At 40.1% G+C, this 115,343-nt stretch carries 78 protein-coding genes, 3 tRNA genes and 3 rRNA genes (2 of these 84 cut by a window edge); 42 read left to right on the top strand and 42 right to left on the bottom strand.

Annotation, left to right across the window (positions count from 1 at the left end; all coding sequences use genetic code 11):
- The 15 genes from porQ to OLM45_RS09250 all read right to left on the bottom strand — a co-directional run.
- A protein-coding gene (gene porQ / locus OLM45_RS09320; RefSeq protein ID WP_264509698.1) for a type IX secretion system protein PorQ crosses the window boundary here: on the bottom strand, positions 1-1,025 show its 5' portion. The gene continues 4 nt to the left of window position 1, outside the view; only the first 1,025 of its 1,029 coding nucleotides appear in the window; the start codon lies at positions 1,023-1,025; its stop codon lies beyond the left edge, outside the window.
- 121 nt (positions 1,026-1,146) lie between these two features.
- Positions 1,147-3,600: an endopeptidase La gene (gene lon, locus OLM45_RS09315; protein ID WP_264509697.1), complete on the bottom strand. Its 2,454-nt coding sequence runs from the start codon at positions 3,598-3,600 to the stop codon at positions 1,147-1,149.
- Positions 3,601-3,824: 224 nt separating this feature from the next.
- Positions 3,825-4,595: a hypothetical protein gene (locus OLM45_RS09310; protein ID WP_264509696.1), complete on the bottom strand. Its 771-nt coding sequence runs from the start codon at positions 4,593-4,595 to the stop codon at positions 3,825-3,827.
- Between the two features lie 31 nt (positions 4,596-4,626).
- The gene (locus OLM45_RS09305; RefSeq protein WP_264509695.1) at positions 4,627-5,931 is read right to left on the bottom strand and encodes an MFS transporter; all 1,305 of its coding nucleotides are present in this window, start codon (positions 5,929-5,931) and stop codon (positions 4,627-4,629) included.
- 65 nt (positions 5,932-5,996) lie between these two features.
- Complete coding sequence (locus OLM45_RS09300; RefSeq protein WP_264509694.1) at positions 5,997-6,815, bottom strand: M48 family metallopeptidase; 819 nt, start codon at positions 6,813-6,815, stop codon at positions 5,997-5,999.
- A gap of 31 nt (positions 6,816-6,846) precedes the next feature.
- Positions 6,847-9,246, bottom strand: coding sequence for a glycoside hydrolase family 31 protein (locus OLM45_RS09295; RefSeq protein ID WP_264509693.1), 2,400 nt, complete (start codon positions 9,244-9,246; stop codon positions 6,847-6,849).
- Positions 9,247-9,442: 196 nt separating this feature from the next.
- Complete coding sequence (gene glgB / locus OLM45_RS09290) at positions 9,443-11,347, bottom strand: 1,4-alpha-glucan branching protein GlgB (protein ID WP_264509692.1); 1,905 nt, start codon at positions 11,345-11,347, stop codon at positions 9,443-9,445.
- Between the two features lie 162 nt (positions 11,348-11,509).
- Positions 11,510-13,132 carry a trehalose synthase gene (locus OLM45_RS09285; RefSeq protein ID WP_129461313.1) on the bottom strand — a complete coding sequence of 541 codons (1,623 nt, stop codon included), beginning with the start codon at positions 13,130-13,132 and terminating at the stop codon, positions 11,510-11,512.
- Between the two features lie 17 nt (positions 13,133-13,149).
- A complete protein-coding gene (locus OLM45_RS09280; protein WP_264509691.1) occupies positions 13,150-15,090 on the bottom strand; it encodes an alpha-1,4-glucan--maltose-1-phosphate maltosyltransferase in 1,941 nt (646 codons plus the stop codon).
- A 464-nt stretch (positions 15,091-15,554) separates the two neighbouring features.
- Positions 15,555-15,664, bottom strand: a 5S ribosomal RNA gene (gene rrf / locus OLM45_RS09275).
- 120 nt (positions 15,665-15,784) lie between these two features.
- A 23S ribosomal RNA gene (locus OLM45_RS09270) occupies positions 15,785-18,659 on the bottom strand.
- 167 nt (positions 18,660-18,826) lie between these two features.
- Positions 18,827-18,900, bottom strand: a tRNA-Ala gene (locus OLM45_RS09265).
- An 87-nt stretch (positions 18,901-18,987) separates the two neighbouring features.
- Positions 18,988-19,061, bottom strand: a tRNA-Ile gene (locus OLM45_RS09260).
- A 90-nt stretch (positions 19,062-19,151) separates the two neighbouring features.
- Positions 19,152-20,667, bottom strand: a 16S ribosomal RNA gene (locus tag OLM45_RS09255).
- Together the 16S, 23S and 5S rRNA genes with 2 tRNA genes alongside form the textbook arrangement of a ribosomal RNA operon.
- Positions 20,668-21,033: 366 nt before the next feature.
- On the bottom strand, positions 21,034-21,768 hold the full coding sequence (locus OLM45_RS09250; protein ID WP_319799970.1) for a DUF4294 domain-containing protein: 735 nt from the start codon (positions 21,766-21,768) through the stop codon (positions 21,034-21,036).
- 28 nt (positions 21,769-21,796) lie between these two features.
- On the opposite strand from OLM45_RS09250, the gene OLM45_RS09245 reads away from it, so the two are divergent.
- Positions 21,797-22,885 carry a M42 family metallopeptidase gene (locus OLM45_RS09245; protein WP_264509690.1) on the top strand — a complete coding sequence of 363 codons (1,089 nt, stop codon included), beginning with the start codon at positions 21,797-21,799 and terminating at the stop codon, positions 22,883-22,885.
- Between the two features lie 78 nt (positions 22,886-22,963).
- Here the strand turns inward: OLM45_RS09245 and OLM45_RS09240 are convergent, their stop codons facing one another.
- The 4 genes from OLM45_RS09240 to OLM45_RS09225 form a co-directional block, all read right to left on the bottom strand.
- Positions 22,964-23,326 carry a hypothetical protein gene (locus OLM45_RS09240; protein WP_264509689.1) on the bottom strand — a complete coding sequence of 121 codons (363 nt, stop codon included), beginning with the start codon at positions 23,324-23,326 and terminating at the stop codon, positions 22,964-22,966.
- A gap of 180 nt (positions 23,327-23,506) precedes the next feature.
- Positions 23,507-24,457 carry a phosphoribosylaminoimidazolesuccinocarboxamide synthase gene (locus OLM45_RS09235; protein WP_264509688.1) on the bottom strand — a complete coding sequence of 317 codons (951 nt, stop codon included), beginning with the start codon at positions 24,455-24,457 and terminating at the stop codon, positions 23,507-23,509.
- A 55-nt stretch (positions 24,458-24,512) separates the two neighbouring features.
- Positions 24,513-24,968: a hypothetical protein gene (locus tag OLM45_RS09230; protein ID WP_264509687.1), complete on the bottom strand. Its 456-nt coding sequence runs from the start codon at positions 24,966-24,968 to the stop codon at positions 24,513-24,515.
- A complete protein-coding gene (locus tag OLM45_RS09225; RefSeq protein ID WP_264509686.1) occupies positions 24,968-25,918 on the bottom strand; it encodes a PhoH family protein in 951 nt (316 codons plus the stop codon). The genes OLM45_RS09230 and OLM45_RS09225 overlap by 1 nt, the downstream gene beginning before the upstream one ends.
- A 107-nt stretch (positions 25,919-26,025) precedes the next feature.
- Here OLM45_RS09225 and OLM45_RS09220 point away from each other — a divergent pair, with 107 nt between their 5' ends.
- The 6 genes from OLM45_RS09220 to OLM45_RS09195 all read left to right on the top strand — a co-directional run bounded on the left by OLM45_RS09220 (position 26,026) and on the right by OLM45_RS09195 (position 31,600).
- Positions 26,026-26,847: an S-adenosyl-l-methionine hydroxide adenosyltransferase family protein gene (locus OLM45_RS09220; RefSeq protein ID WP_264509685.1), complete on the top strand. Its 822-nt coding sequence runs from the start codon at positions 26,026-26,028 to the stop codon at positions 26,845-26,847.
- Position 26,848: 1 nt separating this feature from the next.
- Positions 26,849-27,145, top strand: a complete 297-nt coding sequence (locus OLM45_RS09215; RefSeq protein ID WP_264509684.1) for a putative quinol monooxygenase — start codon at positions 26,849-26,851, stop codon at positions 27,143-27,145.
- 45 nt (positions 27,146-27,190) lie between these two features.
- A complete protein-coding gene (gene gldF, locus OLM45_RS09210) occupies positions 27,191-27,922 on the top strand; it encodes a gliding motility-associated ABC transporter permease subunit GldF (RefSeq protein WP_129462475.1) in 732 nt (243 codons plus the stop codon).
- A complete protein-coding gene (gene gldG / locus OLM45_RS09205) occupies positions 27,922-29,598 on the top strand; it encodes a gliding motility-associated ABC transporter substrate-binding protein GldG (protein ID WP_264509683.1) in 1,677 nt (558 codons plus the stop codon). The genes gldF and gldG overlap by 1 nt, the downstream gene beginning before the upstream one ends.
- A gap of 63 nt (positions 29,599-29,661) precedes the next feature.
- The gene (dnaN, locus tag OLM45_RS09200; protein WP_129462473.1) at positions 29,662-30,780 is read left to right on the top strand and encodes a DNA polymerase III subunit beta; all 1,119 of its coding nucleotides are present in this window, start codon (positions 29,662-29,664) and stop codon (positions 30,778-30,780) included.
- Positions 30,781-30,913: 133 nt separating this feature from the next.
- Positions 30,914-31,600, top strand: coding sequence for a Lipl32 family lipoprotein (locus OLM45_RS09195; RefSeq protein WP_264509682.1), 687 nt, complete (start codon positions 30,914-30,916; stop codon positions 31,598-31,600).
- A gap of 46 nt (positions 31,601-31,646) precedes the next feature.
- Here the strand turns inward: OLM45_RS09195 and OLM45_RS09190 are convergent, their stop codons facing one another.
- A complete protein-coding gene (locus OLM45_RS09190; protein WP_264509681.1) occupies positions 31,647-32,477 on the bottom strand; it encodes a universal stress protein in 831 nt (276 codons plus the stop codon).
- A gap of 411 nt (positions 32,478-32,888) precedes the next feature.
- On the opposite strand from OLM45_RS09190, the gene mnmE reads away from it, so the two are divergent.
- Positions 32,889-34,286, top strand: a complete 1,398-nt coding sequence (mnmE, locus tag OLM45_RS09185; RefSeq protein ID WP_264509680.1) for a tRNA uridine-5-carboxymethylaminomethyl(34) synthesis GTPase MnmE — start codon at positions 32,889-32,891, stop codon at positions 34,284-34,286.
- A gap of 100 nt (positions 34,287-34,386) precedes the next feature.
- On the opposite strand, the gene OLM45_RS09180 is transcribed toward mnmE, so the two are convergent.
- Positions 34,387-34,941, bottom strand: a complete 555-nt coding sequence (locus OLM45_RS09180; protein ID WP_264509679.1) for a DUF6642 family protein — start codon at positions 34,939-34,941, stop codon at positions 34,387-34,389.
- 194 nt (positions 34,942-35,135) lie between these two features.
- Here OLM45_RS09180 and OLM45_RS09175 point away from each other — a divergent pair, with 194 nt between their 5' ends.
- Positions 35,136-37,121, top strand: coding sequence for an ATP-binding protein (locus OLM45_RS09175; RefSeq protein ID WP_264509678.1), 1,986 nt, complete (start codon positions 35,136-35,138; stop codon positions 37,119-37,121).
- Here the strand turns inward: OLM45_RS09175 and OLM45_RS09170 are convergent, their stop codons facing one another.
- Positions 37,122-39,089: an endonuclease gene (locus OLM45_RS09170; protein WP_264509677.1), complete on the bottom strand. Its 1,968-nt coding sequence runs from the start codon at positions 39,087-39,089 to the stop codon at positions 37,122-37,124.
- Positions 39,090-39,212: 123 nt separating this feature from the next.
- Here OLM45_RS09170 and OLM45_RS09165 point away from each other — a divergent pair, with 123 nt between their 5' ends.
- Positions 39,213-40,391, top strand: coding sequence for a TlpA disulfide reductase family protein (locus tag OLM45_RS09165; RefSeq protein ID WP_264509676.1), 1,179 nt, complete (start codon positions 39,213-39,215; stop codon positions 40,389-40,391).
- A gap of 119 nt (positions 40,392-40,510) precedes the next feature.
- A tRNA-Tyr gene (locus OLM45_RS09160) sits at positions 40,511-40,592 on the top strand.
- A 347-nt stretch (positions 40,593-40,939) separates the two neighbouring features.
- Here OLM45_RS09160 and OLM45_RS09155 read toward each other — a convergent pair.
- The 5 genes from OLM45_RS09155 to OLM45_RS09135 all read right to left on the bottom strand — a co-directional run bounded on the left by OLM45_RS09155 (position 40,940) and on the right by OLM45_RS09135 (position 48,919).
- On the bottom strand, positions 40,940-41,893 hold the full coding sequence (locus OLM45_RS09155) for a glycoside hydrolase family 5 protein (RefSeq protein WP_264509675.1): 954 nt from the start codon (positions 41,891-41,893) through the stop codon (positions 40,940-40,942).
- Between the two features lie 81 nt (positions 41,894-41,974).
- Positions 41,975-43,030, bottom strand: a complete 1,056-nt coding sequence (locus OLM45_RS09150) for an IPT/TIG domain-containing protein (RefSeq protein ID WP_264509674.1) — start codon at positions 43,028-43,030, stop codon at positions 41,975-41,977.
- A 10-nt stretch (positions 43,031-43,040) separates the two neighbouring features.
- Positions 43,041-44,633, bottom strand: coding sequence for a RagB/SusD family nutrient uptake outer membrane protein (locus OLM45_RS09145; RefSeq protein WP_264509673.1), 1,593 nt, complete (start codon positions 44,631-44,633; stop codon positions 43,041-43,043).
- An 11-nt stretch (positions 44,634-44,644) separates the two neighbouring features.
- Positions 44,645-47,791, bottom strand: coding sequence for a SusC/RagA family TonB-linked outer membrane protein (locus tag OLM45_RS09140; RefSeq protein WP_264509672.1), 3,147 nt, complete (start codon positions 47,789-47,791; stop codon positions 44,645-44,647).
- Positions 47,792-48,040: 249 nt separating this feature from the next.
- Entirely contained in the window at positions 48,041-48,919 is an 879-nt protein-coding gene (locus OLM45_RS09135; protein ID WP_264509671.1) for an AraC family transcriptional regulator, read from the bottom strand.
- 202 nt (positions 48,920-49,121) lie between these two features.
- Between OLM45_RS09135 and OLM45_RS09130 the strand changes: the two genes are divergently transcribed.
- From OLM45_RS09130 to OLM45_RS09100, 7 genes are all read left to right on the top strand, one after another.
- Complete coding sequence (locus OLM45_RS09130; RefSeq protein WP_264509670.1) at positions 49,122-50,261, top strand: glycoside hydrolase family 26 protein; 1,140 nt, start codon at positions 49,122-49,124, stop codon at positions 50,259-50,261.
- A gap of 9 nt (positions 50,262-50,270) precedes the next feature.
- Positions 50,271-52,196 (top strand): sodium:solute symporter family protein, encoded by a 1,926-nt coding sequence (locus OLM45_RS09125; RefSeq protein ID WP_264509669.1) that lies wholly within the window; start codon positions 50,271-50,273, stop codon positions 52,194-52,196.
- 17 nt (positions 52,197-52,213) lie between these two features.
- Entirely contained in the window at positions 52,214-53,398 is a 1,185-nt protein-coding gene (locus OLM45_RS09120; RefSeq protein WP_264509668.1) for a glycosidase, read from the top strand.
- Positions 53,385-54,587 carry an AGE family epimerase/isomerase gene (locus OLM45_RS09115; RefSeq protein ID WP_264509667.1) on the top strand — a complete coding sequence of 401 codons (1,203 nt, stop codon included), beginning with the start codon at positions 53,385-53,387 and terminating at the stop codon, positions 54,585-54,587. The genes OLM45_RS09120 and OLM45_RS09115 overlap by 14 nt, the downstream gene beginning before the upstream one ends.
- Before the next feature lie 2 nt (positions 54,588-54,589).
- Positions 54,590-55,621 (top strand): hypothetical protein, encoded by a 1,032-nt coding sequence (locus OLM45_RS09110; protein ID WP_264509666.1) that lies wholly within the window; start codon positions 54,590-54,592, stop codon positions 55,619-55,621.
- Positions 55,622-55,627: 6 nt separating this feature from the next.
- Positions 55,628-56,845: a glycoside hydrolase family 26 protein gene (locus tag OLM45_RS09105; protein WP_264509665.1), complete on the top strand. Its 1,218-nt coding sequence runs from the start codon at positions 55,628-55,630 to the stop codon at positions 56,843-56,845.
- 95 nt (positions 56,846-56,940) lie between these two features.
- Positions 56,941-58,122 carry a glycoside hydrolase 5 family protein gene (locus tag OLM45_RS09100; RefSeq protein WP_264509664.1) on the top strand — a complete coding sequence of 394 codons (1,182 nt, stop codon included), beginning with the start codon at positions 56,941-56,943 and terminating at the stop codon, positions 58,120-58,122.
- A gap of 58 nt (positions 58,123-58,180) precedes the next feature.
- On the opposite strand, the gene bglX is transcribed toward OLM45_RS09100, so the two are convergent.
- From bglX to OLM45_RS09085, 3 genes are read right to left on the bottom strand one after another with little or no spacing between them, the layout of a single operon-like run.
- Complete coding sequence (gene bglX, locus OLM45_RS09095; protein ID WP_264509663.1) at positions 58,181-60,463, bottom strand: beta-glucosidase BglX; 2,283 nt, start codon at positions 60,461-60,463, stop codon at positions 58,181-58,183.
- Position 60,464: 1 nt separating this feature from the next.
- Positions 60,465-61,838, bottom strand: coding sequence for a sialate O-acetylesterase (locus tag OLM45_RS09090; RefSeq protein ID WP_264509662.1), 1,374 nt, complete (start codon positions 61,836-61,838; stop codon positions 60,465-60,467).
- Entirely contained in the window at positions 61,828-62,829 is a 1,002-nt protein-coding gene (locus tag OLM45_RS09085) for an SGNH/GDSL hydrolase family protein (RefSeq protein WP_264509661.1), read from the bottom strand. The genes OLM45_RS09090 and OLM45_RS09085 overlap by 11 nt, the downstream gene beginning before the upstream one ends.
- Before the next feature lie 416 nt (positions 62,830-63,245).
- Between OLM45_RS09085 and OLM45_RS09080 the strand changes: the two genes are divergently transcribed.
- Positions 63,246-69,554 (top strand): T9SS type B sorting domain-containing protein, encoded by a 6,309-nt coding sequence (locus tag OLM45_RS09080; RefSeq protein ID WP_264509660.1) that lies wholly within the window; start codon positions 63,246-63,248, stop codon positions 69,552-69,554.
- A 1,292-nt stretch (positions 69,555-70,846) separates the two neighbouring features.
- Here the strand turns inward: OLM45_RS09080 and OLM45_RS09075 are convergent.
- Positions 70,847-71,599 carry a hypothetical protein gene (locus OLM45_RS09075; RefSeq protein ID WP_264509659.1) on the bottom strand — a complete coding sequence of 251 codons (753 nt, stop codon included), beginning with the start codon at positions 71,597-71,599 and terminating at the stop codon, positions 70,847-70,849.
- A gap of 3,041 nt (positions 71,600-74,640) precedes the next feature.
- Between OLM45_RS09075 and OLM45_RS09070 the strand changes: the two genes are divergently transcribed.
- The 16 genes from OLM45_RS09070 (at position 74,641) to OLM45_RS08995 (ending at position 93,505) form a co-directional block, all read left to right on the top strand.
- On the top strand, positions 74,641-75,882 hold the full coding sequence (locus tag OLM45_RS09070; protein ID WP_264509658.1) for a hypothetical protein: 1,242 nt from the start codon (positions 74,641-74,643) through the stop codon (positions 75,880-75,882).
- Between the two features lie 44 nt (positions 75,883-75,926).
- On the top strand, positions 75,927-76,631 hold the full coding sequence (locus OLM45_RS09065) for a hypothetical protein (protein WP_264509657.1): 705 nt from the start codon (positions 75,927-75,929) through the stop codon (positions 76,629-76,631).
- A 23-nt stretch (positions 76,632-76,654) separates the two neighbouring features.
- Positions 76,655-77,473: an N-acetylmuramoyl-L-alanine amidase gene (locus tag OLM45_RS09060; protein WP_264509656.1), complete on the top strand. Its 819-nt coding sequence runs from the start codon at positions 76,655-76,657 to the stop codon at positions 77,471-77,473.
- Between the two features lie 18 nt (positions 77,474-77,491).
- Positions 77,492-78,697: a hypothetical protein gene (locus OLM45_RS09055; protein ID WP_264509655.1), complete on the top strand. Its 1,206-nt coding sequence runs from the start codon at positions 77,492-77,494 to the stop codon at positions 78,695-78,697.
- A gap of 235 nt (positions 78,698-78,932) precedes the next feature.
- Entirely contained in the window at positions 78,933-79,271 is a 339-nt protein-coding gene (locus tag OLM45_RS09050) for a nucleotide pyrophosphohydrolase (RefSeq protein ID WP_264509654.1), read from the top strand.
- Entirely contained in the window at positions 79,268-81,466 is a 2,199-nt protein-coding gene (locus tag OLM45_RS09045; protein WP_264509653.1) for a DNA/RNA helicase domain-containing protein, read from the top strand. The genes OLM45_RS09050 and OLM45_RS09045 overlap by 4 nt, the downstream gene beginning before the upstream one ends.
- A gap of 6 nt (positions 81,467-81,472) precedes the next feature.
- Positions 81,473-82,459: an HNH endonuclease gene (locus OLM45_RS09040; protein WP_264509652.1), complete on the top strand. Its 987-nt coding sequence runs from the start codon at positions 81,473-81,475 to the stop codon at positions 82,457-82,459.
- A 37-nt stretch (positions 82,460-82,496) separates the two neighbouring features.
- Positions 82,497-85,169 (top strand): UvrD-helicase domain-containing protein, encoded by a 2,673-nt coding sequence (locus tag OLM45_RS09035; protein ID WP_264509651.1) that lies wholly within the window; start codon positions 82,497-82,499, stop codon positions 85,167-85,169.
- Positions 85,170-85,666: 497 nt separating this feature from the next.
- Positions 85,667-86,761 carry a GAF domain-containing protein gene (locus tag OLM45_RS09030; protein ID WP_264509650.1) on the top strand — a complete coding sequence of 365 codons (1,095 nt, stop codon included), beginning with the start codon at positions 85,667-85,669 and terminating at the stop codon, positions 86,759-86,761.
- 15 nt (positions 86,762-86,776) lie between these two features.
- Entirely contained in the window at positions 86,777-88,354 is a 1,578-nt protein-coding gene (locus OLM45_RS09025; RefSeq protein ID WP_264509649.1) for a rhomboid family intramembrane serine protease, read from the top strand.
- A 116-nt stretch (positions 88,355-88,470) separates the two neighbouring features.
- A complete protein-coding gene (locus tag OLM45_RS09020) occupies positions 88,471-89,169 on the top strand; it encodes a hypothetical protein (RefSeq protein WP_264509648.1) in 699 nt (232 codons plus the stop codon).
- Positions 89,170-89,576: 407 nt separating this feature from the next.
- A complete protein-coding gene (locus OLM45_RS09015; RefSeq protein ID WP_264509647.1) occupies positions 89,577-89,858 on the top strand; it encodes a hypothetical protein in 282 nt (93 codons plus the stop codon).
- Positions 89,859-89,864: 6 nt separating this feature from the next.
- Positions 89,865-90,632 (top strand): sensor histidine kinase, encoded by a 768-nt coding sequence (locus tag OLM45_RS09010; protein WP_264509646.1) that lies wholly within the window; start codon positions 89,865-89,867, stop codon positions 90,630-90,632.
- A 32-nt stretch (positions 90,633-90,664) separates the two neighbouring features.
- Positions 90,665-91,324 (top strand): response regulator transcription factor, encoded by a 660-nt coding sequence (locus OLM45_RS09005; protein WP_264509645.1) that lies wholly within the window; start codon positions 90,665-90,667, stop codon positions 91,322-91,324.
- 73 nt (positions 91,325-91,397) lie between these two features.
- Entirely contained in the window at positions 91,398-91,742 is a 345-nt protein-coding gene (locus tag OLM45_RS09000) for a hypothetical protein (protein ID WP_264509644.1), read from the top strand.
- 212 nt (positions 91,743-91,954) lie between these two features.
- The gene (locus tag OLM45_RS08995; RefSeq protein ID WP_264509643.1) at positions 91,955-93,505 is read left to right on the top strand and encodes a T9SS type A sorting domain-containing protein; all 1,551 of its coding nucleotides are present in this window, start codon (positions 91,955-91,957) and stop codon (positions 93,503-93,505) included.
- Between the two features lies 1 nt (position 93,506).
- Here the strand turns inward: OLM45_RS08995 and OLM45_RS08990 are convergent, their stop codons facing one another.
- Both OLM45_RS08990 and OLM45_RS08985 read right to left on the bottom strand, forming a co-directional pair.
- On the bottom strand, positions 93,507-94,418 hold the full coding sequence (locus OLM45_RS08990; RefSeq protein WP_264509642.1) for a pseudouridine-5'-phosphate glycosidase: 912 nt from the start codon (positions 94,416-94,418) through the stop codon (positions 93,507-93,509).
- Positions 94,415-95,311 carry a PfkB family carbohydrate kinase gene (locus tag OLM45_RS08985; protein WP_264509641.1) on the bottom strand — a complete coding sequence of 299 codons (897 nt, stop codon included), beginning with the start codon at positions 95,309-95,311 and terminating at the stop codon, positions 94,415-94,417. The genes OLM45_RS08990 and OLM45_RS08985 overlap by 4 nt, the downstream gene beginning before the upstream one ends.
- A gap of 365 nt (positions 95,312-95,676) precedes the next feature.
- Between OLM45_RS08985 and gcvT the strand changes: the two genes are divergently transcribed.
- The 3 genes from gcvT to OLM45_RS08970 all read left to right on the top strand — a co-directional run bounded on the left by gcvT (position 95,677) and on the right by OLM45_RS08970 (position 99,749).
- Positions 95,677-96,759: a glycine cleavage system aminomethyltransferase GcvT gene (gene gcvT, locus OLM45_RS08980; protein WP_264509640.1), complete on the top strand. Its 1,083-nt coding sequence runs from the start codon at positions 95,677-95,679 to the stop codon at positions 96,757-96,759.
- Positions 96,760-96,846: 87 nt separating this feature from the next.
- Positions 96,847-97,557 carry a YebC/PmpR family DNA-binding transcriptional regulator gene (locus tag OLM45_RS08975; protein WP_264509639.1) on the top strand — a complete coding sequence of 237 codons (711 nt, stop codon included), beginning with the start codon at positions 96,847-96,849 and terminating at the stop codon, positions 97,555-97,557.
- 290 nt (positions 97,558-97,847) lie between these two features.
- Entirely contained in the window at positions 97,848-99,749 is a 1,902-nt protein-coding gene (locus tag OLM45_RS08970) for an SPFH domain-containing protein (RefSeq protein ID WP_129462437.1), read from the top strand.
- Positions 99,750-99,874: 125 nt separating this feature from the next.
- Here the strand turns inward: OLM45_RS08970 and OLM45_RS08965 are convergent, their stop codons facing one another.
- Entirely contained in the window at positions 99,875-101,047 is a 1,173-nt protein-coding gene (locus tag OLM45_RS08965; RefSeq protein WP_264509638.1) for a proline dehydrogenase family protein, read from the bottom strand.
- Positions 101,048-101,134: 87 nt separating this feature from the next.
- Between OLM45_RS08965 and aroB the strand changes: the two genes are divergently transcribed.
- From aroB to OLM45_RS08945, 4 genes are all read left to right on the top strand, one after another.
- Complete coding sequence (gene aroB, locus OLM45_RS08960; protein ID WP_264509637.1) at positions 101,135-102,196, top strand: 3-dehydroquinate synthase; 1,062 nt, start codon at positions 101,135-101,137, stop codon at positions 102,194-102,196.
- A 293-nt stretch (positions 102,197-102,489) separates the two neighbouring features.
- Positions 102,490-103,887 (top strand): arginine decarboxylase, encoded by a 1,398-nt coding sequence (locus OLM45_RS08955; protein ID WP_264509636.1) that lies wholly within the window; start codon positions 102,490-102,492, stop codon positions 103,885-103,887.
- A gap of 78 nt (positions 103,888-103,965) precedes the next feature.
- Positions 103,966-104,940 carry a deoxyhypusine synthase family protein gene (locus OLM45_RS08950; RefSeq protein WP_129462441.1) on the top strand — a complete coding sequence of 325 codons (975 nt, stop codon included), beginning with the start codon at positions 103,966-103,968 and terminating at the stop codon, positions 104,938-104,940.
- 13 nt (positions 104,941-104,953) lie between these two features.
- Positions 104,954-105,376: a DNA primase gene (locus tag OLM45_RS08945; RefSeq protein WP_264509635.1), complete on the top strand. Its 423-nt coding sequence runs from the start codon at positions 104,954-104,956 to the stop codon at positions 105,374-105,376.
- Between the two features lie 111 nt (positions 105,377-105,487).
- Here OLM45_RS08945 and OLM45_RS08940 read toward each other — a convergent pair whose 3' ends face one another.
- The 8 genes from OLM45_RS08940 to OLM45_RS08905 all read right to left on the bottom strand — a co-directional run.
- Positions 105,488-106,006: a DinB family protein gene (locus OLM45_RS08940; protein ID WP_264509634.1), complete on the bottom strand. Its 519-nt coding sequence runs from the start codon at positions 106,004-106,006 to the stop codon at positions 105,488-105,490.
- 31 nt (positions 106,007-106,037) lie between these two features.
- Entirely contained in the window at positions 106,038-107,150 is a 1,113-nt protein-coding gene (locus tag OLM45_RS08935) for an aspartate kinase (RefSeq protein ID WP_264509633.1), read from the bottom strand.
- The gene (locus OLM45_RS08930) at positions 107,137-108,135 is read right to left on the bottom strand and encodes an alpha/beta fold hydrolase (RefSeq protein ID WP_264509632.1); all 999 of its coding nucleotides are present in this window, start codon (positions 108,133-108,135) and stop codon (positions 107,137-107,139) included. Before OLM45_RS08930 ends, OLM45_RS08935 begins: the two co-directional genes overlap by 14 nt.
- Before the next feature lie 197 nt (positions 108,136-108,332).
- Positions 108,333-109,625, bottom strand: a complete 1,293-nt coding sequence (locus OLM45_RS08925) for an O-acetylhomoserine aminocarboxypropyltransferase/cysteine synthase family protein (RefSeq protein WP_264509631.1) — start codon at positions 109,623-109,625, stop codon at positions 108,333-108,335.
- A 589-nt stretch (positions 109,626-110,214) separates the two neighbouring features.
- Positions 110,215-112,776, bottom strand: a complete 2,562-nt coding sequence (locus OLM45_RS08920) for a phosphoenolpyruvate carboxylase (protein ID WP_264512961.1) — start codon at positions 112,774-112,776, stop codon at positions 110,215-110,217.
- Between the two features lie 77 nt (positions 112,777-112,853).
- On the bottom strand, positions 112,854-113,333 hold the full coding sequence (locus OLM45_RS08915) for an Lrp/AsnC family transcriptional regulator (RefSeq protein WP_073362417.1): 480 nt from the start codon (positions 113,331-113,333) through the stop codon (positions 112,854-112,856).
- A 76-nt stretch (positions 113,334-113,409) separates the two neighbouring features.
- Complete coding sequence (locus tag OLM45_RS08910) at positions 113,410-114,555, bottom strand: M14 metallopeptidase family protein (protein ID WP_264509630.1); 1,146 nt, start codon at positions 114,553-114,555, stop codon at positions 113,410-113,412.
- Positions 114,556-114,646: 91 nt separating this feature from the next.
- Positions 114,647-115,343 carry the 3' portion of a hypothetical protein gene (locus OLM45_RS08905; RefSeq protein ID WP_264509629.1) on the bottom strand. It continues 305 nt past the right edge of the window, so only the last 697 of its 1,002 coding nucleotides appear in the window; its start codon lies beyond the right edge, outside the window — the gene reads right to left on this strand; it ends in the stop codon at positions 114,647-114,649.

Genomic DNA, 115,343 nt, shown 5'->3' with positions numbered 1-115,343 from the left:
TAATCGTCTTGTAAATTAATTGTGAGTCCGAACAAACTCGTATTGGCCGCCAACGTATACCTTGAATAGGAATAGTTGAATTTCAATCGGCCCATTTTCAATCCAAAACCTGCTGAGATTCCGGAGAAATTGCGTTGCTCTACCACGCGCAGCTCTTCTCCCCTTCTAAAGTTGTATCCAATTCGTAAATTGATACTTTTTCGCGGAAACAGTTCTACACCAAAAATCATGTGGCGCAAGGCATTGTTGAAGAATCCCACTTTTTCTTGGGTCGAACCCCCATCCAAATTGCCCACAGCGCGATTCGGATTGGAAAAAGCAATTTTCCATTGTTGCATATTTTCAAAGGTAAGGTGCCAACGAATGGGCACATTATCCAATTCTTGGGATATTCCCAATAACACCTCTAAAGGGAGATTTTCCCGGGTTCCCGCATAGGTCGTGATTTGAGTTCCGATATTGCGAACGGAAAGCGCATAATTGATGTCGTTATCGTCATCGATATACAACATCCCAATGTCGGCCGCCGCACCAAACGAGCTGTAGGATTCTAAGGTTGATGAGATGAATTTGGCATTTCCGCCTATATGAAAATTGGTAAAGGGAACATTGTACGAATAGCCTAACGACAACGCCATTTCACTTCCTGTAAACGAGGTGGTAGCTTGACCGAATTCGTCATACCCTTCAAAATTTCCATAGTTGACGTAATTTACCCCTACATGAAACGTTTGCACATGGCGGTCATAGGTATAAGCATACGCTGCTGTACCGTACGTTACTTCACCAAATAAACTCCCATAATTAACCGCCAAATGGTTGTCCATTTCGGGATTTATGGTCGCTGGATTAAATAAGGCTTGGTTGACATCGGAGTCATATAACGTAATGACTTTACCTCCCAATGCGGATTGTCGGGGTGAAGTGACCAAATTTAAAAATTGAAAAACCGATTTCCCTCCTACTTGACTCCAACCGAAAATGGTTGTCAATAGTAAAGTACAAAGTACAAATGGTTTTTTCATAATTGGTTTTTATTCCTTGGTATAACGGAAATGCGAAGATATTATTTTTTGACGGTGAACGAAAGTAGAAAATAAAAAAGCGCAGTGGATAAACTGCGCTTCTTAATATATTGTATTCGAATTAGTCGATTACTTTGGCGTTTTTCACCTTTTGATCAGTTAATGCGATAGCAATAACTTCTTCCATTTCTTTTACATAGTGGAAGGTCAAACCTTTTAAATAATCCGCTTTGATTTCTTTGATATCACTTTCATTTTCATGACATAAAATGATTTCTTTGATATTGGCACGTTTGGCCGCAAGAATTTTCTCTTTGATTCCGCCCACCGGTAAAACTTTTCCGCGTAAGGTAATTTCACCCGTCATGGCAATTCCTTTTTTCACCTTGCGTTGGGTTAACAACGAAATCATGGAGGTTAACATGGCAATACCCGCACTTGGTCCGTCTTTGGGAGTAGCTCCTTCAGGAACGTGCAAGTGAATATTGTATTTACTAATGACATCTTGATCCAATCCATACAACTCAGCATGCGACTTAATGTACTCAAGGGCGATGGTTGCAGATTCTTTCATTACATTCCCCAAGTTTCCGGTAAGTGTCAAACTTCCTTTTCCTTTTGAAATAGAAGATTCTAAAAACAAAATATCGCCGCCAACTGATGTCCACGCTAATCCGGTGACAACCCCTGCTACATCATTTCCTTCGGCTTTATCGCGTTCTAGTTTGGGCGAACCCAAAACGGTCACCACATCTTCATCGGTCACTTTGGTATTGTACTCCTCCTCCATGGCGATGGATTTGGCAGCGTTTCGAATCACTTGCGCAATTTTTTGTTCCAAACCACGAACACCTGATTCACGCGTATATCCTTCTACAATTTTTTCCAATTGTTTTTTACCAATGGTCAAATCTTTAGCGGTTAATCCGTGTTCTTTTAATTGTTTTGGAACCAAATGTTGGCGGGCAATTTCTACTTTTTCTTCGATGGTATAGCCCGACATTTGAATGACTTCCATACGGTCGCGTAAAGCAGGCTGAATGGTAGACATGGTATTCGAAGTTGCGATAAACATGACTTTGGACAAATCATAGCCCATTTCTAGGAAATTATCGTAGAACGAACTGTTTTGTTCGGGATCCAAAACTTCCAACAAAGCGGAAGACGGGTCGCCGTTATGACTTACCGATAATTTATCGATTTCATCCAAAATAAATACTGGATTTGAAGTTCCCGCCTTTTTGATATTTTGAATAATACGTCCCGGCATAGCACCGATGTAGGTTTTACGATGGCCACGAATTTCCGCTTCATCGCGTAATCCGCCCAAAGAAATACGCACATATTCTCTTCCTAAAGCTTCGGCAATAGAACGACCAATCGATGTTTTACCCACACCCGGAGGTCCGGTCAAACACAAAATAGGCGACTTCATGTCGTTGCGTAATTTCAATACTGCCAAATGTTCGATAATGCGTTTTTTCACATCATCCAAACCAAAATGATCGCGATCTAAAATTTTCTGCGCATTTTTCAAATCGAATTTATCTTGAGAAAAATGTTCCCAGGGTAAATCCAAGATCAATTCCAAATAGTTACGTTGAATTCCGAAATCAGGCGACTGCGGATTCATGCGTTGAAATTTCGAAAATTCTTTATCGAAGTTTTTGGCTGTTTTTTCGTCCCATTTTTTATTTTTGGCACGCTGACGCATTTCTTCAAATTCTTGCTCGTAAGTTACCCCACCCAATTCTTCTTGAATGGTTTTCATTTGTTGGTGCAAGAAATATTCGCGTTGTTGTTGGTCAAGATCGATGCGAACTTTGGTCTGAATATCGTTTTTGAGTTCCAATTTTTGCAACTCCATATTCATGTGTTTCAACGTATCTAAAGCCCGCTCTTTGAGTACATTCATGGCTAATAAATGTTGTTTTTCCAAAACTGACAAATTCATGTTGGAAGAAACAAAATTGATTAGGAACGACTGACTTTCTATGTTTTTAATAGCAAAAGTGGCTTCTGTTGGGATGTTCGGACTTTCTTTTATGATTTCGATGGCGATTTCGCGCATGGAATCAATAATAGCATTGAATTCCGTATCATAGACTCCTGGACGAATTTCAGGAACTTCTTTGATATCCGCACGAAAATAAGGGCGTTCAGAGGTCATCGCGTCGATTTCAAAACGCTTTTTCCCTTGAAGAATAACCGTGATATTTCCATCGGGCATTTTTAATACTCGGAGAATCTTGGCTACTGTACCCACATGATAGATATCCGAAATCGTTGGATCTTCAATCTCTTCATTTTTTTGTGCCACCACACCGATGATTTTATCACCGTTGTTTGCATCATTGATTAATTTTATGGATTTATCACGTCCTGCAGTAATTGGAATCACTACTCCAGGGAATAATACAGTATTTCGTAAAGGTAATATTGGGAGACTTTTAGGCAACTCCTCATTGGCCATTTCTTCTTCATCCTCAGGTGTCATCAACGGAATCATTTCCGCATCGGCGTTAAAATCTTGTAGTGACAAACTGTCAAATGAAATCAATTTGTGATTCGACATAATAGTTTAGTGTCAATATGACATTAAATAGGTTAACAATTCCATTGGCAAAGTTAGGACAGTAACATCCAAACAAAAATAAAAATCGATATACAACATAGAAAACGCCTTAAAATAAAGGGCGTTGGTCGTTTATCGAGATTTAGTTAGTCTTAATCAAGTTTTATGCCATAAAAAAATACCGCCAAGATGACGGTATTTTATATTTTTAATGAAAACTTCGATTAGTTTAGTGTGTACGAAGATAGTGTTTGTGTATTGGCTAAACCATTCCCGGTTAGTATGGACTTAATAATTCCCACATTTTTAGCATACCAAATTTCAGAGCTTGTGGTTTGCATGGGAGTACCCATGATACTAAATACTTGGTCAATTTTTATATGAATAACATTGGTGTAATTTTGCCCTTCTACGGAGTAGTTAATATCCCTTTCCAAAATTTTTCCAGTATAACTTACATCTTGTGTTAGAGCTGGCAACATCGGATTGGTGTAAGTAACCGTATAGGAATAATTACCCGTCCATGTTTGATTTACATTTAAATAGTCTTTCAAAATAAGTACTTCATAACCTGTAGAAGTAGCTTCTGTTGGTGTTCCCGCTCCAATTGTCATGGGTTCATATTTATAGAAATAGTCCCCCGAATTTTTACGTAAAGAATACTGCGCATTGGCCACAGAACCTTGTGTACCTGTTGCATTGATCGCATTAAATTTGTAATACGTCTGCCCATTATTAGATACTACTTGAACCATTTTATTAGGGTTCGCATCCAAAACACCATTGGTTTTGTAGAGCCATTGGTTGTTCAATGCAGCAGGGTAATAATCTCCCGTTGACGAACCTCCGCCACCTGTTCCGCCACCGCCAGTTCCGCCGCCTGAACCATTTCCTCCACCCGTACTTAAGGTGGACAATAAGGCAGGATCAACAGGTTCTGTACTACATGAAACTAATGTAAAAAGGGTAACAATTAAAAGGCCTAATTTTTTCATAAAGTGGTTAAAATTTTTCAAATATACTAAATTAAGGATTGGCAGCATTATTTTTTGGGACTCGGAATAATAAAATTACTCCCATCACAAAAAACAATCCTAAAAATACAATGGCATTACGTATCGATCCCGTTATTTGATCGATGACACCATAAATGGTCATTCCGATTACGATTCCGACTTTCTCTGTAACATCGTAAAAACTAAAATATGAAGCCGTATCGTCTGTATCGGGTAAAAGTTTGGAATAAGTTGAACGCGCTAAAGACTGAATGCCCCCCATCACTAAACCTACAAAACCTGCTGTCGCATAAAAATGTATCGGTAAAGTTATGAAATAGGCAAAGCAGCATAACACCGCCCAGAAACTACATAAGAAGATTAATGTATTGATATTGCCGAATTTTTCGGAGGCTCTTGATGTTAAAAAAGCACCTAAAACAGCCACCAATTGAATAAGCAAAATACTAATAATTAATCCCGTGGTTTTTTGTGAAGGTGTTTCCCATTCCACTTCCTTTGCTCCAAAATAAGTGGCTACCAACATTACGGTTTGAACCGCCATAATGAAAACGAAATAACTATTTAAATAGCGTTTTAAGGGTAAGTTTTGTTGCATGTCTTTCCAAACCAATTTCAATTCATGAAATCCTTTGAAAATAAAATCCTTGGATAAAGGTACATTGGTTCGGTTTCCTTTGGGTAAATAATAATAGGTGATATGACTAAATCCGATCCACCAAACACCCACCATCACAAAGGAATATTTCATCATTTCCATTTTCTCTGCATTGGGTACCAACATAACCATGGCTAAATTTACGATAAGTAAAAGAGTACTTCCGATATAACCCATAGAGAATCCGCGGGCACTTACACGGTCTTGCTGTTCCGGATATGCAATGTCAGGAAGATACGAATTGTAAAAAACCAAACTGGACCAAAAACCAATCAATCCAAAAAAGTAAAAGGTATAACCTGTAGTCAAATTATCCATATCAAACCAGTACAAGCCGATACACGACAATCCACCCATATAACAAAAGAAGCGCAAAAACGATTTTTTGTTTCCTAAATAATCGGCAATTCCAGATAAAAACGGAGAACAAATCGCCACCCAGATGAAAGCAAAAGCCGTTACAAAAGATATCATTGCCGTTGACTTTATCTCATAGCCAAAAAAATGTGCCGTTTCTCGGTGAGCCGATTCAAAGAGTTGTTCGTAATAAATCGGAAAAATGGCCGAAGCAATGACTAAACTGTAAACAGAATTCGCCCAATCGTAAAATGCCCATGCATTCAATAATTTGGGATGGCCTTTGGGTAGTTGTGACATAATGGTTATCAATTAAAAAAGTCACCTCAAAACTGAGATGACTCCAAATATAAATGTTTTTTTCATTATTTGAACGTTACGCCAAATTTCGCAGCTTCGGCTTTCACTTGCGGAATTAACTCACGAATTTGAGCAATACGAGTGGCATCCGATGGATGGGTGCTTAAAAATTCTGGAGGAGCTTGTCCGTTTGAATTGGCAGCCATGCGCTCCCAAAATGTAATGGCCTGCTCGGGATTATACCCCGCAATTGCCATTAACAACAACCCAATTTTGTCGGCTTCGCTTTCGTGTTTCCGACTGAAAGGCATCATGCCTCCAAGTTCAGTTGTGACACCATACGCCGTCATTGCCATTTGTTGAACTTCGGTTGATTTACCGCCAACCGCGACTCCAACACCGGCTGCTCCCAATTGTTGGATTAAACCCGCACTCATGCGTTGTTGACCATGGTTACAGAGCGCATGTGATACTTCATGACCTAACACCGTCGCCAAACCTGCATCGTCTTTGGTAATCGGAAGAATTCCAGAATAGACTACAATTTTACCTCCCGGCATACACCACGCGTTGACTTCTTTACTTTCCACCAATTTGTATTCCCATTGATAGTCTTTTAAATACGTCGTATAGCCATTCGCGTTTAACCAACGCTCCGCAGCCACTTTTATTTTAGTCCCCACACTTTCGACTTTTTTAGCATCATTGGTGTTAGCGATCACTTTATTCTCAAATAAAAATTGATTGTACTGTTGAAAAGCTGAAGGCAAAATTTCGCTATTGGAAACTAAAGCCAAGGTACTTTTTCCCGTAAACGGATTGGTGGCACAAGAAGCCGCAAAGGCCAAGCCTACTAGTCCGGCAACATATTTTTTATAACGCATAAAGTCAAATTTTATTTACAAAATTACAAAACTATACGCCGATAATGTGCAATTCTGAAAAATCCTTATCGATCACAATACCTTCTGTAATATTGATTTCGTTTTTGTCAAAAAGAATTTTCTCATTATCAATTTCAATTCCTTTCACTTCAAACGGTAATCCGATGACTTTTATTTTTATCGTTGAATAATTAGCTTCAAAAGATCCCTCTTTGTGTTGCGTAATAAACAATTCTTTTTCTTTTCCGTTTAAGGTAAACGTCTTATAACTGTAACGCCCTTTGGAATAATCATAACCGTCTTGCGCATCTTCATAAACAAATGATTTTTCTTTGCCCAATTTGAAATATACTTCCAAGCTCAATTCAGGATGTTCAATTTGTCCCACATACTGTTGTACCGGATATTTAGGGATAATGGCTCCTTCTTTGACAAATAAAGGAATCTGATCAAAATCAGTCGCCACCCACAATTCACGTTTCCCTTTTACCAATTCATTCGTCCAGTAATTGTACCAATTGCCTTGGGGTAAGTACATACGACGACCCTGAGCATTGGGTTCTAAAATGGGACATACCAAAATTTGATTACCAAAAATAAATTCATCCGTACGGTAATGGGTTTGTGGATCTTCTTGATCAAAATACACCAACGGTTTCAACATAGGCACACCATCGTTGATGTACTGCCAAAACATGGTATATAAATACGGTAATAATTGGTAGCGGAGTTCGACAAACTTACGCGTAATATCAATCACTTCTTCCCCAAAACTCCACGGTTCTTGATCGCCATGATGTCCAGAGGAATGCGTACGACAAAACGGATGGAAAACACCCAATTGAATCCAACGCGCATACAATTCGGCACTCGGCTGTTCTGCAAATCCGCCAATATCACTTCCTGTAAAGCCCATGCCTGAGATGGACATTCGTTGCATTTGTACGTTGGCAATCCACAAATGTTCCCAGGTTGCCACATTGTCACCGGTCCATGAAGACGTATACCGTTGTGCTCCCGAATAGGCCGAACGTGTAATCACAAACGGACGCTTTGGAAAGGCAAAACGCTTTACACCATGATAAGTAGCCCGTGCCATTTGCGTACCATAGACATTGTGCGCTTTACGGTGGCTGCAATTGTTGCCATCGTAGTTGTGGCGTACATCCAATGGAAACGTTTTGGTCGGCACCTCCATCACTGCAGGTTCGTTCATATCGTTCCAAACGCCTTTCACGCCTATTTCAGCAATCATTTCTTTAAATAGACCGGCCCACCATTCGCGGACTTCCGGATTGGTATAGTCGGGGAAATTACATTCGCCGGGCCAAACTTTTCCTTTCATATACGGACCATCGGCACGTTTACAGAAATAATCTTTTTCTAAAGCTTCTTTATAAACAGAATAATCATTATCGATTTTTATTCCGGGGTCGATAATCACCACAGTTTTGAAACCGTCTTTGGCCAATTCCTGCACCATTCTTTTGGGCTCTGGAAAATATTCCTTACTCCATGTAAAGCAACGGAACCCTTCCATATAATCGATGTCCAAGTAAATAGCATCACACGGAATTTGGAGTTCGCGAAACTTGGACGTTATTTCTTTCACCTTACTTTCGGGATAATAACTCCATTTGCATTGGTGGTAGCCCAACGTCCAAAGTGGCGGTAATTCGGGTTTCCCGGTCAAATGGGTATAGGTAGTGACCACATCACTCATTTTCGGACCGTAGATGAAGTAATAATTCATTTCACCACCATCTGCCCAAAAACTGGTTACGCCTTTGCGTTCATGACTGAAATCAAAAAAAGAACGGAACGTATTGTCAAAGAAAATCCCGTAGGCTTTGTTCTCGCGTAAACCAATATAAAATGGCACAACTTTGTACAACGGTTCTTGATCTTTATGAAAGGCATACTGATCGGTAGCCCAGTTTTCCAATCGTTTGCCTTTTAAATTTAAATGAGTTGGTTTATCACCAAGTCCGTAGAAACTTTCTCCTTCTGGCGACATTTTACTCATCTTCACAATGTTGCCACCAAACTCATAGCATTCTTCCCAATGGAAGCCCAATTCGTCTTCTAAAATGGGCGAACCGTCCAGTTCATAAATGCCCACACGCGCACTTTGTTTTTGCACGATGACATAGACTTTACTGGTTTGAATTTTAAAATGATCGTCGGCTTCAGTGACTTCGAGTACATTGTAACCGTGCGACTGACGTTTATCTATGGCATAAGAAAAATCATTGCTGAAGTAGCCTTTTGCCGTAAATCGAAATCGAATCATACTGTCACGGAGCACTGTAACGCGCATGATCACATTGTTATCGGTATAAAAATCGATGGAATCAACTTCTTTGGTAAAGGAGGTAATCGTGGCGGGAAATAAGTCGCCTTTGTATTCGAGTTCGGTATTTATAATCATACGTTTCCTATTGTGAAAGTGCCAAATTTACAAAGTTGAAATTGATAATTTAACACGCTCATTCCCTTATTTTTAACTACAACGTTTGCGATTGCCCATAGTTTTTATTTTAATTTAAAATAAAGGATAAATCTTAAAAAATCTTGGTTATTCATGAGTTGCAATAAAAAAGTCCGGCGTGTACCGGACTCCCTTTTTACATTTTAAAAACGACCATTCCTAACGGTGGTAATTGGATTTCAGCTGAAAATTCACGTCCGTTCCACGGCAGTTTTTCCACTTTAATGGCGGATGCATTGGTCACACCACTTCCTCCATATTCTGGTTTATCGGAATTAAAAATTTCGGTTAATTTTCCTGATTTGGGAATGCCAATGCGGTAATTCTCATGAACCACTGGTGTCATATTGCAAACCACAATTAATTGTTCTTTTTCTTTGTTTCCTTTGCGAATGTAGGCTAAGACCGAATTTTCATTATCTGAATAATTGATCCATTCAAAACCTTCGGCTGAGAATTGTTTTTCATACATCGCAGGATAATTGCGGTACAAGGCATTCAAATCGGTAATGCATTGTTTGATGCCTTTGTGGTAATCGTATTGCAACAAATGCCATTCTAAACTGCTTTCAAAATTCCATTCTTCACTTTGACCAAATTCGCCTCCCATAAACAACAATTTTGTTCCGGGATGGGTAAACATATAGCCGTAAAGTAAACGAAGGTTGGCAAAACGTTGCCATTCGTCACCGGTCATCCGGCCCAAAATCGAGTGTTTACCGTAGACGACTTCGTCGTGGGATAAAGGCAACATGAAGTTTTCGGTGAAAGCATAGGTCATTGAAAACGTGATGTCGTTTTGGTGGTATTTGCGGTACACGGGCTCTTTTTTGAAGTATTGTAACGTATCGTGCATCCAACCCATCATCCATTTCATGCCAAAACCGAGTCCGCCCAAGAACGTTGGACGGGAAACCATGGGGAAACTGGTACTCTCTTCGGCGATGGTTTGCACATCGGGGAACATGCTGTACACGGCTTCGTTAAAATCTTTTAAGAAACTGATGGTTTCCAAATTTTCTCTACCGCCGTAAATGTTGGGCTCCCACTCCCCGTCTTTGCGCGAATAATCAAGATATAACATCGAAGCAACAGCATCCACCCGAAGTCCGTCAGCGTGATAATGCTGCAACCAGAAAATGGCGTTGCTTATTAAGAACGATCGCACTTCATTACGACCGTAGTTAAAAATTAAACTTTTCCAATCGGGATGATAGCCTTTTCGGATATCAGGATGTTCGTATAGATGGGATCCGTCAAAAAATCCGAGGCCGTGGGCATCACTCGGAAAATGCGAAGGAACCCAATCGAGAATTACTCCAATTCCTGCTTGGTGCAATTTGTCCACCAAAAGCATAAAATCTTGTGGTTTTCCAAAGCGCGAAGTGGGTGCGAAATAGCCAACCAACTGGTACCCCCAAGAAGGATCAAACGGATATTCCATGATTGGCATGAATTCGACATGCGTAAATCCGGTTTCTTTAACATAGTTCACCAATTCCTCGGCGAGTTCGATATAGGAAAGTGAACGGTTTTGTTCGAGGTTGCGTTTCCACGAACCCAAATGCACTTCATACACTGACATGGGTTTGTCTAAAGCATTGTGGGCCGCGCGTTTCTTCATCCACGTGGTATCTTTCCACTTATAGTCCAAGTCCCAAACGACAGAAGCCGTATGTGGAGGCGTTTCACAATACAAGGCAAATGGATCCGCTTTTTCGGTGATTACATCGCCGTAGCTGGATTGAATTTTGAATTTGTATTTGGTGCCTTTGTCGATACCGGGAATAAATCCTTCCCAGATACCCGAACTGTCCCAGCGCACTTGAAGCGGATGTTGGCCTTCCACCCAATAATTAAAGTCGCCAATCACGGAAACATGTTTGGCCGATGGCGCCCATACGGCAAAGTAGCATCCTTTTTCGCCATTGACTTCAAGTAAATGTGCACCTAATTTTTCGTATAATTTAAAATGTTTACCGGCTTTAAATAAGTCGATATCAAAATCGGTAAACAAGGAATAGTGTTGTACTGGATTCATTTTATGTGGCTCAGCGGTGTTTATCCACTGATTTTTTATCGTGTTTTGAACTACTTAATGTTATTTTCTAGCCCGGATAGCAGCGGCATCCTCACGGAGTTTACGGAGTGAGATACAGCGGATAGCCGGTGGGTTGTGAATTGAAAACTAGGGTTGTTGCTCCTAATAATTCATAATACTTTGAATACCGCGCAGGGGAATGACGGCCCAACGGGGACGAGAATTGAGTTCGTAGCCCAACTCGTACACTGCTTTTTCCAAAAGGCAATATTTCAACAGAAATTCGATTTCCTGACTGTATCCAATGTTCAAATTGCCGGCCTGAACTTTCTCGATATAGGTATCCATGAAAGCGCCAACGAGGTAGCGGAACAAGAGTTCGGCCGCATCAAACAATTCGTCTTGGTCTTGCGGATATTTCTCGCGATTATTGAAAATTGTAGCATAAATGGCATAATGAAACGAGCGAAACATTCCGGCCACATCTTTCAATGGCGGTTGTTTTACCTTACGGTCCCGAATGGTACTCTCGGGTTCGCCTTCAAAATCCAACAAATAAAAATCGTCGCCGTTTACGAGCACTTGCCCAAGGTGATAATCCCCGTGGATGCGAATGCGTTCCGACTTCATTTTGGTCCAATCGAAATCCACGAAATGCTTACGAATGAGTTTTTTATGTTCGAGAAACTGATGCGCCAGTTCGAGTGCGAGTCCGTCCAATTTATGCAGACTGTTTTCGATGATATTCAATCGGTTTTGGAATTGATACAGCAAACGATTTTTCAACCACACGGAATAATCGCCGTTGTAGCGTGTGGGTGTAAAAGCGGTATCTTGACTGTCCCCTCCGAGTGCTACATGCATTTCTGCGGTACGTAGCGCCAGGGTTTGAATACGAAGGAAAAGACTGAGTCCGACCCAATCAATAATCTCAGGTGGAATTTCATGTATTTTCACTCGCTTGAACAGCGGAATATGGGGCAATTTTGCTACTTTGATTTTCTTGCGGGTCAACGTATCAAATACCGTATCCAAATGATCGAGCATGAATCGCCATGCATCCCCTTGATTGGGCACGAGTTCTTGCATGAGTCCGAGCGTGATATTCCCTTCGGGTAGCGCTAAATTAATACTTCCGGTATAAGCGGGTGTATTTTTAAACTCCATACGTTCGGTGAGGAACCGACTGATTTCATAATCGGGATTGGTGCTCACATAGATGCGACGGAAAATTTTGAGCACAAAACTGTCGTTGTAAATAATCGAGGTGTTACTTTGCTCGACACCCATGAATTTTGAGGACTTATAGGTGTTCTCACCCAAATGCATCCCTTTATGGAAAACCAGTTTGAATTCTTTGTTGATTGTATTCTGAGCAATGTTTTCAAACAGGAGTTTACGAAAATCTTCTTGGTGTAGTGCATCGACCAAATACCCATCGATGTGGGCAAATTTGGCGGGTGAAATAATGGTACTTGTGTCCAATTCCTCCGAGGTCATAAAAGCAATCGGCATAAAGTAATGTTGGTAGAAGGCCTCTTTAAAATTCACTTCTAATAAAACACCGTAATACGTGTTCTTCTTGGAAGTTATCTTAAAATGATCAATGACTTCAATATACTTTAACGTACTTGCTTTTCCGCCGTACCAACGTTTGTTGATGATATAATTTTCCAAAATATCAGACGAAAATATTTTGATAAATTCATCATCTGTGAAGGCATTTTTCCATTCACTTTTGAATTTAAAAGGCGTTGCAAATGTTTCCTGATTATCTAAATTCATGACCTTTCGGATTTCGATTATTTGATTATTTTGAACAAATGGAAGGGCAATGTGGGATGCAATTCGACAAAATTCCATTCTTTATCCCAATGGTAGCTGTTTCCGGTAATTAAATCGACAACGGTAATATTTTGTCCGTTCTGAATTCCGAGAGAAGCCAATGGCAATTTTACCCATGCTTGTTTGGTATAATAAGCATCCAAGCTGGCTATCATTAAAGTTTCATTGGATTTATCGTCATCAAATTTGTAATAAGCGATGACTTGTTCGTTATCGGTATCACAAAATTCGATGTTGTTGGTTTGTTGCAAAGAAGCGTTTTGTTTACGTACTTCATTGATTTTGCTAATCAACATCGTGATTTTATTTTCATGGTTCCAATCCCAATCACGTGTTTGGTACTTTTCACTGTCATAATATTCCTCTTTGCCAGGAATTGCGTCTGAAACCATAAATTCGAAAACGGGACCGTAAATTCCGACCGATGAACTTAAGGTTGCGGCTAAAAAGTATTTCTGTAAATGTGTACTTTCGTTTGCGCCTTGTAATGGAAACGGATTGATATCGGGCGTATTGGGCCAAAAATTAGGTCGGAAAAACTCCCGCTGATTGGTACGCGTTAATTCGGTCAAATACTCTTGCAACTCCGCTTTGGTATTGCGCCACGTATAATAGGTGTAGGATTGGGTAAAACCTTGCTTGGCCAATTCATGCATAATTTTTGGGCGGGTAAAGGCCTCGGATAAAAACAACACATCGGGATGTTTCTTTTTCACTTCATTTATCAACCAACCCCAGAAATAGAAAGGCTTGGTATGCGGATTATCCACGCGAAAAACGCGAATACCGCACTCCTCTACCCAATAGAGCGCACAACTTAGAAGTTCGTTCCACAAATTTTTCCAATCGGGTGTTTCAAAATAAATGGGTAAAATATCTTGGTATTTTTTGGGCGGATTTTCAGCGTACTGCACGGTTCCATCCGGACGCCATTTAAACCATTGCGGATGTTCTTTCACCCACGGATGGTCGGGAGCGGCTTGTAATGCAAAGTCCATCGCGATCTCGATTCCCAAATCTTTGGCGGTATTCACCAAGGATTTAAAATCATCTAGCGTTCCAAGTTCAGGGTGTAATGCCTTATGGCCACCATGATGTGAACCAATTCCCCAGGGCGAACCCACATCACCAGGTGCAGCATCCGTCGCATTATTTTTCCCTTTACGGTTGACTTCTCCAATCGGGTGCACGGGAGGAAAATAGAGCGTATCAAATCCCATTTTAGCGACCCGAGGTAATAGCGCTTCACAGTCTTTAAACGTCCCATGTTTTCCAGGAATCGACGAAGCAGAGCGCGGGAAAAACTCGTACCACGTACTAAATAACGCTTTTTGTCGATCGACATAGGCTTTAAATTCTTGCGTTTGGTTGGCTAAGAATTTGGTGGGATATTTTTTAAATAGAGCTTGCAAATCAGATGAAACAGCAGCCTCAATGGCTTGAGTATACGCATTATCGTCAGCAAACCAAGCGGCAACTTGGTTCAAATATTTTTTTTCAGAGGCTGAAACAGAATCCAATAAGGGTTTGATGTATTCAATTCCTTCCAGTAATTCCGATTTTACATGTTGATTGTCTTTGATCTTTTTGGTGATTCCGTATTGCCAATTAAGGGCATAGTCTACCCAAGCTTCAACAAAATAACTGTAAAATCCTTGCTTTTCAACAGTAAATTCACCAACAAAGCTGTCATTAGGAACAGAATTTAATCGAACTTCCGTCCATTTTTTTTCTTTTTCGTGTTTGAAATGTACAGTAGCTTCAAGCACATCATGTCCATCGGCAAGCACATCGGCAGTTATTTGTATTTTTTGACCTGTAATTCGTTTGATTGGAAAAGTTCCATTATCGACTTGAGGCGTAACATTTTCAATGATTACGCGTTTTTGATTGAACATGTTTTAACATTTTATAGACCTCTTAAATTTATAAAAAAAAGAGAAAACGCAAGCAGCCCACCGCAATTTTACAGATATTTCAATAAAGTATGGTGTATTTAAATTCTTCTTGCTAATAGTGAGGTCAAATGACAAGATTGAATCAGAATCTGAATATTTCCAATTTAGAATTTAGATTTTAGAGTTTAGATTTCAGAGTTTAGAACTCATAATTCATAATTTAAAATTCCTAATTTTTTTAGCGTGCCCCTCCGGGTCGGGCTATCCGTTGCAAGTCCGCGCTCCGTTGCACTGCGCTGTGGGCTTTCCACTACTATCCCTCACGCGGGTGAGTGCGTTTATCAACATTTTTTTTACCTGCTAATGAGCAGGCACTACGAATCATTTATCATTTATAATTCATAATTCATTCCGCCGCACGGATAAAAAAAATGAGGCCCTTCAAATTGAAGGGCCTCACTAAAAGAAGGCGGCGACATACTCTCCCACAGTTATGCAGTACCATCTGCGCAGTCGGGCTTAACTTCTCTGTTCGGAATGGGAAGAGGTGAGCCCCGACGCAATAACCACCTTAAGTTGTGGCTTTGAGCTAATCGGATTAGCTAAAGCGCGTATTGCTACGCTTATATTTTAACATACTAAGATAAGATAAAAGAACAAAGCTGACCCGTCCCGATTGCTCGGGACGGTATCGATACATAAGCTTACGGGTTATTAGTACTACTCGGCTATGACATTACTGCCTTTACACCTATAGCCTATCAACGTGGTCATCTTCCACGACCCTTAAAAGAAATCTCATCTTGTGGTGGGTTTCGCGCTTATATGCTTTCAGCGCTTATCCCTTCCCGACGTAGCTACTCTGCGGTGCCCCTGGCGAGACAACAGATACACTAGAGGTCAGTCCAATTCGGTCCTCTCGTACTAGAATCAGATCCACTCAAATTTCTAACGCCCGCAGTAGATAGAGACCGAACTGTCTCACGACGTTCTGAACCCAGCTCGCGTGCCACTTTAATGGGCGAACAGCCCAACCCTTGGGACCTTCTCCAGCCCCAGGATGTGACGAGCCGACATCGAGGTGCCAAACCCCCCCGTCGATATGAGCTCTTGGGGGAGATCAGCCTGTTATCCCCGGCGTACCTTTTATCCTTTGAGCGATGGCCCTTCCATGCGGAACCACCGGATCACTATGCTCTACTTTCGTACCTGATCGACCTGTATGTCTCTCAGTCAAGCTCCCTTATGCCATTGCACTCTACGCACGGTTACCAAGCGTGCTGAGGGAACCTTTAGAAGCCTCCGTTACTCTTTTGGAGGCGACCACCCCAGTCAAACTACCCACCAAGCAATGTCCCCCGCAATACGGGGTTAGGCCTCAGATAAGCAAAGGGTGGTATTTCAACAATGACTCCCCGAATCCTGGCGAACCCGGTTCATAGTCTCCCACCTATCCTACACATCACTTATCCAAGGTCAATACTAAGCTATAGTAAAGGTGCACAGGGTCTTTTCGTCCCACTGCGGGTAATCGGCATCTTCACCGATACTACAATTTCACCGAGCTCATGGCTGAGACAGTGTCCAGATCGTTACACCATTCGTGCAGGTCGGAACTTACCCGACAAGGAATTTCGCTACCTTAGGACCGTTATAGTTACGGCCGCCGTTTACTGGGGCTTCAATTCAATGCTTCTCCGAAGATAACATCTCCTCTTAACCTTCCAGCACCGGGCAGGTGTCAGGCCCTATACTTCATCTTACGATTTTGCAGAGCCCTGTGTTTTTGATAAACAGTCGCCTGGACCTTTTTACTGCGGCCAGCATTGCTGCTGGCGACCTTTCTCCCGAAGTTACAGGTCTATTTTGCCTAATTCCTTAGCCATGAATCTCTCGAGCACCTTAGGATTCTCTCCTCGACTACCTGTGTCGGTTTACGGTACGGGTACTTATAATCTAAGTTTAGAGGTTTTTCTTGGAAGCCCTTAGGTACACTATCACTTTGTCCGAAGACGCCGTGTACTATCGTATTTCACCAGTCCCTGCGCATTTAACTACAAGGCCTTTAGTTACGTACTTTAACCAACTATTCCGTCAGTTGGCGGTACTTTCATCACTCCGTCACCCCATCACAATTATAAGTAGTACGGGAATATTAACCCGTTATCCATCGACTACTCCTTTCGGATTCGCCTTAGGCCCCGACTAACCCTCAGCTGATTAGCATAGCTGAGGAAACCTTAGTCTTACGGTGTGCGGGTTTCTCGCCCGCATTATCGTTACTTATGCCTACATTTTCTTTTCTAACCAGTCCAGCATAGCTCACGCTACACCTTCGGCCCTGTTAGAATGCTCCCCTACCACAGAATATTCTGTCCATAGCTTCGGTAGTATACTTATGCCCGATTATTATCCATGCTCGTCCGCTCGACTAGTGAGCTGTTACGCACTCTTTAAATGAATGGCTGCTTCCAAGCCAACATCCTAGCTGTCAATGCAGACAAACCGCGTTTGTTCAACTTAGCATACATTTGGGGACCTTAGCTGATGGTCTGGGTTCTTTCCCTCTCGGACATGGACCTTAGCACCCATGCCCTCACTGCTGATTATATTATATAGCATTCGGAGTTTGTCAGGAATTGGTAGGCGGTGAAGCCCCCGCATCCAATCAGTAGCTCTACCTCTATATAACTCAACATCAGCGCTGCACCTAAATGCATTTCGGGGAGTACGAGCTATTTCCGAGTTTGATTGGCCTTTCACCCCTACCCACAGGTCATCCGAAGACTTTTCAACGTCAACCGGTTCGGACCTCCACTATGTGTTACCACAGCTTCATCCTGCCCATGGGTAGATCACACGGTTTCGCGTCTACCACTACTGACTCAAGCGCCCTATTCAGACTCGCTTTCGCTACGGATCCATACCTGAAGTACTTATCCTTGCCAGCAACGGTAACTCGTAGGCTCATTATGCAAAAGGCACGCCGTCACCCCTCTAAAGGGCTCCGACCGCTTGTAAGCGTATGGTTTCAGGTTCTATTTCACTCCGTTATTCACGGTTCTTTTCACCTTTCCTTCACAGTACTGGTTCACTATCGGTCTCTCAGGAGTATTTAGCCTTACCGGATGGTCCCGGCAAATTCAGACAGGGTTTCACGTGCCCCGCCCTACTCAGGATACCACTATCAATAACTTCCCTTACCTGTACAGGACTATCACCTTGTATCGTCTACCTTTCCAGGTAGTTCCAGTTCAGTTAGCATCAAATCTCGTGGTCCTACAACCCCAAAATTGCCGTAACAACTTTGGTTTGGGCTCCTACGCTTTCGCTCGCCACTACTCACGCAATCACTATTGTTTTCTTCTCCTCCGCCTACTTAGATGTTTCAGTTCAGCGGGTTCGCCCTCCTATCGGAGTAATACATCTTCAATGTATTGGGTTGCCCCATTCGGATATCTGCGGATCAACTCGTGTGTGCCAATCCCCGCAGCTTTTCGCAGCTTATCACGTCCTTCATCGCCTCTGAGAGCCTAGGCATCCCCCATACGCCCTTATTTTGCTTATGTATGTTGGTGCTTACTATAATTAGCAAGCGCCTGTGCTTTCTACTTTGTTTGTATTTTATCTTATCCCAATATGTCAATGAACTTTTATTAATTTGAAAATTTAATGATTTGAGAATTTGAAAATGAATCTTCAAATCTTCAAATTGATTAATCTTCAAATCAATTCGTGGAGAATATCGGAGTCGAACCGATGACCTCCTGCGTGCAAGGCAGGCGCTCTAGCCAGCTGAGCTAATCCCCCGTTTTCCAGTGTTCAGTTAACAGTTTTCAGTTAACAGTACTTCAAACGGTTACTCAACCTCTAGAATTTCCTTTTTAAGCATTTCAGTAGTCCCGGGCAGACTCGAACTGCCGACCCCTACATTATCAGTGTAGTACTCTAACCAGCTGAGCTACGAGACTCTGTAATTATGCTTATCTTTTTTTTTGAACTAACAGCGAGAGTAATACTAATCTCTTTTCCTAAAATCAATTCCCCTTTAACGTCTCTAGAAAGGAGGTGTTCCAGCCGCACCTTCCGGTACGGCTACCTTGTTACGACTTAGCCCCAGTCACTAGTTTTACCCTAGGCAGCTCCTTACGGTCACCGACTTCAGGTACCCCCAGCTTCCATGGCTTGACGGGCGGTGTGTACAAGGCCCGGGAACGTATTCACCGGATCATGGCTGATATCCGATTACTAGCGATTCCAGCTTCACGGAGTCGAGTTGCAGACTCCGATCCGAACTGAGAACGGTTTTATAGATTCGCTCCTACTTGCGTAGTGGCTGCTCTCTGTACCGTCCATTGTAGCACGTGTGTAGCCCAAGGCGTAAGGGCCGTGATGATTTGACGTCATCCCCACCTTCCTCACAGTTTACACTGGCAGTCTTGTTAGAGTTCCCGACATGACTCGCTGGCAACTAACAACAGGGGTTGCGCTCGTTATAGGACTTAACCTGACACCTCACGGCACGAGCTGACGACAACCATGCAGCACCTTGAAAAACGTCCGAAGAAATATCTGTTTCCAAATACGTCGTTTCCCATTTAAGCCTTGGTAAGGTTCCTCGCGTATCATCGAATTAAACCACATGCTCCACCGCTTGTGCGGGCCCCCGTCAATTCCTTTGAGTTTCAAACTTGCGTTCGTACTCCCCAGGTGGGATACTTATCACTTTCGCTTAGTCACTCAGATTGCTCCAAACAACTAGTATCCATCGTTTACGGCGTGGACTACCAGGGTATCTAATCCTGTTCGCTCCCCACGCTTTCGTCCATCAGCGTCAATCAACTGTTAGTAACCTGCCTTCGCAATTGGTATTCCATGTAATATCTAAGCATTTCACCGCTACACTACATATTCTAGTTACTTCACAGTAATTCAAGTCTAACAGTATCAATGGCAGTTTGATCGTTGAGCGACCAGATTTCACCACTGACTTATTAAACCGCCTACGGACCCTTTAAACCCAATGATTCCGGATAACGCTTGGATCCTCCGTATTACCGCGGCTGCTGGCACGGAGTTAGCCGATCCTTATTCTTACGGTACCGTCAGGCTCCTACACGTAGGAGTGTTTCTTCCCGTACAAAAGCAGTTTACAATCCATAGGACCGTCTTCCTGCACGCGGCATGGCTGGTTCAGACTTGCGTCCATTGACCAATATTCCTCACTGCTGCCTCCCGTAGGAGTCTGGTCCGTGTCTCAGTACCAGTGTGGGGGATCTCCCTCTCAGGACCCCTACCCATCATCGTCTTGGTAAGCCGTTACCTTACCAACTAACTAATGGGACGCATGCTCATCTTTTACCGTTGGAACTTTAATATACCAAACATGCGAATGATATATACTATGAGGTATTAATCCAAATTTCTCTGGGCTATCCCTCTGTAAAAGGTAGATTGCATACGCGTTACGCACCCGTGCGCCGGTCTCAAAGGAGCAAGCTCCTTCTACCCCTCGACTTGCATGTGTTAGGCCTGCCGCTAGCGTTCATCCTGAGCCAGGATCAAACTCTTCATCGTAGATTTTTGATTTTTTTTGACTCGGGTTCTAGCTTAATTCTAATCGATTCAATTAGCCTTACTCTCTCTTATTTTGCTGTCAATCCAATATGTCTATGAACTTGTCTTCTCTATTCAACCAACCTCTCTCGGTTAGCGGGTGCAAAAGTAAAACTCTTTTTTTAATTAGCAAATACTTTCGCAATTTTTTTTCGAAATCTTTTACCTCAATCCCGAACCCCAATTCTTCCGTTTTGGGAGTGCAAATATAGAAACCTATTCCCTCTTATTCCAAATAAAATTTAGCGTAGTTATTAACAATTGTGCTAAAAACAGAAAAAGCCATCCGTAAATCACTGAATGGCTTTGTTTTATTAAAACTAAATTTTATTTCTTTTTATTTAATTTCTTAGCTAATTCTTCCCAATGGGCGTTTAATTCGTCAATATCGATGGGATTTGCTGGCTTTTGTTCTACCAACCGTCCGTCAAAAAATGCTCTATATAATATGGTTTCTATTAAATAATCTTCATTATTATCAAAAGGACGGTACGTAGTCTTTAAATTAATATCAAATAAATAGGCTGTTGTATTTGACCAAAATGCTTTCCAACCACTTTTGTACTCCTTTATTAAGTCATAGGTTGAAATCCCCGTTTGCCTGTAGATTAGTTTTACTAAAATTTGTCCTTGCTTTCGAGAAAGTTTTTTCAATCGTTCTTTGAATTCATTCTCCAAATAATCCTCTACAATCTTCATATAGCGTTTTTTCTCCTTATTTGTTTTTAAGGTCGCCATGTTCTTTTTAATTGCAATTAGTTTTTCTGCCGTCAACTTAGCATAGGGATATACTTTATACACTCTATTTTGAAGCAATAAAAATTCTTTTTTATCCGCTTCGCTCATTTTAATTTTTGAAATTAAAACTTCGTCTAATAATATAGTGTCCATCTTCATGGTGTCCACTTCTACTTCCCTTGTTTGATCATTTTGTGTGACCGGTTTTACTTCTTGTCCCCAAATCGAACCAAAACATAAAAAAACGACAATAAATAAAATCTTTCTCATACCTATAAAACAATATACAAATTTATGGAAAAGCCCATACAAGTCTGATGCCAAATTTTTATTTTAGCCAAAAAATAATCAAATGGCACAAAAAACAATTCTTACTAACGATTCGCTACAGTTTTTAGAACAGTACCTGAATAATGCCTCACCAACAGGTTACGAATCCGAAGGGCAAAAAATATGGATGAATTACCTAAAACCCTATGTGGATACTTTTATAACCGACACCTATGGCACAGCGGTTGGTGTAATCAATCCTGAAGCTCCTTTTAAAGTTGTCATTGAAGGACACTCTGATGAAATATCCTGGTATGTCAATTATATTACGGACAACGGACTCATCTATGTGATTCGCAACGGTGGTTCTGATCATCAAATTGCACCTTCAAAACGTGTCAATATCCACACCAAAAACGGCATTGTAAAAGGGGTCTTCGGTTGGCCTGCCATCCATACCCGCAATCGTGGTAAAGAGGAAACCGCCAATTTACATAACATCTTTATTGATGTGGGGTGTTCGACTAAAGAAGAAGTTGAAAAACTTGGTGTTCATGTTGGGTGTGTAATTACGTACCCTGACGAATTTATGATTCTGAATGGTGATAAATTCGTTTGTCGTGCCCTTGACAATCGCATGGGCGGATTCATGATTGCAGAAGTCGCTCGATTGTTAAAAGCAAACAAGAAAAAACTTCCTTTCGGATTGTACATCGTAAATTCTGTTCAAGAAGAAATCGGTTTACGCGGTGCAGAAATGATTACTCAAACCATCCAACCCAATGTTGCCATTGTTACCGATGTTTGTCATGACACCACTACACCCATGATTGACAAAAAAATTGAAGGCGACTTGCAAATGGGGAAAGGACCCGTAATTGCCTATGCACCTGCTGTTCAAAACATACTTCGCGATTTAATTACTGATACAGCGGATGCGCATAAAATACCGTTCCAACGTCATGCCACTTCTCGTGTGACTGGAACCGACACCGATGCTTTTGCCTACAGTAATGGGGGCGTGGCTTCCGCGTTAATCTCTTTACCCTTACGCTATATGCACACCACCGTTGAAATGGTGCATCGTGATGATGTGGAAAATGTGATTAAACTGATTTATGAATCTCTTTTGAAAATAGAGGACAACCATAATTTTTCGTATTTCCAATAAAAAAAATCCCAAACTTACGGTTTGGGATTTTTTAATTGACAACGCTAGTTTTGAAGGGGGTCAAACCTTCTATTGTGCTTAGAATCGGTTTTGTAAAGTATCACTTTCTATAACCGATTCATTGAATAATATCGTATCTTTAATGGTGGGTTGAATGGTTAAGACTTGATATTCCTGAGGTTGGGATTCGGTAATTTTGTATCCTTCTGCTACAACCAAATCCAATTCATTTTTATCTGCAGAAGCAATCGGTGCTAATACCTCGTTTAACTGTGTGGTATCTGATTCAACTGCTACTTCTGGTTTAGTTAATCGCACTCCTTTGTCAAAAGACAAAACTGATTCAAAAGATCCTATTCGATCATTACTTTTACTGTTAGCCAATACGGTGTTTCCAAACAAAGAAACGATAAGTCCGAAATAAATAATTGCTGTTTTCATTTTTGTTATTTTTTTAATGTGATTGATGATGATTAATTACTATGTATAACCTAGTAGCCTTGTCAGTGCTGACTTAAAATCAAACTCGGTTACACTATACTAGACGAACCTCAAAAACCTTTGTTACAAAAAAAGGCCGCTTTTTTAGAGCGACCTTGTAATTTTAGTATTTTGTTAACGTTAGCGTTGTTCCAAATAGTGGTTCACATTGGTTTCTATACGTTGCTCGATACGCTGAATATCGGCCTTCACAAATTTTTCACCAAGAATATTCTCGTAAAGTTCGATATACCGCTCAGAAACCGAATTAACATAATCTTCAGACATTTCAGGAATGACTTGCCCTTCTTTTCCTTGGAAATTATTGGCAATTAACCATTGGCGAACAAATTCTTTCGATAATTGTTTTTGGGCTTCACCCTTGTCTTGACGTTCTTGATAACCATCGGCATAAAAATAGCGGGAAGAGTCGGGCGTATGAATTTCGTCAATCAAAACGATTTTTCCTTCTTTGGTTTTTCCAAATTCGTATTTGGTATCCACCAAAATCAATCCTCTCGAAGCTGCAATTTCTGTTCCTCTTTGAAACAAAGCCCGGGTATATTTTTCCAACACCAAATAATCTTCTTCCGATACAATCCCATTGACTAAAATAGCCTCTCTAGAAATATCTTCGTCGTGCACTCCAAAATCCGCTTTTGTTGTAGGCGTAATAATAGGCTCTGGAAAACGATCATTTTCTTTCATTCCTTCAGGCAAAGTGACACCACATAAGGTTCTTTTTCCTAATGCATATTCCCGTGCCGCATGTCCGGATAAATACCCACGAATAACCATTTCAACTTTGAAAGGCGAACATAAGTGTCCGATGGCTACATTTGGGTCGGGTGTAGCAATCAACCAATTTGGTACTATGTCCTGAGTTAACTGCATAAATTTAGTTGCAATTTGATTTAAAATTTGACCTTTATAAGGAATCCCTTTAGGTAAAACAACATCAAAAGCCGAAAGGCGATCCGTAGCGATCATGACAAGTAATTCGTCATTGATGTTATAGACTTCGCGAACTTTTCCGCGGTATACTGATTTTTGTCCCGGGAATTGGAACTGAGTAGTGGTTAGCGTTTGCATTATGTAGTTATGTTGTTGTGTGGTGCAAAAGTACCTTTAAAAACGAAAAAACCAATTATGAAACAATGAATTTAATAAAATTCTTTTTGAGAAAAGCGATACCTCTTGGCTCAACTCCATGAATGTATTCTGTGTCCTCTTGTCCCATCTCATTATAAAATCGAATTTGTAATTTCCTTGATTCCGTAATCTCCAACTGGATTATTTTTTGCAAGGGAATCTTATACCGAGCCGTGGTTTCATTTTTTAAATAATTCCAAACAAAAAATAACAATGCCATTCCGCCAAATCCAGCAAGTATTTTTTTTGAATAAAATGCATAAAAGCAAGCTACCATCAGCAGGCCGACAAAATAATACATTCTATCTGCTCGACGATTATTTACTTTACGGGAACTAATTGACTTTTCAGACAAACTCAGAATTTCCGACCAATTGCCCGATGATGTTAAAAAAAAGGCTTCCTCATTAATTAAGAGATAGCCTTTATCATGTTTAAAATAGTCTTTCATTAATCTTGATTTTCGATACGCTTGTAGGCATCGATGATTTTTTTCACCAAACGGTGGCGCACAATGTCTTTATCGTCCAAATAAAGAATTCCGACCCCTTCGACATCTTTTAAAATCAAAAGTGCTTCTTTCAATCCAGAAATGGTGCGACGCGGTAAATCAACCTGACCTGGATCTCCCGTGATAATGAACTTGGCATTTTTCCCCATACGCGTTAAAAACATTTTCATCTGTGAATGGGTCGTATTTTGTGCTTCATCCAAAATCACAAAGGCATTATCCAACGTTCGACCGCGCATAAAAGCCAAAGGTGCAATTTGAATAATTCCTTTTAACAAATAATCTTCCAAGGTTTGCGGCGGAATCATGTCCCGTAAGGCATCGTACAACGGTTGCATGTACGGATCCAGTTTTTCTTTCATATCTCCCGGCAAAAAACCTAAGTTTTCTCCGGCTTCAACCGCTGGTCGCGTTAGTATGATACGCTTGACTTGCTTTTCTTTCAATGCCTTTACAGCCAGGGCAACTCCGGTATACGTTTTACCCGTACCCGCCGGACCCACCGCAAAAACCATGTCGTTTTTCATTACAGACTCGACTAATTTTTGTTGGTTGGGTGTAATCGCTTTGATTAATTTTCCGCCCAAACCATGCACCAAAATCTTGTCGTGATCGGGCATTCGTTGTTCCTCAAATGAATTACTCTGAATAACACGATCAATGACATTGGTATCAATATTATTGTAGCGTGTAAAATGCAACATCAATCGGTTAAAACGGGTTTCAAACTCATCCAATTCTTCTTTCTCGCCAAATGCCTTTAACGTAGTGCCACGCGCTACAATTTTTAATTTGGGATAATACTTTTTGATGGTTTCCAAGTGGGCATCTTGTGCACCCCAAAATTCTTTAGGTGCGATGTCATGCAGTTCGATGATTCTTTCGTTCAAAAGCAGTGGTTTTAGGGTTAAAAATTCCTAATATTTGATTAGCTTTGCAATCATCTCAAATTTAAGAAACACGGCGGTTTGTTCCGAATTTAGTTATAAACAATTTTATGTCAATAATTACCCTTACGACCGACTTCGGACTCAAGGATTACTTTGTGGGTGCTTTGAAAGGCAGTTTGCTTTCTCAACATCCTGAAGCATTGATTGTTGACCTTTCCCACGAGGTGAGTCCATTTAACATCGCTGAAGCCAGTTACATTGTTGGCGCCGCCTACACTCGTTTTCCAAAAGGGTCCGTGCACCTTATTGGTGTAGATGCTAGTCGGACACCAAAAATCAATCACATTGCCGTTTTATGGAACGGACACTATTTTATTGCGGCCAATAACGGTATCTTGAGTATGCTCATGCGAAAAATAGTTCCCGAAAAAATGGTCGAAATTACCATCCACGATCGGCTACAACCGGATGCAACGGATATGGATGTGTTCGCAACTGTAGCGGTTCATCTTGTCAAAGGGGGAAATCTAAATGTAATCGGCAAAACAATTACCCAGTTGCATGAAGTTACCGAATTGCAACCCGTACTCTCCCCCGAAAATCAGTCCATCAAAGGCTATGTCATGTACATTGACCATTTTGGAAATGCGGTGACCAACATTCATCAACAGTTATTTCTGGATATGGCTAAAGGAAGGCCGTATGAATTGACCATCAAAAGAGATAAACTCAAAACGATTTATGCCAAATATGCCGACATTGAACAAGTGGATTCCAAATCGGATCACACTGGTAAAACCATTGCCATCTTCAATGAAGCGGGCTTTTTAGAAATTGGCATCTACAAAAGTAGTCCACATACCGGAACTGCTTCTACCCTTTTGGGACTGCGCTACCGCGACTTTATTTTAATCGAATTTAAATCTTAGCATGTTAATACGCATTGTCAAATTATCGTTTCACGAAGAAAACATCCCTGCATTTCTAGAAAATTTCGAATTGATGAAAGCACACATTCGCAATTCTCCCGGAAACCAATTATTAGAATTGTATCAAGACAAGCACAATCCGTGTGTGTTTTTTACCTACAGTTACTGGGATTCGGAAGCAGATTTGGACAACTACCGCAATTCGGCTTTGTTTGATGAAATTTGGACATTCACCAAAAAATTATTCAACGACAAACCCCAAGCGTGGAGTGTTGATAAATTAGTAAGTTTGCAATAAAATTAAAAGTTGGCGTTTACTTTAAACTAAACTCCCTAATTATTCATGAAATCGATTCTTTTTAGAGAAATTAAATCCTTCTTTGGCTCACCCATTGGTTATTTGGTGATTGCTATTTTTTTGTTACTCAACGGACTTTTCCTTTGGGTTTTTGAAGGAGAATTCAACATATTAAATAGCGGGTTTGCTGACATGACGCCCTTTTTCACTTTGGCTCCCTGGATTTTACTCTTTTTAATTCCTGCCGTGACCATGCGTAGTTTTTCCGATGAAAAGAAACAAGGAACTATCGAATTGTTGATGACCAAACCGTTGAGTTTATGGCAAATTGTGAATGGAAAGTTTTTAGGTGCCGTCGTTTTAATTGTGATGGCCATCCTGCCTACACTAATTTACGTGTACACCATTTCCGATTTGAGCATGAAAGACAGTCCGATCGACTTGGGCAATACCCTCGGTTCGTATTTCGGCTTGCTTTTTTTAATAGCGAGTTATGCCTCCATCGGAATATTCACTTCGACACTCTCTGAAAATCAAATTGTGGCCTTTATCGTGTCGGTATTTTTGTGCTTCTTATTTTATTACGGATTTGAAGGATTGTCCAGTCTTGATTTTTTAAAAGATGGTCGTGATTACGTTTCCCGCATCGGTATGGAATACCATTTTAAAAGTATGGGACGCGGCGTTATCGACACCCGTGATGTCCTTTATTTTGTGAGTGTTTCCTTTTTCTTTTTGACCCTGACTGTGCAACAACTTAAAGCTTTGAAATCGTAATGAAAAAGTTGAATTTTAAATTTTTAGGAGCCACTTTAGTTGCCATTATAGCTTTGAACATTGCCGGAAATTTGGTATTCAAACGCTTTGACCTTACTTCGGATCACCGCTATACCCTTTCCGAGACTTCCGATCTCATTTTACAAAAAATTGACAAACCGCTGTATGTAGATGTCTTTTTAGAAGGAAGCTTTCCGGGTGAATTCAAAAAATTGCAAACGGAAACCCAACAATTATTAGAGGAATTTAAAGCGCAAAACCCGAATATTGTTTTCCAATTTGTTAACCCGTTGGAAGATGATGCTACGCGCGACAAAACCATTCAACAGTTTTATGAACGCGGATTAACTCCCATCAATGTGACGCTTAATGACAAAGGAAAACAAACCGAAGAACTCGTTTTTCCATGGGCGGTGGTAACTTATGGCGATCGCAGCACCAAAGTTCCCTTGTTGAAAAACATGATGGGTGCTTCGACAGCACAAAAAGTCGAGAGTTCGGTCCAACACTTGGAATATGCGTTTGCCAACGGATTCAATACGATTACTACCAAACGTCAGAAGAAAATTGCCGTGATTAAAGGGAATGGCGAATTGCATGAATTGCAAATGGGTGATTTCTTGCGCAACATCAAAGAGAATTATTTCATCGGACCCTTTACGTTGGATTCTGTGGCCAAAAATCCTAATGCTACATTAAAAGAATTACAAAAATACGATTTGGCGGTTATTGCAAAACCCACTGAGGCCTTCACCGATGCAGAAAAAGAAGTCTTGGATCAGTTTGTGGTTCATGGTGGAAAATCCATTTGGATGCTCGATCAAGTGAATATTGAAATGGACAGTTTGATGCGGACAGGCGAAGGCTTGGCATTTCCAAGAGATTTGAATTTGGACGATATGTTCTTTAAATATGGGGTGCGATTCAAACGGGATTTAGTGAAAGATGTCTTGGCTTGCCCTATTACATTGGCTACAGGTCAAGAAGGGAATGCTACCCAGTACAATCAATATCCGTGGTTGTTTTCTCCCGCAGTCTATTCCGATTCCAAACATCCGATTGTGAATAATTTGGACATGATCAAGTTTGATTTCTGTAATCCTATTGAAATCCTTCAGAATGATGTTCGTAAAACCATTTTATTACACTCCTCACAATATTCAAAAGCGATTGGAACACCGCTTCCAGTCAACCTAAACATGGTGGCTGAACGACCCGAACCCAAAGATTTCCCCAAAGGCTATGGGAATATTCCGCTGGCGGTATTATTGGAAGGTAATTTCCATTCGGTATTTGAAAACCGGGTATTGCCTTTTAAAGATCCTTCGTTTAAACCTACAGGAAAACCCGGGAAAATGATTGTGATTGGCGATGGAGATATTGTCAAAAATCAATTGGACAAGGATTTCCAACCGATGGAATTGGGTTACGACAAATGGACGGGTAAAATGTATGCCAACAAAGAATTTATGCTGAACTGTGTCAATTATTTGTTGGATGACAACGGACTTATCAACATCCGAACCAAAGAAGTACATTTGGCATTATTGGACCCAAATAAAGTGAAAGAAAACTATACGAGTTCTCAAATCATTACAGTTGCCCTTCCTTTATTGATTTTAGGGGTTTTTGGATTCTTGTTCACTTTCTTACGCAAGCGCCGATTTGCCCGCTAGTGTTAATAAAAAAACTTTTTGAAATCTGCATCTTTACGATATATTTGTAAAAAATAAATAGAAATGAAATTCATTGTATCGAGTTCGTATTTACTCAAACAACTTCAGGTTTTAGGTAGTGTGATCAACAGTAGCAATACCTTGCCCATTTTAGATAATTTCCTTTTTGAATTAAATAAAAAAGCATTGACCGTTTCGGCATCGGATCTTGAAACGACGATGTCTGCAACGCTTGAAATTGAATCGACAGATAACGGAAGTGTCGCTGTTCCTGCTAAGTTGTTATTGGATATCCTAAAAACATTTCCTGAGCAACCCCTAACATTCACTGTAGAAGAAAACAATACGATCGAAATTAGTTCCAATTCTGGAAAATATGCCATCGCTTATGCACCAGGAGAAGAATTCCCTAAATCGGTACAATTGGAAGACCCTTCTTCTACCTTAGTTCCTGCTGAAGTATTAGCTACAGCCATTAGCAAAACAATCTTTGCCGCTGGAAACGATGATTTACGTCCGGTAATGAGTGGTGTTTTCTTCCAATTCTCTCCTGAAGGTTTGATTTTTGTAGCTACCGATGCCCACAAATTGGTAAAATATGCACGTACGGATGTAAAAGCTTCACAAGTAGCTGATTTCATCATGCCGAAAAAACCTTTGAATATTTTAAAGAATATCTTAGGTACTTCGGATGCTGAAGTGAAAATCGAATACAACGATTCTAATGCGACCTTCTCTTTTGAAAATTATGTCCTGACTTGTCGTTTAATCGATGGGAAATACCCCAACTATGAAGCGGTAATTCCAAAAGAAAATCCGAATAAATTGATCATTGACCGTACGCAGTTCTTTAGTTCGGTGCGTCGTGTGGCTATTTTCTCGAATAAAACGACCCACCAAATTCGTTTAAAAATTGCTGGTGCCGAATTGAATATTTCGGCTGAAGATATCGATTACAGTAACAAAGCAGAAGAGCGTTTGACCTGTGATTACCAAGGAGACGATATGCAAATTGGCTTCAACTCCCGCTTTTTGTCCGAGATGTTAACCAATTTACAGTCGGATGAAATCCAATTGGAAATGTCAATGCCAAACCGTGCCGGTATTTTAACACCGGTTGATGGATTAGACGAAGGGGAAAGCGTAACCATGTTGGTGATGCCAGTTATGTTGAACAATTAAGAACGACTATTTATAAAAAAACAACCACTCCTTATTGGGGTGGTTTTTTTTTATACAAAAAATTAATATATTTGATTGACAAGGCGTAACCGAAAACCTATAAAAGAGTAGGTACTAATCTAATCAAACCAACATGAAAAAATTACTTGCACTTTGCGTGATGATTGGCTTATCCGCACAAGCACAAAAGTTAGACAAATTTGGCGCTGACCTGGCCAAAAAATCAGTAATGGGGAAAGAAATCCGTGTTCCTTACACCGATTTAATCAGCTACTACGGGTACATCAAACCCGGTTCTAAACCGGATGAAGTAAAAGGAGGAAAAAAAATGTACTATTTGTACGTGTGGATTCCAATTGCCGCTCCAGAAATCGGGGTGCGCATGATTTCACCCGCTCCTGAAAATGCAAAACCAACGGATAAAGATTATGTATCAGCTGATTTTTCAGCCAATGCAGAACGTACCAGTTATTTTGATACGTGGGTAACCTTTGAACGTGCTGAAGGTATTTTGAAATTGGAAGATGTAGCTGCCAAAGCCAAAACGGCAAAATGGACAACTATTGAATCCAATGACGACTCAAGCGAAATGCCTGCACAACCGTCAGGAAGCAAATACAATTCGTTAATGCGTATTACTAGCGATCCAAGTAACCCAACAAAATCCTTAGTAATGGGCTTGTACCGTATTGGATTTACAACCTACAAAACAGGAGAAGTACAAGGTAGTTTCCTAGCTCAATTAGGTGCTCCTGTTGCATTACCCGGTGTTGCTGTGGCTACAAAACCAGAAGATTTAGCCAAAGCTGCTAAAAAATAATACTTCCTGTAATAAACTAAAAAGCCGCTTCAAAAAGCGGCTTTTTTTATTCATGTAAGGCTAAAATGGGAATGCTCGCATGATTCACCATTTTCTCAGTTACGGACTCTAAAAATAGTTGGGCAAAGAAATTGCGCTTGTAGGTTAACATCGCCATTACATCTATCGATTCACTCATGATAAAATCGGTAATTGTATCCTCAATATTTTCGTTAGGAATAATGTGAAACAACACCGGATCATGACGATAATGGTCTTTCCAATCTTCATACGTAGCCGGTGTATTGTCGGTATCTTTGGTTTCTACATACAAACAATGAACCTGAGCCTGCAAACCCTTGGCAATCGCAATGACTTGATCCAAAGCGGCTTTATCTTTTTCTCGAAATCGCGTAGTAAATCCAAGGGTATTTATTCCGTCATAACGAGCAGTAACAGGTATACTCATCACAGGAACATTTAAATTTGTTATGGCTTCGGCGGTATTACTGCCTAAAAAATATTCCTTCCATCCGCTCGTACCCGAAGTACCCATCACAACAAAGTCGGCCTTTTCATTGGCGATGAATTCTTTTAAATTATATAACAAATCGCCATCCATCACTACTGGAGTAATCCGGATATGTCCCGCTTTATGGGTTTCAGCCAGAGCATGTATAGCTGGCATCTCTTGCTTAAATAGCTCAAAATTCGTCCATTCCAAGGAATCGAATAAAACTTGATAGTTCTGTGGAGCAAATTGATGCTCTACAATCGGTAATGTATACGTATGCACCAAGAAAATCTCAGCTTCAAAAGTTTTAGCCAACTCAAACGCATACACCAAAGCGTTTTGAGCGACATCAGAAAAATCGGTGGGAACTACAATCTTTTTCATGGGAGTGCGGGATTAAATGTGTATTATAAAGTTAGCCCCATTTTTACTTATAAAATATGATAATGCTCATATTAACAAAGAAATAACAGGGATTTATGTGGCCGTAAAGTTTCAAGTTTCAAGTTTAAGGTTTCAAGTTGATTCCAAGTAAACTCCTCTTTAGAATTTCTCAGTAGCTTAGTGTCTTAGCGTCTTAGTGGCTAAAAAAAGTTTCAAGTTTCAAGTTTAAGGTTACAAGTTGATTCCAAGTAAACTTACTTTTGGAATTACTCAGCAGCTTAGTGACTTAACGTCTTAGTGGCTCAGTAGCTTAGTAGCTCAGTAGCTTAGTGGCTCAGTAACTTAGTAGCTCAGCATCTTAGCGGCTATAAAAAAAGTTTCCCCTTTTCCCTATCTTTGCAAAAAAAATCCATGCACCACGATACCATTGTTGCCTTGGCAACGCCCACTGGAGCCGGAGCTGTAGCCATCATACGAATCTCGGGAAAAGAAGCCATTGACATCGCAGCTGCTGTTTTTGAATCTGTAAAAGGAAAAGATTTACGGAATCAAAAAACGCATACCATCCATCTTGGCACTATCGTGGACGGAGCCAAAGTAGTGGACCAAGTGCTGGTATCGGTATTTAAAAACCCCAATTCGTATACGGGTGAAAATGTAGTCGAAATCTCGTGTCACGGTTCGACCTTTATCCAACAACAAATCATTCAATTATTACTTCGAAAAGGATGCCGCATGGCCCAGGCGGGCGAATTTACCCTTCGCGCTTTTCTTAATGGTAAATTGGATTTATCCCAAGCGGAAGCTGTGGCTGATTTGATTGCTTCTGACAATGAAGCCTCGCATCAAATTGCCATGCAACAAATGCGAGGCGGATTTAGTAGCGAAATTCACCGTCTCCGGGAAGAATTATTGAATTTTGCCTCGTTGATCGAACTCGAACTGGATTTCGCTGAAGAGGATGTCGAATTTGCCGACCGCAGTCAGTTTACCGACTTACTGAATCGCATCGAGTTTGTACTCAAACGACTCATCGATTCCTTTGCGGTGGGGAATGTTATCAAAAACGGAATTCCGGTAGCGATTGTGGGCGAACCCAACGTAGGGAAATCAACGCTCCTCAACGCCTTACTCAACGAAGAACGCGCCATCGTTTCGGATATCGCGGGAACCACACGAGATACCATCGAAGACGAAATGAACATCAACGGAATCGGTTTCCGGTTTATCGATACGGCCGGAATTCGTGAAACAGCCGATTATGTGGAAAGCATCGGAATTCAAAAAACCTTCGAGAAAATTGAACAAGCACAAGTGGTGCTCTATCTGTTTGAAAGTGCGAAGTTCCTTGCTGACGGACAACAATACCGCACCGAAATTGAAAAAATCAAGAACAAATACCCCCAAAAACAAGTGGTGGTCGTGCTAAATAAAATTGATTTGGTCACTGATCAACAATTGCAAGATATCCAAACCCAACTTGAAACACTGGATGTAAAACGCATCTTGTTATCTGCCAAAAAACAAGAAGGGGTACACGAATTGAAAAACGAATTGTTTGCATTAGTCAATACTGGCGCATTGCGTAAAAACGAAACCATAGTCACCAATAGCCGCCATTACGACGCTTTACTCAAAGCCTTGGAAGCCATCCAAAAAGTGAAATGGGGCATGGAGAGTCAGGTACCCTCCGACTTGGTCGCTATCGATATTCGGGAGGCGTTGTACTATTTTGGAGAGATTACGGGTGAAGTGACCAACGACGAACTCTTAGGCAATATCTTCGCGAATTTTTGTATTGGCAAGTAATATTTGGCCGGCAACTTCCGGTCGTCCGCTGTATCCCCGATAGGAATCGGGGGATGCCGCTTCCACCCGGGCCGGTCCAAGTAAATTGAAACTTTCTACTTCAATAATAGAGTGTAAACCCCAACGTCTTGCATTGGGCATAATGCTTTTGGTACAAGGCTTCGGTCCACTCCCGTACCTCGTCATATTTAGCCGCTAAGGCAAAAAACTGGCAATCCAAAGGCGTACTTAAAATAGGCATGGAACGGGTATAACCCGAAAGGGATTGGGCTCCCGTCACATCCAAAAAATATTGACTATCCACCGTATCCAATTCCAAGGTTTTGGTATTCGCAAAATGCACGTGCTTTCCGCGTAATTTTCCTTCAAACAATTCGGCCAATTCTCCCAATCCATACGTATAGCCGTCGATTTCCATATACTCTTCAGCACCTTCCACTACAAAATATAATAGGGTATAGTCTTTAAAGTGGCGGTCTTCATAAAGCAACGTCTCCAATTGAGCTTCCAAACCTTCCATACTATCACAAGTAGCATACACATTGGAAACTCCGCCTTGCAGTGCCAATTGCTCGAGTGAATAGGGAATCGAACTGGTGTTCGCCGAACTCAGGTCAGGAATAACTTCTAAACAATAGACTTTGATTGCTTCCATGAAGGGTAATTTCGAACCCAAAAATACCAATTCTCCCAAAAAAAAGAGTAGTGAAATTTAAAAGAATAGAATGTTAAAAATCAAGTAATTTCACCTATTGTTTATTTCGACAAAACCTGTATTTTTAGTACAAAATAAATAAATTAACACCATTCGTCGCTTTTTTTCGTACATTTATCGATAAGCATGACCTTATGCCTTTTATGAATACTACACACAATACCCATTTTGCCCAACGTTTTTCAGCCTGGTTTGCCCAAAAGCCGAGGCTTGCGGGTATTTTGGCTTTTCTATTTTTGATGCCTTTTGTCTATTTTGCCATCTCCTTACGGTATAAGATTATTCGTGAAAATGAACACCGCGAAATGTCAAATATCCTCAATGTGGTGCAACGCAACATGGCGCAAATCTATAAAAACAGCTATACCACTACCCTCACTTTAGCTTTAACCATTAATGATAATGGGCAACCTGAAGATTTTGAAAAAGTGGGTAAACAATTGGTAGAATCCAATCCTTCTATTGATGCTGTTCAATTGGTTCCAAATGGTACCATTAAATATATTTATCCCTTAAAAGGCAACGAAGCGGCGTTAAACTATAATATTCTTGCCTCCAAAAACACCAAACAAGAGGCAATTGTTTCCCTTAAAACCAAAAGCTTTTATTTTGCGGGTCCGCTTGAATTAAAACAAGGCGGCATCGGCGTAGTAGGACGATTACCTGTGTACAAAAAAAATAAGTTTTGGGGGTTTTCTGCCGTCGTTATTCGCATGAATACCCTACTAAAAGCCTCCGGTATCGGTTCGATAGACGATACTAAATATTATTTTCAGTTCTCTAAAACGAACCCAAAAACTGGTAAAGAAACCTTTTATCTCAAAGAAAAAGCCAACTTTAAAGACAAGTACTTTCGTAGTGTAACCATCCCGGAAGGCAATTGGAATTTATATTTAATATCGCGTCATTCCAACAACGCCATTTATCAAATCTATACGTCCTTAATCTTAGGAACATTGCTTTGCCTCATCTTTGGTTTATGGGTATATTCCATGATGAAAAAACCAGCTGAACAGCACATTCTCATTTTGGAACAAGCCAAAATATTGGTAGAAAACGAAATCAAATTCAAAACCTTATTTGAACAAGCACCAGTTGGTATTGCCAAAGCGGATGTGAGTTCGAATTCATTTCTGGAATCCAATGCGCAATTCTCAAAAATCACAGAATATACAGAGGATGAATTAAAATCATGTAGCTTAGATCGGTTACTTAGCCCAGAAGATTATGTAGCCTTTAAACAAGCATTGCAACGCCTACTTTCCAAAGAGCAAGAGGAATTTAACACCGAAATTCTTCTGCAAACCAAAAACGGCAAACGTATATGGATTAACATGTTAGTTGCTCCAATTTGGAGTAATGAAATAGAAGCCCAAAAATACATTTTAATCATCGAGGATATCGATGCCAAAAAAACAACCGAAGAAGATTTACACAATTCGTTCGACTTGGTGAATGAGCAAAACAAACGCTTGCTTAATTTCTCGTATATCGTTTCCCATAACTTGCGTTCTCATTCAAGTAACATCAAATCCATCTCTAATTTGATGGATGAAGCCGACACGGAAGAGGAAAAATTGGAACTCATGGAAATGCTGCGTAAAGTGTCTCTTTCTTTACAAGATACGATGACTAACTTGAACGAAGTAGTCAATATTCAATCGAATATCGGTCTCCAACGTGAAGAGTTGAACTTAAAAGTATTTATTGATTCTACACTGCATGTTTTGAATGAACAAATTATTCAAAAAGACGCTACATTGTTTGTTGATGTGGATTCCAATGCAACAGTACTTTATAATGCTGCCTATTTGGAGAGTATATTGTTGAATTTGGTTTCCAATGCGATAAAATACGCTTCCCATGATCGTGTTCCCATTGTAAAAATCGAATACAATGCCATGATGAAAAAATTAAGTGTCAGCGACAACGGTATCGGAATCGATTTAAAGAAACACGGACACAATATGTTTGGCATGTACAAAACCTTTCATAAAAATGCCGATGCAAAAGGATTGGGTTTGTTCATTACCAAAAACCAAATCGAAGCTATGGGTGGTAAAATCACTGTGGAAAGTGAGCCCCACAAAGGGACTACTTTCACCGTGTATTTTGTATAACTACTGTTTTACAATTTTGAAGGCTTTGTTTTGTGAATCGGAAAGTATTTTTACTATATAAATTCCCGACTGCAATCCGCTGATATCAATCGCTTGATCGTTTTGAATCGTATTCGTATACACTTCTTTTCCAGCAATATCCCAAATTGAAATTTGAGCCGTTTGGGTAATTCCTTGAATGTTGATACGATCGGTTGCCGGATTGGGGTATACTTTTACAACTTGAGAATCAAATGTATTTTGTTGTAACGCAAACGACCAGGGTTCTCCAAAATGACTTCCAAAAATATAATCGGCCAATAATGGATAATCGATAAAGGGGTTACGATTGTATTGCCACGTATAAATGTAATTGTTGCGGTGCATTTCAAAGTCGTCAGCGGGATCGGTGTGATTCCAAGTGAGCAACGATGCCAAATCACCCATCTGCCCTACGGTTGTATCGGCCGGATTTCCATTCACGAGATTAAGTCCGTTGTAGCGAACAGCCATATAAAACAAGGCGCGAGAAACGTCGCCTTTCCAACTTCCACTATTTCCTGCTGGCCCATTGTAATCAGAACCGTAATCGCGATTGCTTCGGGTAGTGTTTTCTGAACCGTCTTCTGCCCGTAAATGATGTGCATCGGCGTGTCCGGCAATAATATCATCGGGTCCAGTTGGCAGCCAAACATTGATTCCATCCGGAATTGAAGAGGTAGCATCTGCAAATCCCCCGCGAGATTGGGGCCAAATGTGTTCGCGATTCCACACTCCTACGTTACTATTACCGGTTTGGTAATCGATTTTGGAGCGCGGACTTTCGACATACATCATCCAAATCTGACTACCATTCAACGGATTGCGATCGGCTTCTAATAAAATATCAGCGATATCGCCGTAATTGTGGGCATGAACTACATTAGGATTCGCAATAATATCTTGCACGGCCTGTTTTAAAGCAGCACCGGACAAACCTTCTAAACTATCATAATACCCATTAGGAATGGTTGGCGTAACAATACCATAGGTAGGATTCAATGGTGTTCCCCAAGGTGAAACGATGTAATCATTGTCATGCACACGCACCACAATACTGTTGTTATTCAACACATATCCAGTGGGAACCGAATTTACTTTAATTTTTAATTCTTCATCACCTTCATCATTTGTATCATCTACAATTAAAAGATTGGCAGTAGCGGACGAACTCCCTACAGGAATTGATACGAAAGAAGTACCACTGTAATCGGATAAGGTGAAACTACCATTGTTCATGGTAAAACTCAAATTTAATGCACTTCCTGAAACAGGACTTGTTGTAGTAAAAGTTACGGATAATGTTTGCCCTTCAGTAATTGGTGCCGGTGCTGCTGTTATGGTTATGCCATTCAATATAATTCCACTCCCATCATTATTCATACCAGGTGTTGGCGTTGTGACAGAAAACGTACCATCATTGTTGCGTTGCATGGATTGGTTGGCTGCGTTTTGCGTAAGGTTTTCATTTACGCAAACGGTTAATCCCAAGGCGGTCATGATTGCAGAAGGCGTCGTTGTTGCTGCATTGGAATAGGCTAAAGCATTAATAAGTCCTGTAGTTGTAGCCGCAGTATTCAAAGGGAAATCACTGGCGTTGGCTTGGTATATCGCCACCACATCAGGTCCATTTTGGATGGAGGCATTAGGAATTACATACGCCGGTGCGGGGGTTACTTGGGAATTACCAATCAATAAAATACCGTTGACATCAGTTACCATACCGTCAAGGTCAATGGCTAAATAACTTACATTGGATGATCCAGAGCCACCGTTAAAAAACACCAAACAATAGCCATCCAAAGGCATATTGGCAGACGTAGATTTTAACTCCACAAACTCTTTAACGTCGGTACTTGGGGTGTCTGCATCGAGTTCGTTAATTACAATTTGGGCATGGGAAAAGCAACCCCATAACAAGGCTACGATTCCAAGGATTCGGTTTGTCATTTTCGTATAATTCTAACACAAAGATACACTGAATTTTAGAAGTTCCGACTTAAATAAACCTTAATTAGCAAGGATACAAGGGAAAATAAGAGTAAATTTGGAACCTAAAATTTCTATTGAACAATGAAAAAAATATTTTTATGCGGTTTACTTGCCGTACTCTTTACAGCCTGCGGAAAGTCGGATTCCTATACAATTGAAGGAACGATTGATAAAAAAAATGATGGCTCTATGGCCTATTTGCGCTATGAAAATGCATTAGGCGTATTGAAAGAAGTAGATTCTGCCAAAATTACAGAGGGTACATTTTCATTTAAAGGAAAAGTAGAAACGTTAGATCTATTTTCGATTACTGTTGAAGACATTAATACCTCAATAAATTTTGTAATGGAACCCGGTGATATTACGGTTCACATCGCAACTGATCCGAAAGATTATCCAAAAGTAGGTGGTACGCCCTATAACGACCAACTTCAAAAGTTAAATGAAACCTACAAAAAGTTTGATGACGATTTGTTTGCCTTTCAAACAAAAAATATGGATATCTACAAAAAAGCGGTTGCGGCTAAAGATACTACGGTTATCAATCAATTGATGGAAAAAGCAACGGCTTTGAATAAAAAGAAGTTTGAATTCCTTAATTCATATCCTGTAAAAAATCCGGATCATTTTATGTCGGTAATGTTATTACAACAACGCGTCTATAATGGAGATACATCATTCGTAGAAATCAACAACACATTCAAAAAAATGCCAGTAGCCCTTCGGGAGTGTCGTATTGGTAAAGAATTGGAGCAACGTTTAAAAGCCATTGAAAATGCTCGCAAAGTAAAAGCCCAAGGAGGTACAGTTCCTGCGCCTTCTGCGCCACAAGCTTCCAAACAGGCGGCAAAAAAAAAAGCCCCTGAGTTCCAAGGAAAATCCCCCGAAGGCAAAGTAGTTACCTTACAATCGGCTCTAGGTAAAATTACTTTATTGGATTTCTGGGCATCTTGGTGTCCACCTTGCCGAAAAGAGAATCCAAATGTGGTAAAATTGTATGCTGATTATCATGCTAAAGGTTTTAATATATTGGGAGTTTCTTTGGATGAAGATGTGGCTAAATGGAAGGCTGCCATTGCTAAAGATAAAATTACCTGGCCCCAAGTATCCAATTTAAAAGGTTGGCATGATCCGATTGCAAAATTGTATGGCATCGAAGAGATTCCGACCACTTTTTTGTTGGACGCCGAAGGTAACATTATAGCGCGCGGACTCACGGGAGAAGCTTTGCGCGCGAAAGTGTCATCCCTATTGCCCTAATTTATTTTCACAAATGATTTACTGTTTTTCAAAGAGTTAGCCAAACGACCTACTTTTTTTAGAAAAATAGATTTGGAAAGCCCAAAAGTGTTGTTATATTTGCAACCGCTTAAAGCGTTGGGGAGATACTCAAGCGGCCAACGAGGGCAGACTGTAAATCTGCTGGTTACACCTTCGCAGGTTCGAATCCTGCTCTCCCCACGAATAAATAAAAACAAAAAAAAAATCGCCAAGTTTACTTGAGCGATTTTTTTTGTGTTTTATTTTCAGCGCGTAGCGCTAAGGATGGGCGAAGCCAATCCTGGTTTCGTGAATCGTGATTTAACTAATTCTACCAAGTTTACTTGAGCGATTTTTTTTGGTTTTATTTTCAGCGCGTAGCGCTCAGGATGGGCGAAGCCAATCCTGGATTATTGAAACGTTATAAATAACTTGAGAGGCTATATTTTTTAAAATAGATATTCATAAATGATAAACACTATAAACTCATTAAACTCATTAAACTTATAAACTTATTAAACTATCTTACACTCTCCAAACTCAGTACCTTATTCATTAAGTTTTCGCAAATATTCCCGAATCAACTTACCTGAATTCTTCAAATCATTTGTTTTCCACTTTCCGTTTGAGCGAGCTGAGGTGTTTAAAACTGAACACGTTTCATCTTTATCTGAAACCGACCATGTTATCCAACTGATTCTCTTTTGTTCCATCCAATCGATAAAAGCTTGCCATTCAGTGACGTTTATTGGGCCATCACCGGTTGCTTCCATACCCGCTGATTCCGAAACAAAAATCGGAAGCCCTTTATTCATTGCGTAATCCACTCGGTCACGTAGCCATTTTCCATGTGTACCCGCATAAAAATGCATGGTATACATTATATTATAGTTGGTGTTTAAAGGACTATCGGCTGCTAGATGAATGTCCTGATCCCAATGCGGACAACCAACCAAAATCAAGTTATCAGGAGCATTTTTACGAATAACTGCAATTATTTCTTCTGCATATTGTTTTACATCTTCCCAAGATTCCTCGTCAGGCTCATTGAATATCTCAAAAATCACATTGGGATATTTGCCATATTTTTTTGAACATTGATCAAAAAAAGCAACAGCCTCTTTGGTATTAACGGAATGACTATGCCAATCAATTATTACATAGATGTCATTTTTTATGGCAGCATCTACAACACACTCGATTTTTTGCATACCTTCCTTGGGATGTTTAATATAGGCACTATCGCCAGGTTCTACACCCAATGCAGCGCGAACAACATTACATTTCCAATCTTTCTTTAACCATTCCACTACCCCTTCATTGTAAAAACGAGGGTGAAAACAATGCCAACCTAAACTCATACCTCGTAAAACTACAGGTTCATTCAATTGATTGACCAATTGAGTACCGCTCACATTCAGAGCTCCATTTTTTGTTACAAATTGAGCCGACATTGCCATGGACAAACCCATTGTAAACATATATACGAATATTTTTTTCATACTATTTTTAATAAAAAAAGAATCCTAATTGCTTAGGATTCTTTTGCAAAAAACAACTCAATACCAAATTTAATGGATATATTAATTTAAAACAAAACCAACATCATCGATATAGATCGTATCTCCACCGTCTCCGTTAAATTCTTGTAATACAATTTCGTTAACAAAACCAGGATTACCACCTAAATCTGAAAATGGCACATAGATGGATGTCCAATTACTATTGAACTCTACTACTTTTCCTCCACCATAATTCCCATTCAACACTACTTTAAACTTTCCAGTTTCTTTCGTACTTTTTACTGAAAGACGAATTCCGCTGTAATTTGATGTTAAGGGCGAAGAGGCATACATCGGAATTTTAAATCCTACCCATGCACTGAAGACCGTTTTAATCGAACTCAACCCTTGTGATTTTACATCCGTATCTACTGTAAATCCGCTACCGTCCCAAGGGCCTAACCAATTTTCCACAAAAGAAGCACGGTCATCATCATAGATTGCAGTTCCTACTGGCTGACTTGCTTCTGCTGTACCTGAAATTGTGGTTACTTTTACCTTTTGGAATTGAGAACCTGCGGGCATAATCGCACGAATTTCAGTCAATGTAGACGATACAATAGTGGCTTGTGTAGTACCAACAGTAACCGTAGGATTTAAGAAGAAACCACCGAAAATGGTAAACTCGTCTCCATCATTCGTATTAATCGAAGTGTAGCTTGAAATTTGAGGGGCTGGAGGAGCCACAACAAAATCATATTCTGCTTCTCCATATTGTGTCACCACTCGCAACTTATTACTCGCATTTGCATAGGGAGTATTAATGTTGATGGTTACAAAAATATTGGTGTCGGTAACCAAATTCGGATTGAAAGCTGTATCCGTATCATTGAAGTAAACTTTTTTCAATGTTCGGAATCCAGAACCTTGAATAATGTAAGTATTATTGGCATAACCAACCGTTGTTGAAGTCAACGGAATAGGTTGTCCATCGGTACCCACTGATGCCGCCACTCTGTCAATTACAGGTGGTGCTGATGATCCATTATCATCATCATTGTTACAAGATGTAAAGTTAAAGATTGCTAGAAGTGCAAAAGTAACCGTACAAATTGATTGTATAAATTTTGTTTTCATAGGACAAATTTTAGTTAAATACATAGGGAACTGGTGGATCTAATAACTTTGGATTTTTCGCCACTTCATTGGTTGGATAAGGTAAGGTAAAATCACTATCCGTTGGCGTGAAATATTGGGCATTAAATTGATCACCTCTATTTTGAGCTGACATGATTGAAATAGCTTGAGCTCTTGGAATACGACCTAAATCGAACCAATAATCACCCTCAAATGCTAATTCTTTACGACGCTCAGTAAATACATCATCAAATGTATACGAAGTTAATGAAGCTAATCCTGCACGATTACGAACAGCATTCAATGATGCTAGCCCATTGGCATTGGAGGTTGAACCACCGCCTGCTAAAACAGCTTCAGCATGGATTAGTAATAAATCCGCATAACGCATGATGTACGTATTATTATCCATCATTGCCCAGTTATCTGCATTACCTGTTTCAGCACCGTTTACTATTCCAATACAATACTTTTTGATAGCAGAACCCGCGCCTTGTCCACCAATTTGATCCGCAGAAGGAACAACCAAGGGTCCGAATCCAGAACCAATTTTTGCTTTGATTTCAGGATATGATGTCCCTGGGAACATGATCGTTTCACGACGACGTAAGTCATTTGTTGTATACAAATTCATAATATCTTGAGAGGGTGCAAATACACCACCATACGAAGCATTTGATGTAGAAATGTTTCCATTACTAATTCCAAACTGTGTATTGCAGTTACTAGCCGATCCATAGTTCCCATCACCTTTCCATTGCAAAGCGAAAATGGATTCTTCATTATTATTGTTTGGATATTTAAATAAGTCGGCAAAGGATTTGTTTGGTAACGAAGTCCCACCGTACAATTTAAATTCACCACTATTAATTACTTCTTCAGCCAATAATTTAGCATTTGCATAATCTTTTAAGTATAAATACACTTTTGCCAACATGGCCTTAGCTGATCCTTTTGAAACGCGTCCATTGGCTGCATAATTGGCTCCTCTTGTTTTTTCATACAAACGTTGTGATGCCTGAATGTAATCTCTGCGAATTAATTCATAAACATCTTCAATACGATTGGTATTAATTAATGGAGAACTAGCGTAATCCAAATTGTTTTCAATAATGGGAACTGCTCCCCATAAACGAACCAAATAGAAATAGGCCGTTGCTCGCATGAAATAGGCTTCTCCTATTGTATTTTGCAATACTTCAGGAGACACATTTGGGCCCACACGACTTTCTAAAAAGTTAATAATTGCATTAGCTTGCGCAATGTTAGCCCATAACGACTGCCATCCACTATTCAACTCAGGATCACTTCCTGTAATAGAAAAATTACGCATTGCGTTTACGTCACCTGAATTGGTGTACATATTTCCTGATCCAACTTCTGCAATGGCAAAAAAGAATTTGTTATGAAATTGAAACCAAGTTCTACTGTACATTCCATTCGTTGCCGATTCTACTTGAGCGTTGGTACTGTAATAACTATCCAAACTAATCGCATCTTCAGGAGGACGATTCGTAAAATCTTCTGAACAAGAATATAAAGCTCCAAAAAGTAATGCGACGCATAACATTTTTACGTTCCTAATTATTTGTATTGTTTTCATAGAGCTATTTTTTAAAATTCTAAATTAATTCCAAGTGAATAAATTCTGGGTGTAGGATATCGACCATTATCAACTCCAGACAATAAAACATTTTGATTGAACGAACCGATTTCTGGATCGTACCCGGAATACTTTGTCACCGTTAATAAATTTTGTGCACTTCCATAAACACGTAAGTTTTTGATTTTAACGCGTGAAAGTATCGACTGTGGTAAAGTATAACCAAAAGTTAGATTTTGAAGACGAACATAAGAACCATCCTCTACATAACGGTCAGAGATTTCTAAGTTATAATTACTTGTACTTCCAATAGGTCTTGGCACATCCGTATTCGTATTGGTTGGTGTCCAATAATTCAATGCATCAGTCAATTGATTCATGTATAACATGGCATTACTTGTACCATTACGATAGGTTAAATTCATAATATCATTTCCTACAGAACCTTGTAAGAAGATGGATAAGTCAAAGTTTTTGTATTTAAAATTATTGGTAAATCCAAAAGTGAAGTCTGGATGTGGATTACCAATAATTGTTTTGTCTTTAGGATCGATAACACCATCACCATTTACATCCACATAACGCACATCACCAAGATAGGTCTGACCTGGAGCTGTACCAACCGACTGTCCAAATTGAATCGGTGCTGCATTTAGCTCTGTTAAATCGTTAAAAATTCCAGCAGTTTTGTAACCGTAAAACATTCCAATAGGCTGACCTACTAGTGTATTAGTTACTACTACAGGTTGGTATCCATTGGTATTCACCTGTTGTGTTAATGGCAAACCATCAACCAATGAAAGTACTTCATTTTTATAATGTGAATATACAAATGACGAATTCCATGTAAATTGATTAATTGACTTTGTATTATAGCTCAAGGTCACATCAATTCCTTTGTTCTGAACTTCTCCGATATTAGAATATGGAGCATCAATCCCTCCATATTGTGAAGTCCCTCCGGTTAAGTAATCCGGCCATGGAATTTGGTATAAAAATCCGCTAGATTTTTTAACATAGTAGTCCAAATTAACCGAAAAACGGGAATCTAACATGGTGAAATCCAATCCCAAATCAGTTTGTTGCATCGATTCCCATGTTAAATCAGGATTGGGGAAATTGGATGGTAAAAATCCATTTCCTAAACCTGAATTTTGTTGTCCTAAAATCGCACTGTATCGGTTATTCGGAATTTGTTGATTCCCTGTCTCACCATAACCTACACGAAACTTAATATTGTCTATGTATTTTTTGAAATCTTTCATAAATGCCTCGTTGGAAATCTTCCAAGATAAAGCTATTGCAGGAAAGTACCCTTTTTGATTATTCGCTGCTGGGTCAAATTTCGAAGAAACGTCCTGACGAATCGAAGCAGATAAGCCGTAGCGATTATCAAAATCATAAATCACACGACCAAACAATGAAGCTAATGATTGACTTCCTTTATAACTAGTAACAGTTCGGTTATCGACATCGGAAAGGTTCAATCCATAGATATCATTGGTTTGGAAACCACTTGCTGTAGCAATAATACCCTCCCAGTGTGAATCCAATGCTTCTTGACCTGCTAATAAGGTTACTCTATGTTTTTTAACACTAAAATCATAGGTTAATAAATTTTTCAAGTTGGTCGAATACCAATTTTGTCTACGTTCTACTAAATCTGCTGTTAAGTTAAACTGTGAACCGCGATCAAAAGCTGGTGAAAAATCCGTATTCTCTGAAAATTCCGTATTCGCAGCCAATTCTACTCTGTATTTCAAACCTTTGATAATGCTAGCTTCCGCATAAATATTTCCTAAGAAATTTTTACGAATCAACTTATTATCCTTTGTTAAGGCTTCCGCTACCGGGTTAAAATAATTCACATTTTGACCTGAAGGTGGCGAGGCAAAGCTACCGTCTAGATTGCGTACAGGCATATCCGGTGCTTGCAATAAAGTATTTGTAATTAAACCTCCATAACTTTGATTAATGGTAATTTTTTCATTGGAAATCCCACCGTTAATGTTGGTCCCTACTTTTAACCAATCTTTTACTTTAGTATCTAAATTGATACGCGTTGTATATCTTTTATATTCTGTTCCAATAATGTTCCCTTGTTGATCCAAAAATCCTAACGACATGTAGTAGTTCGTGTTGTCTTTTGAACCCGCAAACGACAATTGGTGGTTTTTGATAATGGCAGTTTGATAAATCTCATCTTGCCAATTGGTACCCGAACCTAATAATTCTGGATGCGCAAACTCAGGACGAGGTGTTACACCAAATATTGCCGCTAATGCGTTTTGATGCGTTGCATATTGTTGAAGATTCAATACATCTAATTTTCTATAAATGCTCGATACTGAGGTCGAACCTTCATACTGTATCTTTCCTCCTCCTTTGCTACCTGATTTTGTAGTAATGATAATTACACCATTTGCCCCACGAGAACCGTAAATTGCAGTTGCAGAAGCATCTTTCAAAACATCAATTGTTAGAATATCGGAAGGATTGATCATACTTAACGGACTCGTAGCATTGTTACCACTGTTTCCGCTCGATGAAAAATCATTTCCAGATATAGGTCGTCCACTGGTTGATTTTCCAGTAGCATCACCACTTACAGGCACACCATCGATGATATACAATGGTTCGTTGGTTCCATTAATAGAAGTTACACCTCGAACACGAACAGAAGCTGCCGCACCGGGTTGTCCTGAACCATTGGTAACAGAAACCCCCGCAACTTTACCTTGTAACATCTGGTCAACAGAAACCTGACGTAAATTTTCTATATCCTTACTTTTGATAGAAGATACTGAACCATTTAAATCCTTTTTTAACTGTGTTCCATATCCAATAACAACAACCTCGTCCAATTTATTGGCTTGATCAGATAGGGTTACATTTACAACTGATTTGTTAGTAATTGTAACTTCTTGCGATGTAAATCCAATAAATGAAAAAACTAATGTTGATTTTGGTGGAACAGTAATTTCGTATTTTCCATTAGTGTCGGTAACAACACCATTTTGTGTGCCTTTAATAGTCACATTAACTCCTGGCAAAGTCGTACCTTTTGGGTCAGACACCACACCAGAAATTTTGGTCTGTGCTATGGCTGTACAGCTTAACATGAGCATCAGAAAAGCGATCAACTGCTTTTTCCTCATACGTGATAAGCAAATAAACAAATCCCTCATAATTTTGTTTGATAAGTTAGGTTAGTAATAATTTAAAAATTAAAGAATAAAATTTCGGTATGTGTAATTTTGCGAAATATTTTTTGACAATACCAAAATTATAAGAGATGTTAAGTTCCTGTTAATATTATTTTATCATTTGTTTCTATTATTTCCTCTATCGTTTTCGTAACTATTTTAAAAAAAAATGACAATATACTACAATATAAATATAACAAATCACAACACCCGTTTGATTCCATAGAAATTATCGCGATATTGACTGGGTGTTACTTTCTTCAAACTTTTAAAAATTCGGTTGAAGTTGGCGATATTATTAAACCCAGCTCGAAAAGCAATTTCTGAAATACTGGCTTCTTTTTCAATCAACCAACGTGCTGCATACCCTACCCTTATATCATTGAGGTAATTCACAAAAGTTTTACCCGTACGTTTTTTGATAAATCGATTAAAAGAAACCGGACTCATATAAGCTGCTTTTGACACATCATCTAGAGAAATTTTTTCTGAAAAGTTTTTTTGAACAAATTCGTATACTAAACGCATTTTATCATCTTCTTCAAACTTATCATGATCGACTGTATAAGTTGATAACAACCTTTGATTGCGAGAGTTAGCCATATCATGGAGTATCGATACAATTTCTAAAAAATAATCCATCCCATCCAATCGCGAAAGTTGAGTGATGCGATTTCTTAACTCTAATGCGGTTTTCTTTGAAAATAAAATCCCGTGATTGGAACGATTAAACATCTCCTTTATTGAGGCCATAATACGCCGTGACAAGAATGATTCCTCAAATAAATCGTTGTGAAATTGAATGGTAATTTCATGGATTTGTTTGTTTTTACACACACCCATTTCCCAACCATGATACAAATTGGGCCCTACTAAAACCAATTCAATTTCTTCAATTTCCTCCATATGATCACCAATTACTCGTCGAACCCCCTTACCATTTTGTATGAAATTAATCTCGTATTCGGGGTGAAAATGGATAGGAAAATCAAACTTATCTTTTACACGATCGAACACCAAAAAGCTATCCTCAGGTGATAAGGGTGTGATTTCACGTTGTATTTTTTGCGCTTTTTTCATAGTATTGATTAATAATTGTTGCAATTATATGATATAAAAATGATAAAATAATACAAGTGATATTAATTTATCCATTCTATTTTTGGATTATGTGTAATTTTCAAGATTATTCTTTGTAGATTTTGAAATAATTTCGGCTTTAAATACCGAACAATTTAAAAAACATGGAGTAGCTTTAAGATGCTATATCCTCATCAAAACTATGACAATCAAATCAGTAACAGCTTGCAGTCTGATGCTTATTAGCTTATTCAGTTGTAAAGCACAAACTCCAGTAAAGAACCAACTTGTCGATTCAGAGGCCACTTTGGAAACGCAAAATTTGTACAAAAACCTTTTTCAACTTCGATCCAAAGGATTTCTATTTGGACATCAAGATGCTTTGGCCTATGGTGTCAATTGGAAATACGAAGAAGGACGAAGTGATGTTAAAGATGTTACTGGCGACTATCCCGCCCTCTATGGTTGGGATTTAGGCGGTACGGAAGACAAAGCAGTCAATGACATTGATGGTGTACCTTTTGACAAAATGAAAAAATGGATGCGGGAAATTTATGACCGAGGTGGTGTAAATACACTAAGTTGGCACATGAAAAATCCGTATACGGGCAAAAGTGCTTGGGATACTACCCCCCATTCATTTACATCAATTTTACCTGGCGGTTCTCACCACAAGTTATATTGTGAATGGTTGGATAATGCCGTTACTTTTTTCAAATCATTAAAGGGAAGTGACGGAAAAGCGATACCTATATTGTATCGTCCTTTTCATGAACTTACTGGAAATTGGTTTTGGTGGTGTCAAAATAATTGTACCCCCGAAGAATACATTACGCTTTGGCGCTTTACAGTCGATTATTTCAAAAAGAATAACATTCATAATCTAATCTATGTATACAATACTTCGATGGTAAAAACACGTGAAGCCTATTTACGTTACTATCCCGGTGATGACTATGTTGATGTTTTGAGTTTTGACAACTACCTCTATAATAATCCAGTTAAGGATAATAGCTATGTAGAAGACAATCTTAATTTGATTCAGATTATGAACGCCATTGGCAATGAACAGCACAAATTAATTGCTTTGGCTGAAACCGGTTATGAAACCATACCCTACAATAGATATTGGACAAAAACCGTAGTGAATAGCTTGGGCAATAATCCCGTATCGTTTGTTTTGGTATGGCGTAACCACGGATGGCAGGAACAAGAAAAGAAAATGCATTATTATGCTCCTTTCAAAGGCCATCCGAACGAAAAAGATTTTGTGGATTTTTACAACTTACCGCAAACCCTTTTTCAAAATGAAATTACCCAATTAAAATTGTACAACCCATAAATTACCGCTATGAAATTAGCTACTTTAGACTTAACAATTATTGGTTTGTACTTCGTACTAATGATTGTCATTGGATTAATCATGAAAAACCGCGCTAAGAAAAGTAAAGACAATTACTTGATGGCCGGGAAAAAATTACCTTGGTACATGCTCGGACTTAGTGATGCCAGCGATATGTTTGATATATCGGGTACCATGCTTTTGGTGAGTATGGCTTTTTTGTACGGATTCAAAAGTGTGTGGATTCCATGGATGTGGCCTGTTTTTAATCAGGTTTTCTTGATGGTTTTTCTCAGCAAATGGCTCCGACGAAGCAATGCAACAACAGGTGCAGAATGGCTGGGAACCCGCTTTGGCTACCATGACAAAGGGGTCGTTAAGAGTCATACTATTGTTGTTGTTTTTGCCTTAATGTTGTGCATCGGTTATATGGCCTATGCCTTTGTTGGGGTTGGAGAATTTCTAGAAATCTTTATCCCCTACGAAACTATTAAAGATGTAATTCCCTTTCTAGACCAACACCTGGAACATTTAAATCCGTCCAGTGCAGCTTATCAAACGGGTCTAATAGCTGCAAAAAATACGACTGCACAGTTCTATGGGGTTAGTATTTGTATTGTGGCGACTTTCTACAGTATTGTTGGAGGAATGCACGGTATTGTTTTGGCCGATTTCATCAAATACATGATTATGATTGTATGCTCCTTATTTGTGGGTGCCATTGCCATGCAAGAACTTGCCAAATCGGGAATCTTGATCTCTGACCGTATGCCTTTAGGTTGGGATAATCCGTTATTCGGTAAAGAATTAGGTCTGGACTGGAATTCCATCCTTCCTTCTGCTGGAAAAAAACTGGAAAGTGACGGGTATAAACTCTTTTCTGCCGTAGTGAGTATGATGTTTTTCTCGGGGGTATTAAAAAGTTTAGCAGGCCCTGCTCCTAACTATGACTGTCAGAAAATTTTAAGTACGAAATCACCTGAAGAGGCTAGTAAGATGAGCGGATTTATCTCCATAATTTTGTTACCTATCCGTTATTTTATGGTGATGGGACTATGTGTATTGGGTATTTTATTCTTCAAAGAATTGACCCTCTCCCACCATCAAGAAGGAATAAACTTTGAAAGTATTATGCCTGCAGTAATTAATACGTATTTGCCCACCGGACTCGTTGGATTAGTATTGGCTGGTTTCTTAGGTGCTTTTATGAGTAATTTTTCGGGTACATTAAATGCAGGTCAAGCTTATTTGGTGAACGACATTTATCTAAAATCAATCAATCCCAATGCTGACCGTAAAAAAATCATTAATGTTAGTTACCTATCTGGAACATTAATGGTGGTATTGGGTGTTGGTCTCGGATTATTGATTAAAGATGTCAACATGATTTTTAATATCATTACGGCCGGACTCTATGGTGGATTCGTGTGCGCCAATGTCTTGAAATGGTATTGGTGGCGATTCAATGCCAATGGTTATTTCTGGGGGATGTTGGCAGGAATTGTAGCCAGCGCCATTCCTCCTACCCTTTCAGTTACAGGAATCACTACTTATTTTGATGGCACAAGAATGCTTTATTTCTTCCCCGTATTTATTGTAATTCAATTGATTGCTTGTATTTTAGGTTCATACGCTGCACCACCAACCAACAAAGAAACCCTAATCAAATTTTACAAAGATGTCCGCCCATGGGGTTTTTGGAAACCTATTCATGATGAAATTGCAGCAACTGATCCGGATTTTGAATCCAACAAAAACTTTTCCATCAACATGTTGAATGTGGGATTGGGTATAGCAGGTCAAATATTATTGACATTGCTTCCCATGTACTTCATTTTATCCCATTGGAAATCTTTATTCATCGTTTTGGCTCTATTGCTAATTATAGTGGTAGTAATGCGTAAAACATGGTGGAAAAGACTCACTGATTATTAAATTAAACTAACATTACAATGCTTACCGATAAATTAAACACTATCGCTAATTACGATAACTTACTCAAAGCATACACGGATTTGATCCAATTAAAAAATGAACCTACAGTTAATGGCAACGGGATTTACGTTCGTTACAAAAATCCGGTCGTGACCAATAAACATGTGCCGCTTCATTGGCGATTTGATCTTAATCCAGCAACCAATCCACTCGGTTTGGAACGTATTGGATACAATGCCGCATTTAATGCTGGTGCCCTACTTTGGAATGGAAAATATGTGCTTTGTTTACGTGTTGAAGGTAACGACCGTAAATCGTTCTTTGCCATGGCAGAAAGTCCGAACGGTATTGACCAATTTGAATTTTGGGACAAACCCTGCGTGATTCCTCAAATTCTTGGAAATCCCGACACGAATGTATATGACATGCGCCTTGTAGCCCATGAAGACGGTTGGATATACGGTATTTTTTGTACCGAACGTAAGGATCCTAACGCACCAGCAGGAGACACTAGTGCTGCCGTGGCCAATGCCGGTATTGTTCGAACCAAAGATTTAATCCATTTTGAACGTTTACCCGACTTGATTTCGAATACGGGACAACAGCGAAATGTGGTACTTCACCCCGAGTTTATCAATGGAAAATACGCTATTTATACACGTCCGCAAGATGGCTTCATAGACGTGGGAAGTGGAGGCGGAATTGGTTTGGGATATATTGACGATATGCTAAATCCTGTGGTACAAGATGAAAAAATCATTTACGGTAAAAACTACCATACTGTATACGAATTGAAAAACGGATTGGGGCCAGCGCCGATCAAAACCTCTAAAGGATGGTTACATTTGGCACACGGTGTTCGAAATACCGCGGCTGGATTACGCTATACATTGTACATGTTCATGACTGATTTGAATGACATTTCTAAAGTGATTCACAAACCCGCTGGACATTTTATGGCTCCCGAAAATGAGGAGCGCGTTGGAGATGTTTCCAATGTCTTATTTTCAAACGGATGGATTACGGATGAAGAAGGTACTGTTTACATCTATTACGCTTCATCGGATACCCGTATGCATGTAGCCGTTTCCAGTATTGAGCGCCTTGTTGATTATGTTTGCCACTCGCCAGAAGATCAATTGTATTCCTATGGATCGGTACAAACCATTTTAGAATTAATTACAAAAAATGAAAATCGATAGTACAACACACATCGATACCCAAAAGTTTAAGGCCGAAATTCACACAGAAATGGAGGCCTTACTTTACTTTTGGAGTCAGGAAACACCCGACGAATTTCAAGGGGGATTTATAGGTGAAATCGACCATTTTAATGGTAAAAATTATTTTGCTGACAAAGGTGCTGTTCTCAATGCCCGACTTTTATGGACATTCGCAGCGGCCTATCCCATCAATCAAAATGAAGTACATAAAAATCTTGCCGAAAGGGCTTTTATCTACCTAAAAAATAATTTTATAAATCCAACTCATGGTGGTTTGTATTGGAGTTTAACCTATGAAGGAAAACCCAAAGAAACCAAAAATCAAATCTATGCGCTTGCTTTTGCTATCTATGGTTTAAGTGAATATTTTAAAATTAGTGCCAATAATCAGGCGTTAGCAATAGCACTAAGCCTTTACAACAAAATTGAAACTTACAGTTTCGATACAATTCATGGCGGTTACTTTGAAGCCTTTTCTGATGATTGGGAACTCTTGGAAGATTTACGCTTAAGCGAAAAAGATGCCAATGAGAAAAAAACCATGAATACTCATTTGCATATTGTTGAAGCCTATGCCAACTTGTATGAAGTTTGGCCAGACAAAGAGCTAAAACAACGCATAAAGGATTTATTGTCGATAATTGACACCCATTTCATTGATAAAAATTCAGGGCATTTACGACTGTTTTTCGACGAAAATTGGAACGAATCCAAAAGTGTGATTTCCTATGGACACGATATTGAAGCCGCTTGGTTATTGTTGCGTTGCGCAGAAATAATAGAAGATGATTACTGGGTTGATATCTATCAAAGTAATGCGCTTCTATTAACTACTGCTGCACTTCGCGGACTCGATACCGATGGCGCTTTATGGTACGAATGGGAAATAACCACCCAAGAAATGATCAAAGAAAAACATTGGTGGCCACAAGCGGAATGGTTAATTGGTATGATCAATGCTTTTGAATTAACCCAAGATGAAAAATATTTACAACTGGCCTATCAAAACTTTGAATTTATCCAAAACAAACTTGTAGATACCAAGCATGGAGAATGGATTTGGGGAATTTATAGTGATGGATCACCCATCAAAAAAGATAAAGTTGGCTTCTGGAAATGCCCGTACCACAATGTACGCGCATGTATCGAACTCATAAAAAGATTATAACTATGAAAAATAAATTGCTTTTAGGCTTTCTTTGTCTTAGCATCAGCGGAATGGCACAAAAAAACCTTGTCCAAAATGGTAGTTTTGAATCAGATTTTCAGGCTTGGAACGGAAATGTTGGCGCTTTAAATCCCTATGATGCTAAAAATGGTAAACAGAGCTGCAGTATTACGCAATTTGTTGGACAGGAATGGAAGGGTATTGATCAAACCATCAACCTTCCTAAAAATTGTGTGGCTATTGAATGTAGTGGATGGATAAAAAGTGACGGAATCGAACCTGGAGCTAATTCTTGGAATACCGGTAAAATGGATTTGGAAATCTTTAATGGAACGGCAAGCAATACGTTTGAATCCGTGGCTTCTGTTTTGCATACTACGCCTTGGACTTTGTATAAAAAAGTCATTGCACTTCCAGAAAAATGTACAAAAGTTCGACTCATGCTCGCATTAGGACAAGTAAATGGTACTATCTTATTTGATGACATCAAAATCCTTCCGCTTTCTCAAGAAGCCTATAATGCTATTGTAGCGCAAGAAAACGCAAAACGGTTACCCGAAGTGATTACTGATGAAGATGCAACCAAAATCATTGAATTTAAAAATGGTGACTTCGAATCGGGTGAACAACCTTGGCGTGGTGACTTTATACAAGAAACCAACCAACCTAAATCCGGAAAATATGCATGTCGCTTAACATCAAATACTCCTGTTTGGACTGGGATAGACCAAAATGCTGAAGTTCCAGCCAATGCCACCCAAATCACGATTTCAGCTTGGTTAAAATCCGATTCCATTGTTCAAGGTAAAAACACTTGGAATAACGGATTACTCAATGTAGAATTTACCGCTAACGGAACGACCAAAACGGGAGATGATCAAAGCGTGGTTTTTGTTACTGGTACAACCGATTGGACCTATTACACCAAAACATTTCCTTTGCCAAATGGGACCAAAAACTACCGTATCATGTTGGCACTCGGATTTGCAACGGGAACATTATTTGCGGATGATATCACTATTAGTTTTCAATAAAACAGCATGAAAAATCGATTTTCAATAGTTGCTATTCTACTCGCTAGTATAATTTTTTCTTGTTCAAAAGATCAAGGCACAACCATTACAACAACACCTTCACCCCAACCCAGTGTGATTACCCCACAAAATGTTCGGGATTACATGGTGGATCATAATGCGACTCCTGCTACTACAGCTTTGTTCTATCAATTGGTCAATCAATCGTCTGCAAAAAATTTGGTAGGTCAACACGAAGCGTTCAATAGTTTTTATGCCAATCAAACCGGACTTTCAGATTTAAAAAAAACAACGGGTAAAGATCCAGCTGTACTAGGTTTGGATTTTATGTTTATCACGGATAAAAACAATACGGGGCAAGCCGACAATTGGTATTATCAACAAGAATTGAAAAGTATTGCTGACGCCAAAGAAGCCTTCCAAAAAGGAATGCTGGTAACCTATTCTTGGCATTTGCGGGAACCTTATCTGGAAGAACAGTTTTATACCAATACGATGACCGACCAACAAAAAGCAACGGCTTTTAAAAGTCTTCTTCCCAACGGAATACACCACAACTGGTTCAAAGCCAAACTCGACAAACTGGCTAGTGTTTTTCAAACATTAGAAGTGAATGGAACACCTATTCCTGTTGTTTTTCGACCGTTTCATGAAATGGATGGCAGTTGGTTTTGGTGGGGACAGAACTATGCCACAGCCGAAGAATACAAAACCGTATTTCGATTTATTGTTACCTACTTAAGGGATGTAAAAAATATTCATAATGTACTGTATGCATTTGCTCCCGATGCCAGTTATACCCAAGCCAACGATTACTTAACCCGTTATCCAGGGGATGACTATGTAGATCTATTAGGCATGGATAACTATGCGGATTTTGCGGTACAGCAAGGGCAACAAGGCGCAGTTCGTGCCAATGAGAAATTGATTATGTTATCGAATTTAGCACAACAAAAAAATAAAATTGCAGCCCTCACGGAAACAGGATATCAAGTGAGTGCTACAAGCAGTCCGATTTCAAATTGGTTTTCAACCTATTTGTACTATGCGTTGAATGAATCTTCACCAAAGATTGCTTATGTCATGTTTTGGAACAATACCCAAAACGCCTATTATATCCCTACACCAGCATCGGGAAATACGGCTGACTTCTTACAGTTTACTACCAAAGCGCGTTGCATTTTACAACCGCAATTACCCCAATTGTATACCTTACCGAATTAATTATGTTGAGAAAAATTATAGGAATCGTTTGCTTAAGTTCGCTTCACTGGGGCTGGGCACAATCAAATTTTGTTACAATTGAAAACCAGCAGTTCGTGCGTAACCAAAAACCGTATCATTACATTGGTTCCAATTATTGGTATGGCGGACTTTTGGGTACCACTCCCGAAAATCAACAGCGTTTACGTCAAGAGTTGGATGAACTGAAGCGCATGGGTGTGACCAACTTACGCGTTATGGTAGGTGCAGAGGGTGGCGATCAAGATTATACCGTTACTCCTGCTTTGCAACCGCAAAAAGGGAAATACAACACCCAACTTTGGAGCAGTTTGGATTATTTATTGGCGGAGATGGAAAAACGCAATATGACCGCTATACTCTTCTTAACCAATAACTGGGAATGGTCGGGCGGACTAGCCAAATACTTGGAATGGAATGGTTATGGAGCCGTTCCAAATCCGAATATTCCTCCCCATACTTGGCCTGAGTTCATGTCATTTACCCAACAATTCCATCAGTGCCAACCATGCCAAGACGATTTGTTACAGCATGTACGTATCGTTATGCAACGTACCAATTCAATCACCAACCGAAAATACACGGAAGACCCTACCATTATGGCTTGGGAAGTGGCTAATGAACCTCGAGTTTTTTCACCTCAAAACGAAACTGCATTTACAACATGGTTACAAAAACTTCTGGAGGAAATGAATCGTTTGGCCCCAAATCAACTGATAACCACAGGTTCTGAAGGAATGGCGGGCAGTAATGATGACTTAGCCACCTTCGAGCGTACCCACAACAATCCGCTGATTGATTATTTAACGATACATATTTGGCCCAAAAACTGGGGATGGTACCAATTGAATGATGAAGCAAATTCCACTCAAGTAGCCATATCCAAAACATTGCAATACATAGACCAACATTTAGAAGTAGCCCAACGTTTACAAAAACCACTGGTGTTAGAAGAATTTGGTTTCCCAAGAAATGGCGAAGGTTTAGACACTGCTGCATCTACACAGTATCGGGACCAATATTACGAAGCCGTTTTTAAACGTTTGCAAGAGGCTGTTAAAAATAACGAACCTTTTGTCGCCTTAAATTTTTGGGGATATGGAGGATTAGCCAAGCAACATCCCGAACGGGGTAAATGGAATGCGGGCGATGACTTTACCACCGATCCACCACAAGAACCACAGGGTTTGAATTCTGTTTTTTCCAATGAAAAAAAGACACTACGACTGATTAAAAAATTTGCACTCCAATTTCAATAATCAAAAAGAGCGCTCTGTAAATTACATGAGCGCTCCTTTTTTTAAACAACAAAATGTATTATCGTAATTCAAATTGAACGGCTTTGACCTCTTGTGAATTAGTTCCAATAAACACATTGAAAAATCCGGGTTCTACATGGTATGTACCTTCATTATCATAAAACCCTAAAGAAGAATCGTTAAGTGTAAAGGTAACTGTTTTGGATGCCCCAGACTGTAATTCAATACGTTCAAATCCTTTGAGTTCTTTCACAGGACGAGATAAACTAGCAGCAATATCTTGCAGGTACAATTGTACAATTTCTACACCCGCTCGCGAACCTGTATTGGTGACGGTTACCTCCACTTCAATGGACTCCCCTTTAGAGTAAACATTCTTTTTCATCAAAGGCTTGGAATACGTAAATTGGGTATAACTCAATCCGAATCCAAACGGCCATTGTGGGGATTTATCCACATCACTGTAATGCGACCAAAATACGTTATTATCCGTATTGGCAGGACGACCGGTATTATGGTAGTTGTAATAAATCGGACATTGTCCAACATTTCTAGGAAAAGTCATCGGGAGCTTACCACTCGGATTATACTCTCCGTACAACACCGAAGCAATGGCATCACCCGAGGTCGTACCCAAATGCCAAGCCTCTACAATAGCAGGAATATGTTCGGCAGCCCAAGGTAAGGCCAATGGACGACCGTTTTGTAGCACCAAAACAATATTGGGATTAACCGCATAAACCGCTTCTAACAAGGCTTGTTGCACACCCGGTAAATCCAATTGGGTCCGACTTCTTCCCTCACCCGTTTGGAAACCGTGCTCTCCCAATACCATGACAACTATATCAGAATTTTGGGCTACTTGAATAGCTTCTACAAAGCCTGAAGTATCGGTAGTATTGAAAACCAATTCATCAATGAAGGTAGTTTTCCCAACCGTTAAATCGGCACCTTTGGCATATACCAAGGTATTTCCTTTATATCGCTGCATACCCGTTACAACCGACACAGCCGTATGATCGTCAGCGGCAATACGCCAACTTCCCAGCGGACTGTTGTCATCGGCGGCTAATGCCCCTATTAAAGCAATCTTTTTACCCGATTGAGGCAAAGGCAACAATTGATTTTCATTTTTTAATAGTACGATGGACTTCTTGGCCATGTCTAAAGCAATTGCTTTTTGTGCTGCGCTTCCCACCGTTTGCTTTTCCCTTTTAGGATCACAATACCGGTAAGGGTCATCAAACAAGCCCAATTCAAATTTCACACGAAGAATACGGCGTACTGCATCATCAATAAGGGATTCTTTGACTTTTCCATTGTTGACCAAACCTACTAATTCTTTCACATATAAATGGGACTCCATGTCCATATCAGCCCCAGCTGTGACTGCTTTTTGTGAAGCTTCTGCACCGTCTTGTGCAAAACCATGGTTCATCATTTCACGAATGGATGCCCAATCGGTAACGACAAATCCGTCAAATCCCCATTTGCCCTTTAAAAGAGAACGTTGTAAAAATGTACTCCCTGTTGCGGGAACACCATTTAAAATATTAAATGCATTCATAAATGTACGAACCCCTGCTTTTTGTGCGGCTTCAAAGGGAGGCAATACTGTATTGAATAAAGTAGCATTCCCCATATCAACCGTATTGTATTCTTTACCCGCTTCTACAAACCCATATCCTGCAAAATGCTTGGCACAGGCAGCTAATGTATTGGCTTTTGCTAAATCAGCTTTCGTTTCGCCTTGAAATCCTTTGACACGAGCTGTAGCGACACAGCTTCCTAGAAATGGGTCTTCCCCAGCTCCCTCCATGACGCGTCCCCAGCGGGCATCACGTGCAATATCGACATTGGGACCAAATGTCCAATTGATTCCTGAAGCAGAAGCTTCATCGGCAGCCATTTGCGCCGATCGTTTGATAGCTTCCATGTCCCAACTCGCTGCTTCTGCCAATGGAATGGGGCTAATGGTTTTATAGCCGTGTATCACATCAAATCCGATGATTAAAGGAATGCCCAAACGGGTTTCTTCTACAGCAATCTTTTGAACGGCGCGAACTTCCTTGGTTCCGCGTACCGTAAGCATGGATCCTACCCACCCTTTTTTGAGGTGTTCGTATTTGCGTTGGGCATCACCCGATTGTGGTGCGGGACCGGTAACTTCCCAAAACCCATTGTATTGGTTCATTTGCCCTACTTTTTCTTCGAGGGTCATTTGTTGTAAAAGGGCTTCGACTTTTTGGTCGATTGTAGCATTCGTATTCATTGATTTTTTATGTTGACCTTGTACTAAGCTTATACTGCACAGCACAAAAATTCCGATTGTATTTTTCATATTATTCTAAGCAAAATACAGAGGCAGGAAGTTGGGCCTTGTTAAACAATTGAGGGGTATGTGCCGTATGCCAGGCAAAGCGAACCCGTTGGGGTGCTTTCACTTGATTACTTTTCAAAAGGATTGTAGCTCCTTTGATTTGGGCTTTTGCGGGATAATATACCCCATCCGCTCCTGCGATTTCAAACTGAGTATCGTTGGGATTTTTAAAATAAAGTCCGTCTCCATGATCAAAGATAAGTTGGATAGCTGATGGTAGTATAGTTTTAGTGGCGATAAGAGGACCATTAACCTCTTCAATGAGTGTTTTGAACTGGTATTTTAAGGCACAATTAGCCAAACGAACCCCCACTGTTTTTTTATTTTTAGGGTGAATGTCATCGGCAGTGGCTAAATCAGTGATTACTACCATTTGAGAATTCGGAATTCGGAGTGCCTTGCGTTGTGAATCCCTGAGTATAGGATTCGAAAAATCCGTTTGTGTAGGCGTACCATACTGTGCGATTTGCACATAGTAAAATGGAAAATCTTGTTTCCATTGAGTTCGCCATGATTGCACCAATGCTTCCAAGGTTTGATCGTATACGGTTGAACCCACATTGGACTCCCCTTGGTACCATAGCATTCCGCTCAGCTTGTATTCTGCTAACCCATGAATCATAGCGTTGTAGGTTTTACCGGGTAAAACTGGACCGTATTCGTTGGGTTGTAATTTAGCGGCAGCTTGAACAAGAACAGGGTTTGAAGCGATAGTTGTTTCTGGAATCCAAACTTCTGCGGGTGTTCCACCCCAAGCTGAAACAATGAGTCCGATGGGAACATTGGGAAACTGGGATTGCAAACGTTGGGCAAAAAAATAAGCCACAGCACTGGAATAGCGCATTACTTCGGGAGAGCAGGATTGCCATTGCCCGTTTACAGTATTCTGAGGACTATCTGCGGTGCATTTGGCCACAGTAAAAAATCGTATGGTAGGATATTGGGCCTTTGCCACTTCTGCTTCTCCATTGTCAATACCCCATGCTGCGGTCATTTCCATATTGGACTGTCCGGAACACAACCACACTTCACCTATTAAAATATCGTGCAAAGTAACCTCAGTGTACCCTTTGAATTTCAAGGTAAAGGGTCCGCCTTCTTTGGAAGTTGGTATTACAATTTCCCAACGCGCTGTGTTGGGTGTAATGACGGTGTAGGTTTGATTTGCCCACTCAGGTGTAATTTCAATCTTTTCCTTGGGTGTGCCCCATCCCCAGATTTTCACATCTGAATTACGTTGCAAAACCATGCCGTCTGAGAATTGGGACGGAAGTACAATCGCAGAGGCCGATAAAGTATATAGTGTGAATATAAAAAGGCAGATTTTATTTTTCATGAATAATTTTTTGGAAAAAAGGGTACAATTGTTGGGCCATTTGTGCATGATCGGACACGCTGGGATGTCCGGTACACCCGTGCGCAAAAACCGTTTGAAATTGAAACAACTGAATGCGTTTGTGTTGCTTATCCTTTTTAAAATGTTTAAGGACTGCTTCTAAAGCTATATTCAGCGCTTCTTTTTGCGCTCCTGAAACCATGGGACTGTCCAAAATTACTATTTGCGTATTTGGATAGCGCTGGTAGATATTCTCTATGAAGGCAATATAATTCGCGGTGTAGGTTGACGCATTAAACGGTAAACGTTTTTTGACGCCATCTCCGTAGGATAAATCATTTGTACCCAAACAAATACTCACAATTTCAGGTGCAAGAGAAGTGTTGTAGGGAACTGCGTTATTTTTGTCCAAATACAAATTATTGTAGACCTCTGGCATAATGGGCTCGCTTTGGTGTTCGTCGTTCCAATTACGATACATACCAATCCCTGATACCGAACTCAGTACAAAATCACAGTTGAGTTTTCGGGCCAATTCGGGACCATAAGCAAAGTAGGCATTGTGTTGGTCAAAATACTGGCCTTGGTTACAAGGAACTCCAGAAGTATCACTTTGAGCCCCGCAGGTAATGGAATCGCCAATGAATTCAATGCGTTTACGCGTGGGTACTTGGGAAGGAATTAAATTGGTCGTCGTAGTTAAGTCGATCAAAATATTTCCACTGGAGGCCTCGGTCGCTTTGTATAAGGTTACACGATGCTTTCCTGATGTATTCGCTTCAACTGCGAAGGGCTGCGCTGCTCCCGCATTAATAGTAAATCGTCCCTGTACTTGATCATCAACGACGAGTGTAAAGTAATTGTGGTGTTCCCATTGATCAACACTTTGCAATTGAATTTGGGCAGCAGTCCCTTCAAAATCGAAAGTTACAGAGGCTGCAGCCCCAATGAGCAGGAATTGACGAGGGGCTTTTTGATCAATTCGCCCCATAAGATGTACATTAACAACCTCTGGGGAAGACTGCGCGAATGTCAGTCCCCCAAAAGTTGCAAACATGAATAGTATTCGTATTTTTTTCACAGGAAATTATTAAAATGGTAATTGTAAAAATAAAGGAAAGCTGTAATATGGACTAATACAAAACCATCATTATTTGATATAAAATTGAAAATGTTTCATGCGTTTCCTGAATACCTTGTAATGTTTTAAATGAGCTTCCTTTTTCATTTTATTTATTGAAGTTAAACTCACGATATCAATGGTTTAAAATGTTAAATTAACTAACAAAAATTAGGGTAAAGAGTTACAGCATTGTTTAATTTAAATCCTAATGAAAAATTAATCTACAACCGAGGGCAAAGCCGTTATTTTATGTAACTTTGTGACCCTTTAAAAAACGGAAACACATGATTTTACGAAATTATTTGCGCCTAGTGGTACTTACTCTAACCGTACTCTTTGCGGGTACCTCCTATGGGCAATGTTTTGAAATTGAGAGTATTTTAGTGGACGCTTGTTCCCCTACCAATCCCACCAACGAAGAAGGCTTTAATGAAATGGTGCGCTTCAAAGTGGGTCCGAACCCCTTAAATACCGCCAACTTAACAGTAACTTGGCCGAATAATGCATGGGGAGGCGTTATTCAAAATGCCACTACAGCTAATATTGTGGCTCAATTAAATGCCAGTATCGCTGCTGCAGGAAACTGTGGCCAAATTCTTCAGCCTACGGGTGGTGTACTGCCAGCGAATGCAACCGTTTTGCTTGTGACGAGTCAGAATGTGAATGTGACGTTTAATTCGTTTGCTACACTGACGACAACCGTGTACATGATCTTTCAAAATAATACGGCCAATATCGGTGGCCATTTTGCCAATTACAATACCATACCGGGTACGCGAACCTTGGTCATGTCGTTTGGCGGAACGTGTGCCGATACGGTTACTTACGAACGCAGTTTATTGATTAACAATACGGGCGGCTATGGCGGACCCTTGACCAGTCAAGATGGAGCTGCTGTTAACTTTACGCCAGCAGGTGTGCCAACTTATGTGAACAATGGTTGTTTGGCCCCTGTACAACCTTTTACCGTAAATGCGGGTACCACCCAAACCGCTTGTCGTGGTGCTTCGATTAACCTTACCGGTACAGCTCAAGGCCAACAATCGGTGCAGTGGACGGCACCTGGGGGAACATTTACCAACCCCAATAGTCTAAATACTTCCTATACTTTACCCACAACGGGAACTTCGGTTACGTTAACCTTGACGGCTACCAACATTTGTGGTCTAGCGATTACTTCTACAGTGACGATTAACTTTACTACTGTAACCGATCCAACGGTAACTACTCCTGTGAATTACTGTCAGAATGCGGTGGCGACGCCATTAGTAGCTACACCGAGTACTGGTGGAACACTAAACTGGTACGGTACCAATGCAACTGGTGGAACGGCTTCAGCAGTAGCTCCAACTCCTTCAACTGCTACCTTAGGCACGTTTACCTATTATGTGAGTCAGACGATTGCAGGATGTGAAAGCAACCGTGTGCCGATTGTAGTGAATATTGCCAATACCGGACCATCATTGAACTTATTCTGTGATATGGCGAGTCCGAATACCACACCAACTTCTATCAACTTTGATTTTAGTAATGTAGGGCAAACGAATTTTACCTATACCTATACCGTTGCCGGAGGTGCTCCTGTAACGGGTACTTGGGTAGCGCCATCCAACTATACGGTGACAGGATTGAGTCCGGGGACTTCGGTGACGTTCACTTTACAAGCGAATGGAGTGGCCTGTGTTTCTCCCATGACCGTGACGTGTAATACACCTTGTTCGACATTTACCAACCCGAACTTCCCTGCTATTGGTTCGATCTGTCAAGGCAGTGCTGTTCCTACATTAGCGACCACTTCTCCCAACGGAATTAGTGGAACTTGGAGTCCGGCTACTATAAACCCGAATGCCTCAGGGTCGTATACATTTACCCCTGATTCTGTTTTGTTTCCATGTGCGAATCCACAAACGTTGACTGTGACGATAACACCCCAAGTAACGCCAACCTTTACAGCGATTGGACCGTTGTGTGCAGGAACGTCTTTTACGTTGCCAACTACCTCCAATAACGGTATTCAGGGAACATGGGATCAAGCCCCTAATTTGTTTGCAACAACGACCTATACCTTTACCCCGATTAACAGTGCTTGTGCGACGAGTACGACATTAACGGTTGTGATCAATTCCACTGGAACGCCTATCTTTAGTCAAGGGAATCAAACTTTTTGTGAAGATTTTGTCGTAACACAACCTTTATTACCCACTACTTCGAATAACGGAATTACGGGTACTTGGTCACCTGCTTCGATACAAACGGGGACTACAGGTGTTACCACCTACACCTTTACCCCGACTACCGGTCAGTGTGCTAATCAATATTCGTTTACTATCACAGTAACACCTAATGTGACGCCTACCTTTACCCCTGTTGCTGCCGTATGTGCAGGCACAGCCTTGAGTCCGTTGCCGACTACATCCAACAACGGGATTACCGGTACATGGTCGCCTGCCTTAAACAACACGGCAACGACAACCTATACCTTTACGCCGAATGGTACTCAATGTGCGAATACTACCACCTTACAGATTGTCATTACCCCTAAGGTAACGCCAACTTTTACCCCTATCAGTGCGTTGTGTTCAGGAACGACCACTAATCCGTTACCTGCTACTTCAAACAATGGAATACTAGGAACATGGTCGCCTGCCTTTAACAATACCGCTACAACAACCTATACGTTTACACCAAGTGCGGGTCAGTGTGCCAATACGGCTACTTTATCCGTGCCGATTACTGCACCTGTTGTCCCAACGTTTACGCAAGTGGCGCCGATTTGTATTAACACGACCTTTCCTTCTTTACCGACGACCTCAAATAATGGCATAACGGGAACTTGGTCGCCTGCACCCAATAATACAGCTACTACAACGTATACATTTACACCCAATACCGGACAATGTGCGACCACAACAACCATGACGGTGAATGTGATTAACAATTCGATTGTACCCACGTTCAATATTACCGCGACTCGCTGTCCGGGCTTGCCTTCTCCATTACCCACCACTTCTTTGAATGGAATTACAGGTGTTTGGACGCCAGCCTACACTCCGAATGCGAGTAACAACTATACTTTTACTCCGAATGCGGGACAATGTGCTACAACTGTGACCCAAGCGATTACTATTGTGGCTGCTCCCGTGATTTCGACCCCAACACCCTATATCGTTTGTGATGACAACAATGACGGCGTGGCATGTACGTTTGATTTGATAACGAAGATTCCAGAGATTACGACCAATCCATCGGTACAGGTTACCTTCCACGTGACGAATACCGATGCGCAGACCGGTTCGAATCCGATACCGCTCACGCAATTGTTCTGTAATAACGATTACGACCAACAAACCATTTATATACGTGTGTTTGACCCAGCAGCGCCGAACTGTCCGTCCTTAACTACCCTATTGTTAATCGTGAATAAAAAACCAGTAGCGACGACTCCTTTGGATTACCATAAATGTGACGATAACACGGATGGTATTGCGGTGTTTAATTTGAATACGGTAGTAAACCCTCAAGTGTTGGGTAGTTTAGCCGCTTCTCAGCATACAGTGACTTATTATACCTCACAAGCGGATGCTTTGGTTCCTCAAAATGCCTTATCAGGAACGAATGCTTTTGCTTCAGCATCGACGACTTTGTGGATTCGTGTTCAAAATAATTCGACTGGTTGTTTTGATGTGGTATCGGTGAACTTGGTAGTTGACCCACTACCGCTGTTACCTGCTGTTGGCTACTTCTCGCAATATGAATTGTGTGAGACTACCGCTCCAGTGGGCTTTGAAATCTTTAATTTGAATTCGCAACTTCCAACGATATTAAACGGGCAAACAGGCATCCAAGTGACGTTTTATCCGACCTTGGCCAATGCCAATGCCAATACGGGTGCGATTGCGAATCCGGCGGCCTATCAAAACGGAGCGCCGTACAACCAAACTATTGGTATACGTTTAACCAATACCACGACGGGTTGTTTTGTAGTAACGACCATGGACTTGGTCGTGAATCCAAAGCCGAGTATTTTGGTACCGACTGCACCTTATACCGTGTGTGACGACAACCAAGACGGTGTGGGTCAGTTTGACTTAAGTACGTTGACCCCACAATTGCTTTCGGGATCGCCTACACTTTATACCATTACGTACCACATAACGCAGATTGATGCGCAGACACCGTTGAACCCTATCAATGTGTCGGTTCCTTTTGTGAACAACGATCCGTTTACGCAAATCATTTGGGTTCGCGCCGAAGACCCGACTACGGGTTGTGTGACTATTGCACCTATTACGTTACAAGTAAACATTGCACCTATCGAGCCGTTTAACTTACCAACGATAAATAACTGTGATGTGGATAGTAATCCTACAGATGGATGTACGACTTTTAACTTAGCGTCACAGACTCCTGCGGTCTTAGCCCAACAAACTACAGCAGCTAACAATTATACCGTAACCTATTACACTTCACAAGCCGATGCGTCAGCTTCACCAGCGGGTATCAACCCGATTGTGAATACGACCAACTATACCGCTTGTGGTACGACGACCATTTGGGTGCGTGTGGAGCACAAATCCTCGCATTGTTTTGCGGTGGGTTCGTTTGACTTGCAAGTGAACTTAGCAACTCCTGTGAGTTTGCCTACCTTGTATGCGTTATGTGATGATGATACTACACCGAATAATCAATTCACCACTTTTGATTTGGTGAGTTTTATTGGGGCTACCCCTGGTTTGACGGTTAACTACTATTTGAATGCGGCGCATACACTACCTATTAGTAATCCTAGTGCGTTTATCAACACAGTAGCGGCTAACCAAACGATTTTCTTGGTATTGACCAATGCAACGGGCTGTAAGAGTTATTCCACGTTGACGGTGAAAGTATTACCCATACCGACGCCGAATACCAACCCACCCGCTTTGGCAGCGAAGTGTGATGATACCAACCCTGGCGATGGGTATGAGATTTTTGACTTGACGGTGAATGCCGCTTATATCTTAAACGGGCAAGCCAATGTGAGTTTGCATTACTATCCGAGTTATAACGATGCGGTGGCAAATACCAATGAGATTCTTACCCCAACGACGGCCAACGTGAATCAGAACGTATGGATTCGTGTGGAGAGCAACTTGAACATTGACTCGTTCAACGAACACTGTTATGTACTGGTTGAACAAGCCTTAACGGTGAATCCGTTGCCGACCTTGGTACAGCCTGTGGCCGATTACCAAGAATGTGACGACGATACCGATAACATCACCGCATTTAACTTAACAGCATGGGGTCAGGCCAACTTGCTTACGGGGAATGCATTGCCGCTGAGCAACTACAGCTTGAGTTTCTACGAAGATGCGGCACATACGGTATTGATTCCGAATCCAAGTAATTATTTAAACACCAGTTCGCCACAGCAATTGTGGGTGATTGCTACCAACACGACTACAGGTTGTCGCTCGGTAGTGGGTACATTCAACATCTTGGTGAATCCAAAACCATTGGCTACAGCACCGGGTCCATTCGACACGTGTGATAACGACGGAACGAATGATGGACAATTCAACTTGGATTTGAGTCAGTATGTAACGACGATTTTAACGGGACAGTCGGCAACCGACTTTACGGTAACTTTCTACAACACCCAATTGGATGCAGAGAATGAGACCAATGCCATTGCTGATTTAGTGAATTATATGGCCTATACCCATGCTATTTGGATTCGGGTAGAGGACAACTTGACGGGTTGTGCGCGTTTGGTTTCTTTTAATGCAACCGTTGCGCCGTTACCCGAGCCTGTGATTGAAACAGCCAATAACTCCCATGTGATTTGTGTGGACTTCCTTACGGATCAAGTGGTGCGTCCGTTGTTGTTGACCGCGAGCAACCTAATCCCAGGAACGTTTACCTACGAGTGGTATGAGGCATCCAACCCGACTACTGTCATTGGAACGGGATCGACCTATTTGGTAGACACTGCGGCTACGGGTGGAGCTACACGCACTTACACGGTAGTGATGACCAGCACGAATCCGACGCTACCTTGTAACCAAGCTTCGGCGAGCTTTGATGTGATACAATCGGGTCAAGCTGTGGTACCTGCAGGTACGGTAGGTTATGTGGTGACCAATGCCTTCTCCGACTTACAAACCATTACGGTGAATGTAGACGGTCATGGAACGTATGCGTACAGCTTAGACGACGGTCCGAGACAAACCTCGAATGTGTTTGAAAACGTACCGCTAGGAGAACACACCATCACAGTTTGGGATACCGAAGGAGGCATGGACAACAGTTGTGATCCGTTGGTAATTTCTGGCGTATCGATTATCGATTATCCGCATTACTTCACTCCGAATGGAGACGGTATTCACGATACGTGGAATATAGTAGGCTTACAAAACCAAGTGGATGCGAAGATTTACATCTTTGACCGTATGGGTAAATTGATTAAGCAAATCAGTCCAGCTTCACTAGGTTGGGACGGTACGTATAATGGGTACTTGATGCCGGGAACGGATTATTGGTTTAAGGTGGAGTATACTGAAGGAACTGAGAGGAAAGAGTTTAAGGCGCACTTTTCGTTGAAAAGATAGACTTTAGACTTTAGACGTTGGACATTAGACGTTAGACGTTAGACGTTAGACTTTAGACTTTAGACGTTAGACTTTAGACTTTAGACTTTAGACTTTAGACTTTAGACTTTAGACGTTAGACTTTAGATATGGAAGCTGCTCGTAAAAGGGCGGCTTTTTTTATTATTATAAATTTTATATTTTAAATTATAAATTATTGGTTTTGGAGCACAAGGTAACACTAGGTTTACACGATGTTACACAAGGTGTTGCCATGAACTCGCACCCACTCTTTTTTCTTGCTTCTTTCTTCTAAAAAATCCAAACTTCATCACTAGGAGAAAAACCGATTTGGGGATAGGAATAATACTTTGAAATTGGGTAGGAAGTCCTAGGGATTTATTGATTGGGAACTGTGATATTTGTACTAACAAAAACACGCATTACGAGATTCTCGATTTTCATAGTCGTAAATCGTGTTTGGCAAGACGAGGAAAAGGAAGCGGAAGCTTCCTTTTTTTTTGTTTCAGGTTTCAAGTTTCAGGTTGAAGGTTGAACTTTGTAAGTTGAAGTATTGTTTTTGAATCAAATATCTTACCAACTGTATGGGATTTCTCCTGGCGTCGAAATGACAAACTGGATGGGGAAAGGATGAATTGGTTTAAAAGTGGAAAGAGAAGGTTAAGTCGCAGTTGCTTGCGCAGTCACAGTCGCAGTCACAGTTTTCAGTGGGAGTTGTTTAAATTGCAGTATTGTTTTTGAATCAAATATCTTACCAACTGTATGGGATTTCTCCTGGCGTCGAAATGACAAACTGGATGGGGAAAGGATGAATTGGTTTAAAAGTGGAAAGAGAAGGTTAAGTCGCAGTCGCAGTCGCAGTTTTCAGTTGGAGTTGTTTAAATTGAAGTATTGTTTTTGAATCAAATATCTTACCAACTGTATGGGATTTCTCCTGGCGTCGAAATGACAAACTGGATGGAGTATTTTTTGCTAGCAAAAAAACATTTATGCGCAATCTTGTCATTTCGACGTAAGGAGAAATCCCATCCCAATTTTCACGTAATGAGTTTCAGGTTTCAGGTTTAAGGTTTCAAGTTGATTCCAAGTAAGTTCATGTTTGGGAATTCTCAGAAGCTTAGTGACTTAGCGTCTTAGTAGCTAGGAAAAGGTTTCAAGTTTCAGGTTTAAGGTTTCAAGTTGATTCCGTGTGATTTCACGTTTTTTTTAATTACTCATTAGCTTAGTGGCTTTGTGCATTTATGATGCAATAAAAAAACCCGATAACAGGGGAGCTATCGGGTTTGGGGTGGTTACAGCACTTCTAGAATGTTTAGCGAGCTGTATTCCTCATTTTTGAGGGGATAGAAGACGCCGTTGATTTCTTGACTGAAGGTGATCAACAGGAGGTAAAAGACAATTCCTGTTCCGACGGGCATTGCTGTGGGGGTCAAGGTGACATCGGTGGGGACCATTGATTCCAAAGGACGGGATTCGACGTTGCTGTAGGTCAATTGGTGTTCTTCAGTCACAAAGTCAAGATTCAGCACAGCCGTTTGAAAATTGATGTGCGAGGCTCCTCTGGGTGCTAGAATGTTTTCCTCAGTGATCAAATCGGTAATGGTTACCACCCCTGTCGCATTATCCAATTGAATTGGGATAAATACTATTTCGGATAACTGCCCCGTTTCGTTGAAATCAAATCCTTTTAAGATTGCTTTTCCCTCTGGGGTTTGAAGACCATTGGCTACCAATCGTTGTCCTCTTACGGATACGGTATCCAACTTTTTGATTTGTGTAAGATGCGTCATCAATCGGTTGTTCAATTTGTTGTTCTTTGCTTTGAATAACAAACTCCCTACGGATTTGCGCAACAATCCGGCTGCATTCATACTTAATCCGAACTCGGACATGTTTTCACGGGTACGTTTAAAACTGGGATCGTTTTTGATGCGCTCTCCTGTCATTGATGAACGACGACGTACAAAATTTTTCCCGTCTCTTTTGTAAAAGGTCAAGTTGTCTACTGACCCTTCGATGCTGATAATGCTGCTACTTTTAGCCATTTTTAAAAAAAATTAGTTAAACAATAATTTTAAAGTCGAGACAAAGAAATCACGATATAAAACACTGTGCAACAGAACACTACCGTCTGTGCCGTTTTTGCCAATTCGTATTCCTTTTGCCCATTTTTGCCGTTTTTGCCTAACTTAAAAAAGGGGTTGGGTACGGTTATCCTAAAGGTATAGTAACCTTTACCTAAAGGTATATATTAGGTAACCACGGGGATGATACGGGAATGATGCGGGGATGATGCGGAGTTAGTACGGGGTTAGAGAGGATGGTTTCAGGTTTCAAGTTTCAGGTTTCAAGTTAGCGCTGTTGCAGTTGACGTATTGTTTTTGAATCAAGTTTAGACAATACTAGATTGTCAATCGCATAAACTATGAATACTATGTTACTATGTGGTTGTTAAATTTTTACCACAGTTGCTTGCGCAGTTTACAGTCGCAGTCGCAGTTTGCAGTGGGGGTTGTTTGAATTGAAGTATTGTTTTTGAATCAAGTAAATTAACCAGACTAACAGTATTTAAGGATTATTTTCAAAGTATCAAGTCTGTATGCTAAAGTAATTTTTACTTTTTGTCTTGACACAAAAAGTAACCAAAAAGTCAAGGCAATTTCAGTATACAGTCGCAGTCGCAGTTTTCAGTTGGAGTTGTTTAAATTGAAGTATTGTTTTTGAATCAAATATCTTACCAACTGTATGGGATTTCTCCTGGCGTCGAAATGACAAACTGGATGGGGAAAGGATGAATTGGTTTAAAAGTGGAAAGAGAAGGTTAAGTCGCAGTTGCTAGCGCAGTTTACAGTCACAGTCGCAGTTTGCAGTGGGGGTTGTTTGAATTGAAGTATTGTTTTTGAATCAAATATCTTACCAACTGTATGGGATTTCTCCTTACGTCGAAATGACAAACTGGATGGGGTATTTTTTTGCTAGCAAAAAAACATTTATGCGCAATCTTGTCATTTCGACGTAAGGAGAAATCCCATCCCAATTTTCACGTAATGAAGGTTTCAGGTTTCAAGTTTCAGGTTTCAAGTTAGCGCTGTTGCAGTTGACGTATTGTTTTTGAAACAAGTATGGACAATACTAGATTGTCAATCGCATAAACTATGAATACTATGTTACTATGTGGTAGTTTAAATTTTTACCACAGTTGCTTGCACAGTTTACAGTCGCAGTCAAAGTCGCAGTCGCAGTTTTCAGTGGGTAATGGTTGGGTTTAGGTATGGTTACTTTACTGAGGTTGTGCGCTTTACTGATGGATATGTTAAAAATTTGGCACGGGATTTGTTGGAGGCATTTTAACCTAAAAAAATTATTCGCCAATTTTATGAGCACAACTTTTACGCTTTGCTAATGCCATGTTACGCATTTGCATTTATCCGAAAGACGTCGTGATTTTGACAGGGAAATCCGAACGTTATGGCCGAGAGATTATTTCACGAATCAAGAAGGCCGAAATGAAAGAAAAACGGCAACCTGTAACCGTTGAAGAATTTTGTAATTATATGCGCCTGGATTCCCAACAGGTATTGCGGTTGTTGAATGATCGAAGGTGACTTTTGCAGTACTCAGTCGCAGTCGCAGTTTGCAGTTTGAGTTGGTTGGGTTGGAGTATCGATTTTGATTCATGTATGTTAACTACATTATGAAAGTTTCAAGTTTCAAGTTTCAGGTTTAAGGTTTAAGATTGGACGCCTTGTGAGTTCACGTTTTTAATTACTCAGGAGCTTAGGGGCTTAGTAGCTTTTCAATACTGTACATGTTGAAGTAACTACTTTTAATTGGCTTTTTACTTTTTGTCTTGACACAAAAAGTAACCAAAAAGTCAAGGCAATTTCAGTATACAGTCGCAGTCGCAGTTTGCAGTTGCTTGCGCAGTCACAGTCGCAGTCGCAGTCGCAGTCGCAGTCGCAGTTTGCAGTGGGGGTTATTTGAATTGAAGTATTGTTTTTTTGAATCAAGTAAATTAACCTGACTAACAGTATTTAAGGATCATTCTCATAGTTTCAAGTCTGTATGCTAAAGTAATTTTTACTTTTTGTCTTGACACAAAAAGTAACCAAAAAGTCAAGGCTTAATACAAAAAAGCTACTTTTCTACGGGTTGTCGCTCGTCCGCAACCCGAGTCGCTAATCGCTATGTGGGTTGCTCCTAGCGCTCCAACCCTTGAAAAGATACGCTTTTTTCTATTAGGCCGGGGGCTTTCTAAGAACGTATGTGCTGAATTACGGGAAATTGGTTTTGTTTCAAGTTTCAGGTTAAAGTTTCAAGTTGGTACTTTGTAAGTTGAAGTATTGTTTTTTTAATCATGTTTCTAGCCTACTGTATGGGATTTCTCCTGCGTCGAAATGACAAACTGGATGGGGAAAGGATGAATTGGTTTAAAAGTGGAAAGAGAAGGTTAAGTCGCAGTTGCTTGCGCAGTCGCAGTCGCAGTCGCAGTTTTCAGTTGGAGTTGTTTAAATTGAAGTATTGTTTTTGAATCAAATATCTTACCAACTGTATGGGATTTCTCCTGGCGTCGAAATGACAAACTGGATGGGGAAAGGATGAATTGGTTTAAAAGTGGAAAGAGAAGGTTAAGTCGCAGTCGCAGTCGCAGTTTTCAGTTGGAGTTGTTTAAATTGAAGTATTGTTTTTGAATCAAATATCTTACCAACTGTATGGGATTTCTCCTGCGTCGAAATGACAAACTGGATGGGGAAAGGATGAATTGGTTTAAAAGTGAAAAGGGTTAAACTTACCATGAATGTTCACGATTTGAATTACTCAGGAGCTTTGTGCCTTTGTGTCTTTGTGGCAAACCCAAAAAATAGGAAAAATACTTTCATCTTGGGGGTAAAATCCTAGGGGGAAATTGAAAATTATAGTCGAATATTGTAATCGGTAGGCGCTTGTGGATGAAGTGGTTAGGCTAATTTCTTATTTACACCTGCTGTGCCTTCTTGATTCGTGAATTGGATTACTGCCCTCCTCTACCTCTACTTTATGGCTACTGCCTGCTTGGTTTAATTTGTAATCACTAAACCCTAATACAATGACTACTTTATCACGCCTTGTCTTTCTTGCGGCTTTCCTGTTGGGAATGCTCTTGCATGGACAAACTCCGGAAAAAACAACTACTTCCGCTCCTCCAACTCTTTCTAAGTCGGATGCCAAAGCGGCTCAAAAGGAGAAAGAAGCCCAACAACAGCAAGAATTGTTGAAAAAACGTGCGGCTGCGATGGCGGAAATGCTTACCACTGAATTGAATGGTATCAATGACCGTATCAAGGAAGTGAGTACCGCACTCAGCAGCAGTTCGCTGACTGACACGTATTTGATTCGGAATTATACCGAACTGGTGCAACAATTGACCAAACGCAAAAATGAATTGGTGCGAAAGATTGAAAAATTGAAAACGAATCCTGAAGAAACGGACCTCAACGAGAATGAAAAAATCAATAAGATAAGTCCGAATGAAGCGCGGTATACGTTTTTGAATGCCGTAAATTTTGACTTTAACGACAACAAAACCAACTATGTAGGGCATTTTAATATTTACTATCCGAGTGTGGGGAAAAATCGTTGGGGTGTAAATGTGGGTATTTTGAAAGTGAATTACCAAACCCGCGATAGCCTTATCAATTATGCCACTCAAAATGTGTTGCAACACCCCTTGGATGTTCCCGATAACGATGGGGAGACGTATTTCCAAATGTACAATCGCTATGCAACGACGACGCAAGTGACGGCTACGAGTTTTTATGCACAATTGCTGTATAAGTTGAATAAATTGGGTACGGCTACTATTTATTTGCATGCGCATGCCGAACTCTTGTATACGCAGTATAGGGTCAACACCTATTTGAAAACTCTCCAGCAGGATACGATTACTATTGGATCGGCACAGCCGGCACCCGACCCGAGTAGTTTGGTGCAGCGCTTGGATACGGTTTCGTCTAAAACCATTCATTTGGCGAGTCCGCACTTGGGTGTGGGGACCACGATTGACTTTAACTTCAAAGATGATTGTACTTTGTTTTTACAACCCACTGTTGGGGTCGCGCTGAATTATGTAAATCGGTTTCCGACGCAAGATGCGGATGGCAATTATACCCTACAAACCTACTCCAAAGCACAGGGATTCTTCATGGTGCGGACGTATTTTCAATACAATACATCGACTGCTACACAAATCATTTTGGGTACGGATATCCGGGGGATGTTGCCGGATCAACAGCCTTACTTTGCTGCCTATGTGGGGTTGAATGTGGGTATTGATAAGTTGTTTAAATAACACTTTTTAACTTTTAAATTTATAAAAATCAAACCTTTTCCATTATGCGAAATCATACTGTTAATTATCTTGTTTTGCGCCAGTTTATTGGCTCTTTAGGAATTTTACTTCCTTTCCTTTTGGTTTTTGGAAATCGATGCTTTAATGCGGCATGGGTACAACCGTCTATTAGTCATTATTACTACAGTCATATGCATTTTTTGTTTGTGGGTGTTTTGTGTTTGATCGCTGGTTTTTTAATTACCTATCGGGGTATGGAATCCTTTGATAATCGGGTATCCAATATTGCTGGTATTTGTGCTTTAGGTGTGGCTGTATTCCCTACTGGTTTTGAGGGATTTATTTCAGAAGACACTTGTTATCTGACCTTACATGCTTGGCCTTCTTATTTTAGCTATTTGCATTATGGAAGTGCGGTCTGCTTGTTTGTTTGTTTTGCCTTGTTCTGTTTTAAAATTTTCACTTTGGACGATAACAACCGAAGCAATTCACAATTTGAAGCTAAAAAATTACGCCGTAATCGATTTTATCGCTTGTGTGGTTGGGGGATTGTACTCAGCATGGCGGCGATTGGAGGTGTTACGCTTTACAATCACCTGAATGATTCGAATGTATTTCCTAAAGCCACTTTTTATTTTGAAACCACCAGTTTGTTGTTCTTTGGGAATTCTTGGTTACTGAAGGGTTCGTTGGACTGGCCGCAATCTAAATTTTATTTAAAACGTTTAATGGCCCAACCGTTTCGTTAATATTCACGCTAAACCCTAACCTTATGAAAATTGTAAACAATCGCTTAGTAGCCGAGGCTACCACTGAGAAAATCAGTCAGTACCAGAGTCCGAATAAAGGAGGCCTCATTGTGCCCGAGTATTTAATCATTCATTATACGGCGGGGCGCAGTGCGGAGAGTTCCGTCGCCACCTTCATGAATCCTGCCGAGAAAAAGTCGGCCCATCTTGTTATTGGTCGGGACGGATCGATTCATCAAATGATGGATTTCACCCGCAAGGCTTGGCATGCTGGGGTGAGTCACTGGGGGGCTTTGGACGGACTCAATTCCTACTCTATTGGAATTGAATTGGACAATCCGGGGAAGCTCACGAAGGTAAACGGAAAGTATGTCGCCTGGTTTGGCAAGGCCTATCCTGAGAGTGATGTGCTGGAAGCCCAACATAAGAACCAAACTCACAAGGCGTTTTGGCATACGTATACCGAAGCGCAATTGGAAGCTTGTATTGCGGTGTCGAAAGTTTTGGTCAAAAAGTACGGCCTGAAAGACATCTTGGGTCATGATGACATTGCCCCCGATCGCAAGGAAGATCCGGGACCTGCTTTTCCAATGGCTTCGTTTAAAGCCCATGTGATGGGTCGTGATGACCTGGCTTTGCCTATGTATGAGGTTGTGAAATCGTTAGTTAACGTACGTAAGGGTCCGGGACTTGATTATGAAGTGATTACCCAACTTCAAAAAGGGGCCACGGTGACCTTTTTGGATGCCCAAAACGGATGGTTTAAAGTGCAGCTCAACGGCGATCATCCGGAAGGATTGGGTTGGATTCACAATACTTTGATTGCTAAAAAACAACTTTAACCCTACCCCTCTTTTTACATGAAAACCGGTATTTATATTAACGGACTTGGGCAATCGGTGGCGGATGAAAGTTGCCACAGTTATACCCAGCGTTTTGCGGAGGAGTTGAATCAGCATGATGATTTTTACGATTATTTAGTGCACATGGAAAAGGTCGAGTATTTGCCTACACGACAGAGTAACGTGAGTATCATTATGCAGCGGAATCGGCAAACGGGGTTATCGACGCCGTATTACAAGATGTATGAGTTCAAGTACAATGATTTGTTGATTGGCAATTATACTTCCAAGAACTTATTGCAGAAAAATTGGTCGTTGTTGAGTGTGGTGTTGTCTAAATTCCCGCTGATGGTATGGCGTATTTTTAAACCGACCAAGCAGTATACCTCAACGCTACAAACTTTGTATGTCTTCTTTTTGTTTTTGCTGATTGCTTGTTCGATCGTTTTGATGATCCCTAGTGCGGCGGGTATCTTATTGTCGGATGAATTTGTACAAAAAAGCGAGTGGTTGGCTCACTTGAAGAATTCGATGTTGGACGAGCATTCCTTTTACATTCGGGCCTCGAAGTTTTTTGTACCGTTTACGACTTTGATCCTGTTGTTGGTTCCGAAGGCTAAGTTGATGGTCACTCAGATTTCGGCTGAGTTTGTGAGTACCCATTTGTATTTGCAGTTTGCGCAACGCAAGGGAGAGATTGTGGGTTATATGCGGCATTTGTACGAGCACATTGTTTCGGCCGACCCGGAGGCGAAGATTTGTATCCATGCCTACAGTTTTGGGACTATAGTTGCGTTGGATGTATTGTATCCGTTCAAGCAAGAGCCCACGGGCAATGTACTTAATTATACGGTAGGTTTGGTGACGATTGCTACGCCGTATGATTTCATCAATACGTACTACCCCAATTATTATCTGCATCGGGGGATAGCCATTGAGAAGCCGGGCTATGCCTGGATCAATGTGTATTCGACCCATGATGTCTTGTCGAGTAATTTCCGGTACGGGGCTGAAGCGGGCGTGGCCGAATACGGGGTATTGCAGGACAGTCGCCCGCCTCATAATGTTAACTACGAAGTGATCCAAACCGACCAAATGGGGGTGTTTAATTATTTGCTCTTAAGCAATTTGAAAGTCCACGGCATGTACTGGCCCGACGATGTGTACGGGTCGAGTTGTGTGGGGATGTTGTATATTAAGATGAAGGAATTGGGGATGTTGTAGACTTGCCCTTTGAAAAAAATAACTAACTAGGAAAAAAACCTCCTCTTCACTAGGAAAAACCCTAGCGATTAGTTGAATGGAAAGTGGTACACTTGCAATGGGTTAGTTATACATAGCAAAAAAAGGGTAAATGCGGAAATCCGTAAATTACCTGTACGAAAACCTTGTATTTTTAAATCCCCAATTGGTTTGACTAGTTGGGGATTTTTTGGTAAGTTTGAGGAAACGAAGTGACATGGATAAATATCAACAAGTAGTAAAAGCACTCCTACAATTTAGAGATGATCGGGATTGGGAACAATTTCATGATTCTAAAAATTTGGCCTTGGCGATTTCTATTGAAGCCGCAGAATTGAATGAGTTGTTTTTATGGAAAAATGACAGCAATAGTGAGGATGTGAAGTTGGAGAAGTTGAAGGAGGAATTGGCTGATATTTTGTCGTTTTCGTTACTCCTAGCCGAAAAACACCAACTGAATATCTTTGATATCGTGCTGGAAAAAATCCAAAAAAACAATGAGAAATACCCGGTTGAAAAAGCTAAGGGTACCGCCAAAAAATATGATGAATTATGATGAACGACACCGTTAAGGTTGACATTCTACGCTTTGATTTTACGCCTAATTTAATTCGTGAACCCGAATTGGAAAACGTACACTATGCCAAAGACTTATGGCCTGTGGTGTATATTCTCTCCGATGGTAGAATCAAAGAAGCCTATATTGGAGAAACTACCGATACGTTTAGTCGTATGGCAGCACATCTCAAAAACTCCGATAAAAGTAAATTATCCGAAGTTCACATCGTAACGAGCAATACCTTTAATAAATCGGCAACCCTAGACATTGAATCGAATTTAATTCGCTACTTCTCTGGGGATGGTAAATACCGTTTGCTAAATGGCAATGTAGGTCTCGCCAATCACAACTATTACCAAAAACCACAGTACTGGGAAATATTTCGAAACATCTGGGATCAATTACGTGCTAAAGGAATTGCACAACATTCTTTGGAGCACATTGACAACTCCGACTTATTCAAATATTCCCCTTATAAATCCTTATCCTTAGACCAACGCAGGAGTTTGATGCTCATCATGCAGCATTTGCTGAATGACACTACACATAATATTGTGATGGAAGGTGGCGCAGGAACGGGCAAAAGTATCATGGCGGTGTTCTTGATTAAATTGATTTGTACGGATAATGATGATTTCAACTTTAAAGAATTTGGCGAAGAAGAGCAACAATTCTTGGACTTGATTGTTCGTTTAAAAGTGAAATACCGCAATCCCAAAGTGGCTTTAGTGGTGCCGATGGGTTCCTTTCGTAAAACTCTTCAGAAGGTATTTAAAAATATCAAAGGTTTACATCCTAAAATGGTAATTGGACCGTCGGATGTATTTAAAGAAGATTATGATATACTTCTTGTGGATGAATCCCATCGATTACGCCGTAGGGTGAATCTGGGACCGTATTTTAAAGTATTCGATGAGGTTTGTACAGAATTAGGTTTGGATAAAACGGAAACCCATGAATTGGATTGGATGCAACGCACCCGAGCCAAGTGTATCTATTTTTATGATGAAAACCAATCCATCAAACCTTCGGATGTTCCTCAAGAAGCGTTTACTGAAATGAAACAACTGCCCAGTACAGTTATTGAACCCTTGCGTTCTCAGTTTCGTGTTAACGGCGGTAATGGCTATGTGGATTACATACGGGAATTGTTGGACAGTTCGATACCTGTAGGCACACCTAAGTACGCTTCCAAGGATTATGAATTTGTCTTATTTGATTCCATTGCTTCTTTTATAGAAGAATTGCAATTGCGGGAACAAGAACATGGTTTATCGCGGATGATTGCGGGCTATTCTTGGGAGTGGATTTCCAAAAACGATTCTTCGCTTTTTGATATTACCATAGAAAACACAAAATTACAATGGAACCGCACGAATATTGATTGGATCAATACCGAAAACGCGCTGTATGAGGTGGGTTGTATCCACACCACCCAAGGCTATGATTTGAACTATGCGGGCATCATCTTCGGGCATGAAATCACGTATAACTTCGACACCCAACAAATTGAAATTATCGCCAACAACTACAAAGATAAAGCGGGTAAGAATACGATTCGCGATGAAGAAGTGTTACGAAACTACATTCTCAATATATACAAAACCATTTTGTTGCGCGGGATCAAAGGCACCTATGTGTATGCGTGTGACCCCAACTTACGGAAATACTTAGCGCAACATATTGCTACCCATCAACAGGAAGTTCCCTCCTATCATTTTACGGCGGAGGAAGAAGTGATTCCTTTTGGAAATGCCATACCGCTTTATGATTTGGAGGCCGCAGCAGGCGGATTTAGCGATACACAACAACCCGAAGTATTGGAATGGATTAAACTCCCACCCCACTTAACGGTGGCAGAGGATTTGTTTGCCTGTAAAGTAGTGGGCGAATCCATGAACAAGATTATCCCCAACGGCTCCATCGCTTTATTCCGGAAATACCACTACGGTTCGCGGAACGGTAAAATTGTACTGGTCCAATCGAGCGATATCCAAGACCCTGAGTCGGGAGCGAGTTATACCGTGAAAGAATATGAAAGTAAAAAAATAATGGGCGAAGACAACTGGCAACACGAGACCATTCTCTTAAAACCCAAGTCGTTTGACGCTCACTTTACCCCTATCCTACTTCAAAAAGACAGCTTACAAGATTTCAAAGTGATTGGGGTGTTTGAGGGGGTGATAAATTAGGAAAGGATGAATTTTAATAACGATACAGAAAAATATATCTACCATCTAGGTAAGTTGAATAGAGCGTTCCATAAAAGTTTTGGATTTGCTCCGCACAAGCCTATATTGCTATTATCGCTATTTGAATTAATTCGTAAAGGTGATATTAGTAATAATAAAATTTTCATTACACCAGAACTAGTAATTACCTTCAAAGACAATTGGAAAAAACTAGTCCATTCTGGGCATACAGAAAATTTTGCATTACCATTTTTTCATTTACGTTCTGAACCCTTTTGGCATTTAAAAAGTAAAACCCAATTTGAAAATTTCATCACAAATTCAAAAAGCATTAAGAGTTTTAAAAGCCTAACTGAAAACATACTGTATGCTGAAATTGACCTCAGTTTCTTTCAGTTATTACAAAATACAAATGACAATGTTTATTTTACCAATTACCTTTTAGATAAATATTTTCCAGAGACAAAGCAACAATACAATGCTGAAACACCATCCTTGTATATTGAAATAGAACAACAAATTCTAAATGAATCAACTGAAGTCTACGTTCATCAAATCAAAGAATTGGAATCTAAACTCGAAGAAACCAATTTTCAAGAAGAGTTATTTGTGAGAGGCGGTATTTTTAAAAAGAAAGTCCCTGAAATATACAATCACACTTGTTGTATTTCAGGTCTTAAGATTGAGACAACTACAGACCGTACCATTCAAATGATTGATGCGTGCCATATTGTACCTTTCAGTATATCAAGAGATGATACACTACCCAATGGAATATCATTATGTCCGAACCTACATCGTGCATTTGATCGAGGATTAATTACTATCAATAAAGATTTTGTTGTTCGTGTATCCCCAATCGTCAAAGAAAATGAATCCACTTACTCAATTCGACAATTTGATGGAAAACCAATACAATTACCCCAATCTGAAAAGTGGTATCCTTCTATTGAAGCGTTGAAATGGCATAATGGAGAGGTGTTTAAATTATAGATTGTTGTGAATTAAAGTTGCTTATAAATTCATTTTTATGAAAATCTACTTTCTAATCATCATTGGTATACTGATTGGATTTTTTTGGGTTTACTCAAATTTTAAATCCAAGAAAAAATACCAAGATGGCTTATATTTAACAAATTTGGAGCAAATAAACTTGTTCTTTCAACAAATCGAACAATTAAATGACTATGTCACTTGGGTAGAACGGGATCGAATTAAAGCGGAGTTCACTGAGGTTGGTAAGTATTTTAAAAACAAATCCAACTATTACAAAGAAGAAACGCGTGTAGCACAGTTTAATACAATCTATCAGGAATTTGATTCCTTTATTGCCACTTACAATCAAAAGTATATACAAACCCAAAAAGAACTACTGGAAGAGTACTTTGATAACATCGAAGGCAGAAAACTCGATGAACAGCAGCGTACGGCTGTGATTACGGATGAGTATTCTAACTTAATTATTGCGGGTGCAGGTTCGGGAAAAACACTCACCATCATGGGTAAAGTAAAATATCTTGTAGAACAGAAAAAGGTTAAACCTGAGAATATTTTACTCTTATCGTTTACCAAAAAAACCGTTGACGAATTAAATGAGCGATTGAAAAATTTAGGTTTGGGTGTAAAAGCCACTACGTTTCATAAATTAGGCTATGACACGATAAAACAACATCAAACTACAATACCAGCCATTACAAACGAAAATACGCTTGATCGAGTAATCAAATCGTATCTAAATGAGGAAATTTTTAATCAAGATGATGCTTTAAAAGCCTACATCGAATATGTGGCTTGCTATATGAATATTCCTGAAGCCGATGAAAATTATGAATCATTGGGCGAAAAAATCGATACTGAAAAAGGGATTGATTTTCAGACCTTGAAAGATAAGTGTGAGCCCACCCCATTGAACAAAGTTGCCAAAGCATCCTTGGATACTATGCAAGGTGAGAAGGTTAAAAGTGTGGAAGAATTGACCATTGCCAACTTCCTCTATCTAAACGGAATAGACTATGCCTATGAAAAGCCCTATCCATTTGGTGATGGAATGTATCGTCCTGATTTTTATCTGAGTGAGTATGATATTTATTTGGAACATTTTGGGGTCGATGAAAATAATCGCGCCAAACATCTTTCTTTATTTAACGAACAGAAATATGTCGAGGAAATGGAGTTAAAAAGAGCGCGTCACCAAACCCATAATACCAAGTTACTAGAAACGTATTCGTATTTCAACAAAAACAATAAGTTGCTAGAAAAATTGAAAACTTTATTGGAAAGTGAAGGCGTTATCTTCCAACCGAGGGATGTTAAAAGTATTTATACCCAAGTTGTCAAAAATGACAAGAGTTTTGGCAAAGAAATCTCAAAACTATTGGCGACATTTATCACTTTGAGTAAGTCGCGACAGTTGGATTATGAAGCCATCACTTCATTGTTTTTGTCTCGTAAGCATGCTGCAAATAGTTTTATGCTTGAACGTCAATCCATCTTCTTAAAATTTGCCTTACCTATTTTGAAAAAATACGATCAAACGTTGGCAGATTCCAATGAAATTGATTTCAATGACATGATCAATCATGCTACCCATCTGATTAAAACCCATAAACCACAGTATTCCTTTCAACACATTATCATTGATGAATATCAAGACATTTCGTATTCTCGTTTTAATTTGATTAAAGAAATACGGGAATTATCGGGTGCTCGATTGATATGTGTGGGTGATGATTGGCAATCCATCTATCGATTTGCGGGGAGTGACATTTCGTTGTTTAGTAACTTTGAAAAATATGTTGGCAAATATGCACAATTGTTTATTGAGCAAACCTATCGCAACTCACAATCACTGATAGACATCACTTCCAAATACATTCAAAAAAATAAAAAACAGATTCAAAAGAATCCTAAATCAAAAAAAGAGCCTATTGATAATCCGGTGAAGTTTGTGTATTACACTACCAATGATGCTGAAGTACAATTCTTAAATGAATTACAAATCCTGGTCGACAAAAATGGATATAAGCCTGTTTTAGTTTTGGGTCGTCATAGTTTTGATATTAATGAGTTTATCAAGTTAACCCCAAACAGTAGAATAAAATACAATGAACGTACAGATCAACTCAAAATAAAAGGATTTGAAGAATTGGATATTAAATACATCACAGTTCATAAATCCAAAGGATTAGAGGCTGATAATGTGATCATCTTAAATTTAAAAAATCATTTGCTGGGGTTTCCTAATAAAATATCCGACGACCCCATGTTATCGTTATTACTTAGCGATGATGAAGAATATCGTTTTGCGGAGGAACGCCGTTTGTTCTACGTTGCTTTAACGCGAACAAAAAATCAGGTGGTTTTATTAATTCCGACGGAAGCTTCACAATTTGCAGAAGAATTGATTACTGACAATGATTTGATTTTACAAACGAATAACGAAAAGTTGAGTAGAACCCATTGCCCCTATTGTCAAACAGGTCATTTGGTTATAAGAGAAAATACAATTCGAGGTAATAAATTCTTAGGATGCTCCCATTATCCTATTTGTGACCAAACGTTTAATGATATTGAAATCTTAGATAATACGATTCTTTGTTCCAGTTGCCAAAGTGGTTTCATGACAAAAAGAACTGGGAAATTTGGTTCCTTTTTAGGTTGCACCAATTATCCAAAATGTAGAAATACGATTAATCTAGGTTGATATCCATATACTTGATAAAAAGTAACTTAAACAAATACATCCATGTGCACACCACCACCCTAGGCTTCTGCACCTGTGCGGTTTTAGAGTTTAGAATTTAGAATTTAGAATTTAGAATTTAGAGTTTAGAATTTAGAATTTCTTAAAATTGATGTGATTGCTAGAAAGGGATTTGTAATTTGAAATTTGAGTGATTAGTGACTAGTGACTAGTGATTGGAATTTGGGATTTTAGATTAGTCGTTAGACGTTAGACGTTGGAATTTGGAATTTGAGTGATTAGTGAATAGTGACTAGTGACTAGTGACTAGTGACTAGTGATTGGAATTTAGAATTTTAACTATTGGAATTTAACACCATTCCTTCATTCACTCCACTATGCTCAGGAGCTCAGCGACTCAGCAGCTTTTTTAACACTCCCTTCTTCATGTATCCCAAAAACATTTTGTAACTTTATACTTACATTCCTGCACTCTATATCATTTTAATACCCTAACTATGCATGAAGCGAAACGATTACAGGAATTGTTCAATTACCAAATATTGGACACTAAGCCCGAGCAGGCTTTGGATGCTATTGCAGAAATAGCCTCTTTGGTATGCGATACACCGATATCACTAATTACGATGGTGGATGATTCTCGATCTTGGCATATATCAAATTATGGTCTCGACTTAAAAGAAGTGAATCGATCGGATTCTTTTTGCCAGCATATGCTTTACAATACGGAGGATTTGATGATTGTTGAAGATGCGTTATTGGATCAAAAGTTTGCCAATAATCCCTATGTACTTCAGGAAAACGGGGTTCGGTTTTATGCAGGCGCCCCATTGGTGTCCCCAAAAGGCTATGTATTGGGTTCGCTCTGTGTGGTAGATACAAAGCCCCGAAAGTTGCATGCCCGTCAGCTTCAAGCCTTAAAACTGCTTTCTCGAAAAGCGATGGACTATTTGAATTCGCGCAAATTAATAGTTCTTCAAAACCAGTCTATTGCCAAACAATCGCACAAGATGAAACGCCTAACGGATTTATCGCCGGGGGTGTTGTTCCAATTCCGCAATACGGCCGATGGTAAGGGTCATTTTGATTTCATCAGCGATGGTTTTTCCCTTTTATTTCCGCATTTGCGCAATGAGCATGTGTACAGTAATCCCAATGCGTTATTGGCTTATATTCATCCCGATGATGTGGCCAATGTGAAAAAAAGTGTGGATTTGGCCATTACCCAAAAAACCAATTGGCATTTTATCTACCGTACTACCGATTTAACGCATCGGGAGATTTGGCATATGGTGAAAGCCCGTATCGAAAAATCGGATGATGAAGAGACGATTTGGTACGGTTCTATTCAAGACATCACTTCGATTATTACCCATGATAAAACGTTGGGCGATGTGTTGTTTGAACTTTCGCACCATTTGCGTAAACCCGTTGCCAATATCTTAGGCATTACCCAACAAATGCAACAAGAAAATCTAACTTTACCCGAGCTGCAGGAATACATCAAGATGATTGCCCAAAGTGCCGAAGAATTGGATTTGTTTATTCGGCAACAAAATTCGTATTTTAACGACCAAAAGAAATCCACTTAAAAAGTCGACTGCTGTTTGGACCCACTACCGTTAATTGCCAAAATTCGCCTGCTATTTCCGCGCCTGTTGATGGGGCTGGTCATTTGCTCGGGATACTTAAGTATACTCCATGTTTTGTTTGTGATTCCGCACATCGGACTCATTTGGGAGGAGGATATTGTATTGTTTTTTATCCCGATGGTTTCGGCCTTGGTGTGGCTCTTTTTGATGCGGAATTCCTTTCGGTATTTCGAACGGGTGGGTCGCTATTCCTCACGAATGCTCGTGATTTATTCCTTTTTCTTTTTGCTCTTTGGCAATATGATGGTGCAACAATTGGTCCATCATCTGGCGGGCGAAAAGCATACGGTAGCGCGAACCAGTGCGATCACCTATTCCCCTTACTACGCCACGTATCTCATTAACGATTGGAAAATAGACACCTCACAGGTTACGGATGTTCGCTCCTATTCCGTCACGGGAAGATTGGATACAGATCTGAATCTACACATGACGGCTATTGTTCCGTTGGTGGATCGAGAACATCCTAAAGCGTCAAAGCAACACCGTATATGGTTGCTCCACTCCTATTCCGAAACCCTTGCTAATGCGTACGACAGTGATACGGCTAAGCAAAAGAAATTGGACCATCAATGTTCGATTTGGTTGCGCGAGGTAAAAACCAAAACGTTTACGTTTACTTCCTTTCATCGTTTGGATAAGCATTACGAGCGGCAAACGTTTCAAAAAGTGGCAACGGGTTTGAAAGGGACTACTTCTCAACCCCTCATTCTACTTGAAGGAGCTGTTGATGCGGAAGGTGATTTTCTGTATGATGCTTTTTTCAGTGTGTTTCTTTTTATCTTATTTTTTGGATCAATTGGATTTGCCTTATTGCAATCGGCACATCCCATTGCCCCTCATTTGCGTTATGGAATCGCCTTTGATGATTATTGTGCGGACTTGGATAAAGCCAGCGGATGGATTCCGGCCATCTTGCCCAGGTACCGGTACCTACTTACGCCTTGGTTGATTGTGGGCAGTATTGGTCTCTTTATTTTCCGATTTGCGGGTGGGTTGCATTTTGGCTATTTTGATACCGACGAATTAATTGCCATGGGGGCATTACTTCCCGAGACGTATAATTGGCGATTGTTGACAGCTCCGTTTATCGAATCGAGTATCATTGCTCTTGGTTTTCAGGTCTTGTGTTGGTATTACTTAGGGCAATTATTGGAGCCCGTTGTTCCTTGGAAAACCCGTTTACGCTTATTTATTTATAGTGCTTTATTGAGTGGTTACCTGCATGCGGCTTGGAGTTCGGCTCCCTGCTTTACGGGCGCATTGGGCGGCACCATGGGTTGGTTTGGATTGTTAATCGCGTTATGGTACGACACAAAGTGGGATTATTGGGACAAAGAGCGGTATAAAATTACCTTTCGCTGGGTGGTTGCTTTGTTCATTGCGGCTCTAGGGTGTGGGATTTTGAGTGATGCCGATGATCTTGCGGCTTATGTTGTTGTCTTTATTTTTGGGATGTTTTTTAAGACTGCCCGCAAGAAAACCCTTGTATTTCCTGATGTTCAAGAGAAGGCTAGGCCTTCTTCCGAGTAGTCTATAGGAAAAATACCTAAAACAAATAGGGTTTTTCCTATAGGATTAATTCGAAGTATACTGCATATTTGTTCTACAAAATAACCCCAATTTATTAACTCTAAAACATTCCACTTATGAACCAAGGTTTAGGCTCTACCAGCCATGTTGCAGCACCCGAAAACATTATTGTTATTGACGCCAATTTAGTAGACAATGCATGGAAAACTGCCAACAGTGCGTATTTCGCTTCCAATCTATTGCCCTCACCCCATGTCACCGATTATTTCATTATTGATTTGAATTTGGTGAGTTCGACCGACCCAAAAGCGATTTCGAGTTGGTTAAAGTCCAATGCTGCCTATTTCAGTTATGAAGACAGTAATAATTTCATTGCTTTGGGCCACGACTTGACCGATTTGATTTATCATACACAAATTGAAACGGCGATTACAGCGGGTCTTTGTTTTCAAATCAACGGATCGGATTTAGCGGCACTTGCTTCCTCATTTGACCGCAGTAATTACCCCCATTATTTTCAAGTGGAAACCAATGCCTTAGGAGTTCCCACTGGAATTACCGAAATAACGGATTACAATTGTGAAGCAAATTCTTTTTCTTTTCCCTTATTTAAAGCTATCTTTACCTTGTTTGGTATCGCCCCCACCGACCGTCGCAATGCCACGTTTAGTTTTGCCCAGATTGTGAGTCCGACCAATGTGACCAGCATCGGATTTAAGTTGGAGTATGATACGAAGACGATGTATTATGATTTTACTGGAGGTCATACTCCACCATTAATTTCTACTATTACTATAGCAAGACGATTGAAATGACCGATAGTACAACTTTTATTGCTTTTTTAAGACATTTACCATTAATAGTATATTATGAAGGAGTAGTTGCTCTACTTGTAACCCTATTCATTTTAAAAAGTAAAAGGCAACACTATTTATTTTTATTGATACTTCTGTTATATGTTTTAAATGAATATACCACCTATTATTTGCGGTTTACAGATTTTAAAAAATATTATTTTATTGATAATCTTATCATGATATCTACAATTACACTATCTACTATATTGTGGTTTATTCAATTAGGGAAGTTAAATATTTTTAAAAGAAAAATACCTTGGATAATTGCTAGTTACATTATAATCATATCCTTATTAATTTACAAATTGGGCCTGAAAAATATTTCCTATGTTATTTTCCCCATTGGAAGTATTATCTATTTATTTATGTATTTTTTTACGTGTATTAAGAAATTGAAAAGTGAAGATTTTGAATTTTTCTTCTCCAATAATTTTATCCTAATCAGTTCGCCTTTGTTTATGTTTTTTGGAATTTCTATGATATTCTCTTTTGTGAGTTATAAAGTTCAAGAAACTGAATTGTTTGGAAAAACCTTAATGATAATCGTTGGTACTTATATCAATTATATTACTTACAGTCTTTTTCTTCTATTTGCATATAAAGAGTATAAATCCGCAAAACAAATTGAACAACTGCAAAATAATTAAACTATTATGCCCATTGAGTATTACAAAATCGCTTTAGGAATATTTGTTTGTTTGGTCTTTGTGAGTTTGACCACACTATTCAGTTATCTCCTAGCCCGATTATACATCACCAAAGTAAAAAAACACGCCGAGGAGATGCATGCCAAGGACATGGAATACCAGACCACGTTAACCGAAACGATCGTGGAAACCCAGGAGCAATTGTTGCAGAACATCTCAAGGGATTTGCACGATGATGCGGGACAGCAGATTACGGCGTTAAATTTCCAAATTGAGAATTACAAGCACGACCATCCTGAAGAAGTGGAACGGTTGAGTGTACTTTCGCAATCGTTGAACCATTTGTCGCAATCGGTGCGCAGCATCAGTCACTCGCTGAGCAGTCAGTTGGTGATGCAACAAGACTTAGGGAAAGCGATTCGCAACGAACTCGAACGTCTGCAAAAAAACAGTCGGATCCAATTTGGTATTGCCGTTAGTGACGCTCCACTCCTATTAAAAGACGATGAAAAATTAATTATCTATCGCATTTTTCAGGAGTCGCTGAACAATTGTTTGAAACATGCACGGGCGAAAAATATCAATGTCGAACTATTGGCTTCGCCCAAATTTAAATTGTCAATCAAGGATGACGGAAAAGGATTTGATTTGCATGAAAAATCATTATCTTTAGGAATGATCACCATGAAACGTAGGGCCGAGTTAATCGGCTGTACGTTACAGATTGCCTCCCAACCAGGACAAGGCACCCAATTGGTCTTGTCCCGCAATTAGAACAAAAACAACACTTATAAAACCCTAGCACCATGGAACCCATTCGCATCTGTTTAATTGACGATCATGAGATTGTTCGGCAAGGCCTCAAAGAATTGATCAAACGCTTAGGTGACTACGAAGTGAGTCACGAATTTGATGACGGAGACCATTTTTTGGAATCCTTACCTTTGGACCCTGTCCCGGATATGTATATTTTGGATTATTCGATGCCCCATAAAAACGGGATTGAAGTATTGCAAGAATTGGAAAAAATGGACGGCGACTACAAAGTGATGTTGCTCACCCAGCACATTGACGAACACATCATTGATGATGCCTATCACCATGGCGCCCGCGGCTTCTTGCATAAAAACTGCACGGCCGCCGATTTAAAGTCGGCCATCGACAATATCCTCAACATTGGCTATGATAATATTGCCGAAATCTTAAAGCGGGTCAAGAATTACGATACGCGTGAATCCGATTTGACGCCTACTGTTTTTGATCTATCCGATAAAGAGTTGGAGTTTTTATCCTTGGTTTGCGATGATCGCGAACTGACTTATGAGCAAATGTCTAAGTTGATGAGGGTTTCTCAAAAATCAATTGATGCGTACCGTTCGGCTTTGTTTGATCGCTTCCAAATCAAATCCAAAGTGGGCTTGGTGTTATTCTCTTACAAATACCGCTTAACGGAGCCGTTTTTGTAAATTATTTCAATTAGAATTTGTTTATTTTACATATTTAGTTGTTGTGCGCAAGCTAGAAAACTAACTGTAAAAAATGCGAAAATTTATCCTATTACTTTTAATATGCTTATCAGCTTGTCATCCGTTTCAGAAGTTTGATTCTACAAAATGGAAGAATAGCTGTATTGATGGATTCTGTAATGATCGTGAACCAATGGTAAATGATTTAATTCAAAATCATTTGAATGTTGGTCTTTCAAAAAAAGAAATAATAGACTTTCTAGGTCAGCCAAATTACATAGATGAAAAGAAAAACACTTACAGTTACGAAATTTTTATAGCATACTGTGGAATTGATCCTTGCGAAATTAACTATCTAGAAATTGAATTTAAAGGATCAAAAATCATTAAGTATAGTGTTAAGCACATCGAAAATTAATGCCTGTACACAACAGCTGCTAGTCAGTTTGGTAGTAAGTACGAAGTAGATATTTACTTTATTCGATATAAGGAAAAAGAACAGTACTAAACAAAAAAAACACACATAAGTTAGTTAAAACTCTATTTTTCAAAGAGCAACACAGATGGCATTCATCCCTTTAAAAAAATGTGTATCTTTATCTTATTAATCAACTCACTTATTCGATGCCAATGAAGTCTTTTTATCTTTTTTTGTGTTTATCCCTATACGCCATCACTTCGGGACAGGTTTTGGGTCCGAGTTGGGTAAGTTATCTTCCCGGTACCACGGGTAATCCCAATCTAATGGGTACGCTTTCCACTGTCGATTCCAGTGGCTATAGTTATGTTTGTGGAAATACAGGTACGTTCTCCTATTACAATGTAGCGCAAAGTAACCTTACGTTAAAAAAATTTAATTCCTTATTACAAAATGAATACGCTGTAAATCTTTTAGGAGATTTGCATGTTTACGCGCTTGTTTCGGATGGCAATAGCTTGTATATCGCTTTAAATTATATCACCCAACTGGATTATGAGACGTTGCATTTAAGTGATACCTCTGGAGAACATCCAGTGCTGTTGAAGTTGGATAGTGCAGGGCATTATGTCTGGCATCTTCCGCTTTCGGGTACTAATGTCTTTCGATTTAGAGCGCTTACTTTAGACATCAACAATTCAATTTATATAGGGTATGACAATTATTTTAATTCGTACATTAAAAAGTTAGACACCAATGGAAATACGCTTTTTACCATTACCCAAAACAATGTAAAAATGATCAGCAATATCAGTGTAGACCCTCAAGGAAATATTGCCGTAGCGGGTGGTTGTTCTCAAAGTATTCCTAATTTTAATGGTACTTCCGCTTCCAATTCACTTTCTTACAGCACTTATATCGCCTACTACAATGCCTCCCAACAACTCCAATGGGTTCATTTTTTTGAAGACATTACGTGTTCAGATCCTGATGTAGCCATAGACCCTTCGGGCAATGTGTATTTTACTTCAACATTGTATGATAACTTTCCACTTCTGGGGCAGCCCACCGAAGGGCCAGTAGCTGGTTTGGATTTCTTTTTGATCAAATTAAATCCGCAGGGCAATTTGGTTTGGTATCGCGAGGTACCCGGCGCGGGGCAGTTTAAACTGGCCAAATCGAAATCGGTGGCCGTGAGTTGGGGACAAAATTACCCAGCCGTCATTTATGTAGCGGGTACAACACGTAATTCCGTGCAATGGTTACCTGACTTCGCTACAAATCCTGGAAATCAAGATGATATTTTGCTTTTGGCCTATGATTTAAATGGCAATATCATTCATCACACGATTGGAGGAAGTAGTACGGGGAACGATCAATTGGACGGCCTTACGATTAACTCGAACAGTTCCTTTGCTACCATCTCAGGAATTACGTTGGGAACAGGTTCGATGCATGGTATGCCATTAAATCCAAGCACTACCAACTATACGCCTTATATTATTCGTCTTGATCAAGTCTTTTTGAATCAGCCCGAGTTTACCACAACTGCATGGTCTGTTTCACCCAATCCAGCACATGAAACGATAACCCTTCGAACCCAAGATTATATTGGAAAAGGGACACTAACGAATCTATTGGGTCAAAAGATGCGTGATTTTGATATCGTTTCACCCGAAACAGTACTCCAAGTCAATGAATTACCAAAAGGCATTTACATTATCACAGTGGGTACCACCTCCAAACGAATCAGTATAAACTAATCTATTTTTGGGTAAAGGCTACTGCAATTTGGGCAGCTACTTTTGCATTGTTTTTAATTAAGGCAATGTTGGCTTCCAGACTTTCTCCTTGGGTATGGTCGGCAATGCATTTTAAAATAAATGGGGTTACTTCTTTTCCGCGAATACCTTGTTTTTCAGCAGCGGCTAAAGCGGCAAGAATGTGTTCCTCCACCACTTCCATCGGCATTTCGTATTCTTGGGGAACTGGATTGGCAATGAGTACGGAACCGTTTAATCCCAATGCCCATTTCGCTTTCAACATTTGGGCTAAACCTTCCACCGAATCTTCACGCATGGGCGATTGAAAGCCACTTTTGGAAGAATAAAAGCTAGGAAATTCCGATTGCCCGTAAGTAACTACAGGTACGCCAAGTGTTTCCAAATATTCTAAGGTGAGTCCGATATCTAAAATGGATTTCACGCCAGCAGCGACGATGGCTACATTGGTCTGACTCATTTCGGTGAGATCGGCTGAAATATCCATGGTGGTTTCAGCACCGCGATGCACACCTCCAATTCCGCCCGTGGCAAAAACGGAAATTCCCGCCATAGCCGCAATACGCATGGTGGTGGCGACAGTAGTTGCTCCATCCATTTTCTTAGCGATCACATACGGCATATCGCGTAAACTTACTTTCCAAACCCCTTTGGCTTGCGCGAAGTCATCAATTTCGTTTTCGGTTAAACCCACCTTACAAAAACCATCACGTATAGCAATGGTGGCTGGTACCGCACCATGGGCACGCACAACGGCTTCCACGGCTTTAGCAGTAGCAGCATTTTGGGGCCAAGGCATTCCGTGGGAAATGATGGTGGATTCTAAAGCGACTACAGGTTTTCCTGTGGCTATAGCTTCATGCACTTCGGGACTGATTTGTAAGTAGGTATTCATGGATAATAATTTTCTTTTTGTAGTTCTAATTGTTGGGGACGCAGTTGGCTGTCAACGGCTCCTTTTTGATGAAGAATATGTAAGGCCAATGCATGACCGTATTCCAAACACTCTTGACTATTTTTATGATGATATTGCGCATATAACCAACCCGCCAATGCGGCATCTCCCGCTCCTGTGGAGTCTACCATTTGAATGGTGGGGACATCCAAATCAACCTGTTCTGAAGTAGTATACAGCGATGATCCCGCACTACCCTTTCGTACCCAAACCGCTTGAACACCACGTTGGAAGAGGGAATCCAGTCCGCCCAAAGCCTCCAATTCTTCTTCATTAGGAGTGAGTAAGGCGACAGGGTTTAAGTTGACTTCCTTTAATTTCACAGCTTTGAGTACCGAAACGGGTTCGATAACCAATTGCCAATGGTATAGAGCCGCTTGAGTACTTAACCATTGCAAGGTTTCCACTGCTAAATTGGTGTCGGCTACAATACAAAAAGCTTGGTTTAAAATATCCATTTTAGTTTTCAAAAAATCGGGGGTAATCAATGCCGTAATTTCATCCTGACAAATGGCAGTAAAGAGTTGGCCATTGGGATGGTGAAAGGCGATGTATTTACCCGTGGATTTATCGGAAGAAAGCACATGCGTCAAATCGATACCTGTAGCTTCCAATTGCGAATGAATTTCTTGACCAGCGGCATCCGTACCTAAAGCAGTAATCAATTGCATGGGAATTTCCAATGCCGTCAAATGACGGGCTACATTGGTCATCACACCTCCCACCGAAATTGATCCATTGGCTGGATTTGAGGTTTCCAATAGCATCGATGACTGACTAAAGTAAACTTCGTCCAGTAACGCTGCGCCAATGCAAAGGATGGGTGGATTCATGGGACGAAGATACGAAATTTGGGGATTTTGTAGAGACATTAGACTTTAGACGTTGGACTTTAGACGTTAGACGTTAGACGTTAGACGTTAGACGTTGGACATTAGATTTTGGAATTTGGTCGCGAAACTTCGGGAGGAATTTGATACTTAGATTTTGAAATTTGAAATATGAAATTTGAAATTTGGTCCCGAGATTTCGGGAGAGATTTGGAATTTGCAACTCTAGACTGCTCACTGATTACTGATTACTGTTCACTGATACCTGCTCACAGATTATCTGAAAAATACCTTGCAATTAAGAAAACACAAGTGACTTAGATTGTCCTTTATTTCTTATTTTTGCGCCACAAACCAACTTTAGTACAATGAAAAATACTGCTTTGACGCACATCCACGAGCAATTGGGAGCGAAAATGGTTCCATTTGCGGGATATAATATGCCTGTTCAATACGAAGGGGTGAATATCGAACATGAAACGGTACGTAACGGTGTAGGCGTTTTTGACGTGTCGCACATGGGTGAATTCCTAATTACGGGTCCGGGCGCTTTGGATTTGATCCAACGAGTGACTTCAAACGATGCTTCGGTATTGACTGTCGGACGTGCGCAATATTCCTGTTTGCCTAACAATGACGGTGGAATTGTAGACGATTTAATCGTGTACCGCATGAAGGAAGAGCAATATTTGTTGGTCGTAAATGCGTCTAATATTGAAAAAGATTGGAATTGGATTGCATCACACAATACCGAAAATGTGGACATGCGCAATATTTCTGATGACTATTCATTGTTAGCGATTCAGGGGCCCAAAGCAATTGAGGCGATGCAATCGTTAACTTCTGTCGATTTATCGGCCATCAACTACTATCATTTTGAAGTAGGTCCTTTTGCGGGTATCGAACATGTGATTATTTCAGCAACGGGTTATACGGGTTCCGGTGGTTTTGAAATTTACTGTAAAAACAGTGAAGTGGAGCAATTGTGGACCAAAGTATTTGAAGCGGGTGCAGCTTTTGGAATCAAACCCATTGGATTGGCTGCGCGTGATACCTTGCGTTTGGAAATGGGTTTCTGTTTATACGGAAACGACATCAATGACAGCACCTCTCCTATTGAAGCCGGATTGGGTTGGATTACCAAATTCACCAAAGAATTTACCAACAGTGCCCATTTAAAAGCCCAAAAGGAAGCCGGTGTTGCACGCAAATTAGTAGGCTTTGAATTAATCGAACGCGGTATTCCGAGACATGATTATGAAATTGTGGATGCTGATGGAAATAACATTGGTATTGTCACTTCAGGAACGATGGCACCTTCTTTGGGTAAAGGCATCGGAATGGGGTATGTGAAAACAGAATTTGCAGCAGTTGACTCCACCGTTTACATTCAAATTCGAAATAACAAAGTAGCCGCTAAGGTGGTGAAAATGCCTTTTTATAAAAAATAAGACGGAATAAGCTATTTGACTTTTCTATTGAAAAGTTTACCTTTGGCGTCCGAAAAATACATCATTAACAGCTAAATTACCAGAGCAATGGGAAGAGCGTTTGAATTTAGAAAAGCCCGAAAAATGAAACGTTGGTCAGCAATGGCTAAAACGTTTACCCGAATTGGAAAAGATATTGTTATTGCCGTAAAAGAAGGTGGTCCGAATCCGGAATCCAATGCACGCTTACGTGCGGTGATGCAAAATGCGAAAGCGGCTAATATGCCGAAAGAGAATGTGGAGCGCGCCATTAAAAAAGCATCGGATAAAGATACGGCCAACTATAAAGAAGTTTTGTTCGAAGGCTATGCACCGCATGGTATCGCCATTTTAATTGAAACAGCTACCGATAACAACAACCGTACTGTGGCAAATATCCGTAGTTATTTCAATAAATGTAACGGTACTTTAGGCACACAAGGTTCGGTTGAATTTATGTTTGACCATACGTGTAATTTCCGTATTCCGAATACGGGACAAGATATCGAGGAATTGGAATTGGAAATGATTGATTTTGGCGTGGAAGAAATCTTCGCGGATGAAGACGGTATTTTAATGTATGCGCCTTTTGAAAGCTTCGGTTCAATCCAAAAACATTTGGAAGCTGAAGGTATTGAAATCTTATCCTCAGGCTTTGAACGCATTCCGCAAGTGACCAAAGAATTGACACCGGAACAAGTAGCAGATGTGGAGAAATTATTGGAAAAAATTGAAGAAGATGATGATGTGATGAATGTCTATCATACCATGCAGGAATAATTTATTTTAAATTATAAATTTTAAATGAAAGTCGGCTTTGTGCTGACTTTTTTTATTTTCTCCTTTTTTTGTAACATTTCTTTTCACCCAACGTATAATCAAGGATTTTTAAAACAGCCGATACAGCAAAAGATGAAATTTAGGTACTAATACCCTCCTGTTCCTTCAGAAAAGTACAATCCCTATTTCTTGAACACAGTTAACTGGAATTGAATTGCTATTCTTTTTCGAAGTATTTGCTATGCTTTACAATCAAAACCAACAATTAAAACCTTTAAAAAATTTATACCATGACTATTTTTACGTATTGGTGGGTGATCCTTTTAGTTTTATCACTCGTTTTGTACAAATTTGTGTTACGTGTTTTCTTCGGAATGGTGATTGTCCCGGAAGATAAAATTGGATTAATCACCAAAAAATTCGTGCTTTTTGGAGCCGATCGTTCATTACCTGATGGTCGCATTATCGCCACCAAAGGAGAAGCCGGTTTCCAAGCCCAAGCTCTTGCTCCCGGTTTATATTGGGGAAAATGGATTTGGCAGTACAGCATTGACATGACACCGTTTACCATCATTCCTGAAGGAAAAATTGGATTGGTGTTAAGTAAAGACGGTAAAGAAATTCCGACCGGTCGCATTTTAGCCCGTAAAGTGGATTGCGACAATTTCCAAGACGCACGTATGTTCTTGGATAATGGCGGACAAAAAGGACGTCAAACGGCCTTTATTACTAGTGGTTCGTACCGTATTAACACCTACTTGTTTGAAGTGGTCATCATTGATCAAGTCAAGATTTTTGAAAACATGGTGGGTATAGTGACGGCATTGGATGGTGAACCCATTCCGTTGGGACAAATTGCTGGTAAGTATGTGGATGCCCACAACAACTTCCAGGACTTTGATTCGTTTTTAGAAAATGGTGGTAACCGTGGTTTACAACCGCAAGTGATCTTAGCCGGTTCCTATTATATCAATACCTGGGCGATTCAAATCGAGCAAACGCCAATGACTGATGTGCCGATTGGCCATGTGGGTGTTGTAATCTCGTACATTGGAGAAGACGGACAAGATGTTACAGGTGACACCTTTAAACACGGGAATATTGTTTCCAAAGGTCAACGCGGGGTTTGGATGGAACCACTGGGTCCGGGGAAATACGCATTGAACAAATACACGACTAAATTGGAATTGGTGCCCACTACCAACTTGGTATTGAACTGGGCCAATGCCCGCAGTGAATCCCATGATTTGGATAAAAACTTATCGACAATCACGGTGCGTTCCAAAGACGGTTTCCCCTTCAACTTGGATGTTTCACAAATCATTCACGTGCCCGCTAACGAAGCGCCCAAAGTGATTGCGCGCTTTGGTAGTATGACCAACCTAGTTTCACAAGTTTTGGAACCAACGATTGGGAATTACTTCCGTAACTCGGCACAAGACAGTGATGTGATTTCCTTCTTGAGTACGCGTAAGGAACGTCAAGAATCGGCTAAAGTACATATCAAAGCGGTTTTGGATGAATACAATGTAAATGCCGTTGACACCTTAATTGGTGATATTACACCTCCTGAATCGTTGATGAAAACGTTGACGGACCGTAAAATTGCTGAAGAAGAGCAAAAAACGTATCAAACCCAAAAGATGGCGCAAGAACAACGTCAAGGAGTGGAAAAAGAAACGGCGATTGCGGACATGCAAAAAGAAATCGTACGTGCGGCTCAAAGTGTAGAGATTGCACAACGTACCGCTGATGCAACCGTTAAAAAAGCTGAAGGAGATGCTACGAGTTTGAAACTGAATGTAAATGCCGAAGCGGAAGCCACCAAAATGCGCGCTCAAGCAGAAGCAGAAGCGACCAAAGCCCGCGCAGGAGCCCAAGCCGAAGCAACCAAATTGAATGCTACTGCCGAAGCTGAACGCATCTCTAAAACCGGTTTGGCGGAAGCAGAGAAAATTATGGCCATCGGTAAATCAACTGCCGAATCGTATCAGTTGCAAGTAAGCGCAATGGGTGGTGACAACTTTACCCGTTACAAAATCACCGAAGAATTGGCCAAAGGAAATGTGAAAATCATTCCTGATGTATTAATCAATGGTAACAACGGTTCCGAAGGAGGCATCAGTGGTTTGCTTGGCATGAAACTCATGGAAATGATGGATGCTGATGCGGAAAAGAAGAAAAAGGAATAGATTTTAGACTTTAGACGTTGGACTTTAGACGTTGGACGTTGGAATGAAAGTTTAATTTATTTCATTTAAAATTTTAAATTCTCCATTAAAAAAAAGCCCCTGTAAATTCAGGGGCTTTTGCTTTATTATTTATCCAACTTACGTCGTTCACGTTCGGTTTTTAATAAATTCAATTCCCGACTCGTTTGTCCGGCAACCGAAGTATTTTCTTCAGCTCGTCGAATCAAATAGGGCATTACATCACGCACGGGTCCGAAGGGCAAATATTTGGCTACATTATAGCCGTGGGCGGCTAAATTATAACTGATGTTATCACTCATTCCGTATAATTGACCAAACCAAATGCGTGAGTCGCTTTTCGCTAGGCTTTTTGCAGCCATCATTTCCATTAATTTGTAGGAACTCTCTTCGTTGTGTGTTCCCGCAAAAATCGCCATACGGTCGATGTGTTCCATCATATAATCCACGGCGGCATTGTAATTATCGTCGGTGGCGACTTTACTCGGACAAATAGGTGATTGTAGTCCCATCTGTTGGGCGCGGTCATTTTCTTTTTCCATATAAGCGCCACGTACTAACTTCATTCCGATGTAAAATCCGTCAGCTTGTGCTCGTTGGTGCAATTGTTTTAAATAATCCAAACGATCCCAACGGTACATTTGCAAGGTATTGAAAACAATCGCTTTTTCTTTGTTATAACGGCGCATCATTTCTTCCACCAAATCATCCGCAGCATCTTGCATCCAACTTTCTTCCGCATCAATCAATAAAGCCACATCTTTGGCATGGGCTGTTTTACAAATGATGTCAAAACGTTCACACACCCGATTCCATTCGCTTTGTTCATTGGCTGTCAGTGGATGTTTTAATCCTACTTTTTCATACAGCGCTATTCGTCCTAATCCGGTAGGTTTGAAAACCGCAAATGGTATGGCTTGTCGTTCTTTGGCAAAATCAACCGTTTTTAAGGTCATATTTAAAGCTGCATCAAATTGGGCTTCTTCTTCTTTGCCTTCAACTGAATAATCCAACACAGAGGAAACCCCTTTGGTATACATTTTATCCACTACCGAAAGACAATCTACCTCGGTTGTCCCACCACAAAAATGGTCAAAAACCGTAGCACGAATCAATCCTTCTACCGGTAAATGGGCTTTAATTGCAAAATTTGTTACTGCTGTCCCGATTCGAACTAAGGGTTCGCTAGCAATCATTTTAAATAAAAAATACGCGCGATCGAGTTCGGTATCGGTTTTTAAACTGAACGCGACTTCAGTATTGTTAAATATCTTGTCCATGGTTTGTTTGAAAGTAGACAAATGTACTAATTGTGAACTGAAATTATAGCAAAAAATGCCGTATTTTTGGAACCAAAATTGACTATAATGCAATCCATTTCTGCCAACGGCTACTCGATTGAGTTCAACGAATACGGTTATGAAAAACTGAATCAACTGATCCAATCCAACCGCTATTCTTCCCTATTCATCTTGACAGACAGTCATAGCAACGAACATTGTGCTCCCCATTTGCTACCCCATTTGGCAATCGATATCCCCATTGAAATTATAGAAATTGAACCGGGAGAAGGAATGAAAACCATGGCTACCTGTGTTGAATTATGGACGTTGTTGACTGAAATGGGCGCTGATCGCAAATCGTTACTCATTAATTTAGGCGGCGGTGTGATTACGGATTTGGGCGGATTTGTTGCATCTACGTTTAAACGCGGGATTGACTTTGTACACATTCCCACTACCCTTTTGGGTATGGTTGATGCGGCCATTGGTGGTAAAAACGGTGTCGATTTAGGATTGCTCAAAAACCAAGTCGGAACCATCACCAATCCAAAATTATTAGTCATTGATTCCGCTTATTTGGCCACCTTACCCCAACGGGAAATGCGTTCAGGACTCGCAGAAATGCTGAAACACGGATTAATACAGGACAAAGCGTATTGGGAACAATTTCTGGACTTGAGTCAGTTGGACAGTTCGCTCCTCGACACGCTAATCTATCGTTCGGTCGAAATTAAAAATACCATTGTTACACAAGACCCCACAGAGAACGGTATCCGTAAAGCCTTGAATTTTGGACACACTTTGGGACATGCCATTGAAAGTCATTTTTTGACTACTGAAAATCCCTTATTACACGGTGAAGCCATCGCTATTGGGATGATTTTGGAGGCTTACCTTTCCTATGAAAAAGGATTGCTTTCTAAAGAAGACTATCATCAAATTAAATACGTCTTGTCCGATTTGTTTGAGTCGGTTTCCATCACGCCAAATGACATTGAAATTTTGCTTGAATACATGATTCACGACAAGAAAAATGAGTACGGTAAAGTGCAATTTGCACTATTGAATGGAATCGGAAATATCAGCCTTAACCAAGAGGCTGATAACGAAATGATTAGCCGTGCATTTAAAGACTATTTGGGCTAATATTTTTTTACCTAAAATATTGCAAATCGATTTTTTTATTTTTTACATTTGCGGGGATGATAAAAAACAATATTCCAACGACAAAATCCTTGTTGCAAAGCAACGGCAAAGCACTTTCTCACGTGTTGCCTGCGTCGTTTTTTATCCCTAAAGCACTATACACCGTTTACAATCAAACCTCCGACTCAGTAATGGATTTATCGATTGTGTATGAGAACCTTAGAGTTTGAGAAGTAAAAACATACGTTTACTAAGCATTTGCATTTGTTTTTATCACTCATTCAAACTTTAAAATGAATACGAAATATTCCGACTTAATAAACCAAACTTTTTATTTTCCACAAGAAGAGTTTAGCCTTAATAAAGACACTTTATTATTTCACAACATCGATTTGATGAAATTAGTAGAGCAATACGGTACACCGTTAAAGTTTACCTATTTGCCTGCCATTTCCAATAATATCAATAAAGCCAAGAGTTGGTTCCGTAAAGGAATGGAGAAAATTGGCTACGAAGGCAAGTATTATTATTGCTATTGTACCAAGAGTTCCCATTTTGAATTCATCATGAATGAGGCATTTAAAAATAACATTCATATTGAAACGTCGTCGGCATTTGACATCAATATTGTGGAAAACCTTTTGGCAAAAGGTAAAATCAACAAAAATACTTATGTAGTGTGTAACGGCTTCAAACGTGACGCCTATGTGGAGAATATTGCCCGTTTGATCAATAGCGGTCATAACAAAACCATTCCTGTAATTGACAACTACGAAGAGTTGGATTTATTACAAGAACAAATCAAAGGGAAATTCAAAATTGGTATCCGAATCGCTGCCGAGGAAGAACCTAAATTTGAGTTTTATACTTCGCGATTAGGAATTGGGTACAAGGATATTGTTCCGTTTTACCGTAAACAAATTCAGGAAAACAAGAAAGTGGAATTGAAAATGTTGCACTTCTTTATCAATACCGGAATTCGGGACACGGCCTATTACTGGAACGAATTGTTGAAATGTATGAAGGTGTACATCGCTTTGAAAAAAGAATGTCCGACACTTGACAGTTTGAACATCGGTGGTGGATTCCCCATCAAGAATTCCTTGGCCTTTGAATACGACTACCAGTATATGGTGGATGAGATTTTGAACCAAATCAAAATCGCTTGTGACGATGCAGAAGTAGAAGTTCCCCATATTTTCACCGAATTCGGTTCGTTTACCGTTGGCGAAAGCGGTGGTGCAGTCTACCAAGTATTGTATCAGAAAAAACAAAACGACCGTGAGAACTGGAACATGATTGACAGTTCGTTCATCACTACCCTACCCGATACGTGGGCGATCAACAAACGCTTTGTTATGTTGGCTGTCAACCGTTGGAACGACACCTACGAACGCGTTTTGTTGGGGGGAATGACGTGTGATAGTGACGATTATTACAATTCTGAACAACACATGAATGCGGTTTATTTACCCAAATACAACAAAGAAAAACCCTTATACATCGGATTCTTCAATACCGGCGCTTACCAAGAAACCATTGGTGGATTTGGCGGATTACACCACTGTTTGATTCCCCAACCCAAACATATTTTGATTGATCGGGATGAGAATGGCATCTTAGCCACAGAAGTGTTTTCAGAGCAACAAACTTCGGACGATGTATTGAAAATATTGGGCTACGACAAATAATATTTTTTCGTTTGTAGTTTTAAAAAAATAGTTTTTCTTTGACCCATAAGAATTAGACAAACACAGAAAAGAGGAATAATGAGTAAAGGACCTATCAGTCAGTTTATTGAACACAATTTTTTACATTTCAATGCAGCCGCTTTAGTAGATGCTGCGAAAGGATATGAAGCCCATTTGTTGGAAAATGGAAAAATGATGATTACCCTAGCTGGTGCAATGAGTACCGCAGAGTTGGGGAAATCATTGGCTGAAATGATCCGCCAAGATAAAGTACATATCATATCTTGTACAGGTGCCAACTTAGAAGAAGACATCATGAACTTGGTGGCACACAACTCCTACAAGCGTGTTCCTAACTACCGTGATTTGTCTCCACAAGAAGAGTGGGATTTGTTAGAAAACCATTATAATCGTGTAACGGATACTTGTATTCCTGAAGAAGAAGCTTTCCGTCGTTTACAATCGCATTTGTTTGACATTTGGAATAAAGCGGACAAAAATGACGAGCGTTATTTTCCACATGAATTCATGTACCAAATGATCAATTCAGGAGTGTTGGAGCAATATTATGAAATTGACCCAAAGAACTCTTGGATGGTGGCCGCAGCTGAGAAAAACTTACCCATAGTAGTTCCAGGATGGGAAGACAGTACGATGGGGAACATCTTTGCTTCCTATTGTATTAAAGGAGAGTTCAAAGCCACTACCATGAAAAGTGGTGTGGAATACATGATGTGGTTAGCCGATTGGTATACCAAAAACTGCGAAGGCAAAGGTGTGGGATTCTTCCAAATTGGAGGTGGTATTGCCGGAGACTTCCCGATTTGTGTGGTACCAATGTTGTACCAAGATATGGAAATGCATGATGTACCGTTTTGGAGTTATTTCTGCCAAATCTCTGACTCTACAACGAGTTATGGTTCCTACTCTGGTGCAGTCCCCAATGAGAAAATCACTTGGGGAAAATTAGACATCACGACCCCAAAATTTATTGTTGAATCGGATGCTACAATTGTGGCACCGCTTATATTTGCTTACCTTTTAGACTTATAAAATCCTACCTGTTATGAGACGAGTTATTGTTGATTACGCCAAACTAACCAGCGATATTTTGAATTTGTTGGTTGAAAAATTCCCCGATGGTTATGATGATTCCGATATCATCCGATTCCGTAATGCCCAAAACGAATTGGTTGAAGCCGTTGAAGTTCGAACCGAAGACACTATTTATCTCGTGAAAGTAAGTACCAAATTAGCTACTCGTATGGAGAAATTCGAGGATGAAGAGGATGATTTGGATACAGAAATCGAACCAATTGCACCTGTAAAGGGTATGGATATCGATGATGACGATATGCCAAGCGAAGACGAAGATGAAGATGTTGATTTATTGAAAGACAAAGGCGGATCTGATGATGAAGAAGACGATGACGACGAAGATGACTTCGAACCTTCTGAAAGTTATGACGACGAAGATGAAGACGAATAATTCAAATGATGAATTATGAGTTATAAATTATAAATGAAATCCCGGGTAAATTACTCGGGATTTTTTTATTGCAAAACATTTAAAATTTAAAATAACACCATTTATAATATACTACAGGTAGCGTTGTTGAAACACTTTGTGGTGGTGATTTTGATGACCAATGATTATAAAACCTAGGGCTCTAACCGAAATAGGATGATTGGATGCGCTACCTATACGTTCGAAATATTCAGGCTTAAACGATTTGAATAGGTATATCGTGGCATGACGTAAGGTAGAGAATTCGGTCAACAAATCTTGAATACTTCGTTCATTCCCATTGGACTGATCCACATAATCGTTCTCATCAAAACCGGGTAAGAGCGTTTGATCGTTGCGAGCAATACGCATGGCGCGATAGGCAAAAACGCGTTCGGCATCGATGATATGTTGGATGATTTCTTTAATCGTCCATTTTCCTTCCGCATAGCGGTAATCAAATTTGTCCATCGGAATTTCTCGTACAAAATGAATAAACCGGTGTAAGGAAATTTCCAATTCTTCAATCAAAGAATACTGTGGATCTACTTGTGCCAAATAGGGTGCATAAAAATCTCCGTATTCTCCCGTTTGTATTTGTTCTATACGCATTGTTTGCTATTTTATCCAAAGATAATAAACTTTAGGCAACCCAATCTTGTAACAATTGTTCTTTATAGACTAAGGTATCGGCAATTTGAATAATATCGGACAAAACGCCTCGTGCGGTTACCGCCTTCCCTGCTCCTGCCCCTTGAATTATAATGGGTTGCTTACCGTACGATTCGGTATAGATTTCGATCAAATTATCAGCGCCTTTCAACTGACCCAAGGGAGAATTGCGAGGTACCGAAATTAGTTGCACCTCTAAGGTATCCGTACTGCGATTCCAATTTCCCACATAGCGCAAAACATGATTATCCGCTTGGGTGATTTTGGCAATTTGAAAAGGTTTATTAAACAAGCGTTGCTGACTGCGGTACTCTTTCAAAGTCAAATTAGTAGCCAATTCTGGAATGAATAGCGATTCGATTTTCACGGCTGAAAATTCGGCATTCGAACCCAATTCTCGGGCTAAAATCAACAATTTGCGCGCTACATCATTTCCAGATAAATCTTCACGGGAGTCGGGTTCGGTATACCCTAACTGTTCCGCTTCTTTTAATAAAGTGGCAAACGGAACGTCTTCCTCTCCAAAACGATTGAACAAATAACTTAGCGTACCTGAGAACACCCCTCGTATTTGTGTGATTTCCTCTCCCGCATCAAATAAATTTTTAATGGTGTTAATTACAGGCAATCCAGCCCCTACATTGGTCTCGTATAGAAACTTACGATCAAATCGTTTCAAATTGGATCGCAATTCTTTATAAAAATCATAGTGCAAAGTATTCGCTTTTTTATTGGCAGCGACAATGTGAAAACCCGCTTGAACTAACGGAATATAATTTTTGATAATGTCTTCACTAGCCGTAGCATCAACGGCAATTAGGTTGTCCAAATCCAAGTCTTGTACGTATTCAATGATGTCTTCAATACGAAAAGGAATAGCCGATTGGGCAAAATTGGCTTCCCATTGATTTTTTACACCTTCCTTTTCAAAAAATGCCAAGGTAGAATTGGTAATTATGGGAAAGCGGAGTTCGATATTTTTTTGTTGCAAAAAGAAATCTTGTGCTTGGAGTACTTGGTTGATCAAGGTACTCCCAACATTCCCTATTCCAAAGAGAACTATATTTATTCTAAGCGTGGGCATAATTCAGTTGTTTTTGGGTGCAAAACACCGGTTTTAAAAAAGCAATTAATTGTTCAAATTCGATTAAAAAGGCATCATGCCCGTGAATGGACTGTATTTCATGGTAATATATATTTTCATGTACAGAGGCCAACTCCATGACCGCCTTTCGGTTTTCTTGGGCGATAAAGAACAAATCCGTATCGACGGCAACCACATGAATTGTGGCTTCTATCTCAGTTACCACTTCTTCGAGTGTTCCGCGAAAACGCGTGATATCATGGGTTTTCAGCAAATGATTCATGAGTTTATAGGCCGATAATCGAAAACGGTCGCGTAATTTCTGGCCGTGGTAGGTTAACCAATTTTCCACCGCAAATTCGCCACTGGGTATTTGTTGCCGATTGAAACGCGCGTTGATAGATTGCGGTGTACGGTACAAAAGCATCGCATGTTGCCGCGCATCACTAATGGGCTGCAAGGAATTCGTTAAGATTTGTTCCTGCACTTGCACATTCGCCAACACCCAATCGGTAGCTTTCCAGTCGGTCGCTATCGGAATTAAATGTTGAATCAACTTCGGTTGCAAAACAGCCATCTCCCAAGCAATTGCGCCACCGAGACTTCCTCCAATTACAGCATACACTTCCTGAACCTTGAGTTCGTGCAATCCTTGCCAAAATATACGAGCGATATCCCGGACGGTAAAATCTTGGTAATTGGAAATCAGGTTTCCTAAAATACCGTCGTAGCCGTTGCCTGGAATATTAAAAGCAATGGCGGTATAGTGTTCCAAATCGATTACTTTTCCCGACCCAATGAGTTCGTTCCACCACCCTTTTTCCCCGGTTACGGTAGAGTTGCCGGTGAGTGCATGATTGACAACGACAACGGGCGCCGAACCGAGGGACTGACCAAAGGTTTCGAAGTACAAGGGCAAAAAAGGAGTGGTTTTTCCGTTTTCCAAGAGGAATTGGTAAAGTTCTATTTTGGCTAATTTTTTCATTTTTTCTCGTGTTGTTATAGCAGTTTTTGTTGTTGAATCGCTTTTCATAGAAGCACTTTATCCCTAGCCCCGATAGAGCCGATATCCACGTAGCACTAGCGAAGTGATAAAGGCGAAAGCGGGAAATAGCTCCTTAAAAAACTGTGGAAAGCTCCCCGAATGTGGCGCATCCGGGGGTTCCACATGCAAACTAAAACCTAGACTGATTTTTCAACGGGCAAAGCCGCGAAAACGGTAGCCAAATCCGCTTTTAAATCGTCGATAGCCTCAAGGCCAACTGAGAGTCGAATGAGGTCAGGAGTTACTCCCGTGCTTTCTTGCTGCTCGGGCGTTAATTGTTGGTGTGTGGTGCTCGCGGGATGAATAATCAACGATTTGGTATCGCCGATATTCGCTAGCAAGGAGAATAATTGGGATTCGTTGGCCACTTTTTTCGCGGCTTCGAATCCGCCCTTGAGTCCGAACGTCACTATACCACTTTGCCCTTGGGGCAAATATTTTTGGGCCAAATCATAATATTTCGAGGTTTTCAACCCGGGATAGTTGACCCAAGCTACGGCTTCTTGCGCGCTCAACCACTCGGCCAAAGCCAAGGCATTCTGACTGTGTTTGAGGATACGGACTTCCAAGGTTTCGAGTCCTTGCAGGGTTTGGAACGCGTTAAACGGACTCAAGGCAGCGCCAAAATCGCGCAATCCTTCGATACGTACTTTGACAATAAAGGCAGCGGCTCCAAGGGCTTCATAGTATTTCAAACCGTGGTAACCGGCTGCGGGTTCGGTGAACTCGGGGAATTTTCCATTGCTCCAGTCAAACGTTCCGGCATCGATAATCACTCCACCCAGAGACGTTCCGTTTCCGGTGATGTACTTGGTGAGGGAATGAATCACAATGTTAGCGCCGTATTGAATGGGGTTGAGTAAATAGGGAGAAGCGACGGTATTGTCCACGATGAAAGGCACTTTGTAAGCTTGGGCTTGTTGGGCAATGGCTTCTAGGTCGAGGACATCCAATTTGGGATTACCGAGACTTTCGGCGAAGAATACGCGGGTGTTTTCTTGGGCGGCTTTCGTAAAATTAGTCGGATCAGAGGGATCGACAAATGTGGTGGTGATTCCCAAACGAGGCAAGGTTACGTTAAGCAAATTGTAGGTTCCACCGTATAGGCTGTTGGAAGCCACAATATGGTCGCCTGCTTTTAGCAATACTAACAAGGCTGTGGCGAGTGCTGCGGTTCCTGAGGCGGTTACCACGGCTCCGATTCCGCCCTCGAGTTGGGCCAAGCGTTGTTCCAACACATCGTTGGTGGGATTGTTGAGTCGGGTATAAATGTACCCTGCTTCACTCAAGCTAAACAGATTGGCTGCATGTTCGGCATTGTTAAACACGTAGGAAGTGGTTTGGTAGATCGGCACAGCGCGTGTTCCTGAAGTTTGTTGAACATCATGTCCGGCATGAAGGGCTTTGGTGGCAAATTTTGTTGTACTCATTTTTATGAATTTTAGAAGTTAGATTTTAGAATTTAGATTTTAGATTTTAGATTTTAGAATTTAGTCTTATGACTTTTTGACTTACGCCTTTTTTGACTTACGACTCCAAAAAAAAGGTCCTTTTGATTTGTAACCAAAAGGACCTGAACACTATATAGGAATAACATAAGGATCACCTTTGGCCACAAAGCATAGCACAACAACACATCATCATGTGCATCATACGGCGGTGGTTGTTATGTTTTGCAGTGGTAGACATTATTTTTGTTTCAGGTTTAAGGTTTCAAGTTTAAGGTTAGGGTTAGTGCATAAAAAAAGCCCCTGCTTTGGCAGAGGCTTGATATATACTTGAGTTTTGTAATTTCTTTTTCAAATTATACCATATACGTCCTCTGCGGGGAAGATTCCCACATCATACAACACATATGGCGCATTACGTTTTTCATTTTTTTAATCGAATGGATTTGTTGTTTTTCGACACTGCAAACTTCAAAAGGATTTTTGGATTACACAAGCCTTTTTTAAAACTTTAACAAAAATTAATTTTTATCTGTTTGATTTTAAGGTGATTAATAAACATATTTTTTTATTAAGCGGAGTTCCGACTGGCATTGGTATTCCCGAAAAGGGAGCGAATGACTAACTTTTCATAGGTTTCTAATAACGTCGAATCTTCTTTTCCTTGTCGAATTTCATTGATTTTCATTAGGGCGTATTGTTGGATGGTGAGCAAGGGTAAAACGATGTCTTCCCGCATTTTGATCGACGCTTTTCCATCGGGGTAATTTTCCATGAGTTCGGTATGTCCTGCAATCTTCAAAAGCATGTTTTTTGTCAGTGTAAACTCATCGAAAATGATTTGCCAGAAGGCACCAAATTCAGGGTCATTTTCCATATATTGGGTTAAAGGAAAAAATGACTTTGCCAATGACATCATACTGTTTTCGAGCAGTGTACGAAAAAACAAAGAGTTTTTATACAATGCCTGTACTTCAGTCCATCGACCGGCATTTTCAAACGCATATAATGCGGTTCCCACACCAAAAAATCCGGGTACATTTTGTTTCATCTGACTCCATGAACCGACAAATGGAATGGCGCGTAAATCGGCGAAATCCAATTGTTCAGCGGCCTTTCTTTTGGAAGGACGACTTCCAATATTGGTCTTCGCATAATAATTCAAGGTACTGCGCTGCTCAAGATAAGGAATGAACTTGGGATGCTGTTTAAAAGCGGTATATTTTTCAAATCCGATAACGGCCAATTCATCTATAATGGCTTTATCTTCAGACGTTAAATCGTTTTCTTTTTTGGCAAACAACACATTGGTTACTCCGGCACTCAACAAGTTTTCAAGATTAAATCGACACGATTCGGGTGTGCCAAAATTTGAACTGATGGTTTGCCCCTGAACGGTCAATTGGATTTCTTTGTGTTCAATTCCTGAACCCAATGAAGCATAGAATTTATGCGTTTTTCCTCCGCCACGGGCAGGTGGTCCGCCCCTACCGTCAAAGAAAATGACTTCAATACCGTATTTACGCGACATGGCTGTGATGGCTTCTTTGGCTTTAAAAATGGACCAGTTGGCCATCAAATAACCTCCATCTTTGGTACCATCCGAAAAGCCAAGCATTACGGTTTGTTTGTTTTGGCGACGTGTCAAGTGAGTACTGTATTCGGGATGGGTATACAATTGTTCCATGATATGTGCAGCGTGTTGCAAATCTTCCACCGATTCAAAAAGGGGCACAATATCCACTGTAGGTTGGTGCCATCCTGTCCAACGGAATAATGCCAAGGTTTCAAGTACATTGAGCGCCGATTCATTATTACTAATGATATAACGATTGGCCCCTAATTCACCGTTTTGCTGTTGGATATTTTTCATCACTTCTATGGAAGCAATAGTTTGAGTTACAATTTCGACAGCAAAGTCAGAAGCCTGAACCGTTCCTTCAATTGTATTTAATAATTCGCGCCGCTTAGATTCATCCCAAGTCAAGTATTCTTCTTGGTTTAAATGGCCAACAACGGCTGAAACGACTTGATTATGAATTTTACTGTTTTGACGAATATCTAACGAAGCGAAATGGAACCCAAAGGTTTGTACTTTATGAATTAATTGTGTCACTTCGTCCAGATACAACGATTGGTGTTTTGATTCTAAGAGGCATTTTACTTGATTCAATTGTTCCAATAATTCGCTTTGTGAAATGTACAATTCGCCACGGGAATAAAACACAGAACGGTACAATTGACGTTCTGATTCGGCGATGATTACATCCACTTCCGTAAAGGTCAACTTGCGTTTGAGTTTTCGAATATCTGAATAATAACATTTCAAGATGGAAGTGCGCAAACGTTGTGCAACTTGAAGCGAAATCTCCGGGGTTACAAAGGGATTACCATCGCGATCCCCTCCGGGCCAAAAACCCAACTGAATCAATGGATTGGCAAGTTGAGCATCAATGGCGTTGTTTTTATGCAGGTAATGCAACATTTCACCAATGGTAGTATAAAAAACATTCTCCAGATACCAAATCAAACTTACGGCTTCATCAAACGGAGTGGGTTTATCTTTTTTAATGAATCGTGTTTTACCCAATTGTGCCAATAACAACTCTATTTGATGCAAATCATTGTGACGAATGGCCTCGGTTAAATCGGTGATGATTCCTAAAACAGCTCCAGGATAAAATTGTGTAGGATGTGCGGTAAGGACGGTTCGAACTTTAAATTCTTGCAAGAAAGAGCGCCATTGATTTTGCAATTCGGCTGTATCACATCGTTCTTTGATTTCGCGCAACGAACCTTTCCCTTCTAAATTGTTAACCGTTGAAAAAGCGGCATCTTCGATGGCATCAAAGAGTACAATTTGACGCTCCACGTATTGGATGAAACGAAATAACAAATTGAGTTTTTCTTTCTCATCGGTGGGATCACCATACTTTTCAATGAATAAATTGACAATTTCGACAGGAGAAAGTTTTTGTTGAAACCCTTTAACACATAACTCATGAAAAAGCGGCAACAGCACTCCCGTATTGTCGATTGCATCAAAGGGTAATGTGATAAACACACTGTTATACAAATGGTATTTTGCGGCAACTTGTTGCTGAAAACGTTCAATTTTGGGAAGTGTATACATGGCTTTGTGTTGATTAGGTATAAAAAAACCCCAAGCAGCACTTGAGGTTTTCATAAAATCAAATAACGATTTGTATCTTAAATATCTTTGAAAATGGTATGCATCAAACGTTTTTTGTCGTTGATACTTTCTTCCAAAGAAATCATGGTTTCTGTTCGGTAAACGCCTTCGATATCATCAATCATAAAGATTACATCTTTGGCATGTTTGGTATCACGGGCACGAATTTTACAGAAAATATTAAATTTTCCAGTAGTCACGTGAGCTACCGTTACAAAGGGAATTTCATTGATACGCTCCAAAACGAATTTGGTTTGGGAAGTATTATTCAAAAATACGCCTACATACGCGATAAATGAATACCCTAATTTCTCATAATCCAAAGTAAGCGAAGAACCCATAATGATTCCTGCATCTTCCATTTTCTTTACACGAACGTGAACCGTTCCTGCAGAAATCAACAATTTTTTTGCGATATCCGTAAAAGGAACACGGGTGTTGTCAATTAACATGTCAAGGATTTGGTGGTCGACTTCATCTAAACGAAACTTACTCATAACTACGAATTTATGTTGTTTATTTATTATGCATACAAATTACTATATTTTACTTAAGAAAAACCAATTTTTAATGTTATATTTTTACTCCATTAACAAATTTGATGTTGTTTTCTAAATAAAAATCCGCTTTTTCATCAATATTCGGAATATCATTTTTACCATCTGAGTACCTCATTTTGTGAGCATTGTAAGAAAAATGACCTAATTTTCCCTCTAACGCACCCACTTCACAGATGTAGGCATTGAATTCGATATTCCCGTTGATTAATTCTTCACGGTATTGTGCAGCAAAATTCGTAATTATTTCTTTACCGTCATAATTTATTTTAATGTTTTTATAAATAAAATCATAAAAAACGGCATTATTTTGAGGAATTTGTAAATATAGTTCGTTTTTGTTGTCAACTATATCGTTTTCGTAAATATGCTTCAAACCCGAAATGAGCGCAATAAAAATCATTTTTCGGGTATATTCTCGATAATAATCATTCGGATAATGACCGGCTTCAAATAAAACGGTCGGTACACCCAAATTCGTGAACCGATCACCAATACAATTCAGATTAAATCCATCATCAAATCGTCCTACTTGATTAGGGATATGTTTTTGTAATTCTTCATTTATCGCCACAATGACGTTCATCGCTTGTGTTCGAACAGTATTAATTGTCCGTTCTTCATTAAAGGCTGGCGCTAAGAAAGAAACCGTGGCGGGATTGCCTGTATTTCCGGCTCCAAAAATGGTCCGTTGATCGTGTAAATTGTATGCCAAATTGGGTTGAAACTCATCAAATGCAGCACGTAAAAACCGGCTTTCGGGTTGGCTTAAATCGACCGAGTCCCGATTCAAATCTACTTGATTGGCATTTACCCGCGTATAAGCTTCTGCCCCATCGGGATTGACCATAGGGAGAATTCGAAACTGGAAACGTTGCTGCAATGCCACAGCCAATGAGTCATCGGATTGTAAAAAGGCAATGAAATCGAACAACGCTTTTGTAGTTGTCCCTTCATTCCCATGCATTTGGGACCAAAGTAAGACCTTAAACTCGCCATTTCCTAAATCGAATTGGTATAAAGGTCGGTTTTGAACAGAATACCCTTTACTTTCGGGATGAATCGAAAGCGATTGCAAGACACTTTCTATTTGTGATAAGGTAATATAGCGACCAAAGAGTTGGTTTTGTTTGTAATTTTTATGGCATTCAAAATAATCCATCGAGCACTCTATTTCTACAAATATACTAAAAAAGCCCCCAAGTCTGCGCACTTGGAGGCTTTCCACCTTAGTCTAACAAATTAAAACAGATTTATTTTCGGTGCAAGTGAACACTGCTGATTCCGGCTTCTGCACGTGCAGCTGCGGGAGCAGCATCTCCTGTCATTGTTGGCAAATTAAACGTTAACAAGCGACCGCCCATATTTAGACGTTCTGCTACATATATTTTATCCGTTCCTTCGTCATAGGCAACATCAACTGGATTCCCCATGGTTGACATCGGTCCGTAGATTCGCACTTGATTGGACAAAGCAATTGTACCTCCATTAGAAGTCATTCCTAATACGGAACTGAAATTATTGATTACGATTAGTCCACCATCAGAATCGGATGAAGCTGCACCTACATCGGTCAATACCATACGGTCATCCATTTTAGAGAAAGCAATGCCGTGTGTGCGCACTAAACCTTGAATGGTAATTCGTTTTGTAGGGGTAATGGCGCCATTTGGTTTTCCAAAGAAGTTTTCGAACACGACTAAATCACCGGTTAAGTCAGCAATAGCATACAATGTTGTTCCGTCAATTGCAATCCCCCACGTTTTGAAATTAACTGAATAATTATTCAATAATGTTAAGCTATTTCCTGTACGTTGATAAACTAGTAATTTATTGGTATTTGCATTGGCTGCGTTTTGATCTTGGGTTACTACAACTTTGTCACCCATAACAGCAACTTCACGCGGATTATTAAATTCTGAACCTGAAGCAAGTGCCAAGTTAAGTGCC

The organism is Flavobacterium sp. N1719 (assembly GCF_025947045.1).
Lineage (GTDB): Bacteria > Bacteroidota > Bacteroidia > Flavobacteriales > Flavobacteriaceae > Flavobacterium > Flavobacterium stagni.
This window is presented reverse-complemented; position numbering and strand designations above follow the sequence as displayed.

Excerpts from the sequence above, each read along its gene's own strand:
- lon (WP_264509697.1), bottom strand. The coding sequence starts at position 3,600 with ATGTCGAATCACAAATTGATTTCATTTGACAGTTTGTCACTACAAGAT.
- OLM45_RS09310 (WP_264509696.1), bottom strand. The coding sequence starts at position 4,595 with ATGAAAAAATTAGGCCTTTTAATTGTTACCCTTTTTACATTAGTTTCA.
- OLM45_RS09305 (WP_264509695.1), bottom strand. The coding sequence starts at position 5,931 with ATGTCACAACTACCCAAAGGCCATCCCAAATTATTGAATGCATGGGCA.
- OLM45_RS09300 (WP_264509694.1), bottom strand. The coding sequence starts at position 6,815 with ATGCGTTATAAAAAATATGTTGCCGGACTAGTAGGCTTGGCCTTTGCG.
- OLM45_RS09295 (WP_264509693.1), bottom strand. The coding sequence starts at position 9,246 with ATGATTATAAATACCGAACTCGAATACAAAGGCGACTTATTTCCCGCC.
- glgB (WP_264509692.1), bottom strand. The coding sequence starts at position 11,347 with ATGAATCCAGTACAACACTATTCCTTGTTTACCGATTTTGATATCGAC.
- OLM45_RS09285 (WP_129461313.1), bottom strand. The coding sequence starts at position 13,132 with ATGAATTTAGATAATCAGGAAACATTTGCAACGCCTTTTAAATTCAAA.
- OLM45_RS09280 (WP_264509691.1), bottom strand. The coding sequence starts at position 15,090 with ATGTTCAATCAAAAACGCGTAATCATTGAAAATGTTACGCCTCAAGTC.
- OLM45_RS09245 (WP_264509690.1), top strand. The coding sequence starts at position 21,797 with ATGGCACAAAAAACAATTCTTACTAACGATTCGCTACAGTTTTTAGAA.
- OLM45_RS09240 (WP_264509689.1), bottom strand. The coding sequence starts at position 23,326 with ATGAAAACAGCAATTATTTATTTCGGACTTATCGTTTCTTTGTTTGGA.
- OLM45_RS09235 (WP_264509688.1), bottom strand. The coding sequence starts at position 24,457 with ATGCAAACGCTAACCACTACTCAGTTCCAATTCCCGGGACAAAAATCA.
- OLM45_RS09230 (WP_264509687.1), bottom strand. The coding sequence starts at position 24,968 with ATGAAAGACTATTTTAAACATGATAAAGGCTATCTCTTAATTAATGAG.
- OLM45_RS09220 (WP_264509685.1), top strand. The coding sequence starts at position 26,026 with ATGTCAATAATTACCCTTACGACCGACTTCGGACTCAAGGATTACTTT.
- OLM45_RS09215 (WP_264509684.1), top strand. The coding sequence starts at position 26,849 with ATGTTAATACGCATTGTCAAATTATCGTTTCACGAAGAAAACATCCCT.
- gldF (WP_129462475.1), top strand. The coding sequence starts at position 27,191 with ATGAAATCGATTCTTTTTAGAGAAATTAAATCCTTCTTTGGCTCACCC.
- gldG (WP_264509683.1), top strand. The coding sequence starts at position 27,922 with ATGAAAAAGTTGAATTTTAAATTTTTAGGAGCCACTTTAGTTGCCATT.
- dnaN (WP_129462473.1), top strand. The coding sequence starts at position 29,662 with ATGAAATTCATTGTATCGAGTTCGTATTTACTCAAACAACTTCAGGTT.
- OLM45_RS09195 (WP_264509682.1), top strand. The coding sequence starts at position 30,914 with ATGAAAAAATTACTTGCACTTTGCGTGATGATTGGCTTATCCGCACAA.
- OLM45_RS09190 (WP_264509681.1), bottom strand. The coding sequence starts at position 32,477 with ATGAAAAAGATTGTAGTTCCCACCGATTTTTCTGATGTCGCTCAAAAC.
- mnmE (WP_264509680.1), top strand. The coding sequence starts at position 32,889 with ATGCACCACGATACCATTGTTGCCTTGGCAACGCCCACTGGAGCCGGA.
- OLM45_RS09180 (WP_264509679.1), bottom strand. The coding sequence starts at position 34,941 with ATGGAAGCAATCAAAGTCTATTGTTTAGAAGTTATTCCTGACCTGAGT.
- OLM45_RS09175 (WP_264509678.1), top strand. The coding sequence starts at position 35,136 with ATGCCTTTTATGAATACTACACACAATACCCATTTTGCCCAACGTTTT.
- OLM45_RS09170 (WP_264509677.1), bottom strand. The coding sequence starts at position 39,089 with ATGACAAACCGAATCCTTGGAATCGTAGCCTTGTTATGGGGTTGCTTT.
- OLM45_RS09165 (WP_264509676.1), top strand. The coding sequence starts at position 39,213 with ATGAAAAAAATATTTTTATGCGGTTTACTTGCCGTACTCTTTACAGCC.
- OLM45_RS09155 (WP_264509675.1), bottom strand. The coding sequence starts at position 41,893 with ATGAAAAAAATATTCGTATATATGTTTACAATGGGTTTGTCCATGGCA.
- OLM45_RS09150 (WP_264509674.1), bottom strand. The coding sequence starts at position 43,030 with ATGAAAACAAAATTTATACAATCAATTTGTACGGTTACTTTTGCACTT.
- OLM45_RS09145 (WP_264509673.1), bottom strand. The coding sequence starts at position 44,633 with ATGAAAACAATACAAATAATTAGGAACGTAAAAATGTTATGCGTCGCA.
- OLM45_RS09140 (WP_264509672.1), bottom strand. The coding sequence starts at position 47,791 with ATGAGGAAAAAGCAGTTGATCGCTTTTCTGATGCTCATGTTAAGCTGT.
- OLM45_RS09135 (WP_264509671.1), bottom strand. The coding sequence starts at position 48,919 with ATGAAAAAAGCGCAAAAAATACAACGTGAAATCACACCCTTATCACCT.
- OLM45_RS09130 (WP_264509670.1), top strand. The coding sequence starts at position 49,122 with ATGACAATCAAATCAGTAACAGCTTGCAGTCTGATGCTTATTAGCTTA.
- OLM45_RS09125 (WP_264509669.1), top strand. The coding sequence starts at position 50,271 with ATGAAATTAGCTACTTTAGACTTAACAATTATTGGTTTGTACTTCGTA.
- OLM45_RS09120 (WP_264509668.1), top strand. The coding sequence starts at position 52,214 with ATGCTTACCGATAAATTAAACACTATCGCTAATTACGATAACTTACTC.
- OLM45_RS09115 (WP_264509667.1), top strand. The coding sequence starts at position 53,385 with ATGAAAATCGATAGTACAACACACATCGATACCCAAAAGTTTAAGGCC.
- OLM45_RS09110 (WP_264509666.1), top strand. The coding sequence starts at position 54,590 with ATGAAAAATAAATTGCTTTTAGGCTTTCTTTGTCTTAGCATCAGCGGA.
- OLM45_RS09105 (WP_264509665.1), top strand. The coding sequence starts at position 55,628 with ATGAAAAATCGATTTTCAATAGTTGCTATTCTACTCGCTAGTATAATT.
- bglX (WP_264509663.1), bottom strand. The coding sequence starts at position 60,463 with ATGAAAAATACAATCGGAATTTTTGTGCTGTGCAGTATAAGCTTAGTA.
- OLM45_RS09090 (WP_264509662.1), bottom strand. The coding sequence starts at position 61,838 with ATGAAAAATAAAATCTGCCTTTTTATATTCACACTATATACTTTATCG.
- OLM45_RS09085 (WP_264509661.1), bottom strand. The coding sequence starts at position 62,829 with ATGGGGCGAATTGATCAAAAAGCCCCTCGTCAATTCCTGCTCATTGGG.
- OLM45_RS09080 (WP_264509660.1), top strand. The coding sequence starts at position 63,246 with ATGATTTTACGAAATTATTTGCGCCTAGTGGTACTTACTCTAACCGTA.
- OLM45_RS09075 (WP_264509659.1), bottom strand. The coding sequence starts at position 71,599 with ATGGCTAAAAGTAGCAGCATTATCAGCATCGAAGGGTCAGTAGACAAC.
- OLM45_RS09070 (WP_264509658.1), top strand. The coding sequence starts at position 74,641 with ATGACTACTTTATCACGCCTTGTCTTTCTTGCGGCTTTCCTGTTGGGA.
- OLM45_RS09065 (WP_264509657.1), top strand. The coding sequence starts at position 75,927 with ATGCGAAATCATACTGTTAATTATCTTGTTTTGCGCCAGTTTATTGGC.
- OLM45_RS09060 (WP_264509656.1), top strand. The coding sequence starts at position 76,655 with ATGAAAATTGTAAACAATCGCTTAGTAGCCGAGGCTACCACTGAGAAA.
- OLM45_RS09055 (WP_264509655.1), top strand. The coding sequence starts at position 77,492 with ATGAAAACCGGTATTTATATTAACGGACTTGGGCAATCGGTGGCGGAT.
- OLM45_RS09050 (WP_264509654.1), top strand. The coding sequence starts at position 78,933 with ATGGATAAATATCAACAAGTAGTAAAAGCACTCCTACAATTTAGAGAT.
- OLM45_RS09045 (WP_264509653.1), top strand. The coding sequence starts at position 79,268 with ATGATGAACGACACCGTTAAGGTTGACATTCTACGCTTTGATTTTACG.
- OLM45_RS09040 (WP_264509652.1), top strand. The coding sequence starts at position 81,473 with ATGAATTTTAATAACGATACAGAAAAATATATCTACCATCTAGGTAAG.
- OLM45_RS09035 (WP_264509651.1), top strand. The coding sequence starts at position 82,497 with ATGAAAATCTACTTTCTAATCATCATTGGTATACTGATTGGATTTTTT.
- OLM45_RS09030 (WP_264509650.1), top strand. The coding sequence starts at position 85,667 with ATGCATGAAGCGAAACGATTACAGGAATTGTTCAATTACCAAATATTG.
- OLM45_RS09020 (WP_264509648.1), top strand. The coding sequence starts at position 88,471 with ATGAACCAAGGTTTAGGCTCTACCAGCCATGTTGCAGCACCCGAAAAC.
- OLM45_RS09015 (WP_264509647.1), top strand. The coding sequence starts at position 89,577 with ATGTATTTTTTTACGTGTATTAAGAAATTGAAAAGTGAAGATTTTGAA.
- OLM45_RS09010 (WP_264509646.1), top strand. The coding sequence starts at position 89,865 with ATGCCCATTGAGTATTACAAAATCGCTTTAGGAATATTTGTTTGTTTG.
- OLM45_RS09005 (WP_264509645.1), top strand. The coding sequence starts at position 90,665 with ATGGAACCCATTCGCATCTGTTTAATTGACGATCATGAGATTGTTCGG.
- OLM45_RS09000 (WP_264509644.1), top strand. The coding sequence starts at position 91,398 with ATGCGAAAATTTATCCTATTACTTTTAATATGCTTATCAGCTTGTCAT.
- OLM45_RS08995 (WP_264509643.1), top strand. The coding sequence starts at position 91,955 with ATGAAGTCTTTTTATCTTTTTTTGTGTTTATCCCTATACGCCATCACT.
- OLM45_RS08990 (WP_264509642.1), bottom strand. The coding sequence starts at position 94,418 with ATGAATACCTACTTACAAATCAGTCCCGAAGTGCATGAAGCTATAGCC.
- OLM45_RS08985 (WP_264509641.1), bottom strand. The coding sequence starts at position 95,311 with ATGAATCCACCCATCCTTTGCATTGGCGCAGCGTTACTGGACGAAGTT.
- gcvT (WP_264509640.1), top strand. The coding sequence starts at position 95,677 with ATGAAAAATACTGCTTTGACGCACATCCACGAGCAATTGGGAGCGAAA.
- OLM45_RS08975 (WP_264509639.1), top strand. The coding sequence starts at position 96,847 with ATGGGAAGAGCGTTTGAATTTAGAAAAGCCCGAAAAATGAAACGTTGG.
- OLM45_RS08970 (WP_129462437.1), top strand. The coding sequence starts at position 97,848 with ATGACTATTTTTACGTATTGGTGGGTGATCCTTTTAGTTTTATCACTC.
- OLM45_RS08965 (WP_264509638.1), bottom strand. The coding sequence starts at position 101,047 with ATGGACAAGATATTTAACAATACTGAAGTCGCGTTCAGTTTAAAAACC.
- aroB (WP_264509637.1), top strand. The coding sequence starts at position 101,135 with ATGCAATCCATTTCTGCCAACGGCTACTCGATTGAGTTCAACGAATAC.
- OLM45_RS08955 (WP_264509636.1), top strand. The coding sequence starts at position 102,490 with ATGAATACGAAATATTCCGACTTAATAAACCAAACTTTTTATTTTCCA.
- OLM45_RS08950 (WP_129462441.1), top strand. The coding sequence starts at position 103,966 with ATGAGTAAAGGACCTATCAGTCAGTTTATTGAACACAATTTTTTACAT.
- OLM45_RS08945 (WP_264509635.1), top strand. The coding sequence starts at position 104,954 with ATGAGACGAGTTATTGTTGATTACGCCAAACTAACCAGCGATATTTTG.
- OLM45_RS08940 (WP_264509634.1), bottom strand. The coding sequence starts at position 106,006 with ATGCGTATAGAACAAATACAAACGGGAGAATACGGAGATTTTTATGCA.
- OLM45_RS08935 (WP_264509633.1), bottom strand. The coding sequence starts at position 107,150 with ATGCCCACGCTTAGAATAAATATAGTTCTCTTTGGAATAGGGAATGTT.
- OLM45_RS08930 (WP_264509632.1), bottom strand. The coding sequence starts at position 108,135 with ATGAAAAAATTAGCCAAAATAGAACTTTACCAATTCCTCTTGGAAAAC.
- OLM45_RS08925 (WP_264509631.1), bottom strand. The coding sequence starts at position 109,625 with ATGAGTACAACAAAATTTGCCACCAAAGCCCTTCATGCCGGACATGAT.
- OLM45_RS08920 (WP_264512961.1), bottom strand. The coding sequence starts at position 112,776 with ATGTATACACTTCCCAAAATTGAACGTTTTCAGCAACAAGTTGCCGCA.
- OLM45_RS08915 (WP_073362417.1), bottom strand. The coding sequence starts at position 113,333 with ATGAGTAAGTTTCGTTTAGATGAAGTCGACCACCAAATCCTTGACATG.
- OLM45_RS08910 (WP_264509630.1), bottom strand. The coding sequence starts at position 114,555 with ATGGATTATTTTGAATGCCATAAAAATTACAAACAAAACCAACTCTTT.